Annotated in this window: 113 protein-coding genes, 1 tRNA gene and 2 riboswitches (2 of these 116 running past the window's edge); of the genes, 55 read left to right on the plus strand and 59 right to left on the minus strand. The window is 63.3% G+C overall.

The genetic code is table 11. The annotated features are described in order from the left end of the window. From AC3FLX_RS14250 to AC3FLX_RS14320, 15 genes are all read left to right on the plus strand, one after another. A protein-coding gene (locus tag AC3FLX_RS14250; protein ID WP_488697513.1) for a heavy metal translocating P-type ATPase crosses the window boundary here: on the plus strand, nt 1–1,484 show its 3' portion. 958 nt of this gene lie to the left of the window's left edge; 1,484 of the gene's 2,442 nt are visible here — the last part of the coding sequence; its start codon lies off the left edge, out of view; it ends in the stop codon at nt 1,482–1,484. Beyond that, entirely contained in the window at nt 1,481–1,888 is a 408-nt protein-coding gene (cueR, locus tag AC3FLX_RS14255; RefSeq protein WP_488697514.1) for a Cu(I)-responsive transcriptional regulator, read from the plus strand. The genes AC3FLX_RS14250 and cueR overlap by 4 nt, the downstream gene beginning before the upstream one ends. 98 nt (nt 1,889–1,986) lie before the next feature. Next, nucleotides 1,987–2,898: an alpha/beta hydrolase gene (locus AC3FLX_RS14260; RefSeq protein WP_488697516.1), complete on the plus strand. Its 912-nt coding sequence runs from the start codon at nt 1,987–1,989 to the stop codon at nt 2,896–2,898. A 90-nt stretch (nt 2,899–2,988) separates the two neighbouring features. Then, nucleotides 2,989–4,656: a GMC family oxidoreductase gene (locus AC3FLX_RS14265; protein ID WP_488697518.1), complete on the plus strand. Its 1,668-nt coding sequence runs from the start codon at nt 2,989–2,991 to the stop codon at nt 4,654–4,656. 310 nt (nt 4,657–4,966) lie between these two features. Then, complete coding sequence (locus AC3FLX_RS14270) at nt 4,967–5,740, plus strand: ABC transporter ATP-binding protein (RefSeq protein ID WP_488697519.1); 774 nt, start codon at nt 4,967–4,969, stop codon at nt 5,738–5,740. A gap of 1 nt (nt 5,741) precedes the next feature. Further along, nucleotides 5,742–6,467: an ABC transporter ATP-binding protein gene (locus AC3FLX_RS14275; RefSeq protein WP_488697521.1), complete on the plus strand. Its 726-nt coding sequence runs from the start codon at nt 5,742–5,744 to the stop codon at nt 6,465–6,467. A gap of 100 nt (nt 6,468–6,567) precedes the next feature. After that, on the plus strand, nt 6,568–7,776 hold the full coding sequence (locus tag AC3FLX_RS14280; RefSeq protein ID WP_488697523.1) for an ABC transporter substrate-binding protein: 1,209 nt from the start codon (nt 6,568–6,570) through the stop codon (nt 7,774–7,776). Between the two features lie 161 nt (nt 7,777–7,937). Continuing rightward, the gene (locus AC3FLX_RS14285) at nt 7,938–8,822 is read left to right on the plus strand and encodes a branched-chain amino acid ABC transporter permease (RefSeq protein WP_488697524.1); all 885 of its coding nucleotides are present in this window, start codon (nt 7,938–7,940) and stop codon (nt 8,820–8,822) included. Then, on the plus strand, nt 8,822–9,865 hold the full coding sequence (locus AC3FLX_RS14290; protein WP_488697526.1) for a branched-chain amino acid ABC transporter permease: 1,044 nt from the start codon (nt 8,822–8,824) through the stop codon (nt 9,863–9,865). Before AC3FLX_RS14285 ends, AC3FLX_RS14290 begins: the two co-directional genes overlap by 1 nt. Before the next feature lie 345 nt (nt 9,866–10,210). Next, a complete protein-coding gene (locus AC3FLX_RS14295) occupies nt 10,211–10,711 on the plus strand; it encodes a hypothetical protein (RefSeq protein ID WP_488697527.1) in 501 nt (166 codons plus the stop codon). Between the two features lie 80 nt (nt 10,712–10,791). Continuing rightward, nucleotides 10,792–11,550, plus strand: coding sequence for a sulfite exporter TauE/SafE family protein (locus tag AC3FLX_RS14300; protein WP_488697529.1), 759 nt, complete (start codon nt 10,792–10,794; stop codon nt 11,548–11,550). A 301-nt stretch (nt 11,551–11,851) separates the two neighbouring features. Continuing rightward, complete coding sequence (locus tag AC3FLX_RS14305; protein WP_488697530.1) at nt 11,852–13,000, plus strand: ABC transporter substrate-binding protein; 1,149 nt, start codon at nt 11,852–11,854, stop codon at nt 12,998–13,000. Nucleotides 13,001–13,170: 170 nt separating this feature from the next. Then, nucleotides 13,171–14,223 (plus strand): branched-chain amino acid ABC transporter permease, encoded by a 1,053-nt coding sequence (locus AC3FLX_RS14310; protein ID WP_488697531.1) that lies wholly within the window; start codon nt 13,171–13,173, stop codon nt 14,221–14,223. Nucleotides 14,224–14,226: 3 nt separating this feature from the next. Further along, the gene (locus tag AC3FLX_RS14315; protein ID WP_488697533.1) at nt 14,227–16,080 is read left to right on the plus strand and encodes a branched-chain amino acid ABC transporter ATP-binding protein/permease; all 1,854 of its coding nucleotides are present in this window, start codon (nt 14,227–14,229) and stop codon (nt 16,078–16,080) included. Between the two features lie 9 nt (nt 16,081–16,089). Next, nucleotides 16,090–16,833, plus strand: a complete 744-nt coding sequence (locus tag AC3FLX_RS14320; RefSeq protein WP_488697534.1) for an ABC transporter ATP-binding protein — start codon at nt 16,090–16,092, stop codon at nt 16,831–16,833. A 102-nt stretch (nt 16,834–16,935) separates the two neighbouring features. On the opposite strand, the gene AC3FLX_RS14325 is transcribed toward AC3FLX_RS14320, so the two are convergent. Beyond that, the gene (locus tag AC3FLX_RS14325) at nt 16,936–17,856 is read right to left on the minus strand and encodes a LysR substrate-binding domain-containing protein (protein ID WP_488697535.1); all 921 of its coding nucleotides are present in this window, start codon (nt 17,854–17,856) and stop codon (nt 16,936–16,938) included. A gap of 125 nt (nt 17,857–17,981) precedes the next feature. On the opposite strand from AC3FLX_RS14325, the gene AC3FLX_RS14330 reads away from it, so the two are divergent. From AC3FLX_RS14330 to AC3FLX_RS14445, 24 genes are all read left to right on the plus strand, one after another. Continuing rightward, on the plus strand, nt 17,982–18,998 hold the full coding sequence (locus AC3FLX_RS14330) for a Bug family tripartite tricarboxylate transporter substrate binding protein (RefSeq protein WP_488697537.1): 1,017 nt from the start codon (nt 17,982–17,984) through the stop codon (nt 18,996–18,998). Nucleotides 18,999–19,001: 3 nt separating this feature from the next. Continuing rightward, on the plus strand, nt 19,002–19,892 hold the full coding sequence (locus AC3FLX_RS14335; protein ID WP_488697539.1) for an N-formylglutamate amidohydrolase: 891 nt from the start codon (nt 19,002–19,004) through the stop codon (nt 19,890–19,892). Between the two features lie 223 nt (nt 19,893–20,115). Then, complete coding sequence (gene mnmG, locus AC3FLX_RS14340) at nt 20,116–22,071, plus strand: tRNA uridine-5-carboxymethylaminomethyl(34) synthesis enzyme MnmG (RefSeq protein WP_488697541.1); 1,956 nt, start codon at nt 20,116–20,118, stop codon at nt 22,069–22,071. 21 nt (nt 22,072–22,092) lie between these two features. Beyond that, complete coding sequence (rsmG, locus tag AC3FLX_RS14345; protein ID WP_488697543.1) at nt 22,093–22,779, plus strand: 16S rRNA (guanine(527)-N(7))-methyltransferase RsmG; 687 nt, start codon at nt 22,093–22,095, stop codon at nt 22,777–22,779. Between the two features lie 85 nt (nt 22,780–22,864). After that, nucleotides 22,865–23,638, plus strand: a complete 774-nt coding sequence (locus tag AC3FLX_RS14350; RefSeq protein WP_488697545.1) for a ParA family protein — start codon at nt 22,865–22,867, stop codon at nt 23,636–23,638. 32 nt (nt 23,639–23,670) lie between these two features. Then, the gene (locus tag AC3FLX_RS14355) at nt 23,671–24,564 is read left to right on the plus strand and encodes a ParB/RepB/Spo0J family partition protein (RefSeq protein ID WP_488697547.1); all 894 of its coding nucleotides are present in this window, start codon (nt 23,671–23,673) and stop codon (nt 24,562–24,564) included. Between the two features lie 399 nt (nt 24,565–24,963). Next, a complete protein-coding gene (locus tag AC3FLX_RS14360; RefSeq protein ID WP_488697549.1) occupies nt 24,964–25,491 on the plus strand; it encodes an ATP synthase subunit I in 528 nt (175 codons plus the stop codon). 284 nt (nt 25,492–25,775) lie between these two features. After that, on the plus strand, nt 25,776–26,645 hold the full coding sequence (atpB, locus tag AC3FLX_RS14365) for a F0F1 ATP synthase subunit A (protein ID WP_488697551.1): 870 nt from the start codon (nt 25,776–25,778) through the stop codon (nt 26,643–26,645). A 54-nt stretch (nt 26,646–26,699) separates the two neighbouring features. After that, complete coding sequence (gene atpE / locus AC3FLX_RS14370) at nt 26,700–26,966, plus strand: F0F1 ATP synthase subunit C (protein WP_008650162.1); 267 nt, start codon at nt 26,700–26,702, stop codon at nt 26,964–26,966. Between the two features lie 105 nt (nt 26,967–27,071). Then, nucleotides 27,072–27,542 (plus strand): F0F1 ATP synthase subunit B, encoded by a 471-nt coding sequence (locus AC3FLX_RS14375; protein WP_488697553.1) that lies wholly within the window; start codon nt 27,072–27,074, stop codon nt 27,540–27,542. A 2-nt stretch (nt 27,543–27,544) separates the two neighbouring features. After that, on the plus strand, nt 27,545–28,087 hold the full coding sequence (locus tag AC3FLX_RS14380) for a F0F1 ATP synthase subunit delta (RefSeq protein WP_488697555.1): 543 nt from the start codon (nt 27,545–27,547) through the stop codon (nt 28,085–28,087). Between the two features lie 39 nt (nt 28,088–28,126). Next, complete coding sequence (gene atpA / locus AC3FLX_RS14385) at nt 28,127–29,668, plus strand: F0F1 ATP synthase subunit alpha (protein ID WP_488697557.1); 1,542 nt, start codon at nt 28,127–28,129, stop codon at nt 29,666–29,668. Nucleotides 29,669–29,739: 71 nt separating this feature from the next. Then, nucleotides 29,740–30,615: a F0F1 ATP synthase subunit gamma gene (gene atpG, locus AC3FLX_RS14390; RefSeq protein WP_488697558.1), complete on the plus strand. Its 876-nt coding sequence runs from the start codon at nt 29,740–29,742 to the stop codon at nt 30,613–30,615. A gap of 33 nt (nt 30,616–30,648) precedes the next feature. Then, nucleotides 30,649–32,052, plus strand: a complete 1,404-nt coding sequence (gene atpD / locus AC3FLX_RS14395) for a F0F1 ATP synthase subunit beta (RefSeq protein ID WP_238266209.1) — start codon at nt 30,649–30,651, stop codon at nt 32,050–32,052. Between the two features lie 129 nt (nt 32,053–32,181). Beyond that, a complete protein-coding gene (locus AC3FLX_RS14400; protein ID WP_488697560.1) occupies nt 32,182–32,598 on the plus strand; it encodes a F0F1 ATP synthase subunit epsilon in 417 nt (138 codons plus the stop codon). A 38-nt stretch (nt 32,599–32,636) separates the two neighbouring features. Beyond that, on the plus strand, nt 32,637–33,113 hold the full coding sequence (locus tag AC3FLX_RS14405) for a hypothetical protein (RefSeq protein WP_488697562.1): 477 nt from the start codon (nt 32,637–32,639) through the stop codon (nt 33,111–33,113). Between the two features lie 301 nt (nt 33,114–33,414). Then, nucleotides 33,415–34,371 (plus strand): alpha/beta hydrolase, encoded by a 957-nt coding sequence (locus AC3FLX_RS14410; RefSeq protein WP_488697563.1) that lies wholly within the window; start codon nt 33,415–33,417, stop codon nt 34,369–34,371. A gap of 101 nt (nt 34,372–34,472) precedes the next feature. Continuing rightward, nucleotides 34,473–35,576 (plus strand): uroporphyrinogen decarboxylase, encoded by a 1,104-nt coding sequence (gene hemE / locus AC3FLX_RS14415; RefSeq protein WP_488697565.1) that lies wholly within the window; start codon nt 34,473–34,475, stop codon nt 35,574–35,576. Nucleotides 35,577–36,077: 501 nt separating this feature from the next. After that, nucleotides 36,078–38,408, plus strand: coding sequence for a primosomal protein N' (locus AC3FLX_RS14420; protein WP_488697567.1), 2,331 nt, complete (start codon nt 36,078–36,080; stop codon nt 38,406–38,408). Nucleotides 38,409–38,604: 196 nt separating this feature from the next. Continuing rightward, the gene (gene putA, locus AC3FLX_RS14425; protein WP_488697568.1) at nt 38,605–42,567 is read left to right on the plus strand and encodes a trifunctional transcriptional regulator/proline dehydrogenase/L-glutamate gamma-semialdehyde dehydrogenase; all 3,963 of its coding nucleotides are present in this window, start codon (nt 38,605–38,607) and stop codon (nt 42,565–42,567) included. Nucleotides 42,568–42,727: 160 nt separating this feature from the next. Next, complete coding sequence (locus AC3FLX_RS14430; protein WP_488697569.1) at nt 42,728–43,879, plus strand: branched-chain amino acid ABC transporter substrate-binding protein; 1,152 nt, start codon at nt 42,728–42,730, stop codon at nt 43,877–43,879. Between the two features lie 195 nt (nt 43,880–44,074). After that, entirely contained in the window at nt 44,075–46,042 is a 1,968-nt protein-coding gene (locus AC3FLX_RS14435) for a hypothetical protein (protein WP_488697571.1), read from the plus strand. 181 nt (nt 46,043–46,223) lie between these two features. Continuing rightward, nucleotides 46,224–47,438: a cation:proton antiporter gene (locus AC3FLX_RS14440; protein WP_488697572.1), complete on the plus strand. Its 1,215-nt coding sequence runs from the start codon at nt 46,224–46,226 to the stop codon at nt 47,436–47,438. Continuing rightward, nucleotides 47,438–48,553, plus strand: coding sequence for a YbdK family carboxylate-amine ligase (locus tag AC3FLX_RS14445; RefSeq protein WP_488697573.1), 1,116 nt, complete (start codon nt 47,438–47,440; stop codon nt 48,551–48,553). The genes AC3FLX_RS14440 and AC3FLX_RS14445 overlap by 1 nt, the downstream gene beginning before the upstream one ends. Before the next feature lie 45 nt (nt 48,554–48,598). Here the strand turns inward: AC3FLX_RS14445 and AC3FLX_RS14450 are convergent, their stop codons facing one another. From AC3FLX_RS14450 to AC3FLX_RS14480, 7 genes are all read right to left on the minus strand, one after another. Further along, nucleotides 48,599–49,345 carry an MBL fold metallo-hydrolase gene (locus tag AC3FLX_RS14450; protein ID WP_488697574.1) on the minus strand — a complete coding sequence of 249 codons (747 nt, stop codon included), beginning with the start codon at nt 49,343–49,345 and terminating at the stop codon, nt 48,599–48,601. Between the two features lie 76 nt (nt 49,346–49,421). Continuing rightward, entirely contained in the window at nt 49,422–50,798 is a 1,377-nt protein-coding gene (locus tag AC3FLX_RS14455) for an L-serine ammonia-lyase (RefSeq protein ID WP_488697575.1), read from the minus strand. 25 nt (nt 50,799–50,823) lie between these two features. Continuing rightward, nucleotides 50,824–51,366 carry a DUF421 domain-containing protein gene (locus tag AC3FLX_RS14460; RefSeq protein ID WP_488697577.1) on the minus strand — a complete coding sequence of 181 codons (543 nt, stop codon included), beginning with the start codon at nt 51,364–51,366 and terminating at the stop codon, nt 50,824–50,826. A 105-nt stretch (nt 51,367–51,471) separates the two neighbouring features. Next, nucleotides 51,472–54,393: an aminomethyl-transferring glycine dehydrogenase gene (gene gcvP / locus AC3FLX_RS14465; protein WP_488697579.1), complete on the minus strand. Its 2,922-nt coding sequence runs from the start codon at nt 54,391–54,393 to the stop codon at nt 51,472–51,474. A 77-nt stretch (nt 54,394–54,470) separates the two neighbouring features. Beyond that, on the minus strand, nt 54,471–54,851 hold the full coding sequence (gene gcvH / locus AC3FLX_RS14470; RefSeq protein ID WP_488697580.1) for a glycine cleavage system protein GcvH: 381 nt from the start codon (nt 54,849–54,851) through the stop codon (nt 54,471–54,473). A gap of 113 nt (nt 54,852–54,964) precedes the next feature. Next, on the minus strand, nt 54,965–56,092 hold the full coding sequence (gene gcvT, locus AC3FLX_RS14475; RefSeq protein WP_488697582.1) for a glycine cleavage system aminomethyltransferase GcvT: 1,128 nt from the start codon (nt 56,090–56,092) through the stop codon (nt 54,965–54,967). An 88-nt stretch (nt 56,093–56,180) separates the two neighbouring features. Then, nucleotides 56,181–56,309: riboswitch (glycine riboswitch) on the minus strand. 21 nt (nt 56,310–56,330) lie between these two features. After that, nucleotides 56,331–56,418: riboswitch (glycine riboswitch) on the minus strand. A 77-nt stretch (nt 56,419–56,495) separates the two neighbouring features. After that, nucleotides 56,496–56,720, minus strand: a complete 225-nt coding sequence (locus AC3FLX_RS14480) for a YMGG-like glycine zipper-containing protein (RefSeq protein ID WP_488697584.1) — start codon at nt 56,718–56,720, stop codon at nt 56,496–56,498. Between the two features lie 286 nt (nt 56,721–57,006). Between AC3FLX_RS14480 and AC3FLX_RS14485 the strand changes: the two genes are divergently transcribed. The 3 genes from AC3FLX_RS14485 to AC3FLX_RS14495 all read left to right on the plus strand — a co-directional run bounded on the left by AC3FLX_RS14485 (nt 57,007) and on the right by AC3FLX_RS14495 (nt 61,480). Further along, nucleotides 57,007–59,094 (plus strand): UvrD-helicase domain-containing protein, encoded by a 2,088-nt coding sequence (locus AC3FLX_RS14485; RefSeq protein ID WP_488697586.1) that lies wholly within the window; start codon nt 57,007–57,009, stop codon nt 59,092–59,094. 354 nt (nt 59,095–59,448) lie between these two features. Next, complete coding sequence (locus AC3FLX_RS14490) at nt 59,449–60,180, plus strand: response regulator (RefSeq protein WP_488697588.1); 732 nt, start codon at nt 59,449–59,451, stop codon at nt 60,178–60,180. Between the two features lie 4 nt (nt 60,181–60,184). Beyond that, on the plus strand, nt 60,185–61,480 hold the full coding sequence (locus AC3FLX_RS14495) for an ATP-binding protein (RefSeq protein WP_488697590.1): 1,296 nt from the start codon (nt 60,185–60,187) through the stop codon (nt 61,478–61,480). 21 nt (nt 61,481–61,501) lie between these two features. On the opposite strand, the gene AC3FLX_RS14500 is transcribed toward AC3FLX_RS14495, so the two are convergent. Then, the gene (locus AC3FLX_RS14500) at nt 61,502–62,674 is read right to left on the minus strand and encodes an ABC transporter substrate-binding protein (protein ID WP_488697591.1); all 1,173 of its coding nucleotides are present in this window, start codon (nt 62,672–62,674) and stop codon (nt 61,502–61,504) included. A gap of 248 nt (nt 62,675–62,922) precedes the next feature. Between AC3FLX_RS14500 and hemN the strand changes: the two genes are divergently transcribed. Continuing rightward, nucleotides 62,923–64,389: an oxygen-independent coproporphyrinogen III oxidase gene (gene hemN / locus AC3FLX_RS14505; protein ID WP_488697593.1), complete on the plus strand. Its 1,467-nt coding sequence runs from the start codon at nt 62,923–62,925 to the stop codon at nt 64,387–64,389. Between the two features lie 99 nt (nt 64,390–64,488). On the opposite strand, the gene AC3FLX_RS14510 is transcribed toward hemN, so the two are convergent. Then, on the minus strand, nt 64,489–65,379 hold the full coding sequence (locus AC3FLX_RS14510; protein ID WP_488697595.1) for a c-type cytochrome: 891 nt from the start codon (nt 65,377–65,379) through the stop codon (nt 64,489–64,491). 322 nt (nt 65,380–65,701) lie between these two features. Between AC3FLX_RS14510 and AC3FLX_RS14515 the strand changes: the two genes are divergently transcribed. Continuing rightward, nucleotides 65,702–65,777 (plus strand) — tRNA-Arg (locus AC3FLX_RS14515). 54 nt (nt 65,778–65,831) lie between these two features. On the opposite strand, the gene AC3FLX_RS14520 is transcribed toward AC3FLX_RS14515, so the two are convergent. The 16 genes from AC3FLX_RS14520 to AC3FLX_RS14595 all read right to left on the minus strand — a co-directional run bounded on the left by AC3FLX_RS14520 (nt 65,832) and on the right by AC3FLX_RS14595 (nt 74,213). After that, on the minus strand, nt 65,832–66,863 hold the full coding sequence (locus AC3FLX_RS14520; RefSeq protein ID WP_488697860.1) for a tyrosine-type recombinase/integrase: 1,032 nt from the start codon (nt 66,861–66,863) through the stop codon (nt 65,832–65,834). Next, nucleotides 66,776–67,141, minus strand: a complete 366-nt coding sequence (locus tag AC3FLX_RS14525; RefSeq protein ID WP_488697597.1) for a helix-turn-helix domain-containing protein — start codon at nt 67,139–67,141, stop codon at nt 66,776–66,778. Before AC3FLX_RS14525 ends, AC3FLX_RS14520 begins: the two co-directional genes overlap by 88 nt. Next, on the minus strand, nt 67,138–68,148 hold the full coding sequence (locus AC3FLX_RS14530; protein WP_488697599.1) for a hypothetical protein: 1,011 nt from the start codon (nt 68,146–68,148) through the stop codon (nt 67,138–67,140). The genes AC3FLX_RS14525 and AC3FLX_RS14530 overlap by 4 nt, the downstream gene beginning before the upstream one ends. Further along, a complete protein-coding gene (locus AC3FLX_RS14535; protein WP_488697601.1) occupies nt 68,145–68,462 on the minus strand; it encodes a hypothetical protein in 318 nt (105 codons plus the stop codon). The genes AC3FLX_RS14530 and AC3FLX_RS14535 overlap by 4 nt, the downstream gene beginning before the upstream one ends. Next, complete coding sequence (locus AC3FLX_RS14540; protein ID WP_488697603.1) at nt 68,459–68,866, minus strand: hypothetical protein; 408 nt, start codon at nt 68,864–68,866, stop codon at nt 68,459–68,461. Before AC3FLX_RS14540 ends, AC3FLX_RS14535 begins: the two co-directional genes overlap by 4 nt. 5 nt (nt 68,867–68,871) lie before the next feature. After that, complete coding sequence (locus AC3FLX_RS14545) at nt 68,872–69,348, minus strand: hypothetical protein (protein ID WP_488697605.1); 477 nt, start codon at nt 69,346–69,348, stop codon at nt 68,872–68,874. Continuing rightward, nucleotides 69,348–69,650 carry a hypothetical protein gene (locus AC3FLX_RS14550; RefSeq protein ID WP_488697607.1) on the minus strand — a complete coding sequence of 101 codons (303 nt, stop codon included), beginning with the start codon at nt 69,648–69,650 and terminating at the stop codon, nt 69,348–69,350. The genes AC3FLX_RS14545 and AC3FLX_RS14550 overlap by 1 nt, the downstream gene beginning before the upstream one ends. A gap of 19 nt (nt 69,651–69,669) precedes the next feature. After that, nucleotides 69,670–69,873 (minus strand): hypothetical protein, encoded by a 204-nt coding sequence (locus tag AC3FLX_RS14555; RefSeq protein WP_488697609.1) that lies wholly within the window; start codon nt 69,871–69,873, stop codon nt 69,670–69,672. Next, complete coding sequence (locus AC3FLX_RS14560; RefSeq protein ID WP_488697611.1) at nt 69,866–70,105, minus strand: hypothetical protein; 240 nt, start codon at nt 70,103–70,105, stop codon at nt 69,866–69,868. Before AC3FLX_RS14560 ends, AC3FLX_RS14555 begins: the two co-directional genes overlap by 8 nt. Next, entirely contained in the window at nt 70,105–70,263 is a 159-nt protein-coding gene (locus AC3FLX_RS14565; RefSeq protein WP_488697613.1) for a hypothetical protein, read from the minus strand. Before AC3FLX_RS14565 ends, AC3FLX_RS14560 begins: the two co-directional genes overlap by 1 nt. After that, entirely contained in the window at nt 70,260–70,505 is a 246-nt protein-coding gene (locus AC3FLX_RS14570) for a hypothetical protein (protein WP_488697615.1), read from the minus strand. Before AC3FLX_RS14570 ends, AC3FLX_RS14565 begins: the two co-directional genes overlap by 4 nt. A gap of 2 nt (nt 70,506–70,507) precedes the next feature. Then, on the minus strand, nt 70,508–73,237 hold the full coding sequence (locus AC3FLX_RS14575) for a toprim domain-containing protein (protein ID WP_488697616.1): 2,730 nt from the start codon (nt 73,235–73,237) through the stop codon (nt 70,508–70,510). A gap of 86 nt (nt 73,238–73,323) precedes the next feature. Continuing rightward, nucleotides 73,324–73,572 carry an Ogr/Delta-like zinc finger protein gene (locus tag AC3FLX_RS14580; RefSeq protein WP_488697618.1) on the minus strand — a complete coding sequence of 83 codons (249 nt, stop codon included), beginning with the start codon at nt 73,570–73,572 and terminating at the stop codon, nt 73,324–73,326. Then, complete coding sequence (locus tag AC3FLX_RS14585) at nt 73,569–73,763, minus strand: hypothetical protein (protein WP_455154850.1); 195 nt, start codon at nt 73,761–73,763, stop codon at nt 73,569–73,571. The genes AC3FLX_RS14580 and AC3FLX_RS14585 overlap by 4 nt, the downstream gene beginning before the upstream one ends. Nucleotides 73,764–73,791: 28 nt before the next feature. Continuing rightward, complete coding sequence (locus AC3FLX_RS14590; RefSeq protein ID WP_477136914.1) at nt 73,792–73,983, minus strand: hypothetical protein; 192 nt, start codon at nt 73,981–73,983, stop codon at nt 73,792–73,794. Between the two features lie 35 nt (nt 73,984–74,018). Then, on the minus strand, nt 74,019–74,213 hold the full coding sequence (locus AC3FLX_RS14595) for a hypothetical protein (RefSeq protein ID WP_477136913.1): 195 nt from the start codon (nt 74,211–74,213) through the stop codon (nt 74,019–74,021). A gap of 76 nt (nt 74,214–74,289) precedes the next feature. On the opposite strand from AC3FLX_RS14595, the gene AC3FLX_RS14600 reads away from it, so the two are divergent. From AC3FLX_RS14600 to AC3FLX_RS14610, 3 genes are all read left to right on the plus strand, one after another. Continuing rightward, nucleotides 74,290–74,751, plus strand: coding sequence for a helix-turn-helix domain-containing protein (locus AC3FLX_RS14600; protein ID WP_488697620.1), 462 nt, complete (start codon nt 74,290–74,292; stop codon nt 74,749–74,751). A gap of 147 nt (nt 74,752–74,898) precedes the next feature. Further along, nucleotides 74,899–75,441 (plus strand): hypothetical protein, encoded by a 543-nt coding sequence (locus tag AC3FLX_RS14605; protein WP_488697622.1) that lies wholly within the window; start codon nt 74,899–74,901, stop codon nt 75,439–75,441. 216 nt (nt 75,442–75,657) lie between these two features. Further along, nucleotides 75,658–76,782 (plus strand): ATP-binding protein, encoded by a 1,125-nt coding sequence (locus AC3FLX_RS14610; RefSeq protein ID WP_488697624.1) that lies wholly within the window; start codon nt 75,658–75,660, stop codon nt 76,780–76,782. A 110-nt stretch (nt 76,783–76,892) separates the two neighbouring features. Here AC3FLX_RS14610 and AC3FLX_RS14615 read toward each other — a convergent pair whose 3' ends face one another. The 16 genes from AC3FLX_RS14615 to AC3FLX_RS14690 form a co-directional block, all read right to left on the minus strand. Continuing rightward, nucleotides 76,893–77,642, minus strand: a complete 750-nt coding sequence (locus AC3FLX_RS14615; RefSeq protein WP_488697626.1) for a DNA-methyltransferase — start codon at nt 77,640–77,642, stop codon at nt 76,893–76,895. Continuing rightward, entirely contained in the window at nt 77,560–78,033 is a 474-nt protein-coding gene (locus AC3FLX_RS14620) for a Com family DNA-binding transcriptional regulator (RefSeq protein ID WP_488697628.1), read from the minus strand. Before AC3FLX_RS14620 ends, AC3FLX_RS14615 begins: the two co-directional genes overlap by 83 nt. Nucleotides 78,034–78,100: 67 nt before the next feature. Then, the gene (locus AC3FLX_RS14625; protein ID WP_488697630.1) at nt 78,101–79,228 is read right to left on the minus strand and encodes a phage late control D family protein; all 1,128 of its coding nucleotides are present in this window, start codon (nt 79,226–79,228) and stop codon (nt 78,101–78,103) included. A 6-nt stretch (nt 79,229–79,234) separates the two neighbouring features. Further along, a complete protein-coding gene (locus AC3FLX_RS14630) occupies nt 79,235–79,678 on the minus strand; it encodes a phage tail protein (protein WP_488697632.1) in 444 nt (147 codons plus the stop codon). A gap of 3 nt (nt 79,679–79,681) precedes the next feature. Continuing rightward, the gene (locus tag AC3FLX_RS14635; protein ID WP_488697634.1) at nt 79,682–82,279 is read right to left on the minus strand and encodes a phage tail tape measure protein; all 2,598 of its coding nucleotides are present in this window, start codon (nt 82,277–82,279) and stop codon (nt 79,682–79,684) included. Next, the gene (locus tag AC3FLX_RS14640) at nt 82,276–82,350 is read right to left on the minus strand and encodes a GpE family phage tail protein (protein ID WP_092600750.1); all 75 of its coding nucleotides are present in this window, start codon (nt 82,348–82,350) and stop codon (nt 82,276–82,278) included. The genes AC3FLX_RS14635 and AC3FLX_RS14640 overlap by 4 nt, the downstream gene beginning before the upstream one ends. A 23-nt stretch (nt 82,351–82,373) precedes the next feature. Then, a complete protein-coding gene (locus tag AC3FLX_RS14645) occupies nt 82,374–82,703 on the minus strand; it encodes a phage tail assembly protein (protein WP_488697636.1) in 330 nt (109 codons plus the stop codon). A gap of 69 nt (nt 82,704–82,772) precedes the next feature. Next, a complete protein-coding gene (locus AC3FLX_RS14650) occupies nt 82,773–83,282 on the minus strand; it encodes a phage major tail tube protein (protein WP_488697638.1) in 510 nt (169 codons plus the stop codon). Nucleotides 83,283–83,317: 35 nt separating this feature from the next. Further along, nucleotides 83,318–84,490 carry a phage tail sheath protein gene (locus tag AC3FLX_RS14655; RefSeq protein WP_488697639.1) on the minus strand — a complete coding sequence of 391 codons (1,173 nt, stop codon included), beginning with the start codon at nt 84,488–84,490 and terminating at the stop codon, nt 83,318–83,320. 107 nt (nt 84,491–84,597) lie between these two features. Beyond that, nucleotides 84,598–85,059, minus strand: coding sequence for a YiiX/YebB-like N1pC/P60 family cysteine hydrolase (locus tag AC3FLX_RS14660; protein WP_488697641.1), 462 nt, complete (start codon nt 85,057–85,059; stop codon nt 84,598–84,600). Nucleotides 85,060–85,061: 2 nt separating this feature from the next. Continuing rightward, entirely contained in the window at nt 85,062–85,814 is a 753-nt protein-coding gene (locus AC3FLX_RS14665; protein ID WP_488697643.1) for a DUF4376 domain-containing protein, read from the minus strand. Nucleotides 85,815–85,824: 10 nt separating this feature from the next. After that, the gene (locus AC3FLX_RS14670; protein WP_488697645.1) at nt 85,825–87,426 is read right to left on the minus strand and encodes a phage tail-collar fiber domain-containing protein; all 1,602 of its coding nucleotides are present in this window, start codon (nt 87,424–87,426) and stop codon (nt 85,825–85,827) included. A 3-nt stretch (nt 87,427–87,429) separates the two neighbouring features. Then, nucleotides 87,430–88,056 (minus strand): phage tail protein I, encoded by a 627-nt coding sequence (locus AC3FLX_RS14675; RefSeq protein WP_488697647.1) that lies wholly within the window; start codon nt 88,054–88,056, stop codon nt 87,430–87,432. After that, complete coding sequence (locus AC3FLX_RS14680) at nt 88,037–88,951, minus strand: baseplate J/gp47 family protein (protein ID WP_488697649.1); 915 nt, start codon at nt 88,949–88,951, stop codon at nt 88,037–88,039. The genes AC3FLX_RS14675 and AC3FLX_RS14680 overlap by 20 nt, the downstream gene beginning before the upstream one ends. After that, nucleotides 88,948–89,310: a GPW/gp25 family protein gene (locus AC3FLX_RS14685; protein WP_488697651.1), complete on the minus strand. Its 363-nt coding sequence runs from the start codon at nt 89,308–89,310 to the stop codon at nt 88,948–88,950. Before AC3FLX_RS14685 ends, AC3FLX_RS14680 begins: the two co-directional genes overlap by 4 nt. After that, a complete protein-coding gene (locus AC3FLX_RS14690; protein WP_488697653.1) occupies nt 89,307–89,960 on the minus strand; it encodes a phage baseplate assembly protein V in 654 nt (217 codons plus the stop codon). The genes AC3FLX_RS14685 and AC3FLX_RS14690 overlap by 4 nt, the downstream gene beginning before the upstream one ends. Before the next feature lie 198 nt (nt 89,961–90,158). On the opposite strand from AC3FLX_RS14690, the gene AC3FLX_RS14695 reads away from it, so the two are divergent. Beyond that, nucleotides 90,159–91,289 (plus strand): restriction endonuclease, encoded by a 1,131-nt coding sequence (locus AC3FLX_RS14695; RefSeq protein WP_488697655.1) that lies wholly within the window; start codon nt 90,159–90,161, stop codon nt 91,287–91,289. A gap of 16 nt (nt 91,290–91,305) precedes the next feature. Here the strand turns inward: AC3FLX_RS14695 and AC3FLX_RS14700 are convergent, their stop codons facing one another. The 11 genes from AC3FLX_RS14700 to AC3FLX_RS14750 form a co-directional block, all read right to left on the minus strand. Beyond that, entirely contained in the window at nt 91,306–91,752 is a 447-nt protein-coding gene (locus AC3FLX_RS14700) for a phage virion morphogenesis protein (protein WP_488697657.1), read from the minus strand. Then, nucleotides 91,749–92,189, minus strand: coding sequence for a phage tail protein (locus tag AC3FLX_RS14705; RefSeq protein WP_488697659.1), 441 nt, complete (start codon nt 92,187–92,189; stop codon nt 91,749–91,751). The genes AC3FLX_RS14700 and AC3FLX_RS14705 overlap by 4 nt, the downstream gene beginning before the upstream one ends. After that, nucleotides 92,186–92,695: a hypothetical protein gene (locus AC3FLX_RS14710; protein WP_488697661.1), complete on the minus strand. Its 510-nt coding sequence runs from the start codon at nt 92,693–92,695 to the stop codon at nt 92,186–92,188. The genes AC3FLX_RS14705 and AC3FLX_RS14710 overlap by 4 nt, the downstream gene beginning before the upstream one ends. Continuing rightward, complete coding sequence (locus tag AC3FLX_RS14715; protein ID WP_488697663.1) at nt 92,692–93,498, minus strand: N-acetylmuramidase domain-containing protein; 807 nt, start codon at nt 93,496–93,498, stop codon at nt 92,692–92,694. Before AC3FLX_RS14715 ends, AC3FLX_RS14710 begins: the two co-directional genes overlap by 4 nt. Next, entirely contained in the window at nt 93,476–93,823 is a 348-nt protein-coding gene (locus AC3FLX_RS14720; RefSeq protein ID WP_488697665.1) for a phage holin family protein, read from the minus strand. Before AC3FLX_RS14720 ends, AC3FLX_RS14715 begins: the two co-directional genes overlap by 23 nt. Beyond that, on the minus strand, nt 93,820–94,209 hold the full coding sequence (locus tag AC3FLX_RS14725) for a putative holin (protein ID WP_488697666.1): 390 nt from the start codon (nt 94,207–94,209) through the stop codon (nt 93,820–93,822). Before AC3FLX_RS14725 ends, AC3FLX_RS14720 begins: the two co-directional genes overlap by 4 nt. 16 nt (nt 94,210–94,225) lie before the next feature. After that, entirely contained in the window at nt 94,226–94,429 is a 204-nt protein-coding gene (locus tag AC3FLX_RS14730; protein ID WP_488697668.1) for a tail protein X, read from the minus strand. Further along, nucleotides 94,429–94,896, minus strand: coding sequence for a head completion/stabilization protein (locus AC3FLX_RS14735; protein WP_488697670.1), 468 nt, complete (start codon nt 94,894–94,896; stop codon nt 94,429–94,431). Before AC3FLX_RS14735 ends, AC3FLX_RS14730 begins: the two co-directional genes overlap by 1 nt. Nucleotides 94,897–95,007: 111 nt before the next feature. Beyond that, nucleotides 95,008–95,730, minus strand: coding sequence for a phage terminase small subunit (locus AC3FLX_RS14740; RefSeq protein WP_488697672.1), 723 nt, complete (start codon nt 95,728–95,730; stop codon nt 95,008–95,010). Then, entirely contained in the window at nt 95,727–96,752 is a 1,026-nt protein-coding gene (locus tag AC3FLX_RS14745; protein ID WP_488697674.1) for a phage major capsid protein, P2 family, read from the minus strand. Before AC3FLX_RS14745 ends, AC3FLX_RS14740 begins: the two co-directional genes overlap by 4 nt. 49 nt (nt 96,753–96,801) lie before the next feature. Further along, on the minus strand, nt 96,802–97,653 hold the full coding sequence (locus tag AC3FLX_RS14750) for a GPO family capsid scaffolding protein (protein ID WP_488697676.1): 852 nt from the start codon (nt 97,651–97,653) through the stop codon (nt 96,802–96,804). 150 nt (nt 97,654–97,803) lie between these two features. On the opposite strand from AC3FLX_RS14750, the gene AC3FLX_RS14755 reads away from it, so the two are divergent. Together AC3FLX_RS14755 and AC3FLX_RS14760 are read left to right on the plus strand one after the other, a co-directional pair. Next, nucleotides 97,804–99,585, plus strand: coding sequence for a terminase ATPase subunit family protein (locus tag AC3FLX_RS14755; RefSeq protein ID WP_488697678.1), 1,782 nt, complete (start codon nt 97,804–97,806; stop codon nt 99,583–99,585). Next, nucleotides 99,582–100,637, plus strand: a complete 1,056-nt coding sequence (locus AC3FLX_RS14760; protein ID WP_488697863.1) for a phage portal protein — start codon at nt 99,582–99,584, stop codon at nt 100,635–100,637. Before AC3FLX_RS14755 ends, AC3FLX_RS14760 begins: the two co-directional genes overlap by 4 nt. A gap of 61 nt (nt 100,638–100,698) precedes the next feature. Here the strand turns inward: AC3FLX_RS14760 and AC3FLX_RS14765 are convergent, their stop codons facing one another. Continuing rightward, the gene (locus AC3FLX_RS14765; protein WP_488697680.1) at nt 100,699–101,889 is read right to left on the minus strand and encodes a DUF4062 domain-containing protein; all 1,191 of its coding nucleotides are present in this window, start codon (nt 101,887–101,889) and stop codon (nt 100,699–100,701) included. A 731-nt stretch (nt 101,890–102,620) separates the two neighbouring features. Between AC3FLX_RS14765 and AC3FLX_RS14770 the strand changes: the two genes are divergently transcribed. Both AC3FLX_RS14770 and AC3FLX_RS14775 read left to right on the plus strand, forming a co-directional pair. Continuing rightward, nucleotides 102,621–102,974 (plus strand): hypothetical protein, encoded by a 354-nt coding sequence (locus AC3FLX_RS14770; protein ID WP_488697682.1) that lies wholly within the window; start codon nt 102,621–102,623, stop codon nt 102,972–102,974. Between the two features lie 33 nt (nt 102,975–103,007). Continuing rightward, nucleotides 103,008–103,841 carry a DUF8758 domain-containing protein gene (locus tag AC3FLX_RS14775; RefSeq protein ID WP_488697684.1) on the plus strand — a complete coding sequence of 278 codons (834 nt, stop codon included), beginning with the start codon at nt 103,008–103,010 and terminating at the stop codon, nt 103,839–103,841. Here AC3FLX_RS14775 and AC3FLX_RS14780 read toward each other — a convergent pair. The 3 genes from AC3FLX_RS14780 to AC3FLX_RS14790 all read right to left on the minus strand — a co-directional run bounded on the left by AC3FLX_RS14780 (nt 103,838) and on the right by AC3FLX_RS14790 (nt 105,433). Next, nucleotides 103,838–104,272 (minus strand): DUF488 domain-containing protein, encoded by a 435-nt coding sequence (locus AC3FLX_RS14780; RefSeq protein WP_488697686.1) that lies wholly within the window; start codon nt 104,270–104,272, stop codon nt 103,838–103,840. The two genes, AC3FLX_RS14775 and AC3FLX_RS14780, sit on opposite strands and share 4 nt — an antisense overlap. 269 nt (nt 104,273–104,541) lie before the next feature. Continuing rightward, complete coding sequence (locus AC3FLX_RS14785; protein WP_488697688.1) at nt 104,542–104,952, minus strand: hypothetical protein; 411 nt, start codon at nt 104,950–104,952, stop codon at nt 104,542–104,544. 1 nt (nt 104,953) lies between these two features. Next, nucleotides 104,954–105,433, minus strand: a complete 480-nt coding sequence (locus AC3FLX_RS14790; protein WP_488697690.1) for a Panacea domain-containing protein — start codon at nt 105,431–105,433, stop codon at nt 104,954–104,956. A gap of 882 nt (nt 105,434–106,315) precedes the next feature. Here AC3FLX_RS14790 and AC3FLX_RS14795 point away from each other — a divergent pair. Then, nucleotides 106,316–107,269, plus strand: coding sequence for an MBL fold metallo-hydrolase (locus AC3FLX_RS14795; RefSeq protein ID WP_488697692.1), 954 nt, complete (start codon nt 106,316–106,318; stop codon nt 107,267–107,269). Nucleotides 107,270–107,382: 113 nt separating this feature from the next. Here AC3FLX_RS14795 and AC3FLX_RS14800 read toward each other — a convergent pair whose 3' ends face one another. Continuing rightward, nucleotides 107,383–107,718, minus strand: a complete 336-nt coding sequence (locus tag AC3FLX_RS14800) for a hypothetical protein (protein ID WP_488697694.1) — start codon at nt 107,716–107,718, stop codon at nt 107,383–107,385. A gap of 215 nt (nt 107,719–107,933) precedes the next feature. Here AC3FLX_RS14800 and AC3FLX_RS14805 point away from each other — a divergent pair, with 215 nt between their 5' ends. Then, a complete protein-coding gene (locus AC3FLX_RS14805; RefSeq protein WP_488697696.1) occupies nt 107,934–109,160 on the plus strand; it encodes an RtcB family protein in 1,227 nt (408 codons plus the stop codon). Nucleotides 109,161–109,265: 105 nt separating this feature from the next. Here the strand turns inward: AC3FLX_RS14805 and AC3FLX_RS14810 are convergent, their stop codons facing one another. Further along, nucleotides 109,266–110,186, minus strand: coding sequence for an SDR family oxidoreductase (locus AC3FLX_RS14810; protein WP_488697698.1), 921 nt, complete (start codon nt 110,184–110,186; stop codon nt 109,266–109,268). Between the two features lie 215 nt (nt 110,187–110,401). On the opposite strand from AC3FLX_RS14810, the gene AC3FLX_RS14815 reads away from it, so the two are divergent. Then, nucleotides 110,402–111,773 carry the 5' portion of an FAD-binding oxidoreductase gene (locus AC3FLX_RS14815; protein ID WP_488697700.1) on the plus strand. 20 nt of this gene lie beyond the right edge of the window, so 1,372 of the gene's 1,392 nt are visible here — the first part of the coding sequence; it begins with the start codon at nt 110,402–110,404; its stop codon lies beyond the right edge, outside the window.

Below are 111,773 nucleotides of genomic sequence, written 5' to 3' on the forward strand. Positions count from 1 at the left end.
TGCGCGTGGGCGACGAAGTGGTGGTACGGCCTGGCGAGCGGATTCCAGTCGACGCCGAAGTCGTGGAGGGCAACAGCCACGCCGATGAATCGATGCTGACTGGCGAATCGGTGCCGGTACCGAAGCAGCCGGGTGACCGGCTGACCGGTGGCGCCATCAACTTCGAAGGTCTGCTGGTGGCGCGCACCGTGGCGGTGGGCGCGGAAACTGTCCTGGCCAGGATCATCCGCATGGTCGAACACGCGCAGGCCGCCAAGGCGCCGATTCAGCGCATGGTCGATCAGGTCAGCGCGGTGTTTGTGCCCGTGGTGCTGGGCATTGCGCTGGCCACGGTGCTCGGCTGGGGTTTCATTGCCGGCGATTGGAGCCAGGCGCTGCTCAACGCCGTGGCCGTGCTGGTGATTGCCTGCCCATGTGCGCTGGGTCTGGCCACGCCGACCGCGATCATGGCGGGCACCGGTGCCGGCGCGCGCGCGGGCATTCTGATCAAGGATGCCGAGGCGCTCGAAGTGGCGCATCGCGTTTCGGTGGTGGCCTTCGACAAGACAGGTACGCTGACCGTCGGCAAACCCGAGGTCGTGGCGTTGCACGCGGCCGACGGCGACGAGGCCGCCTTGCTGGCCAGGCTGGCGGCGTTGCAGTCAGGCAGCGAGCATCCGCTGGCACGCGCGGTGGTGGCGCTTGCCGGCGAGCGCGGTGTCGCAGCGCCCATCGCCAGCGATGTACGCGCGTTGCCGGGCCGTGGCATTGCCGGTGTGGTGGCCGGCCAGGCGCTGCAACTGGGCAGCGAGGGCTTGCGTGCATCGTTGAACGCGGACGCGGGGCCGTTGCAGGCCGAGGCGGAACGCCTGCGCAAGGAAGGGCGTACCGTCTCGTGGCTGATCGATCCTGCCCGGCAGGCGGTGCTTGGTCTGGTGGCATTCGGCGACGCGCTGAAGCCCGGCGCGGCTGCCGCCATCGCTCGACTGCGCCAGGCGGGCATCCGAACCGTGATGCTGACGGGCGACAACGCCGGCGCCGCCGCACAGGTGGCCAGCCTGCTTGGGCTCGATGACGTACAGGCCGAAGTGCTGCCGCAAGACAAGGCGGCGCGCGTGACCGAGCTGCGCCGCAATGGAGAAGCCGTGGTGGCGATGGTTGGCGACGGTATCAATGATGCGCCCGCGCTGGCCGCCGCGGACGTCGGCATCGCCATGTCCACCGGTACCGACGTGGCCATGCATGCGGCCGGCATCACGTTGATGCGGGGCGATCCCGCGCTGGTGGCCGATGCGTTGTCGGTTTCGCAACGGACGGTGCGCAAGATTCGCCAGAACCTGTTCTGGGCATTCATTTACAACGTGATCGGCATTCCGCTGGCGGTGGCCGGCCTGCTCAATCCGGTCGTGGCGGGTGCGGCGATGGCGTTCTCCAGCGTCAGCGTGGTGGCCAATGCGTTGTTGCTGCGCCGCTGGCATCCGCTGGGTACAAAGGAGACGCAATGAATATCGGTGAAGCGGCGGAAGCCTCGGGCGTGTCCGCAAAAATGATCCGGCACTACGAGTCGATCGGCCTGGTTGATGCGCCGCCGCGTAGCGAGGGTGGATATCGTCGCTACGACGAACGCGCGGTGCACACCTTGCGCTTCGTCCGGCGCGCCCGTAATCTCGGATTCTCGCTCGACGAGATTCGCAACCTGCTGTCGCTCTGGCATGATCGCGGCCGGGCCAGTGCCGATGTGAAGGCGCTGACGCTCAGGCACGTGGCGGATCTGGAGGTCAAGATTGCCGAGCTGGCCGCCATGCGCGACACGCTGCGCACACTGGCGGAGGCCTGTACCGGCGATGACCGGCCCGACTGTCCGATCCTGTCGGATATGGCGTCGGACTGTCCGGCATGCCATAGGTAATTTGTGTTTCCCCCTCCCGTGAGGGAGGGGCGCCGTCGGCAGCACCCCGCATCACCGTCGCAAAACAACAAGCAGGTCCCCACGAGGAGACGATCGGGATGGAGCAACCTGTGATGGCCACCAGCATGCCTGGAACAACCGAAGCGAGCACCCCGGCAACCGAATCGCGCCAGCGCATGCGCGATGGCACGGAACTGCTGCTGCGCACCTGGCTGCCAGACCCGCAACGATATCCCGAGCCACTTGGCACGGTACTGCTGGTGCACGGGCTGGCCGAGCACAGCGGGCGCTATCCACACGTAGCCGCCGCTCTGTGCGCGCTGGGGCTGCGCGTGCGCGCATACGATCATCGGGGTCATGGCGCCAGCGGTGGCCCGCGCATGGTGGTTCCCAATCCGGACAGTTATCTGGATGACCTGGCCGAGATTTACGATGCCGCCGTACGGCAATGGAACGAGCTGCCGATCGTGCTGGGTCACAGCATGGGCGGACTGGTGGCGGCGCGCTTTGCCACGGCACGTGTGCGGCCCATCCGTGCCTTGATCCTGTCTTCTCCCGCGCTGGCGCTGGCTTTGTCCAACGGCATGCTCACGCTGCATCGCGTGCTGCTGGCGCTGGCGCCGCGTGTGCGTGTGCCGAATCCAATCGATGCCCGGCTGCTGTCGCATGATCCGGAAGTGGCGCGTGCCTACCGCACCGATCCGCTGGTGCAGGGCACCATCAGTGCCAGCGTGCTGGAATCGTTCATTCGCGGGATGGCGCAGGCGCAGGCCGACGCCCCGCGGCTGGAAGCGCCGATGCTGATGCTCGTGGGCGGCGCCGACCGCATCGTCGACGCGCAGGGCAGCCGGACGTTCTTCGACAACGCACCCGAGGATTTGCGCGACATGGTCTGGTTCGACACTGGCTACCACGAGATCTTCAATGAAGCCGAGCCACTGCGTGGCGAGGTCTTTGCTGCACTGGCCGACTGGCTGCGCCGACACCTGGAGTCTCAGGCAAAGCCCTGACGACGACCGCGGCCAAGTCGTGCGATGATGCCCGGCATTCCGACAAGAAAAAAAACGCGCCCTCAGGGCCAACCAAAGGATGCAAGGGATATGGAGACGTACGACTACATCATCGTGGGTGGTGGTTCGGCCGGCTGTGTGCTGGCCAACCGCCTGACGCAGGACGCCGATGTCAATGTGCTGTTGCTGGAAGCCGGTGGCAAGGATGACTATCACTGGATCCATATCCCGGTCGGCTATCTCTACTGCATCGGCAATCCGCGTACTGACTGGCTCTATCGCACCGCCGAGGAAGCCGGCCTGAATGGCCGCTCGCTGGGCTATCCGCGAGGCCGGGTGCTGGGCGGATGCTCATCGATCAACGGCATGATCTATATGCGCGGCCAGCGCGAGGATTACGACGACTGGGCGCGCCTTTCCGGTGACGATGGCTGGCGGTGGGACAACGTGCTGCCGCTGTTCAAGCGCAGCGAGGACCATTACCGTGGCGCCAATGCCTTCCACGGCGCGGGCGGCGAGTGGCGCGTGGAGGCGCAACGCCTGCACTGGGACATTCTGGAGCGCTTTATCGAAGCCGCCGAACAGGCCGGCATTCCACGTACCGACGATTTCAATCGCGGCGACAACTTCGGCGTCGGCTATTTCGAGGTGAACCAGCGGCGCGGCATTCGCTGGAATACGGCCAAGGCGTTCCTGCGCAAAGCATCCGATCGGCCCAACCTGACCATCGTCACGGGCGCGCAGGTCAGTGCGCTGGTCTTTGACACGCCGGACGGCCGCCGCTGCACCGGTGTGCAATACCTGGGTGGCGGGCAGCAACTGGAAGCACGTGCCACGGAAGAAGTGATTCTTGCCGCCGGTGCGATCAATTCACCGCAACTGCTGGAGCTGTCGGGCATCGGTCAGCCCGAGCGTCTGCAGGCGCTGGGCATTCGCGTGCGCCATGCGCTGCGCGGCGTGGGCGAGAATCTGCAGGATCACCTGCAGTTGCGCACGGTGGTCAAGGTGCAGGGCGTGCGCACGCTCAATACCCGCGCGTCGAAATGGTGGGGCAAGCTCGGCATCGGCCTGCAGTATGCGTTCAACCAGAGCGGGCCGATGAGCATGGCGCCGTCGCAGCTCGGCGCCTTTGCGCGCAGCGACGAAAGCCAGGCGCGCGCCAACGTCGAGTATCACGTGCAGCCGTTGTCGCTGGACAAGTTTGGCGATCCGCTGCACAGCTTCAACGCATTCACGGCCAGCGTGTGCAACCTGCGTCCGACATCGCGCGGCAGCGTGCATATCGAGGATGCGGATTTTCGGCGTGCGCCACGTATCGCGCCCAACTATCTTTCCACCGCCGAAGATCGCAAGGTCGCGGCGGACTCGATCCGGCTCACGCGGCGCATCGTTGCATCGCCGGCGCTGGCGCCGTACCAGCCGGCCGAATGGCTGCCCGGTCCGGCGTTCCAGACCGACGAGCAACTGGCCGAAGCGGCAGGCGCGATCGGCACCACGATCTTCCATCCAGTCGGCACATGCCGCATGGGCGACGCCGACGATGCCGATGCGGTGGTCGACAACCGGCTGCGTGTGCGCGGTATCGCCGGGCTGCGCGTGGTGGATGCGTCGGTGATGCCGCTGATCACGTCGGGCAATACGAACTCGCCGACGATCATGATCGCGGAGCGTGCCAGCGACATGATTCGTGCCGACCGGCGCGCTCGCGCGAGCGGTGCAGCAAATACCCCCGAAATCATCACGCCGGTATCGGCATAAGGGTCTTCCACGATACGTGGCGAAGCCGTTGGCCGCGGACGTCGGTGCGGCTTCGCACATCGCATTGCCGTCACGTGGAGAATGTATTAAGCCTAGTGCAAACCCCGATGTTTTGCGACGCAGCAGGCGCACACAATAGTCGCCGGTATACGGTGCCGCTACCTTCACTTGGCGCACCGGCCAACGCGGTAGCCGCACCGATTTCCCAATACCTATAACGCGGCAATCATGGCGACAAAGCGCCGGAGTTCGAACCATTGTCAGTAGCCGGGCACAACCTGGCATGCAGCAAGAGGGCGGGCAGGAGACTATGACTCAGGAAATCATCCTGGAAACGAAGAACCTCACGAAGGAATTCAAGGGGTTCACTGCGGTGAGCGACGTCAACCTGCGCGTACGTCGCGGCTCGATCCATGCATTGATCGGACCGAACGGCGCGGGCAAGACCACCTGCTTCAACCTGCTCACCAAATTCCTGGAGCCCACCACGGGCACCATCCTATTCAACGGCATCGACATCACGCGCGAAAAGCCCGCACAGATTGCGCGGCGCGGCGTGATCCGGTCGTTCCAGATTTCGGCCGTGTTCCCGCACCTGACCGTGCGCGAGAACGTGCGCATCGGCCTGCAACGCCAGCTGGGTACCGCATTCCAGTTCTGGCGCAGCGAGCATTCGCTGGACGTGCTCGATGCGCGCGCGATGGACCTGCTCGATCAAGTGGGCCTGACCGAATTCGCCGAGACCACCACCGTCAATCTGCCGTACGGCCGCAAGCGCGCGCTGGAGATCGCCACCACGCTGGCGATGGAACCCGAGCTAATGCTGCTGGATGAACCCACGCAGGGCATGGGCCACGAAGACGTGGATCGCGTGACGCAGCTGATCAAGAAGGTTTCCGCCGGCCGCACGATCCTGATGGTCGAACACAACATGAACGTGGTGTCGTCGATCGCGGACAAGATCACGGTGCTGCAGCGTGGTGCGATTCTGGCCGAAGGCCCGTACGCCGAAGTATCGAAGGACCCGCGTGTGATGGAAGCCTATATGGGTACCGTCGACGCCGAACTGCAGGGGGCGCACTGAGATGAGCACCAACGCATCCAACACGCCCGCACTCGAAATCAAGGACCTGCACGCGTGGTACGGCGAATCGCACATCCTGCACGGCGTGGATCTGACCGTGAACCGTGGCGAAGTGGTGACGCTGCTGGGCCGTAATGGCGCCGGCCGTACCACCACGATGCGCGCGATCATGGGACTTACCGGTGCGCGCAAGGGATCGATCAAGGTCAACGGTCACGAGACTATCGGCCTGCCGACGCACAAGATCGCGCACTACGGTATTGGCTACTGCCCGGAAGAGCGCGCGATTTTCTCGTCGCTGTCGTGCGAGGAAAACCTGCTGCTGCCGCCCGTGCTGAAGGGCACGGACAAGGGCATGAGCGAGGCCGAGATCTACGAGATGTTTCCGAACCTGCGCGAGCGCAAGCAGAGCCAGGGCACGCGGCTTTCCGGCGGCGAGCAGCAGATGCTTGCGGTGGGTCGCATCCTGCGCACGGGCGCGAACCTGCTGCTGCTCGACGAGATTTCCGAAGGGCTGGCGCCGGTGATCGTGCAAGCGCTGGCGCGCATGATCCTGATGCTCAAGAAGAAGGGCTACACCGTGGTGATGGTGGAGCAGAACTTCCGCTTTGCGGCGCCGCTGGCCGACCGCTTCTACGTGATGGAGCACGGCACGATCGTCGAGCGCTTTGCCGCCGACGAGCTGCAGGCAAAGATGCCGGTGCTGAACGAACTGCTTGGGGTCTGATCCGACGCGCCTTACCGGCGCCAGGGTCGCACGATTTATCGTCATCAACGATTGGCAGGAACGGGTGGCGTTGCGCGCCGCCGCAACTCAGGAGACAAACATGAAAATGACTCGGCTGGCTGTCGCAGTGGCAGCAACTGTCTTTGGTGCGTTTGCAGGCAGCGCTTCGGCGCAGGTGTCGAACGACACGGTGAAGATCGGCTACATCACCGATCTCTCCGGTCTGTACGCCGATATCGATGGCCCGGGCGGCCTGGAAGCCATCAAGATGGCTATCGAAGATCACGGCGGCAAGGTGCTGGGCAAGCCGATCGAGCTGGTCTCGGCCGATCACCAGAACAAGGCCGACATCGCCGCCTCCAAGGCGCGCGAATGGATGGACCAGCAAGGGCTTGACCTGCTGGTGGGCGGCACGAACTCCGCCACCGCACTGGCCATGAACAAGGTCGCGCAGGAAAAGAAGCGCGTCTACATCAACATCGGTGCCGGCACGGCGCGCCTGACCAACGAAGAGTGCTCGCCGTACACGGTGCACTACGCCTATGACACCGTGGCCCTGGCCAAGGGCACGGGCAGCGCCGTGGTGAAGCAGGGCGGCAAGAAGTGGTTCTTCCTGACCGCCGACTACGCCTTCGGCCATTCGCTCGAAAGCGACACGGCAGCCGTGGTGAAGGCCAACGGCGGCACGGTGGTGGGCCAGGTGCGCCATCCGCTGTCGGCGTCGGACTTCTCGTCGTTCCTGCTGCAGGCACAGGCGTCGAAGGCCGACATCCTGGGCCTGGCGAATGCCGGTGGCGACACGATCAACTCGATCAAGGCCGCCAAGGAATTCGGCATCACCAAGAACATGAAGATCGCCGGCCTGCTGATGTTCATCAACGACGTGCACAGCCTGGGCCTGAAGAACACCGAAGGCCTGCTGATGACCGACAGCTGGTACTGGGACATGAACGACGACACGCGCAAGTTCGCGAACCGCTTCTTCGGCAAGATGAAGAAGATGCCGAGCAGCTTGCAGGCCGCCGACTACTCGTCCGTCAGCAACTATCTGAAGGCAGTGGAAGCCGCCAAGACCGACGATCCGGACAAGGTCATGGCCGAGCTGAAGAAGATGAAGATCAACGACTTCTACAGCAAGGGTCAGATCCGCGCCGATGGCCGCTTCGTGCACGACATGTACCTGATGCAGGTGAAGGCACCGGCTGACTCGAAGAAGCCGTGGGACTACATGAAGGTCGTGACCACGATCCCGGGCGACCAGGCGTTCACGACGGTGGCCGAATCGAAGTGCCCGGTCCTGAAGAAGTAAGACGTGTTGTTTTGCTCCCTTCTCTCGCCGCGCGGGAGAGGGGCAGGGGGAGAGGGCTGGCGGTTTCAGTGAGACAGATCTCAATTTGAGCCGCTGACCCTCTCCCTCAATCTCTCTCTCACGTGTGGGAGAGGGGAGATACAGACAAGCATTCGACGCTCATGGATATTTTCGGAATTCCGCTACCCGCCATGCTGTCCCAGCTATTGCTGGGGTTGGTCAATGGCGCTTTCTACGCGATGCTGAGCCTGGGGCTGGCCGTGATCTTCGGCCTGCTCAACGTGATCAACTTCGCGCACGGTGCGCTTTTCATGCTCGGGGCCGTGCTGGCCTGGGCGGGCATGGAATACGCCGGACTCAATTACTGGGTGATGCTCGCGCTGTCGCCCATCATCGTCGGCGTGATTGGCGTAATCATCGAGAAGACGATGCTGCGCTGGATCTACAAGCTCGACCACATCTATGGCCTGCTGCTGACGCTGGGCATCACGCTTGTGATCGAAGGGGTGTTGCGTTCGATCTATGGCGTGTCCGGCCTGCCGTACTCGCCGCCCGACGCGCTGCAAGGTGCCACGGATCTGGGCTTCATGATCCTGCCGAACTATCGCGCCTGGGTGGTCGCCGCATCGGTGGTGGTCTGCCTTGCCACGTGGTTCGTGATCGAGAAGACCAAGCTGGGCGCCTACCTGCGTGCCGGCACCGAGAACCCCAAGATGGTGGAGGCGTTCGGCGTCAACGTGCCGTTGATGGTGACGCTGACCTACGGCTTTGGCGTGGCGCTGGCGGCGTTTGCCGGCGTGCTGGCGGCGCCGGTGATCCAGGTGTCGCCGCTGATGGGCCAGAACCTGATCATCATCGTGTTCGCCGTGGTGGTGATCGGCGGGATGGGTTCGATCATGGGTTCGATCATCACGGGCCTTGGCCTCGGGGTGGTTGAAGGTCTGACCAAGGTGTTCTATCCGGAAGCATCGTCGACCGTGGTGTTCTTCATCATGGTGATCGTGCTGATGCTGCGCCCGGCCGGGCTGTTCGGGAGGGAAAAGTAATGAGCGGACAGACTGGACAGACTGCCGTGGCAGTCGAAGCCAAGGGTTTCAGGGAAGGAACGGCCTTGCAAAAGAAATTGCTGTACGGCCTGCTGTTGCTGGGCCTGATCGTGGCGCCGCTGGCGGGTGCGTACCCGGTGTTCGTACTGAAGGTGATGTGCTTTGCGCTGTTTGCATGCGCGTTCAACCTGTTGATCGGCTTCACGGGCCTGCTGTCGTTCGGCCATGCAGCGTTCTTCGGTGGCGCGGGCTACGCGGCCGGCCATGCGATGAAGGTTTGGGGGGTGACGCCGGAACTGGGCCTGCTGTTCGGCACGTTGTCCGGCGCGGCGATCGGGTTGGTGGTGGGCTGGCTGGCCATCCGCCGCCAGGGCATCTACTTCTCCATGATCACGCTCGCGCTGGCGCAGATGCTGTTCTTCGTCTGTCTGCAGGCGCCGTTCACCGGAGGCGAAGACGGGCTGCAGGGCATTCCGCGCGGCAAGCTGTTCGGTGTGCTGTCGCTGTCTGATGACATGACGCTGTACTACGTGGCGCTGGTCATCATCGTGGCGGCATTCGCGCTGATCGTGCGCACCGTGCACTCGCCGTTCGGCCAGATCCTGAAGGCGATCCGCGAAAATGAGCCGCGCGCGATTTCGCTCGGTTACGACGTAGACCGCTTCAAGCTGCTGGCCTTCGTCATCTCGGCCGCGCTGTCGGGCCTGGCTGGTGCCACCAAGGCGCTGGTGCTGGGCTTTGGCACGCTGACCGACGTGCACTGGTCGATGTCGGGCTCGGTGATCCTGATGACGCTGGTGGGTGGCCTGGGCACGCTGTCCGGCCCGATCGTGGGTGCGTTCGTCGTCGTCGCGCTGGAAAACAAGCTGGGCGACATCGGATCGTTCCTGGCCCATCTGACCGGAATCAGCTGGTTCAATGCGCTGGGCGAGTCGGTGACGATGGTGACGGGCATCATCTTCGTGATCTGCGTGCTGACGTTCCGCCGAGGCATCATGGGCGAACTGATCGCGCTGACCAGCCGGAAAACCGGCCAGAAGTAGCCAGCCAGCCGAGTGAAGATGGGGCGACATGCCCGATTTTGGGGCTAGGGTTATTGCTGACTTGTTTCATACGCACCGGTTCGTTACATTGCATATACGGTTTTCGCAGGTTACTTGGAGGCGGAAGCGAGGAGACGACAGGCGCGCACCCGGTGTCGGGTAGCAGCAGCCAATACGATAAAGAGGCGTTGCTGGGTGATCCCCGGCAACGCCTTTTTCATTTTCCGCCCCCGAAAACGCCTGCCCCGGCACCTGGATTTTGTCCGGGTGCAGACTGATGCATCTTCGGCATGACCGCCCGCCAGCCCGCATGAGACAATGCCGGGCAGCATTCCCCGGCTTGTCATGTCCCTCCCATCCGATTCCCCGAATTGTCCCGAAGTGCAGCAATGGGTACGCGCCGCGATCAGCGCCGATGGCCCGTCCATTGACGCTTGGCTGAACGCACGCGCGCCGCTGCCGGTTCCCGAGGCTCGCGCGCGGCGACTGTCTCTCGATGCCTTGCTGGAGCAGGGCGGTCACGGCATCTGCCTGGCAGGCGGCACCAACGCGGGGCAGGACACGCTGGTCTGCCTGATGCCGGTCACGCTGGTCCAGAGCCTGGCGCTCGGCGGGCGCGTGGCGATGGTGGCCGAGTGGTGGCCGCCGGCAGCCGCATCATCCGAATCCTGGCGGGACGCATGCTGCGCGGTTCTGGCCGACTGGTGCCGTGCGCACGGCATCCGGCACGTTCTGTTGGCACCCGGTCTGGTGGCTGACGCCGCGCGGCCGCCGGAAGGCTTCCAGCGCGATGCCGATGGCTTGTGGCGGCGCAGTCTGGTGCCCACTCCCAAACGCTTGGGCTGATCCGCTACCGCAGTACGTTCCCACTTCGACCTTTTCTCAAACCCGCTCGACGCCCCCCGACATTTTTCGACTGTCCATTCATGGAGTTTGTGTTTCTGGCCGCGGCCGCCTTTCTGGCCGGCTTGATCGACGCCGTTGCGGGCGGGGGTGGATTGGTGCAGGTGCCCGCGCTGTTTTCGACTTATCCGAACATGTCGCCGGCCACGCTGATCGGCACCACCAAGGTTGCGTCGCTGGCAGGCACATCCAACGCGGCCTACCGCTATGGACGCAAGGTGCGGATCTATTGGGGCGCCACCGGACCGGCGATGCTTGCCGCCTTTGTATTCGCGATGGCTGGCGCGTGGACGCTGACGAAGATCCCCGCCGAGCCGCTGCGCAAGGCGCTGCCGTTCGTGCTGCTGATACTGCTGGCCTATACGGTTGCAAAGAAGGATCTCGGCACCGATCACGCACCGGCATTGTCGGGTTCGCGCGAGCGCGTGGCTGCGCTGCTGGCCGGCGCTGCAATCGGTTTCTACGACGGCGTGTTCGGGCCGGGTACGGGCAGCTTCCTGATGATCGTGTTCGTGCGCGTGTTCGGCTACGACTTCCTGCATGCGTCGGCATCGGCAAAGATCGTCAACCTGGCCACGAACCTGGCCGCGCTGTTGTTGCTGGCATCCAAGGGCCACGTCTGGTGGCAGCTTGGCATCGTCATGGCATTGGCCAACGTCGCGGGCAGTCAGGTGGGCAGCAAGCTGGCGCTGCGCCACGGCAGCCGCTTCGTGCGCAAGGTGTTCATCGCGGTTGTCAGCGCACTGATCGTCAAGACCGCTTACGACGCGTTCGTGCGTTGAAAACCCTCGACTGTTGCGCCTGTGCTGCTGCGGGTTAATCCCGCCTTTTCGTATCACATCGCTGTGTTAGACTCGATTCGCATTCCCGACCGAGCGGTCGGTGAATGCAGCTGCGCAATCCGGGGGTAATGGCGCAGGACGGGAAAAACGGGACGAACTTCGATGTTCCCGGCTAGATCGGATGCCAGCGCTGCATCCGCCAAAGAGCCTGCCAGAGTGGGCCACAAAAAAACTGAAGGCATCCGCCGGCCGGAAGCCGGCGGGTGCCTTTTTCCGTTTTTGGAACCGAAGGAGACAAGCCATGACGTTCAAGCGCGCCAGCTTGCTGGCGCTTGCCGCCGCCAGTCTTTTCGCAGGTGCGGCCAGCGCCCAGGTGAAGGTCGGGGTCACGGTATCGGCCACGGGGCCCGCCGCATCGCTCGGCATCCCCGAGAAGAACACCTTCACGTTGCTGCCCAAGGAAATCGCCGGCAAGAAGATCGAGTACATCGTGCTCGACGATGCCACCGATACGACCACGGCGGTCAAGAACACGCGCAAGCTGATCAGCGAAGACAAGGTGGACGTGGTGGTGGGATCCACGGTCACGCCCAACTCGCTGGCGATGGTGGACGTTGCGGCGGAAAGCGAAACGCCGATGATCTCGATGGCCGCATCGGCCCGCATCATCGAGCCGATGGACAGCAAGCGCGCGTGGATCTTCAAGACGCCGCAGAACGACTCTCACATGGCTACGGCGCTGGCCGAGCACATGACCAGCAACAACGTGAAGACGGTGGCCTTTATCGGCTTCGCGGATGCTTACGGCGATAGCTGGGCGCAGGAGTTTGCCAAGGTCGCCGAGATGCGCAAGATCAAGGTGGTGGCCAACGAGCGCTTTGCGCGCACCGATAACTCGGTGACGGGCCAGGTACTCAAGATGATGGGTGCCAACGCCGATGCGGTGCTGATCGCAGGCTCGGGTACGCCCGCGGCGCTGCCGGTCAAGGCACTCAAGGAGCGCGGCTACAAGGGCAAGATCTACCAGACGCACGGCGTGGCGAATCCCGACTTCCTGCGTGTGTGCGGCAAGGACTGCGAAGGTACGTTCCTGCCGGCCGGCCCGCTGCTGGTGGCCGAGCAGTTGCCGGACAGCAACCCGGTGAAGAAGCCGGCCATGACCTACAAGACCGCCTATGAAAAGGCGTTCGGCGGACAGGTTTCCACCTTCGGCGGGCATGCCTGGGATGCTGGCCTGCTGTTGCAGAACGCCATTCCGGAGGCACTCAAGAAGGGCCAGCCTGGCACGAAGGAATTCCGCAAGGCACTGCGCGATGCACTGGAGCAGACCAAGAACCTGCCGGTATCGCACGGCATTATCAACATGAGCCCCACCGACCACCTCGGCATGGACCAGCGCGCGCGCGTGATGGTGCAGATCGTCGATGGCAAGTGGAAGCTGCAGAAGTAAGCCGGCAACACGATCGGCTGGCAGGGGTCGGGCTGGAGCAGCGAAGCACAGGAGGGCGCATGGCAGACCATGCGCCCTTTTTTTGCCCGCGTTGTTCTGCCATCCCCTAGGCATCGCGGAGCGCAGTCACTAAGCTGACGTAGCGTATCCGCATATAACACGGGCAGACAATGGACCTTTCGATTGCGGCCATTCTGGCGCAGGACGGCATCACCTCCGGCGCGATCTACGCGTTGCTGGCACTGGCGTTGGTGCTGGTGTTCTCGGTGACGCGCGTCATCTTCATTCCCCAGGGCGAATTCGTGGCATACGGTGCGCTGACGCTGGCCGCGATGCAGGCTGGCCACGCGCCGCAGACCACGTGGCTGCTGCTGGCGATGGGCGTGCTGACATTCATCTACGATGGCGTGGCGGTGCTGCGCAGCCCCGAGTTGCGCCTGACCGCACCACGCAGGGTCCTGATCCTGGCTGGCAAGTACCTGCTGTTTCCGGGAGCGGTGCATCTGCTCGTGCAGCAGTACGGCGGCATGCCGTTGCCGATGATCGTGCAGATCGCGCTGACGCTGCTGATCGTGATTCCGCTCGGACCGATGCTCTACCGGCTGGCCTATCAGCCGCTGGCCGAGGCGAGCACGCTGGTGCTGCTGATCGTGTCCGTCGGCGTGCACTTTGCGCTGGTGGGACTCGGCCTTGTGATGTTCGGCGCGGAGGGGTCGCGCACGAATCCGTTTTCCGAAGCGCGCTTCGAGGTTGGCAGCCTTAGCGTTTCCGGCCAGAGTCTGTGGGTGGTGGCGGTGTCGGCGCTGTTGATCGCCGCGCTGTACTTCTACTTCGAACGCACGCTGCAGGGCAAGGCACTACGCGCGACGGCCGTGAACCGGCTGGGTGCGCGGCTGGTGGGTATCGGCACCACGCAGGCAGGGCGGCTGTCGTTCACGCTGGCGGCGGCGATGGGCGCGCTGTGCGGCATCCTGATCGCACCGGTGACCACGGTCTACTACGAATCCGGCTTCCTGGTCGGCCTCAAGGGTTTTGTGGGCGCCATTGTCGGCGGCCTGGCCAGTTACCCGGTGGCGGCGCTGGGTGCGCTGCTGGTGGGACTTCTCGAATCGTATTCGTCGTTCTGGGCGAGCGCCTTCAAGGAGGTCATCGTCTTCACGCTGATCATTCCGGTGCTGCTGTGGCGATCGCTGACGAGCAAGCACGTCGAGGAAGAGGAATAGGCCATGACGATGCTGACCAACAAGCCGTTGGAGAAGAACGCGCAAACGCAAGCCGAACCTGCATCGCACTCGACGGGTGCCATGCGCAACCGGGTACTGACACTCGCATTCGTGATCGTGCTCGCGCTGCTGCCCGTGCTGCCGACGCCGGAATTCTGGATCACGCTCGGCAACTATATCGGGCTATACAGCATCGTGGCCATCGGCTTGGTGCTGCTGACCGGCGTGGGCGGCATGACGTCGTTTGGACAGGCCGCGTTCGTGGGGCTGGGTGCCTACAGCACCGCGTATCTGACCACGCAGTTCGGACTGTCGCCGTGGCTCGGGCTGATCGTGGGGATGGTTATCACGATGGCGTCGGCCTACGTGATCGGACTCATCACGATGCGCATGTCGGGCCACTACCTGCCGCTGGCGACGATTGCGTGGGGCCTGTCGCTGTTCTTCCTGTTTGGCAACCTTGAGTTCCTGGGCAAGTACGATGGCCTGAACGGAATCCCCGTGCTGTCGTTCCTTGGCATCGAGCTGCAATCGGGCAGGTCGATGTTCTATCTGATCTGGGCCGTGGTGTTGCTGGCCGTGCTGGCGATGCAGAACCTGCTGAACTCGCGGCCGGGGCGCGCCATCCGCGCGCTCAAGGGCGGCGGCACGATGGCCGAGGCGATGGGCGTGAACACCGCCTGGATGAAGGTGGTGATCTTTGTCGTGGCCGCGATCCTCGCGTGCGTGTCCGGCTTTCTCTACGCGCATCTGCAACGCGCGGTGAATCCCACACCGTTCGGCCTCAACTACGGCATCGAGTACCTGTTCATGGCCGTTGTCGGCGGCGTGGGCCACGTGTGGGGCGCGGTGCTTGGCGCGGGCATTCTCACCATCCTCAAGGACGTGCTGCAGGGTCTGCTGCCCCGGCTGCTGGGCAGCACCGGCAACTTCGAGATCATCGTGTTCGGCGTGCTGCTGGTGCTGCTGTTGCAGTACGCGCGCGATGGCATCTGGCCGTTCCTGCGCAGGCTGATGCCATCGGGTCCGCCGGTCGTTGCGCCCACGCATGCGGATGCGTTGCCGGTGCGCGAGAAGCCCACGGCAGGCGAGCTGATTCTCGACGTGCGCGCGGCGCGCAAGCAGTTCGGCGGATTGGTTGCCGTGAACGACGTGAGCTTCCAGGTACGCGCGGGAGAGATCATCGGTCTCATTGGTCCGAACGGTGCCGGCAAGTCCACCACGTTCAATCTGGTGACCGGCGTGCTGCCGCTTACGCGCGGCGAGGTGCGCTATCGCGGAGAGGTTATCTCGGGCCTGCCATCGCGCGAGATCGTGAAGCGGGGTGTAGGCCGTACGTTCCAGCATGTGCACTTGCTGCCGACGATGACGGTGCTGGAAAATGTGGCCATCGGCGCGCATCTGCGTGGCGATTTTCGCGCGCAGGGAGGCGTGGCCGCGGCGATCCTGCGCATGAACCGCGCCGAGGAAGAGAAGCTGTTGTTCGAAGCAAAGCGCCAGCTTGAACGTGTAGGTCTGGCCGACTGCATGTACATGGAAGCGGGCAGCCTTGCGCTGGGCCAGCAGCGCATTCTCGAAATCGCGCGAGCGCTGTGCTGCGATCCTGCGTTGCTGCTGCTCGATGAACCGGCGGCGGGGCTGCGCTACAAGGAAAAGCAGGCGCTTGCCGAACTGCTGCGCAAGTTGAAGGGCGAGGGCATGAGCGTGCTGCTGGTGGAGCACGACATGGACTTCGTGATGAACCTGACGGACCGACTTGTGGTGATGGAGTTCGGTACGCGCATCGCCGAAGGCGTGCCGGAAGACGTGCAGAAGGATCCGGCCGTGCTGGAAGCCTATCTCGGTGGTGTCGAGTAAGGAGTGGAGATGAGTCTGATTCTGGAGGTCAAGGACCTGCATGTCCGTTACGGCAAGGTCGAGGCCGTGCACGGCGCCAATCTGCAGGTACAGGCGGGCAAGATCGTCACGGTCATCGGGCCGAATGGCGCGGGCAAGTCCACCATGCTCAACGCGATCATGGGCGCGCTGCCGGTCAGCGGATCGGCCAGCGGCACCGTGCGGTATCTGGGCCACGATATGGCCGGCGTTCCCGTGGAGGGGCGGGTGGCACGTGGCATGTGCCTGGTGCCCGAGAAGCGCGAGCTGTTTGCCACCATGACCGTCGAGGACAACCTGCAACTCGGTGCGTTCCGCCGCAAGCGTGCCGGCGAGCGCAACTACCTGGACCAGATGAGCGTGGTCTATGACCTGTTTCCGCGCCTGAGGGAACGTGCGAAGCAAGAGGCCGGCACGCTCTCCGGCGGCGAACGGCAGATGCTGGCCGTGGGCAGGGCGCTGATGGCCAAGCCGCAACTGCTGATGCTCGATGAACCGAGCCTGGGGCTGGCGCCGCTGATCGTGAAGGAGATCTTCCACATCATCAGCAACCTGCGCCAGACCGGCGTAGCCACGCTGCTGATCGAGCAGAACGCAAGGGCCGCGCTGCAGGTGGCGGACTACGGGTATGTGGTCGAGACGGGCGACATGGCGATGGAAGGCGAAGCCTCGGCTTTGGCCAGCAATCCCAAAGTGATCGAGACCTACCTGGGATTGGCCAAGAAGGCGGCGTGACCGTATACGTATACGGTCTTCAAATAATATGGCCGATTGTGTGGCTATATTTATTCGCCGTAGCTATGTTGTTCACAAAACTATCCACAGTGTGGATAAGTCCTAGCGAAGCAGCGCCGTGATATCGTTCGCGGCGGCTGAAAGCAGCCATTCGCGGAAGGTATTCAGTGCCGGGTGGTCGCGCTTTTCACGTGGCGCGCACAGGAAATATCCACGGTTGAGGGTGACTGGCAGATCGAACGGCGCCACCACCTGACCGGCCTGCAACGCATCCCTGACAAGGCATCGCTGCAATACGGCCACTCCCATATCGGCCTTGACCGCCTCCAGCAGGATCGACACTTGATCGAATCCGCGCGCGAGTGTCGGCGCAGCATCGGGTACGCCTGTCGCTTGCAGCCAGTGCTGCCAGTTCCTGGGGGCAGTTGTGTGGAAAAGTAGCGGTTCGCCCATCAGGTCGGCGGGAGTTTTCCACAGATTTGCGACTCGCCTGGCATGGGCGCGAGCCGGGTGGCAGATGGGTACCATTTCCCGGCCAATCACGTAGTCGACCTGCCATCCCGGCCATTGGCTCGCTTCGCCCGTCAGGATGGCGGCGTCGGGCTGGGCGCCCGAAAAATCCTCGTCGCGGCGGTACGGTACGAAGTCGAGCCGGATATCGGGGTGCTTGCGATGGAAGTCGGGCAGGCGAGGTACCAGCCACACGCTCGCCAGGGTAGGTACGGCCGACACCGTCAGGTGATGCCGGCGGTCTTCGCCAAACATCGCCGCGCTGGCGCTTTCCAGCGCCGCCAGCGGCTCCGCAATGGCGTCCAGGTACGCGCGCCCCGCCTCAGTCAAAGTCAGCCGGTGCGCATTGCGATGTATCAGAGGCTGTCCGAAATGCGCTTCCAGCCGGGCGATGGCGCGGCTGATGGCCCCCTGTGTCACGCATAGCGTCTCGGCCGCGCGTGTGAAGCTGCCGAGCCTCGCGGCAGTGGGAAACGCATGAAGCTCGGACATCGAGGGGGAACGTATACGCATGCCAGCCAGCATGATCTTTGGTAATGGAACCGTGCAATATAGTCGTTTGTGCCAGGTCGGTAAACTCTCGAAACTCCCTGCTCGGTACCCAAGATTCGAGAACGAAGAGCGAGGAGTTTGATTCCATGAAACGAGCCAGGAACGCCCACGGCACGCGCCGTCGGCTGGTGTTTTCCACAATGTTGTCCACAGCCCTCGCCGCTGCGCTGGGTGGTGTTGCCGCGCCGGTTTTCGCGCAGTCCGGCTACCCCAGCAAGCCGATCCGACTGATCGTTCCGTTCGCGGCGGGCGGCACCACGGATCTGTCGGCGCGCCTGGTTGCCGAGTTCGCCGGGCGCGAATTGGGCCAGACTATCGTGGTCGACAACAAGGGCGGGGCAGGCGGTTCCATCGGCATGGAGCAGGTTGCCCGTTCCGCGCCCGATGGCTACACGATCGGCATGGCCACGGTCAGCACGCACGGCTCGAACCCGGCGGTCTACCCGAAGCTGGGCTACGACCCGATCAAGGACTTCGCACCGGTCACCAACGTGGCGGCAATTCCGAGCGTCTTTGCCGTGCATCCCAGCGTACCCGCCAAGACGATGCAGGAGTTTGTGGCGCTGGTGAAGGCCAATCCCGGCAAGTACACATTCGCATCGCCCGGTGCTGGCTCGCTTGGCCACGTCAACATCGAGAACTTCATGATGCTGGCGAAGATCGACCTGCTGCATGTGCCGTACAAGGGCGCGGGGCTTGCCCTGAACGACGCCCTGGCAGGGCAGGTCAACGCCATCACCGACAACCTGTCGTCGACGCTCCCCCACGTGAAAGCAGGCCGGCTCCGCGCGCTGGCGGTACTGGGCGCACAACGCTCCCCGCAGCTGCCGAACGTACCGACCTACGGCGAGTTGGGGTACAAGGACATGGGCGAGGGCGGCTGGTTCGGCATCGTGGCACCGGCCGGCACGCCGCAGCCTGTGATCGATAAGCTGAATGCCGCCATCCACAAGGCCATGCTGAACCCGGAGTTCAAGCGCAAGATCGAGGAATCCGGCGGCACGCTCGTACCGACCACCCCGGACCAGTTCAAGGCACAGATCCAGCAGGCAATGGCCCGCTACGCCCGTGTGGCCAAGGCCGCCAACATCAAGCTGGATTAAGCGATGACGAAGTTTGAAGTTCAGTCCCAGGCGGTGGTGGGCGATGCGCCTTCCGGCCCGTTCACCCTTGCCTTGCCGGAAGCTGAAGCGCTGCCGCTGGTCTGCGATTCGCCGCACAGCGGCGTCTACTACCCGGCCGACTTCAACGCGACAGTACCTCTGCAGCGGCTGCGGGGAGGGGAGGATACCCACATCGATACGCTGTGGTCCGCCATTCCCAAGGTTGGGGGCACGCTGATCGGCGCCACGTTCCCGCGCGTCTACATCGATCCGAATCGGACGCTGGAAGACCTCGACCCCGAACTGCTCGTGACGCCTTGGCCGACGTTGCTTTCTCCGGGTGAAAAGACGCGCCTTGGCTACGGCCTGATCTGGCGGAAGCTGGACGCGGCAACGCCAATCTACGATCGCCAGCTGACGGTGTCGGAGGTGCAGAACCGTATCGAGCGCTACTACCGTCCGTACCACGAGGCGCTGGCACAGGCGGTTGACGGTGCCTACGATCGCTTTGGAGCGCTCTGGCACCTGAACCTGCACTCGATGCCCAACAACGCCTACGAGCGGCTCAAGATCGACAGTGCGCGCCCGCTGGCCGACTTCGTGCTCGGCGACCGCGACGGCACGACGTGCGAGCCTGGCATCGTGGATCTGATCGAAAGAGAACTCACGGGCATGGGCTACACGGTGGCACGCAACGATCCGTACAAGGGCGTGCAATTGATTGCCCAGATTGGGCGGCCGGCCGAGGGACGGAATAGCCTGCAGATCGAGATCCGTCGCCCGCTCTATATGGACGAAGCGAGCAAGGTGCCAAATGCGGGTTTCGAGACGTTGCGACGAGATCTGGCAACGCTCAGTACGCAGATTGCCGGATATATCCGCAGCCAGATCTGACCCATGTTTCACGTGAAACAGCCGCGGTAGAAGAGGCCCCGTGAAAGTGGGGCCTTTCTTATTTGATCCGAGTGTTTCACGTGGAACACACTCATTGATCTCGGGGGTACCGTTCGCGCCATGTTTCACGTGAAACACCGTGGCGGGCATCGTGGGGAAAACGAATGCCGCTATAATTCGGCATCCTGATTTTTCCCGCCCGACCTCCCGGAGGAGGTGTCCCATGCTTTACCCAAAAGAATTCGACGTCATTGTCGTCGGCGGTGGTCACGCCGGCACCGAAGCAGCCCTTGCAGCCGCGCGCATGGGCTGCCAGACGCTGCTGCTCACGCACAACATCGAAACGTTGGGTCAGATGAGCTGCAATCCGTCGATTGGCGGCATCGGCAAGGGGCATCTGGTCAAGGAAGTGGACGCGCTGGGCGGTGCAATGGCCGCCGCCACCGATGAGGCGGGCATCCAGTTCCGCATCCTGAATTCGAGCAAGGGACCGGCCGTTCGCGCCACACGTGCCCAGGCCGACCGCGTGCTCTACCGCAAGGCAATCCGCACCCGGCTGGAAAATCAGCCGAATTTGATGCTTTTCCAGCAGGCCGTCGACGACCTGATGGTGGAGGGCGACCGTGTGGTGGGCGCCCGGACCCAGGCGGGCATCGATTTTCGCGCCCGTGCGGTGGTACTGACAGCGGGTACCTTCCTGGACGGCAAGATCCATGTGGGCCTGGACAACTACACAGGCGGACGCGCGGGCGACCCGGCAGCGGTGTCGCTGTCGGCGCGCCTCAAGGAACTCAAGCTTCCGCAGGGGCGCCTGAAGACCGGCACGCCGCCGCGCATCGACGGCCGGACCATCGATTTCTCGGTCATGGAAGAGCAGCCGGGCGATCTGGACCCGGTGCCGGTGTTCTCGTTCCTCGGCAATCCTGCGCAACATCCCGAGCAGCTGCCGTGCTGGATCACCCATACCAATAGCCGGACGCACGACATCATCCGCGGCGGCCTGGACCGTTCGCCAATGTACACGGGCGTGATCGAAGGGGTAGGGCCGCGCTACTGCCCCAGTATCGAGGACAAGATTCACCGCTTTTCGAGCAAGGAAAGCCATCAGATCTTCCTGGAGCCCGAAGGGCTGACGACCAACGAGTTCTATCCGAACGGTATCTCGACGAGCCTGCCATTTGATGTGCAGCTTGAGCTCGTGCACTCGATCCGTGGCCTGGAGAACGCACATATTCTGCGGCCGGGCTATGCCATCGAGTACGACTACTTCGATCCGCGCGGCCTGAAGTCATCGCTGGAAAGCAAGGCGATCGAGGGTCTGTTCTTCGCCGGACAGATCAATGGAACGACCGGTTACGAAGAAGCCGCCGCACAAGGTCTGCTGGCAGGTATCAACGCTGGCTGCTTCGTGCGCGAGCGCGATGCGTGGACACCGCGCCGCGATCAGGCTTATCTGGGCGTTCTGGTCGACGATCTGATCACGCGTGGCGTGACCGAGCCGTACCGCATGTTCACCAGCCGTGCCGAGTTCCGCCTGAGCCTGCGCGAAGACAACGCGGACATGCGTCTGACCGAATTCGGCCGGGAACTCGGTGTGGTGGATGACGTGCGCTGGGATGCTTTCAATCGCAAGCGCGATGCTGTTTCACGTGAAACAGAGCGCCTGAAAAGCACTTGGGTCAATCCGACAGTGCTGCCGGAAGCGGATGCTGTGCCGCTGCTCGGCAAGGCCATCGAGCGTGAGTATTCGTTGGCGGATCTGCTGCGTCGCCCGGAAGTCGGCTACGAGGCACTGGTTGCGCTGCAGGATGGCCGCTATGCCCCGGAAACGCCGCTGGCGGACGACGCCATGCTGGCGGAGCAAATTCGGGAGCAAATCGAGATCGGCATCAAGTACCACGGGTACATCGCACGCCAGGCCGCCGAAGTGGACAAGCTCGAAGCCAATGAGGCGACGAAGCTGCCGCTCGATTTCGACTACACGGAAGTGCGAGGCCTGGGCTTCGAGGTCAGCCAAAAGCTGAACCAGCACCGTCCGGAAACACTGGGCCAGGCTTCGAGAATCTCGGGTGTTACCCCGGCGGCAATCTCGCTGCTGTTGGTGCATCTGAAGAAGAAGGGCATGGGGCGGACTGCGCCGGCAGGAACAAAGGCCGGCAATGGTCAGGAGGCTGCCTGAGTGGGCGGCTACCGATACACCGTGACCGACGACGCTGCGCAACGCAAGCGTCTCGAAGCTGGACTCGACGCGATCGGGCTGGCATTGGCGCCGGCCCAGATCGACACGTTGTTTGCGTACCTGACGCTGCTGCGCAAATGGAACAGCGTCTACAACCTCACCGCCATCCGTCATCCCGACGAGATGCTGACGCATCATCTGCTGGATTCGCTCGCAGCCGTTCCGGCCCTGGCCGAAGCGGCGCGTAGTCAGGCCGTACCCGATGCTGCGCGGGGCAGGGTGCTCGACGTGGGTTCGGGTGGTGGCATGCCCGGCATGCCCCTGGCGATCTCGTGCCCGGACGTGTCCGTGCTGATGGTCGACATCGTCCAGAAGAAGACTGCATTCCTGACGCAGTGCCGTGCACAGTTGCACCTGACGAATGCCGCGGCGCACTGGGGGCCGGTCGAAAAAATCGAGGATGCTCACGGATATGCCGTGATCACGTCGCGTGCGTTTGCCGAGCTCACGGATTTCGTCAATCTTTCCGGCCACCTGGTGGCACCGGGCGGCAAGCTGCTGGCGATGAAGGGTGTTTATCCGCAAGCCGAGATCGATCGTATGGAAGAGGCTGGCCTGATGCAGACGTGGCAGGTCGAAGCGGTGCCCAAGCTGATCGTCCCCGAGTTGGACGCGGAACGACATCTTGTAGTGTTATCACGACGTTGAATTAACGTCGCAAGAATTTTCGATGCGTCATTCATCGCATGAATATGAATGGCACAAACAGGGCAAACAGGAGCTGCAAGCGCTTATGGCCAAGGTATTCGTGATCGCAAACCAGAAAGGCGGGGTGGGCAAGACCACCACCACGGTGAACCTGGCCGCTGGTCTGGCTGCGCAGGACCAGCGCGTGCTGCTGGTTGACCTGGACCCGCAGGGCAATGCGTCGATGGGTTCGGGTATCGACAAGCAGGCACTGGAACACAGCGTGTACCAGGTGCTGGTCGGGTTGTCCTCCGTGACCCAGGCGCGCCAGCGTTCGGAATCCGGCCGCTACGACGTGCTGCCCGCTAACCGCGAACTGGCCGGCGCCGAAGTGGAGCTGGTGGAGCTGGAGCAGCGGGAGCGCCGGCTCAAGCAGGCGCTTGCCGAGGTGGAGGACGAGTACGACTTTGTCCTGATCGATTGCCCGCCGTCGCTGTCGCTGCTGACGTTGAACGGCCTGTGCGCCGCGCACGGCGTGATCGTGCCGATGCAGTGCGAGTACTTCGCGCTCGAAGGGCTGTCCGATCTGGTCAACACGATCAAGCAGGTACACGCGAACCTGAACCGCGACCTTAAGGTGATTGGCCTGCTGCGCGTGATGTTCGACCCGCGCGTGACACTGCAGCAGCAGGTGTCGGCCCAGCTGGAGGCGCACTTTGCCGAGAAGGTGTTCAAGACCGTGATTCCGCGCAATGTGCGACTGGCCGAGGCACCTTCGTACGGCATGCCGGGCGTGGCATTCGATGCGTCCTCGAAGGGCGCCAAAGCGTATCTCGATTTCGGCGCGGAGATGATCGCGCGCGTACGCCAGCTCGGTTGAGCGGCACGAACAGACAGGGAAGGGTGGCGAGCATGGTGACCGCGAAGAAGAAGGGTCTGGGCCGGGGACTGGAGGCACTGCTGGGAGGTCCCGCCGAGATCGTCGAGACCGCGAAGCAGGAGGGCGCGCCCTCGGTGCTCAGCGTCAATCAGCTGCAGCCGGGCAAGTATCAGCCGCGCACGCGCATGGACGAAGGCGCGCTGCAGGAGCTGGCCGCCAGCATCCGGGCGCAGGGGCTGATGCAGCCGATCCTCGTGCGCCGCGTGGCCGAACCGGACCGCTACGAGATCATCGCCGGCGAACGGCGCTTCCGCGCCTCGAAGCTCGCGGGCCTGGACAAGGTACCGGTGCTGGTGAAGGACGTGGCCGACGAAGCCGCGGCCGCAATGGCGCTGATCGAGAATATTCAGCGCGAAGACCTGAACCCGCTGGAAGAAGCTCAGGGCATCATGCGGCTGATCCGTGAATTCAGTTTCACGCATGAGCAGGCCGCGGAATCGGTAGGCCGGTCGCGCAGCGCGGTGTCCAACCTGCTGCGGCTGCTGAACCTGGCTTCGCCGGTACAGACGATGCTGATGGCGGGCGATCTGGACATGGGTCACGCGCGCGCGCTGCTTGCTGTCGATGGCGCCAACCAGATCACGCTGGCCAACCAGATCGTCAACAAGCGGCTGTCGGTACGGGAAACGGAAAAGCTCGTCGCCTCGACGCTCAAGCCGTTCGACCTGAAGTCCCTCAAGCAGAAGCAGGGCAATGGCACACGCGATGTGGCGCGGCTCGAAGAAGAACTGTCGGACGCGCTGGGCCTGGCGGTGCAGATCAAGCTCGGTGCCCGCGGCAAGGGTCAGCTGACCATCCACTTCAATAACAACGACGCGCTCGACGGCGTGCTGACGCGTCTGCGCGAGCCAGCTACCAGCGCCTAGCCGTTTACGCCGTATACGGCAATTGTTTTACTGATGGAATTCGGAAGCTGTCGGCCCCACGCGACAGCCTTCCAGGCATGCACCATGTCGCCGCATGAATCTGCGCGATAACCGCACGTCACCCGTGGCGTGTCCCTTCGCGGTGCACGCCCTAACGGCTGCCAGCAGTGACGGATTCACCATCATGCACGCTATGGGGTGCGCAATCCGATTACGTTGTGCGTCATTGCCGCGCAATATCCCACCATCCATCATGAAGGCGTGATAGCAACCGTTGTGCGAAATTCACTGCAAGCTAACTGAAAGCAGATTGACTCACGTCTGCTATTGCTAATAGAATCGTGCGGTTTGAATTCTGGCCGGACGCAAAAAGTTCCGGCCTGGAACGAGGCTAGGCAGGTGGTGGTGCAAGACCGTCAGCAGGACAATTCGCAAGCCGGCAAGGCGCCCCGTGGCAGTCGTCGAGATGATGACTGGCGCGATGATTGGGATGATATCGCCGAGCGCGAAGATGAAGCTGTCGATCCGCTGTCGCGTGCCGAAGCGGTGAAGCTGCTTGGCGAGCGCGCATTGCGCCCGTCGCGCATGACACCTGGCAAGGTCGTAGTGGCACAGATCGCAGTGACGCTGCTGTCGGCCATCGCGTGGGCAGTGTTCGCGCGAGAGCAGGCACCGTCGGGCTGGTCGGCCTTCTTCGGCGGCATGGCATGTTTCGTACCCAGCGGCTTCTTTGCGCTGCGTCTGTACATGTCGCGCAAGCAGCCGTCGGTCGGCGGCCTGGTGGCCGGCGAGGCGATCAAGATCTTCGGCACCGTGGCATTGCTGGTGCTGGTGATCGTGCTGTACCGCGATTTGCGCTGGGTGCCGATGCTGGTCACGTTCCTGTTGGCGCTCAAGACTTATTGGGTGGCGCTCGCAATCCGCTAAGCGGAGATACGCGAATCCCGTCGCCCTTGGCAATGCCCGATGGCAATGCCACGGCGTGGGGTTCTGTCGCAGATGAGGCACCCATCCGGAATATCAAGGTTTAAACGCGCAGGGCGTCACAACGGTGAAGCGCTGCGTAAGTAAGGTTTTGCCCAGAACAATACGGTGGACTTGCCCAGGCGGTGACCGGTCATGTGACCGAAGGCCAAAGCAAGACGCATACCGGATGGCCGCAAGAGCGGACGCCGGAAACACAAATTTCGCAATATACCGATCGTTTCAACATGTCAGCTGAAGCTACTCAAGGCGCAGGGCACGTGCTCACACCCTCAGGCTATATCGCCGAGCACTTGCAGAACTTTAATTCGGTCGGCGGCAAGCAGCATTCCGTTGTCGACTTCAGCATCCTCAACTACGACACCGTGTTCTGGTCGGTGCTGTGCGGCGTCATCGCCGTGCTGTTCCTGTACATGGCCGCCCGCCGTGTGACCGCCGGTGTGCCGGGCCGCTTCCAGGCCTTCGTGGAAATGATCGTCGAGATGGTCGACGACCAGGCCAAGGGCATCATCCACGGCGACCGCTCGTGGATCGCCCCGCTGGCGCTGATGGTGTTCTGCTGGATCACCATGATGAACGCGATCGATCTGATCCCCGTGGATTGGGTCACCGGCCTGAACAACGTGCTGGGCATCTTCCACATCCATCTTCCGCACCACCGCGCAGTGGCCACGGCCGACCTGAACGGTACGCTGGGCATGTCGTGCTCGGTGCTGGTGCTGATGATCTACTACAGCTTCAAGATCAAGGGCGCGGGCGGCTTCATGCACGAGCTGTTCTCCGCACCGTTCGGCGCCAAGTGGTACCTGGCCCCGTTCAACCTGATCCTGAACATCATCGAATTCCTGGCCAAGGCCGTGTCGCTGGGCATGCGGTTGTTCGGCAACATGTATGCCGGCGAACTGGTGTTCCTGCTGATCGCACTGCTGGGTTCCATCTGGACGTTCAGCGCCGACCTGTCGGCTCTGGGCTTCATCGGGCACGTGGTAGCCGGCACCGTCTGGGCCATCTTCCACATCCTGATCGTTCTGCTGCAGGCATTCATTTTCATGATGCTGACGCTGGTGTACATCGGCCAGGCTCACGATCACCACTGATTTTTGGTTTTTTGGTTTTTTGGTTCTAAGTCTCTCTAAATTAAAGGAGTCATCATGCAAGCATATCTCGCCAACATCCAGGGTCTGACCGCTATCGGTATCGGCATCATCATCGGTCTGGGCGCTATCGGCGCCTGCCTGGGTATCGCCCTGATGGGTGGCAAGTACATCGAAGCGTGCGCACGTCAGCCTGAGCTGATGAACCCGCTGCAAACCAAGATGTTCCTGCTGGCTGGCCTGATCGACGCTGCATTCCTGATCGGCGTGGGTGTTGCAATGCTGTTCGCCTTCGCCAACCCGCTGCTGTCGGTCATTCAGTAAGTCTTTTCGGTCTGCATGATGCTGACGGGTGGCGCAGGCCTCAGTCCGATGGCCTGGCCGCCCTTGTGCATTTATCTGTAGTTTGATTACCGAAAGGAACACACCATGAATCTGAACGCAACGTTTTTTGCGCAGATGGTCGTGTTCTTCATCCTGTGGTGGGTTGTTGCCAAATTCATTTGGCCGCCGCTGGTGAAGGCGCTCGACGAACGCGCAAAGAAGATCGCCGATGGCCTCGCCGCTGCCGAAAAGGGCAAGGCGGAGCTTGAACTCGCCAACAAGCGTGTGGACCAGGCTATGGCCGAAGCCCGCACCGAAGGCGCGCAACGCGTGGCCGACGCTGAAAAGCGCGCCCAGGCAGCCGCTGACGAGATCAAGCACAACGCCCAGGCAGAAGCCGCACGCATCATCGCCCAGGCCAAGGCCGAGGCAGAGCAGCAAGTGACCCGCGCACGCGAAACGCTGCGCGACCAGGTTGCCGTGCTGGCCGTCAAGGGTGCAGAGCAGATCCTCAAGCGTGAAGTGAACGCGCAGGTGCATACGGACCTGCTCAATCAACTCAAGGCTGAGCTCTAATCATGGCTGAAACCGCAACCATTGCCCGTCCCTACGCCGAGGCGCTGTTCCGCGCCGCGAGCGAAGCCGGTGCTGGCAACCTGGGTGCATGGTCCGAGCTGGTGTCGGAGATGGGGCAGGTTGCCGCCAACCCCGACATGCAGGCGCTCGCCACCGATCCGAACGTGCCGGGCGACAAGCTCGAGCAAGTGTTCCTGTCGGTGCTGAAGAGTCCGGTCAACGACGAAGCTCGCCGCTTCGTGAATCTGTTGGTGGAGAACAACCGCCTGACGGTGTTGCCGGAAATCGCCGAACAGTTCCATGCGCTCAAGAATGCCCGCGAGGGTTCGTCCGACGTCGAGATCACCAGCGCCTTCCCGCTGGACGATACGCAGACGAAGGAACTGGTCGCCGCACTCGAACGCAAGTTCGGCCGCAAGCTGTACGCAAAGGTGGCGGTGGACCCGTCGCTGATCGGCGGCGTGAGCGTCAAGGTCGGCGACGAAGTGCTCGACACCTCCGTGCGCGCGCGCCTGGCTGCCATGCAAGCCACGCTGACCGCCTGACCGCAACGGCCGACGGATTGAAGAATTAGGAGCATTGTGATGCAACTGAACCCCTCAGAAATCAGCGAGCTGATCAAGTCCCGCATCTCGGGTCTTGGCGCCGACGCTGAAGTGCGCAACACCGGCACGGTGATCTCCGTGACCGATGGTATCTGCCGCGTGCACGGCCTGTCCGGCGTGATGCAGGGCGAGATGCTGGAATTCCCGGGTAACACCTTTGGCCTGGCACTGAACCTCGAGCGTGACTCGGTGGGTGCCGTGGTGCTGGGTGACTACGAACACATTTCGGAAGGCGATACGGTCAAGTGCACCGGCCGCATTCTGGAAGTGCCGGTTGGCAAGGAACTGCTGGGCCGCGTGGTCAACACGCTGGGTCAGCCGATCGATGGCAAGGGCCCGATCAACGCCAAGGAAACGGACGTGATCGAGAAGGTCGCCCCGGGCGTGATCGCACGTCAGTCGGTGAGCCAGCCGGTGCAGACCGGTCTGAAGTCGATCGACGCGATGGTGCCGATCGGCCGTGGCCAGCGTGAGCTGATCATTGGCGACCGTCAGACCGGCAAGACCGCCGTGGCCGTCGACGCCATCATCAACCAGAAGGGCAAGGGCGTCTTCTGCGTGTACGTGGCAATCGGCCAGAAGGCTTCGACGATCTCGAACGTCGTGCGCAAGCTCGAAGAGCTCGGCGCGATGGAATACACGATCGTCGTGGCCGCATCGGCTTCGGACTCGGCCGCCATGCAGTACCTGGCTGCCTACGCCGGCTGCACGATGGGCGAATACTTCCGCGACCGCGGTGAAGACGCGCTGATCGTTTATGACGATCTGACCAAGCAGGCCTGGGCCTACCGTCAGGTGTCGCTGCTGCTGCGCCGCCCGCCGGGCCGTGAAGCCTACCCGGGTGACGTGTTCTACCTGCACTCGCGTCTGCTGGAGCGTGCTGCCCGCGTGAACGAAGACTACGTGGCCAAGTTCACGAACGGCGCCGTCACCGGCAAGACCGGTTCGCTGACCGCGCTGCCGGTGATCGAAACGCAGGCCGGCGACGTGTCCGCGTTCGTGCCGACCAACGTGATCTCGATTACCGACGGTCAGATCTTCCTGGAAACCGACTTGTTCAACGCCGGTATCCGCCCCGCTATCAACGCCGGTATTTCGGTGTCGCGTGTGGGTGGTGCAGCGCAGACCAAGATCATCAAGAAGCTGTCCGGCGGTATCCGTACCGACCTGGCCCAGTACCGTGAACTGGCTGCGTTCGCGCAGTTCGCCTCGGACCTGGACGATGCCACCCGCAAGCAGCTGGAGCGCGGCCGCCGCGTGACGGAACTGCTGAAGCAGCCGCAATACCAGCCGCTGCAGGTGTGGCAACTGGCAGCGTCGCTGTATGCCGCGAACAATGGCTTCCTCGACAACGTCGACGTGAAGGACATCCTGCCGTTCGAAAAGGGCCTGCACGACCATCTGAAGACCAAGTTCGCCGACCTCGTCAACCGCATCGAAGATACCAAGGATCTGTCGAAGGACGACGAAGCCGCACTGCGTGCCGCGATCGAGGATTTCAGGAAGTCCGCCGCGTTCTAACCGCGTGATTCCACGCGCTGCGCCGTAGCTGCCGCAAGGCCTGCGGCGCGGCACGAATGGAGAGGAAAGATATGGCCGGAACGAAAGAGATTCGAACCAAGATCAAGAGCGTGCAGAACACGCGCAAGATCACCAAGGCGATGGAAATGGTCGCCGCATCCAAAATGCGCAAGGCGCAGGAACGGATGCGGAACGCCCGCCCGTACGCTGAAAAAGTGCGCAATATCGCAGCGCACCTGGCCACTGCCAACCCCGAGTTCAAGCACCCGTTCATGGTGGAGCGCGAAGTCAAGCGCGTCGGCATGATCGTGGTGACGACCGACAAGGGTCTGTGCGGCGGCATGAACACGAACGTGCTGCGTGCGGTGACCAATGAGCTGAAGACCCTGCAGGGCCGCGGTGTGGACGTGCAAGCGACCGCCATCGGTACCAAGGGCATGCAGTTCCTGGGTCGCATCGGTGCCAAGGTGGTCTCGAACGTGGTGCACCTCGGTGATACCCCGCATCTGGAAAAGCTGATCGGCGCGATCAAGGTACAGCTGGACGCCTTTACCAACGGCGAAGTCGACGCGGTGTACTTGGCATATACCAAGTTCATCAACACGATGAAGCAGGAGCCGATGGTCGAGCAACTGCTGCCGCTGGCCGCGGACAAGCTGAGCCAGACCGAAGATGAAAAGCGCGCCTACTCGTGGGATTACATCTACGAGCCCGACGCCCAGACGGTTGTGGAAGAGCTGCTCGTCCGCTACGTCGAAGCGCTGGTGTATCAGGCCGTGGCCGAGAACATGGCGTCGGAGCAATCCGCGCGCATGGTGGCCATGAAGGCGGCATCCGACAACGCCAAGAACGTGATTGGCGAACTGCAGCTGGTCTACAACAAGACCCGCCAGGCAGCGATCACGAAGGAACTGTCGGAAATCGTCAGCGGCGCAGCTGCGGTCTAAGGCGTCAAGTATTCAAGCTATCGGAGATACGAAATGAGTATCGGAAATATTGTGCAGTGCATTGGCGCCGTGGTGGACATCGAGTTCCCGCGTGACGCAATGCCGAAGGTGTACGACGCACTCGTGCTCGAAGAGGGCAACGACAAGTCGTTCGCCGAGAAGGGTCTGACCTTCGAAGTGCAGCAACAGCTCGGTGATGGCGTGGTGCGTACCATTGCCCTGGGCTCGTCGGACGGCCTGCGCCGTGGCATGTCGGTGAAGAGCACCGGCGCCCCCATCTCCGTGCCGGTTGGCCACGGTACGCTGGGCCGCATCATGGACGTGCTGGGTCGCCCGATCGACGAAGCCGGCCCGATCGCCGCTGATGAAAGGCGTGCGATTCACCAGAAGGCACCGAAGTTCGACGAACTGTCGCCGTCGGTTGACCTGCTGGAAACCGGCATCAAGGTGATCGACCTGGTGTGCCCGTTCGCAAAGGGCGGCAAGGTGGGCCTGTTCGGTGGCGCCGGTGTGGGCAAGACCGTGAACATGATGGAGCTCATCAACAACATCGCCAAGCAGCACAGCGGTCTGTCGGTGTTTGCCGGCGTGGGCGAGCGTACCCGTGAAGGGAACGACTTCTACCACGAAATGAAGGACTCGAACGTGCTCGACAAGGTGGCCATGGTGTTCGGCCAGATGAACGAGCCGCCGGGCAACCGTCTGCGCGTGGCGCTGACCGGCCTGACGATGGCCGAGCGCTTCCGCGACGAAGGCCGTGACATCCTGTTCTTCGTCGACAACATCTACCGCTACACGCTGGCCGGTACGGAAGTGTCGGCACTTCTGGGCCGTATGCCTTCCGCCGTGGGCTACCAGCCGACGCTGGCTGAAGAAATGGGCAAGCTGCAGGAGCGTATTACGTCGACCAAGACTGGCTCGATCACGTCGATCCAGGCCGTGTACGTGCCTGCCGATGACTTGACCGACCCGTCGCCGGCTACGACCTTCCTGCATCTGGACTCGACCGTCGTGCTGTCGCGTGACATCGCCGCGCTGGGTATCTACCCCGCCGTCGATCCGCTCGACTCGACCTCGCGCCAGCTGGACCCGCAAGTCGTGGGCACGGAGCACTACGAAGTGGCGCGCCGAGTTCAGCAGACTCTGCAGCGCTACAAGGAACTGCGCGACATCATCGCGATTCTGGGCATGGACGAACTGTCGCCGGAAGACAAGCTGGCAGTGTCGCGCGCTCGTAAGATCCAGCGTTTCCTGTCGCAGCCGTTCCACGTGGCCGAAGTGTTCACGGGTTCGCCGGGCAAGTACGTGCCGCTGAAGGAAACCATCCGTGGTTTCAAGATGCTGGTGGATGGCGAGTGCGATCACCTGCCGGAACAGGCGTTCTACATGGTGGGTTCGATCGACGAAGCCTTCGAGAAGGCCAAGAAGCTTCAGTAAGCGGTGTCTTTCGCCTTTGCGCGAAGTCGTGGCTGTCTTGCCTTGGCAGGCAGCCGCGCCGAGTGCGAAGGCGAAAAACAAGCTTCCTGATGTGCAGGGAGCAAACGCTTTCTGGAGAAAGGATCTTATATGGCAACCATTCTTGTAGACGTCGTCAGCGCGGAAGCGTCGATCTTCTCCGGTCAGGCGAAGTTCGTTGCGCTGCCGGGCGAGACGGGTGAGCTGGGCATTCTGCCGGGCCACACGCCGCTGATCACGCGCATTCAGCCCGGTGCCGTGCGCATCGAGAAAGAAGACGGCAGCGAGGAATTCGTGTTCGTTGCCGGCGGCATTCTCGAAGTCCAGCCCAAGCACGTGACCGTTCTGGCCGATACCGCCATCCGCGGTAGCGACCTGGACGAAGCCAAGGCCCAGGATGCCAAGCGCGCTGCGGAGGAACTGATGCAGAACCAGAGCAGTGACCTGGATCTGGCTCGTGCCCAAAGCGAGCTGGCCGTTGCCGCTGCACAGCTGGCCGCGATTGCCCGCCTGCGTCGTAAGAAGTAAGGAATACCTGCAGTACGCCGCGCTGTTGTTTTTTCGGCGTGGCATTAAAAAAGGCAGCCATCTGGCTGCCTTTTTTATTTTCCGAACGCTATATTTCTTTGCCTGGACCACAAAAAAAAGCGCGCGGGCCGGGGAGGCTCCGCGCGGACGGGAAAATCCCTTCGAGGGGTCAATTCGAAGGAACGGGTTCGGTCCAGGAATCACTTACAAGCGCAGCGGAACTTTCTTTCCGCATCATCGGCGAGTTTCCAATCGTCGGAACCTCAAGCCACGCGCTACCGGTCTTCCTGGTGCCGGATCAGACGATTCCAAAGATTGTCTGGTCCGGTAAATCGGGTTACTGCTCAGGCTTTCTTCCACACCCCTTATTTTTCAAGGCTTTAGCGGCGGGGGAACCTCACACCAAGCGCTGGTCTGTCAATGCATTGTGGGGGAAACTTCTGGGGATGGCAGTAACAAAATGTATCGTTTTGCAAGAAGATGAAAGGCCGGGATGCAAAAATCCGGCGTTTTAGACACTTTTGTTCGAATTTGAAAGCGTTTTCACAGCGCGGCATAGCATCTTGTTTAGCCGGCAATGTTAAGACATTGTGAGGCTAGTGTACTGAATGCATTACGTTTTTTCCGCGCCCGCTTAAGACCAACCCTACTTTCGTGGGATGCCGGAATTCCCGCCCTCGAAATTGTGTTCGGTAGCGCATCCAGCGTTACGATTAGAAACGGTTAGCGCGCCACTTTTTCCAGTCGTATGCGTTATCCCCGGCGAGCCACGGCACCGCTACACTGGCGGTCGTTCGCACTTACGCACGTTTCGTCATGGCCATCGATCCTCAGCTGCAAACCTATTATCGCCAGATGGCGGAAATCTACGCTGGCCAGCCCGCGGCGATCAGCGCACCGGAGCGCCGTGCACGCTTCGATGAAGTGGCGGCCCGTTCGCAGTTGCCCGATCCAGATGGCATGGTCGTCAGCGATCTGGAAATTCCCGTGGACGGCGCATCGCTCCCGGCGCGGCTGTTCCGGCCGGCGGGTGAAGAAAATCCGCGCTTGATCGTTTATTTTCACGGCGGTGGCTGGGTGGTCGGGTCGCCGCGGACGCACCATTCGGTTGCCGCACTGCTTGCCGCCGACACGGGGTGCGCGGTGGTCAGTGTCGATTACCGCCTGGCCCCCGAGCTGCCGTTTCCCACGCCTTGTGACGATGCGATCGGCGCGGTGCGCTGGCTCGCCAATGCGCGCGAAGCGCTCGGCGTTGCGCCGGACTTCCTGGCGGTGGCGGGCGACAGCGCGGGCGGACACCTGGCCGCCGCCGCGGCACGCCAGATCAATGACGATGCCGCCCGGCATATCGTCAACGCGCAATTGCTGATCTACCCGGTCGCGGCGCCGGTGCTGACCACCGAAAGCTACCGCGCCTTTGCAGATGGCCCGGGCCTGACGCGCGATGAGATGGCTTGGTTCTGGACCCAGTACATCGGTGCTGAAGCACTTACCGTCGGTGCGGCCCAGACCGATCCGCGCATCCACCTGATGGCCACGCCGCCCAAGCATCTGCCGCCGTCCAGCGTGGTGATCGTTGCGGCCAATGATGTGTTGCGTGACGACGGCCTGGCCTATGCCGATTTTCTGGTGCGCCATGATGCACTGGTGACGACGATCGAAGCCAGTGGCATGACGCATGGCTTTGCACGCCTGCAGCCCGAGGCGCCACGGGCCCGTGAATGGATGCGCCGCGCCGCGCAAGCCTTTGTCGCGAGTTTCGACGACATCTGAAAATCCGCTGCAGAAAGCCGACATCGATATGACGGCCATCATCCCGTCGACGGCTGCATAAGGCGGCGTTCCCGTAGAATGGCGGTCTTACGAGGATGACCATGACCGTACTGCAGAACGACACCTTCCTGCGCGCGCTGCGCCGGCAACCCACCGAATACACGCCGCTGTGGCTGATGCGCCAGGCGGGCCGCTATCTGCCCGAGTACAACGCGACGCGGGCGCGTGCCGGCAGTTTTCTGGGCCTGGCCAAAAATCCGGCGTATGCCACGGAAGTAACGCTGCAGCCGCTGGATCGGTATCCGCTGGATGCGGCGATTCTGTTCTCCGACATCCTCACCGTTCCCGATGCAATGGGCCTGGGCCTGTCGTTCGCACAGGGCGAGGGTCCGCGCTTTGCTCACCCGCTGCGCACCGAAGCCGATGTGGCCAAGCTGGCCGTCCCAGACATGTCGTCGCTGCAGTATGTATTTGACGCAGTCAGCGAAATTCGCCGCGCGCTGGTGCAAAACGGCACACAACGAGTACCGCTGATCGGATTCTCGGGCAGCCCCTGGACCCTGGCCTGCTATATGGTCGAAGGCGGCGGCTCGGACGACTTCCGCACGGTGAAGGCGATGATGTACGGCCGTCCGGACCTGATGCATCGCATTCTCGATATCAATGCCCAGGCGGTGTCCGCGTACCTGAACGCACAGATCGAAGCCGGCGCGCAGGCCGTGATGGTGTTCGACACCTGGGGCGGTGCCTTGGCTGACGGCATGTACCAGACCTTCTCGCTGGCCTATATGCGTCGCGTGCTGCAGGGCCTGAAGCGCGAGCACAACGGGCAGCAGATTCCGGTCATTGTGTTCACCAAGGGCGGTGGCATCTGGCTCGAGCAGATCGCCGGCATCGAGCCGGACGCGATCGGGCTGGACTGGACTGTCAACCTTACCCAGGCGCGCCGCCGCACCGAAGGCAAGGTCGCGCTCCAAGGCAATATCGACCCCACGGTGTTGTTCGCGCCAGAGGCGGCCATCCGCGAGCAGGTCCGCCAGGTGCTGGACACTTATGCCGCCGGTGGCGGCAGTGACGGCCACGTATTCAACCTCGGCCACGGCATTTCGCAGTTCACCCCGCCGGAAAATGTGTCGGTGCTGGTCGACGAAGTGCACAACCACAGCCGCAAGCTCCGGGGCTCGGCGGTTGCACCTGCCGTCTGATTCTGACGATTTCCCCGCGGCGCAGCGATGTGATGAGTATTTGCGGCGCAGTGTCGCGGAAGGCGCTGCGCGCTTCATGTCAAGTAAACTATTTAACGGCGTTTCGCCAAAAAGGTGCCGGGTAGTTGCTGTCAAGGCTTGACTTATGCACACCGATAGGTTTGCGGCACTGCACGAGCGGGTTACCCCTTAACTCAGTTGGGGGGTGTTTGCAAGTCATTGATTCATAAGGCTTTGAATCTTCTGCAATGTGGGGTGCGAAGTCGATGAAAGCCTTGTGTCAAGCGCCTTGGCGGAAACTCGATGCGACTTTTCAACAAAGTTATCCACAGGCCCGGTGATGGGGGTGCAAAACCATCCGTGGATCATCGACTTAGGGTCACATTTGAAGTTTTACTTTAAGTTGATGTTGCGCCGCACACAGACATCCAGCCGCCTTTCCGAGCCGTCGCCCATGCACAACGAATGCGCACTGGGGCTGCACCAAGCAGGGGTCCAAGCATGACCGCCGGCCCCGACGACTCGCTCGCTGTGGCGCATACCACACGGATTTCCGCCGCTCCCGGGCAGGAAAGCGATGCCCGCCCCGGCCACATCGTTCGCGTGGCGCTCGACACCCCTGCCGATGACTGTTTCGACTACCTGGCCGACGATGGCGTGGCGCCGGGTGAACTGGTGGTGGTGCCGTTTGGCAAGCGTCAGGTTGTTGGCGTGGCCGTCGCACGTGTGGATAACTCCGACGTCCCGGCAGACAAGATCCGGCCCATTGTCGCGCGCATTGGCTGGATGCCGCCGCTCAGTGCCGAATGGATGGCGCTGGCCCGATTTGCCGCACGCTACTATCACCGCCGCCTTGGCGAAGTGATGCTGCCGGCATTGCCGCCCTCGCTACGCGAAACCGAAACCTGGGACCGCCTGGGCCAACGCGCCCAGACTACGCAGTACCGGGTACGGCCCGGACAGGCCGACGCGCTGCGTGAATCGGTCCCGGCGCGTGCCCGTACCGTGCGTGCGCTGGCGGATGCGCTTGCCGATCCGCAGGACCCGCAGGGTTGGGTACGGCTGGCCGATGCGCGCGAACTTTGCACGGCCGCGCCCCAGAGGCTGGCTGAATGGATAGCCGAAGGCCGGGTCGAGTGCATCCACGTCGAACGGCCTCTGCTCGATACGGACGCGGACCGCCCGGCATCGACCGCACCGGTGCTCCACGCCGAGCAGCAACAGGCGGTGGATGCGATCGTCGCCGCACAAGACTATGCGGCGTTCCTGTTGCATGGCGTGACCGGCAGCGGCAAGACCGAGGTCTATCTGCATGCCATCGCCGAGCGTCTGGCTGCCGATCCGACGGCACAAGTGCTGATGCTGGTGCCCGAAATCAATCTCACGCCCCAGCTCCAGTCGCGCATTGCAGAGCGCTTTCCGCATATGCCGCTGGCCGTGCTGCATAGCGGTCTGGCCGACCAGGAGCGCAGCCTGCAATGGCTGGCTGCCCACCGGGGCGAAGCCCGCATCGTGCTGGGTACGCGCATGGCGATCATGGCGTCGATGCCGAACCTGCGCCTGATCATCGTCGACGAAGAGCACGATACGTCGTACAAGCAGCAGGAAGGTCTGCGCTATTCGGCGCGCGACCTGGCCGTCTGGCGGGCCAATCAGCTCAAGATTCCGATCGTGCTTGGGTCGGCCACGCCTTCAATGGAAACGTGGTACCGGGCGGAGCAGGGCGCATATCGCAAGCTGGTACTGCGAGAGCGCGCCCAGGCCGATGCGGCGCTGCCGGCGGTCAAGCTGATCGATCTCAATCACGAGCGCCAGCGGCAGCGTGCCCTTTTCGAAGGGCTGTCCGTGCCGCTGCTCGATGCCATCCAGCAGCGGCTGGACCGCGGCCAACAGAGCCTGCTGTTCCTGAACCGGCGCGGCTACGCACCCGTCCTGGCATGCGATAGCTGCGGCTGGCTTTCGGGGTGTCCGCGCTGCTCCGCGTACCTGGTGCTGCATCGCCCGGAGCGGCGGCTGCGCTGCCATCACTGCGGACTCGAATCGCCGGTGCCGCACCATTGCCCCGACTGCGGCAACGTCGATATCGCACCGCTCGGGCGCGGAACCCAGCGCATCGAAGAAGCGTTATCCACACGTTTTCCACAGGCACGCATCGCCCGGATCGATGCCGACTCCACACGCCGCAAAGGCAGCGCGCAGGCCATGTTCGACGAAGTTCATGCGGGCGAGGTCGACATCCTGGTGGGTACCCAGATGGTGGCCAAGGGGCACGACTTCCAGCGCGTGACGCTGGTTGGCATCGTCCATCCGGACGCCGCCATGTTCAGCCACGACTTCCGCGCCGCCGAGCATCTATTTGCATCGCTGATGCAGGTATCCGGTCGTGCGGGCCGGGCGGGCCTGGGCGGCGAAGTGCTGATCCAGACCCGCTACCCGGACGCCCCCGCATTGCAGGCGCTGGCACGCCATGACTATGATGGATTCGCGGCAAGCCAGTTGCGCGAGCGCCGGCAGGCCGGGTTGCCCCCGTATGCCTACCAGGTGCTGATCACGGCCGAGCATGGCCAGCTGGAGCGCGCGCTGGCATTCCTGCAAGCCGCGCGCGAACAGGCCGATGCGAATCCCCTGGCGCTGGAGGTGCAACTGCATGACCCCGTGCCGATGTCGATGGTGCGGCTGTTCAACAAGGAGCGCGCGCAGATGCTGGTTGAAGCCTCCTCGCGCCCCTTATTGCAGCGCTTTATTAGTGAGTGGGTGCCAACATTCGAAGAAGTTGGCACGCGTGTGAAGGGTGTGCGCTGGCAGCTGGAAATCGATCCGCTGCGGATCTGACCGACGGCGCTTGTGCATGTGGATGTTGCGTTGGTGCAACCTGCGCATCACGTCTCAGGATAGGTGGTTGCACTAGGTTGCACCTAGTAAATCTCCGAGAGTAAGATCGCGCCAGCCCGGTAGTCTGGCCGGTACGTGCGCGTATCGCAAAAAGGCTGCCAACCGTCTTACCTAGATCCGCTGGAGAACTGCCCGCATGGCCACCACCACCCTTGGCGTCAAGCTCGACGATGCTTCACGCGAACGTCTCAAACGTGCCGCCCAATCGATCGACCGCACGCCGCACTGGCTGATCAAGCAGGCCATCTTCACGTATCTGGAGCAGGTGGAACGCGGCCATCTGCCGCATGAAGCCGGCGCAGCCGCGCTGGCCGATGGCGACGGCACCGACGCCGGTGATGTGGCAACGGGCGATACGCTGCCGCCCCCGTTCCTGGAGTTTGCCCAGAGCATCCAGCCGCAGTCGGTGCTGCGCGCGGCCATTACGTCGGCCTATCGCCGCCCGGAAACCGAGTGTGTGCCGGTGCTGCTGGAGCAGGCGCGCCTGCCGCAAGCCCAGGCCGAAGCCGCCATCAAGATGGCCAAGGCGCTGGCCCAGAAGCTGCGCGAGCAGAAGGTGGGTACGGGCCGCGAAGGTCTGGTGCAGGGTCTGATCCAGGAATTCTCGCTGTCGTCGCAGGAAGGCGTGGCGCTGATGTGCCTGGCCGAGGCCCTGCTGCGTATCCCCGACAAGGCCACGCGCGACGCGCTGATCCGCGACAAGATCAGCGGCGCCAACTGGCAGTCGCACCTGGGCCAAAGCCCGTCCCTGTTCGTGAACGCCGCCACCTGGGGCCTGCTGCTGACCGGCAAGCTCGTGGCCACGCATACCGAAGCCGGTTTGTCGAAGGCGCTGACGCGCATCATCGGCAAGGGCGGCGAGCCGCTGATCCGCAAGGGCGTGGACATGGCCATGCGCCTGATGGGCGAGCAGTTCGTGACCGGCGAGACAATTTCCGAAGCGCTGGCCAATGCGCGCAAGTACGAAGCCGAAGGCTTCCGCTATTCGTACGACATGCTCGGCGAAGCGGCGATGACCGAGGCCGATGCCCAGCGCTACCTGGCTTCCTACGAGCAGGCCATCCACGCCATCGGCCAGGCCTCGCGCGGCCGTGGCATCTATGAAGGCCCGGGTATCTCGATCAAGCTGTCGGCGCTGCATCCGCGCTACAGCCGTGCGCAGCACGAGCGCGTCGTCACCGAACTCTATGGCCGCTTGAAGAGCCTGACGCTGCTGGCTCGCCAGTACGACATCGGTATCAATATCGATGCCGAAGAGGCCGACCGCCTGGAAATCTCGCTCGACCTGCTCGAACGTCTGTGCTTCGAGCCGGAGCTGGCCGGCTGGAACGGCATCGGCTTTGTGGTGCAGGGCTACCAGAAGCGCTGCCCGTTCGTGATCGACTACGTGATCGACCTGGCGCGCCGCAGCCGCCACCGCCTGATGATCCGTCTGGTCAAGGGCGCCTACTGGGATAGCGAGATCAAGCGCGCCCAGGTGGACGGTCTGGAAGGCTACCCCGTCTATTCGCGCAAGGTGTACACCGACGTGTCGTATGTCGCGTGCGCACGCAAGCTGCTGTCGGTGCCGGACGCGATCTATCCGCAGTTCGCCACGCACAACGCGCATACGCTGTCGGCCATCTATCAGATCGCTGGCCAGAACTACTACCCCGGCCAGTATGAATTCCAGTGCCTGCACGGCATGGGCGAGCCGCTGTACGACCAGGTCGTCGGGGCGAAGGCGGACGGCAAGTTCGGCCGGCCGTGCCGCATCTACGCACCGGTGGGTACGCACGAGACGCTGCTGGCCTACCTGGTGCGCCGTCTGCTGGAAAACGGCGCCAACACGTCGTTCGTGAATCGTATTGCCGACGATACGATTCCGCTCGATGAACTGGTGGCCGATCCCGTGGCCGTGGTCGAGCAGATGCACAAGGAGGAGGGCACGCTGGGCCTGCCGCATCCGCGCATCCCGCAACCGCGCACGCTGTATGGCAAGTCGCGCGCCAACTCGGCCGGTATCGACCTGTCGAACGAACACCGCCTGGCCTCGCTGTCGTCCGCCCTGCTGGCTGGCACCAGCGACACGCCGCGCGCCGAGCCGCTGCTGGGCGCCGAGGTATCGCGCACCGAAGCCAAGTCCGAACCTGTGCTGAACCCGGCCGATCACCGCGACGTGGTGGGCCAGGTCAGCGAAGCCACGCCGGCCGAGATCGAGGCAGCGCTGGCGGCCGCCGTCAACGTGGCGCCGATCTGGCAGGCCACGCCGCCCGAGGTGCGCGCCGCCGCGCTGGAACGCGCCGCGGATCTGATGGAAGCCCAGATGCAGTCGCTGATGGGCATCATCATGCGCGAGGCGGGCAAGACGTTCTCGAACGCGATTGCCGAAGTGCGCGAGGCCGTCGACTTCCTGCGCTACTACGCCGTGCAGGTACGCGAGACGTTCTCGAACGATACCCATCGCCCGCTCGGTCCCGTGGTCTGTATCAGCCCGTGGAACTTCCCGCTGGCGATCTTCACGGGGCAGGTTGCCGCCGCGCTGGCCGCCGGGAATCCGGTACTGGCCAAGCCGGCCGAACAGACCCCGCTGATCGCCGCTGCCGCTGTGCGCCTGCTGCGCGAAGCCGGCGTGCCGGCCGGTGCCGTGCAACTGCTGCCGGGCCGCGGTGAAACCGTGGGCGCCGCGCTCGTGGGCGATGCCCGCGTCAAGGGCGTGATGTTCACCGGATCGACCGAAGTGGCGCGTCTGCTGCAGCGTAATGTGGCCGGTCGTCTGGATGCATCGGGCCGCCCGATTCCGCTGATCGCCGAGACCGGCGGCCAGAACGCGATGATCGTCGACTCCTCGGCGCTGGCCGAGCAGGTGGTTGGCGACGTCGTCAGCTCGGCGTTCGACTCCGCCGGCCAGCGCTGCTCCGCGCTGCGCGTGCTGTGCCTGCAAGAGGACGTGGCCGACCGCATCGTCGAAATGCTCAAGGGCGCGATGGGCGAGCTGACGCTGGGCAACCCGGATCGCCTGTCGACCGACGTCGGCCCGGTCATCGACGAGGAAGCGCGCGGCAACATCGTGCGTCATATCGAGGCGATGCGTGCCAAGGGGCGCCGTGTGCATCAGGCCGATCCAAACGTCGCACTATCGTCGGCCTGCCGCAACGGCACCTTCGTGCCGCCGACGCTGATCGAACTTGATTCGATCGAAGAACTCAAGCGCGAGGTGTTCGGCCCCGTGCTGCACGTGGTGCGCTACCCGCGCACGGCGCTGGACACGATGATCGGGCAGATCAACAGCACCGGTTACGGCCTGACGCTGGGCATCCATACCCGCATCGACGAAACGATTGCGCATATCGTCGACCGCGCGCACGTGGGCAACCTCTATGTGAACCGGAATATCGTCGGCGCCGTCGTGGGCGTGCAGCCGTTCGGTGGCGAAGGCCTGTCGGGCACCGGCCCGAAGGCGGGTGGTCCGCTGTATCTGCACCGCCTGCTGTCGGTCTGTCCGCAGGATGCGGTGGTACGTGGCGTGCGCATGTCCGACGCGGGCGGCGCAACACCGGTCGCACCGGAGAACGCCGAGCTGTCCGCCCTGCAGGTTTGGGCAAAAACCAATCTGCCGGAGGTGGCGGCCGCCTGCGAGCGCTTTGGCGCCGCATCGGCCTCGGGCCTGTCGGTCACGCTGCCTGGCCCCACGGGCGAGCGCAACACGTACTCGCTGCTGCCGCGCGAGCGCGTGCTTTGCCTGGCGCAGAACGATGCCGACCTTGCGCTGCAACTGGCCGCCGTGCTGGCGGTTGGCTCGGAAGCGTTGTGGACAGACACACCCGTTGCAAAGGCCCTGTTGGCGCGCCTGCCTGCCGCAGTACAATCGCGCGTCCGCGTGGTTTCCGACTGGCTGGGCACGGACATCGCCTTCGACGCAGTGCTGCACCACGGCGATTCCGACCAGCTCCGCACGGTCTGCGAACAGGTGGCCACGCGCCCCGGTCCGATCGTCGGCGTGCAGGGCCTGGCCCAGGGTGAACCGAATATCGCGCTGGAGCGTTTGTTGATCGAGCGTTCGCTGTCCGTCAACACGGCGGCGGCGGGCGGCAATGCAAGTCTGATGACGATCGGCTGAGGCACCGGCCTCAAGCGGGTTGTTACCAAAGCGCGTGGCGGGGGCCGGCGATCCCGACCCTGCCGCGCAACCCAGGAACGGAACGGTGCTGCCAACGCCGATCCGCAAATATGCCGACACCGGCACCATATGGCACCCTATGGGACCCAAAGGAGAACTGATGAGCTCGACATTCCGCAAGACGGCCATGACCGTTGCCCTGGCCGTTGCAGGCCTGACCGCTGCCTCGGCCGCCTTCGCCCAGGCACAGGAAATCAAGCTGGGCTACGCCGGCCCGCTGACTGGCGGCCAGGCACAGTACGGCAAGGACATGCAGAACGGCATCGTCCTGGCAATCGACGACATGAACGCCACCAAGCCGAAGATCGGTGGCAAGGAAGTCAAGTTCGTCCTGATCTCCGAAGACGACCAGGCCGACCCGAAGACCGGTTCGGTGGTGGCGCAAAAGCTGGTGGATGCCGGCATCCAGGGTATGCTCGGCCACTTCAACTCGGGCACCAGCATCCCCGCGTCGATGGTCTACAACCGCGCCGGCATTCCGCAGATCGCGATGGCCACGGCGCCTGAGTACACCCGCCAGGGCTTCAAGACCACGTTCCGCATGATGACGTCCGACACCCAGCAGGGTTCGGTGATCGGCGCGTTCGTAGTGAAGAAGCTCGGCGCCAAGAACATCGCCATCGTCGATGACCGCACCGCATACGGCCAGGGTCTGGCGGACGAGTTCGAAAAGGCCGCCAAGGCTGCCGGCGGCAAGATCGTGCGCCGCGAATTCACGAACGACAAGGCTGTGGACTTCAAGGCCGTGCTGACGAACATCAAGCGCAGCAACCCGGACGTGATTTTCTACGGCGGCGCCGAGACGCAGTCGGCCCCGATGGCCAAGCAGGTCAAGGAACTGGGCCTGAAGGCACCGATCGTGTCTGGCGAAATGTCCAAGACCGACAACTTCCTGAAGCTGGCCGGCCCGGCAGCCGATGGCACCGTGGTATCGCTGGCTGGCCTGCCGCTGGAGCAGATGCCTGGCGGCGCCGCCTACGAGAAGCGTTACGAAAAGCGTTTTGGCTCGAAGGTTCAGACGTATTCGCCGTACGCCTACGATGGCGCCACCGCGATGATGAGCGCGATGGTCAAGGCCGGTTCGGCTGACCCGGTACGCTACCTGCCGGTGCTGGCCGCCACCAACATGCAGGGCGTGACCACCAAGACGCTGGCCTACGATGCGCGCGGCGACCTGAAGGACGGCGGTATCACCGTCTACAAGGTTGAAGGCGGCAAGTGGACCGTGCTGGAGACCGTGGGCGGCAAGTAATCCCCCGGATCCGTCGGAAGCGGGGCCGGCGCCTTTCCCGTCGGTCCCGCCAGCAGAACTGGCGCCATACGTGGACGATGTCCGCTTTTGGCGCCTTTTTATTTGTGTGCAAAGGTAATCAAGCGCCTTTTCCTCGCTGTTCTCCCCAAAGCATGTCACGCCAATAGCGCATAATTCCGCCTTTGCTGAATTCTGATGAAGGAGCGGACCTTGCAGGATGTCCGTTACGACCATGCGATCGCTCTGGCCAATGCCGGGCGCCATGACGAAGCGCTGCAGATTGCCGACCAGCTCTGGGCGGCATACCCCGAAGTGGTGGATTACGCCGCATTGCGCGCCCAGATCCAGTCCGACCGTGGCGATGTGACCGCCGCGCTGGCCGCGCTGGACGAAGGCATGGCGCGCTTGCCCGAGCTTGCGCTGTCGCCGATGCACCGCTGGGCCTCGCGCGGTGCGCTGGCCCATATGTACGGCACGCTGCTGATGCGCGAAGGCCGCGACACCGAGGCACAGCCGTGGTTGCATGAGGCCGCGCGCCGCAACGGGCTGGCCACCGGCGAGTGGGCCGCCCATTTCTACGCGGGCTTTGTGGCGTTCCGCCTGAACGATTTCGCGCTGGCCGGACGCTACTGGCACGACCTGCTGTACCGCGCGCCCGACCTGGGTGCCGGCGACATCCTGCCGCTGGTGCAGGACTACGTCGCCCGCAGCGATGCCGCCGGGCAGCTTGGCGAGCCGCTGCTGCGCGTCTGTCTGGGCCGCATCGCACTCGATTCCCCTGAATTGCTGGATCTGACGCCGGCCCAGGGCGATGTGCTGGCCATCGCCCAGGCCGAGCGCGTGCTGGCCGAACAGCCCGATCACGCCGAGGCACGGCGGCTGCGCGCCCCGCTGCGACTGGGTTCCGAACCCGCCGCTGCGCTCGACGATCTCGAAACCTATCTGCGCCAACGACCCGACCCGCTGGCGCAGGTGCGCGCGCTGACGTGGCGCCATCAGGCTCATGTGGCGGCTGGCGCCAACGCGCCTGCTCAGCCGGCGTGGACCGGCTTTGCCGTGACGGCCGATGCCGACGATGGCGCGCTGTATTTCCATGCGGCCACCGCGCTTGGCAGTTTCCTCGATGAAGTGCCGGCCTCGCAGGCGGCTCTCAAGCCGATGCTCGAAGCCATGTGCCGCAAGGGGCTGGCCTGTTTCGAAGCGTATTTCGAGACCGGCGAGGGCGATGCCCACGGACACGGCGGCAACGCCGACCCGCATCTCTATTCGCTGCTGTGCCGCCTGCTGGCGCGCACGCTGCCCGCGGACGCCACGCATCTGGAGGAAAAGGTCGCGCTGCATCGCAAGGGCATGGCGGCGAGCGATTTCATCGATCACTGGATCGATCTGCTCGACGCGCACGCCGCGGCTGGCCAGCACCAGCAGGTGGTGGACATGGCGGGCGAGGTCCTCAATCGCTATCCGGTGGAACGCAGTCCGGCCGACGTGAGCTGGGCCTTCAGCAGGCTGGTGGCGGCCTGGGCGGCCATTGGCGGGCGCGAGGCAACCGAATCGGCCAGCGCGGCGCTGGCGCACATGGACATGCGGCTCGACGCGCTGCCTGTGGAGGCGCGCTCCGAAGGCGCCCACGCAATGGCCCACGCGCGCGCGTACTACGGCTCGTTGCTGCAAACCGGCATGGCGTCGATGGACGAGCACGACAAGGCCGACGCCTTGGCGGAGCTTGAGGCGCTGCAACGCCGCTCGCTGCTGATCGAGGACGCCTGGGTATCCGGCCGCTTCGGCCAGATCTGGCGCGACCTTGGCGACCATGAGCGTGCGCTGCCGCTGCTCGAACAGGCCGTGCTGCTGGCGGACGGCGATGCGCGGGCGCAGGCACCGGCGCGCGTGCAGCGCGCGAAGCTGCTGGTGGATCTGGAGCGCCATCCGGAGGCGCTCACCGATTTCCAGATCGCCTTTGCCGCGCGTGATGACTGGGATGCACAAACGTGGCTTGCCGCGGTGCAGGCTGCTCTGGGCATGGGCCAACGCGAAACGGCGCTGGGCTGGTTCGAACGGGCCAAGGGTCTCGAAGGCGAAAAGGGCAGTACACGTGGCCTGTACGCCAAAGTCGAGTCTTCGCTAAAGGCCACCCGGCCCAAGTGGAAGCTCTGGGGGGTGTGAGGCCGGCCGCCCAAATGTGAGCCAACGCACGAGACATTTCTGATTTTGAAAGACCTACAAAACCGCTATCGAAGACGATAGCGGTTTTTGTTTGTAGTAGCCGTAAATTGCGCGCGCGTTCGGGAAAGTGTCGGACAAGCACTTACATTTCCTGACGTGTCCTTCCGTTACCATGTCGCGCATGAACGGATTGAGCCAACTATTTCCCTCGCTGCCGCTGGCACCGGGCGGCCTGTTCTGGGTGGGTCTTGCGCTGGTTGGCGCGGGACTGGCCGGAGAGGTCTGCCGCCGCTGGCTGGGCTGCCCGCGTATCGTCGGTTACGCGGTGGTGGGGCTGTTCGCCGGCATGCTCGGCCGCAGCATCGTCGACGACAACATGATCGCGCAGACGCGCGTGCTGATCGATATGGCGCTGGCCCTGGCGCTATTCGAGCTCGGGCACCGGCTGTCGCTCTCCTGGCTCCGCGCCAATCCGTGGCTGCTGATTACCAGCGCCGCGGAAAGCCTGCTTACGTGGGGCCTGGTGTCCACCGTGCTGCAATGGCTGGGCGCTTCACCCGGCGTGGCGATTCTGGCGGGCGGGATCGCCGTCAGCACCTCGCCGACGATAGTGCTGCAGCTCAAGAACGAGCTGCGCGCCGACGGACAGGTGACGGAGCGCCTGCTGGCGATGTCGGCGCTCAACTCGATCTACGCCGCGGCTATCGTCCAGGTGGCGACGGGCTGGCTGCACTCCGAGTACGGCAACATCGGCGCTGCGCTGCTGCATCCGCTCTATCTGCTGGTGGGCTCATGCCTGCTGGCGTGGGTGGTGGGCAAGTTCGGGCACGCCATCTATGCGCGCATGTCGGCCGACGACCATTACAGCTTCCTGGTGCTGGTTGGACTGGTGCTGTTCACGCTGGCGCTGACGCGGGTGCTGAAGCTGTCGATGCCGCTGACGCTGATGCTGGCCGGCGTGGTGTTCAAGCACCAGGACCGCCAGCCGCATGTGTGGCCCACGCACTTCGGCAGCGCGGGCAGTCTGCTGATCATCGTCATGGTCGTGTCGCTGGGCCTGCCGTTGACCGCGAAGGACTGGGTGGTGGGCGGCTCACTTGCCGTGGCACTGGTGTTCTTCCGCCATGTCGCCAAGCTGGCGGGCGTCGTATCGCTGGGATCTTTCTCGGGGCTGAGCCTGCGGCAGTGCATGGCGCTTGGCCTTGCGCTGGCGCCGATGTCCGGGCTGGCTTATCTTTTGATGAGCGACGTCGCCCGCTTGTATCCCGGCACGGGCGCGCCGCTGGCATCGATCATTCTGTGCGCGCTGGCGATCGAGCAACTGGTTTCGCCCATCATAGCGACCTGGGCGCTGCGCTACGCCGGTGAGGTACGGGACAATGGAGGAGGGCGCTGATGTCGCTCGAACCGTTCAAGCATTCCGAGGCGTTGACCTTCGGCGTCGAGCTGGAACTGCAGCTCGTCAATCGTCATGACTACGACCTGGCGCCGTTTGCGCCAGACCTGCTCCGTGCGCTGAAAGGCGCGCAGCACGCCGGCGATATCAAGCCCGAGATCAGTCCGTCGATGATCGAGATCAGCACTGGCATCTGCCGCGATTACGCGCAGGCGCTGGAAGAGCTGACCGTGATGCGCGACCTGATGGTCAATGCATCGCGCGGCCTGAACCTTGGCATCTGCGGCGGCGGCACGCATCCGTTCCAGGTCTGGTCCGACCGCACGATCTCGAATTCGCCGCGTTACCAGTACATTTCCGAACTCTACGGCTACCTGGCCAAGCAGTTCACGGTGTTTGGCCAGCACGTCCATATCGGCTGCCCGAGCGCCGATGAATCGCTGTTTCTGCTTCACGCGATCGGGCGCTACGTGCCGCACTTCATCGCGCTGGCCGCATCGTCGCCCTATGTGCAGGGCGTGGATACCGGCTTTGCGTCGGCACGGCTGAATTCGGTGGCCGCGTTTCCGATGAGCGGCCGCGCGCCGCACGTGCTGACGTGGGACGGCTTCAAGGCGTACTTCGACAAGATGCGCGCCACTGGCGTGATCGAGAGCATGAAGGACTTCTATTGGGATATCCGTCCCAAGCCGGAGTTCGGCACGATCGAGGTACGTGTGATGGATACCCCGCTGACGGTGCAGCGCGCCTGCGACATCGCCGCCTATATCCAGGCGCTGGCGCGCTACCTGTTGTTGTCGCGGCCGTTCATGCCGCAGGAAGACGACTACCTGGTGTACACGTTCAACCGCTTCCAGGCGTGCCGCTTCGGGCTGGAGGGCGAGTACGTGCATCCGAACGAACTGACGCGGATGCCGGTTGCCGACCACATCCTGTCGATCTGCGACGCGCTGGAACCGCACGCGGAGGCGCTTGGCTCACTGCAGGCATTGGCGAATATCCGCGCTCAGGCTGCCGCGCGCGACAACGATGCCCGCCTGGTGCGCGCGGTCAACGATGAAGCGCACAGCCTGCGCGATACGGTACGGCGGACGTGCGAGCAGTGGGAGGCGTAAGCGCGGATGCCCTGGCATCCGTGCCATGCACCGCCATCGAATGCCTCAGGCCCCGTGTGGGACGCTTTCCCCATCGCGGCCGGTAACGAGTCCGAGCTGCTGGTTGGCCGGTACGGCGATATCCATCAGCTTGGGGCGTGGCAGGTTCAGATTTCGCATCATCACGATGAACTCGTCGCGCGTCCGGCCGGCGATCCGGCTGTTAGAGGCGCGCTCACGGCCGATGGTCGATTCGGTCTGCCCCTTGTAGTCATGCGCGGGAAAAACGCGCGTGTCGTCGGGCAACCGGAAGAGTTTCTGCGTCAGGCTGTCGAACAACGTGCCGGCATCGCCTGACTGAAAATCCGTACGGCCGCAGCCATCGATCAGCAGCGCATCGCCCGTGAAGATGCGACGCGTCACGCCCTCGGGCGTGGGCTCTTCCCACAGATAGCTCATGCTGCCAGCCGTATGACCGGGCGTATGGATCGCGCGCAGCACCTGGGTGCCAAACGAAATTGTGTCGCCGTCGATCAGTTGCTTCAGCGCGGGTTTGATATCGCAGCCTGACGGCGCCGCCGTGCTGGCGCCCGTCAATTTCGCAAGATGCCCGGCCGACGTGATGTGGTCGGCGTGAGCGTGCGTTTCCACCACCCAGACGAGCTTGGCGCCGGTCTGCTGTAGCACGGACAAGTCACGCTCGTACTGGCGGTCGACTGGGTCGATCAGCAACGCCTCGTGTGTCTTGGCGTCGATCAGCAGGTAGGTGTAAGTGGACGAGGTTTCGTCGAACAGCTGATGGAAGGTCTGCATGGCGTTTTTTTCTTCGGCAAACCGGAAGTGCTTTCATCATACGACGCCGGCAAACGCCGGCAACCGGAATACTTCGTCAGCATTCGACGATATTGACCGCCAGCCCGCCGCGCGCGGTTTCCTTGTACTTGGTCTTCATGTCGGCGCCGGTCTCGCGCATCGTCTTGATGACCGAGTCGAGAGACACATAGTGAGTGCCATCACCGCGCATCGCCATGCGCGCCGCATTCACTGCCTTCACGGACGCCATCGCATTGCGCTCGATGCATGGGATCTGCACGAGTCCGCCCACCGGATCGCAGGTGAGTCCAAGATTGTGCTCCATGCCGATCTCCGCCGCGTTTTCGACCTGTTCCGGCGTGCCACCCAGCACGGCGGCGAGTGCGCCGGCGGCCATCGAGCATGCCACGCCGACTTCGCCCTGGCAGCCGACCTCGGCGCCCGAAATTGACGCATTGAGCTTGTAGAGCAGGCCGATTGCGCCAGCAGTCAGCAGAAAATCCACCACACCCTGGCGATTGGCGCCGGGCACGAAGCGGTCGTAGTAGTGCAGCACGGCAGGAATGATGCCCGCGGCGCCGTTGGTCGGCGCCGTGACCACGCGGCCACCGGCGGCGTTCTCCTCGTTGACGGCGATGGCGTAGAGGTTCACCCAGTCCATGACCGATAGCGGGTCGGACAGCGTGCGTTCCGCGCGCAATGTCAGGTGCCGGTAAAGCTCCGGCGCGCGCCGCTTGACCTTGAACGGCCCCGGCAGCTCGCCGTCCGTGCGGCAACCTCGTGCCACGCATTGCTGCATCACGTCCCAGATATGCAGCAGGCCGTCCACCACCTCTTGCTCCGGACGCCAGGTCAACTCGTTCTCAAGCATGAGTCGCGCGATCGACTTGCCGCTGGCGTGCGCCATGTCGAGCATCGCCCGGCCACTGCGGAACGGATGCGGAAGCTGCTTCTCGGCGGCCAGCACCTGCGTATTGGGCGCACCGGCCGTGACGACGAAGCCGCCGCCCACCGAGAGGTATCGCGCTTCGCGCAGCGACGCGCCGTCAGCATCGTAGGCGTGGAATTTCATGCCGTTCGGATGCTCGGCCAAGGCTTCGCGCCGATAGAAAGCAATGTGTTCACGCTCCACGAACGGCACCGTGTGCTTGCCTAGTAGCGACAGCAGCTTGCCCGCGCGCATCGCCGCGAGCCTGGCGTCGATGCTCTCGGGATCGACCGTATCGGGCGACTCCCCCATCAGCCCGAGGATCACGCCCTTGTCCGTGCCGTGTCCCTTGCCAGTCGCTCCCAGCGATCCGTACAGTTCCACGCGCACGCTGGCCACCTGCGGCAGCAGGCCGTCGCGTTCCAGGCCGTGCGCGAACATCAATGCCGCACGCATCGGGCCGACGGTATGAGAACTCGACGGGCCAATGCCTACTTTGAAGAGGTCGAAGACGCTGACTGCCACGGCTGACTCCAGAATCGTGCCGGCGCTACACCGGCGTGTCTTGATCGGTACGGCCCGGGTGGCGCCACAGCGCGCCGGTGGCGTGGTCGGGAGCGTCGAGCGGGCGCTCCCGTAGCTTCACGCTGATCGAGCCGTCGGTCTCCAGGATGGCGAAGTGCACGTCTTCCACGCGGGTGCAGCCATTGCGGCGCAGCGCCTTGTGCAAGTCGTGCGTGCTGATGCGCTCCCGGCGCATCACTTCGTCAAAAATCTCGCCCTGGTGAATCACGATCTGCGGGCGGCCTTCCACCAGCAGTTCGAACGGGCGGCTGCGCCAAGTGAAATATCCGAGCATCGTGTCGGCGAGGAACAGCGTGGCTGCCAGAATCAGCCCGGCCAGCACGGAGTTGTCGCCGGCGTTCATGGCGTTCTGCACCGCATTCGAGATGATCAGCAGCAACACCAGATCGAACGGCGTGAGCTGCCCGGTCTGCCGCTTGCCCGACATCCGCATCAGCACGAGCAATGCGCCATAGACGATGAGCCCACGCAGCACGAATTCCCACCAGGGGGCGCTGAGATTCCACATGAATGAGCCCTCCGCTCAAGGACGGCGCCGCACGCCGGCGCCTGCCTCTTGAGCATAGCCCTTCGCGGCATCCGCGTGTAGCGGACGACGCTCAGGGCAGCGGACTCACTCGTCGGCGTACTCGCTCATCGGCACGCACGAGCAGAACAGGTTGCGATCGCCGTACACGTTGTCGGCACGGCCAACCGGCGGCCAGTACTTTTGCGTGCGCAGCGATGCCACCGGGTACGCCGCTTCTTCGCGCGTGTACTTGTGGTTCCACTCGTTGCCCACCACCACGGCGGCGGTGTGCGGAGCGTGCTTGAGGGGGTTGTCCTCGCGGTCGAAGCTGCCGTCTTCCACGCGGGCGATCTCGCCACGGATGGCGATCATCGCGTCGATGAACCGGTCGAGTTCGTGCAGCGATTCGCTCTCGGTCGGCTCGATCATCAGCGTGCCCGGCACCGGGAAGCTCATCGTCGGCGCGTGGAAGCCGTAGTCCATCAGACGCTTGGCCACGTCCTCGTTGCTGATGCCCGTGGTCTTCTGCAGCGAGCGCACGTCCAGGATGCACTCGTGCGCCGCCAGACCATGCTGCCCCGTGTACAGCACGGGGAAGTGCGGCGACAGGCGGCGGGCCACGTAGTTGGCGGCCAGGATGGCGTTCTCCGTGGCGGCGGTCAGTCCGGTCGAACCCATCATCGCGATATACATCCACGAGATCGGCAGGATGCTGGCCGAGCCGAACGGTGCGGCGGAGATACCGCCGATGCCGTTGTCATCGCGGCGATAGCCAACGCTGTCCTGGTTCGGCAGGAAGTCCGCCAGGTGCGCGCCCACTGCGACCGGACCCACGCCGGGGCCGCCGCCGCCGTGCGGAATGCAGAACGTCTTGTGCAGGTTCAGGTGCGATACGTCGCCGCCGAACTGGCCCGGCGCGGCGACACCGACCATCGCGTTCATGTTCGCGCCGTCGACATAGACCTGACCGCCGTGCTTGTGCACGATCTCGCAGATCTGCTGCACGCCTTGCTCGAACACGCCATGCGTGGACGGGTACGTGATCATGATCGCAGCCAGGTTCTTGCTGTGCTGCTCGGCCTTCTTCGCCAGATCGTCGAGGTCGACGTTGCCGTTTTCATCGCAGGCCACGACCACGACCTTCATGCCGGCCATCTGGGCCGATGCCGGATTGGTGCCGTGCGCCGACGACGGGATCAGGCAGATATCGCGATGGCTTTCGCCACGGCTGGCGTGGTACGCGTGGATGATCAGCAGACCCGCGTATTCGCCCTGCGAGCCGGCGTTCGGCTGCAGGCTCACGGCTGCGTAGCCGGTGGCGGCGCACAGCATTGCTTCCAGCTGGTCGATCATTTCGCGATAGCCGACCGTCTGGTCCAGCGGCGCGAACGGGTGGATGTTGCTGAACTCGGGCCACGTCACCGGAATCATCTCGCTGGTGGCGTTGAGCTTCATCGTGCAGGAGCCGAGCGGGATCATCGTGCGGTCGAGTGCCAGATCCTTGTCGGCCAGCGAACGCAGGTAGCGCAGCATCTCGTGTTCGGCGTGATGCGTGTTGAATACCGGATGCGCCAGGTATTCGGATTGACGCGCCAGCGCGGCCGGGAAGCCGTCACCGACCGACGCCTCGATCTTGTCGAAGTCGGGCACCGGCTTGCCGTGCGCGAAGATTTCCCACAGCGTGACCACGTCCTCACGCGATGCGGTTTCGTCGAGCGAAATGCCAATGCGCGAGGCGCCCACATGGCGCAGGTTGATGCCGCGCTGCGTGGCGGTGGCGTGGAAGGCATCGGTGTTGAAGCCGGTTTCCAGCGTCAGCGTGTCGAAGAACGTCGCGTTGACCGGTGCCAGACCCAGCGTCTTCAGGCCGGCGGCCAGCGTGGCGGTCAGGCGGTGCACACGTTGCGCAATGCGCTTGAGTCCCTGAGGCCCGTGGTAGACGGCATACATCGACGCCATGACGGCCAGCAGCACCTGCGCGGTACAGATGTTCGAAGTGGCTTTCTCGCGGCGGATATGCTGCTCGCGCGTCTGCAGAGCCAGGCGATAAGCCTTGTTGCCCTGCGCATCGATCGTCACGCCTACCAGGCGGCCCGGCATCGATCGCTTGAAGTCGTCCTTGACCGCCATGTAGCCCGCGTGCGGACCGCCGAAGCCGAGCGGCACGCCAAAGCGTTGCGAGTTACCCACGGCTACGTCGGCACCCCATTCTCCCGGCGCGGCGATCAGCGTCAGCGCCAGCAGGTCGGCGGCGGCCACCACCAGGCCACCAGCGGCATGCACCGCATCGGCAATGGCGCGGTAGTCGTTCACATCGCCATTCACGCCGGGGTATTGCAGCAGCACGCCGAAGGCATGCGCCTGCGCGGCGTCCGCGGCGGGGCCGACCTTGACCTCGATGCCCAGCGGCAGCGCGCGCGTGCGTACCACTTCCAGCGTTTGCGGCAGCACGTCGTCAGCCACGTAGAACGTGTTCGATGCGTGCTTGTTCACGCGCTGCAGCAGCGTCATGGCCTCGGCGGCGGCGGTGCCTTCGTCGAGCATCGACGCATTGGCAATGTCCAGGCCGGTCAGGTCCGTGATCATCTGCTGGAAGTTCAGCATCGCTTCCAGACGGCCCTGCGAGATTTCGGGCTGGTACGGCGTGTACGCGGTGTACCAGGCAGGGTTTTCGAAGATGTTGCGCAGCACCACGCCCGGCGTGAGCGTGTTGTAGTAGCCCTGGCCGATGAAGCTCTTGAGCACGCGGTTCTTGTTGGCCAGGCCGCGCAGCCGTGCAAGCGCGGCTTCCTCGGTCAGTGGCGCGGTGAACTCGCCCAGCGACATGCCGTCGCGGCGGCGGATGGCGGCGGGTACCACGGCATCGATCAGCGCGGTGCGGCTGTCGAAACCAAGGACCTTGAGCATGTGCTGCTGTTCGGCGGCATCGGGGCCGATATGGCGGGCGGCGAAGGCGTCGCGCGCCTCCAGTTCGGCCAGCGTGGGCCGTGCTTGGGCGGCTGCATTCATGGGAAGCGGGGCGTTCATGGCAAGGGGTCTCGTCGAGCGGGCGGCGGCAGGTGGTCGGCCTGGCCGCCGCGCGCGGCATCAAACTGTCAGCGCAATCAGGCGCCGACGCTGGCCTTGTAGGCGTCGGCGTTCATCAGGCCGTTCACGTCGTCGGCGTTGGCCGGCTTCAGCTTGAACAGCCACGCGTCGAACGCGTTGGTGTTGACCGATTCCGGCGAGGCCGAAGCGGCGTCGTTGACCGCGATCACTTCGCCGGCCACCGGCGCGTAGATGTCGGAGGCCGCCTTTACGGACTCGACCACGGCGAGCGCGTCGCCGGCGCCAACCGACTTGCCCACTTCAGGCAGTTCCAGGAAGACGATGTCGCCCAGGGCGTCCTGTGCGTGGTCGGTGATGCCGATCGTCAGCGTGCCGTCGGACTCAACGCGCACCCATTCGTGCGACTCGGTGTACTTCAGGTCAGCGGGGAAGTTCATGAGGTTCTCCGTCAATTCAGTGTGTTTCTTGTTTCAAGCACCCGGTCCGCAGCAGGTTGGGCTCGAGCGGACGGGTGGAAGGGCGACCGTTGGGTGTGAAGCCGGGCGATGCCTCAGCTCACGAGTGCCTTGCCATTGCGCACAAACGGCAGTTTAACCACAGTAGCGGTCAGTTTGCGGTCACGAATCTCGACCTGGACGTCGGTGCCGGGCACCACGTCCTTCGGCAGGCGGGCGAACGCGATCGACTGCTGCAGGCTCGGGCTGAACGTGCCGCTGGTGATTTCGCCGTCGCCGGCCGCGGTGATGACTTTCTGGTGCGCGCGCAGCACGCCGCCCTTGTCGCGCAGGATCAGGCCCGCGAATGTCTGCTTCTGGCCGCCGGCCAGCAGGGCCGATTTGCCGAAGAAATCGCGCTCGCTTTGCAGGTCGACGGTCCAGGCCAGGCCCGCGTCGAGCGGCGAGGTGTTGATGTCCATGTCCTGGCCGTACAGATTCATGCCGGCTTCCAGGCGCAGCGTGTCGCGCGCGCCGAGACCAGCCGGGCGTACGCCGGCGGCGGACAGCTTTTCCCAGATACCGGCGACGTTCTCGGCCGGCACCACCAGCTCGAAGCCGTCTTCGCCGGTGTACCCGGTGCGTGCGACCATCAGCTCGCCCATTTCCGGGTCTTGCACGACCAGCGCGTTGAACGGCTTCAGTGCATCGGCGGGCTGGGTGGAGGGGAAGGCTTGATAAACCTTGGCGCGTGCGTTCGGACCCTGGACGGCCACGATGGCCAGATTACCGGCGCCGGCCGGGGCCACGTCGCCACGGCGCGGCGTGATCGTCACGTCGCTGCCGGTGGCCGCATTGCGCGACCGGATCCATTCGATATCGCCGACGGCCGTGCTGGCGTTCACCACCAGGCGGAAGTGGTCCTCGGCAAAGAAGTAGACGATCAGGTCGTCGATGACGCCGCCTTTCTGGTCGAGCATGCACGAATACAGTGCCTTGCCCGCCGTCTGCAGCTTGTCCACGTTGTTGGCCAGCAGCCCGCGCAGGAAGGCGCGCGTGTTGGCGCCATGCAGGTCGACCACGCACATGTGCGATACGTCGAACATGCCGGCATCGGCGCGCACGGCGTTGTGTTCCTCGATCTGCGAGCCATAGTTGACCGGCATGTCCCAGCCGCCGAAGTCGACCATGCGGGCGCCGAGGGCGCGATGAATAGCGTTGAGGGGCGTGGCCTGGAGCGTCATGAATATCCTCGGGGGCGGTTCGAAAACGAAAAAAGGGTCATCCGCCGCAACGATCGGCGCACCAATGTGCAACCAATCCGCTGCGGCGGATGACCCCTCTGTCCTCGATACCTGAGAGATTACGGACCCTCGCTTGCGCGTAGGCTCCGTGCGCCCCTTCGGTGGACATGCTCACCCTGCATGGCAGTGGCGGATGTCGCTCTCCAGAGTGCGGCATGCATCGTGTGCATGTTGCATGCCGATCCGGTCGGTCCGTGGTGCCTGAGAGTTTTTGGGTAGTTCCCCTTCGGCGGCGCAGTCGCTGCGCGCTCTCCCGGCCGGATGCGCGAGAATGTACGGGACCGGTCTGCCTTTGTCAAACACACCTGACGCCGACGGCAGGTCTCGCCCCCAGGCCGGCGAATTAGCGGCGGTCCTTCGTCACGACGTTGCCGACCACGCCACCCACCGCGGCGCCGCCCAGCGTGCCGAGCGCGCTACCGTCGGTCAGTACGGCACCACCCAGCGCACCGGCGCCCGCGCCGATTGCCGTGTTCCGTTGTTTCGGGGTCATGTCCGCGCAGCCGGCAAAGCCAGCCAGCACGGCACCAATCAGCGCGACCTTGGAAAGTGTGCGAAGCGTCTTCATGATGGCTCCTTCTTTTCAATGGTTTGTCATCGTTTCGATGTGTTTGGTCTGGTGGTCCGAACCGGTCGCGCAACGCGCGAGACCCGCGCGGTCGTGCAAGGTAAGAGGCAAGCTCCGTGCCCCGCGTGCCCCCGCTTTACGATTGTTACCAGCCTGAAACGCCGCTTGTCGGACGCTGTCCGACACCGGGCTGAAAGACATGAAGCGCGTGTTAACATCGACGCCTTTGGCGCGCCGCGTCGCACGTGCGCCTTGATACATCCCGCCTGCATCGTTTCCCTGCCCCATGACCCACGGACTCAACGCCGCGCAATCCGAAGCGGTTCGCTACCTGGACGGCCCCTGCCTTGTGCTGGCTGGCGCCGGCTCCGGCAAGACGCGCGTGATTACGCAAAAGATTGCGCACCTGATTGAGGACAAGGGGTTCGAACCGCGTCACATCGCCGCCGTCACTTTTACGAACAAGGCGGCCAAGGAGATGCAGGAACGCATCGGCAAGCTGATGGAAGGCAAGACCACGCGCGAAGGGAAGCGCATTCCACTCAAGCAGCTGACGGTTTGTACGTTTCACTCGCTTGGCGTGCAAATCTTGCGCATGGAAGCCGAGCATGTCGGGTTGAAGCCGCAGTTCTCGATCATGGATTCGGACGACTGTTTCGGGCTCGTGCAGGAGCAGCTCGCCACCACCGACAAGAAGCTGATCCGCAGCGTGCAAGGCACGATCTCGCTGTGGAAGAACGGCATGGTCGATCCGGAGACCGCGCTGGCGCAGGCCGCCAATGCCGACGAGCATCAGGCGGCGATGGTCTATCGCAACTACGTGGCCACGCTGCACGCGTATCAGGCGGTGGATTTCGACGATCTGATCCGGCTGCCCGCCGAGCTGTTCGCACGCGATGAAGCCGTGCGGCTGAAATGGCAGAACCGCCTGCGCTATTTCCTGGTGGACGAATACCAGGACACCAACGCGTGCCAGTACCAGTTGCTGAAGCTGCTGGCCGGCGGGTCGCACCTGCGCGCACCGGCCTTTACGGCCGTGGGCGACGACGACCAGGCCATCTACGGCTGGCGCGGCGCCACGCTGGATAACCTGCGCCTGCTGCAGACCGATTTCCCGGACCTCAAGGTCGTCAAGCTCGAACAGAACTATCGCTCGACCGTGCGCATTCTCGAAGCGGCCAACGCGGTGATTGCGAACAACCCCAAGTTGTTCGACAAGAAGCTGTGGTCCGAGCATGGTATGGGCGATCCGATCGCGGTGCATCCGATGAACGACGAAGAGCACGAGGCGGAGTCGGTGGTGTTCCGGCTATCCGCGCACAAGTTCGAGCGTCGGGCGCAGTTTCGAGACTATGCGATTCTCTATCGCGGCAATCACCAGGCGCGGCTGTTCGAGCAGATCCTGCGGCGCGAGCGGATTCCCTATGTGCTGTCCGGTGGCCAGAGCTTCTTCGACAAGGCCGAGATCAAGGACATCTGCGCCTACCTGCGCCTGATCGCTAACCCCGACGACGATCCCGCATTCATCCGCGCCATTACCACGCCGCGCCGTGGCGTGGGCAATACCACGCTCGAAGTGCTGGGCACGTTCGCGGGCCAGGCCAAGGTTTCGCTGTTCGAGGCGGCGATGATGGGCGGTATCGAGGCCAAGCTGCAGCCGCGCCAGCTGGAACCGCTGCGTGTGTTCTGCGAATCGATGGTGCGGCTGGCCGACCGTGCCGCCAAGGACCCAGCGACCGTCGTGCTGGACGATCTGATGGAAGGCATCCACTACGAGGCCTACCTGTACGACACGTTCGACGAACGCCAGGCGCAGTCGCGCTGGACCAACACGCTGGAATTCCTGGACTGGCTCAAGCGCAAGGGCACGCGACCCGAAGCGGATGGCGAGGGCGAGGCTACCGGCTTCGACAACGCCGATGGTTTTGGCGACGAAGGCAAGAACCTGCTGGAACTGACGCAGACCGTGGCGCTGATGAGCATGCTCGAAGGCCGCGAGGAAGATCCTGACGCGGTAAGACTGTCGACGCTGCATGCATCGAAAGGCCTCGAATATCCGCACGTGTTCCTGGTGGGCGTGGAAGAGGGCATCCTGCCCCACACCCGCGAGGACGAAGACCTTGGCGACGACAAGATCGAGGAAGAGCGCCGCCTGATGTATGTGGGCATCACGCGCGCGCAACGCAGCCTGCAGATCAGCTGGTGCAAGAAGCGCAAGCGCGCGCGCGAAACCTATTCGGTCGAGCCGTCCCGCTTCATCGCCGAGATGAAACTGGAGGATGGCCCCGCACCGCAGGACGCGATGCCTGCCATGAGTCCGAAGGATCGGCTCGCCGGCCTGAAGGCGCTGCTCAACAAGCCTGCCGCAAGCTGACGTTGATACAAGGCCGACAAGACGCCGGAGTACAGCCTTACTACGATTGCCACCGCGTGAGAACGTCTCGGCGTTCCTGCGACGCACCGTGCCCGCCCTTCGGTTGCGGTGCGGCTGGGCGCATGCGAGCCCGGCTTCTTCCCTGTTGAACGCTCCCGGATGCGGCAGCACCGGGAGCGTATTTTTCTCCGGCCGGCACACAGCGCCAGCGCCACCACCTTCGTGGCACGGGGCAGGCCACATGTGGCCCTTTCCGCACGTATCAACTTTGATACAAAGCCGGCATCGCCTGTAATCTCCTGGCTGGTACATTGGCCGCTCGGAATTTCCGCGTCTTTCTTATTTCCACACCACATGGACCTGTCGCAAAACCTGCCCATCCGCCTGCTGATCGTCGACGACGATCCCCAGATCCGCACCATGCTTGCCGAATACCTGGCCACTTTCGGTATGGAGGCGGAAGGTGCCGAGGGTGGCACGGCAATGCGCGCAGCGCTGGGTACGCAGGAGTACGACCTTGTGATCCTGGATCTCTCGCTGCCGGGCGAGAACGGCCTGACGCTGTGCCGGGAAATCCGCGAGCGCAGCGACCTGCCAGTGATCATGCTGACCGCGCGCGCCGAGCTGGCCGACCGCGTGGTGGGTCTGGAGGTGGGCGCGGACGACTACGTGACCAAGCCGTTTGAAATGCGCGAGCTGGTGGCTCGCATCCACACCGTGCTGCGCCGCAGCCGTGGCGAGGTGCGCCGGACGACGCCCGCCGCTGGCGGTCACGAGATGCGTTTCGGATGCTGGCGCCTGAATGCGACGCTGCGCCAGCTCGTCGATGCCGAAGAGACCGTAGTGCCGCTGTCCAATGCGGAATTCCGCCTGCTGCTGACCTTTATCGAGAACCCGAACCGGGTGCTCGACCGCGAAATGCTGATCAACAATGCGCGCGGCCGCGACCTTGATGTGTTCGACCGCAGTATCGATCTGCTGGTATCGCGCCTGCGCCAGAAGCTGCGTGACGATCCGCGCGACTCGTCGCTGATCCGCACCGTGCGCGGCGAAGGCTACGTCTTCACCGGCAACGTGGAGCACTGACGGCATGGCTGCTGCGACGCCGCCGTCGGCTGACGGCGCATCGGTTGTGCGTCCGGACCCGCGCGCCGGCGAACCGGCCCGGCGCCGCCGGTTCAATTCGATGTTCATGCGGTTGTTCTTCGTGATGACCGCCATCATGCTGGCCGTGCACGTGCTGGGCGTGACCGTGATCGAGAGCGTGTTTCCACGCCCGGGATCGGAGCGCTACATGGAGCGCATGCGCCGGGCCGCCTCCGAAGCCGAAGCCGCCGGCCGGCTGCTGCCCGGCCCGCCGCCCAACCCGCTCGAAGGCGTGTTCATGCCCGACCATCCACCGGGCCCGCCGCCTGGCATGCGCGGCAATGAACCGTTCGACTTCGATGGCCCGCCGCTGCGTCCCGAAGCGTTCCGCGAACGCCGTCCTGGCGATTGGCCGCCGGGGCCGCCAAAGGGATTCCATATCCGTGGCATCTGGCCACCGCATCTGGGGTTGCTGTTCCAGCTGGCGGCCATCCTGATCGCGTCCTGGGTGGGCGCCCGCCTGCTGGCGCGGCCAGTGCAGCAACTGGCCAGCGGAGCCAACCGCCTGGCGCAGGACGTGCACGCGCCGCCGCTCGATGAAGACACCGGTCCGGCGGAAGCCCGCGATGCCACGCACGCGCTGAACCTGATGCAGCAGCGCATCCGCACGCAGCTCGCGCAGCAGTCGCGTTTTCTGGCCGCGGTTTCGCATGACCTGCGCACGCCGCTGACACGCATGAGCCTGCGCATCGAACGCGTCGAAGACAACGACGTGCGCTATCGGCTGCGCCAGGATCTGGCCGAGATGAACGGCCTGATCGATGCCACGCTGTACTACCTGCGCGAGCGTGACGATGCCACGGGCCCGCGCCAGCGCGTGGACGTGCTGGCCTTGCTGCAGGCCGTTGTCGACGATGCGCAGGAAATCGGGCAGGACGTGCGGCTGTCCGGCGATGCCGCGCCGCTGCTGGCCTATCCGACCGAACTCCGGCGCGCGGTGGTGAACCTTGTGGAGAACGCGCACCGCTATGGCGGCGCCGCGCACATCATCCTGACCGATAGCCCCGAGCGCGTGTCGATCGACGTCTGCGATAGCGGTCCCGGCATTCCGCCCGCGGAGCTGCAGCGCGTGCTGGAGCCGTTCTATCGCGTGGAATCGTCGCGCAGCCGCGCCACCGGCGGCGTGGGTATGGGCTTGTCGATTGCCGCCGACATCGTGGCGCGCCACGGCGGCGAGCTGAAGCTGTCCAATCGCCTCGAGGGTGGCCTGCGCGTAAGCATCACGCTGCCGCGCGCCTGAGATAGGCGGCGCGGCGCGCTGTCATGCTCGCTGCGGCAGGCCGCTCTTGCCGATCGCCGCCAGTTGCACGTACTGGGACCCCCGCAGCCCGCGCGTGAAGTCCAGCGTGAAATCGCCTACGTCGATACGTGCCTGAAGCGCGCGGCGTAATTCGGCCGTACCCGATGTCTTCATTCCCACGGCCGAGCGCACCAGCCACGCCGCGCCGATGTAGCCCGCTAGCGTGGCGGGCGAGGGTGGCTCGTCGAGATACTGCTTCATGCGTGCGACGTGTTCCTTCACCACACGTAGTGTCGATTCCTGCGGTCCCGGCGCAATTTGCGTGACGACCATGCCGCCCGCATAGTTGGTGCCGAGAATTTCGCGCGCGGCCGACGGACTCACCGCCGATAGTCCCACCAGAAAGCCGTACCAGTTTTGCGCCGCCAGCGCGCGGCCAAGACTGCCGTAGGCCAGCGTATCGCCCGCCACGATCACGGCGCCAGGACGGGACGATGCGATACGCCGCGCGCCTTCCTCCAGGTTGCCGGTCAGCACCACGGCGCGCGTCGACATGTCCTTTTCAAGCCGCGCCAGCCAGGGCGTGCCGACGCCGAGCGTGCCTGCCGCAAAGTCCGGCGATACCGCCAGCGCAATGCCGCCCAGCCCGTAGCTGCGCAACTGGTGAACCGCGGCATCGAGTTCGGCCTGGTAGTCGGCGCGGGTGAACCACACGTTGTCCGCAGCCAACGCCAGCCCCGACAGCGGCGCCACGATCTGCACGCCGCGCCGGGTCAGCTCGGGCGAATTGGCCAGCGTGGGCAGCAGGCTGTCGCCCGGCCCGAACAACACTTCGGCACGCTCGTTGTCAGCCAGCGCCGTGGCCTGCGCGGCGGCGGCGCGCGGGTTCGATGCGTCGGCATCGCGCACAACGTGCACGACGCGCAGGCCACCATTGCTGGCCGGCGATGCATTGAAGGCATCGAACATCACTTTGGCGCCTGCCAGATAGTCGCGTGCCTGATCGGCCTGCGGGCCAACCCGGTCAACCAGGTGGCCGACGACGAGCTGCCGGCGAAGCACCTGGCCAGCCGGCTGTGCAAAGGCGGGCAACATGGCGGCGGAAGAGAGTGCGCCGAGCATCCGCAGGGCGCGACGGCGGCCCGCGAACGCGGGCGCACAAGTGGGGATCGACTGCGGCAAGGCTGGGCGCATGGCAGTGAAGGTAGTCGGGTGGAACGCAGAAAGCGCTGCAGGCAGCGGAAACGGGCGGGACGACGTGGAGCCGGGGCCGAGACTATCGGCCCTTCATGACGCTTCCGTGACTTTCACCAGACTTGCAGCCCCCGCCTTCGCGGGGCTGGCAGGCGTACGGTTGCCGTGATTTTGATTGGCGTCAAAGTTTCACTACCGCGCGAGGCATAGCATCGGTCGTCACCCACGCCAACAAATCGAGTCCCCGCATGTTCGCCCCCAATTCCGACGTCGCCGGCACCGCGTTCGACCGCCGCGCACTTGCCGATTTCCGCAGCCTGGCCGGCCGTATCGATGGCAACGGCCCGCGCTATACCTCTTATCCCACCGCCGACCGCTTTCACAACGAAGTGGGCGATGCTGGCTATCTGCGCGCGTTGCAGGCCTGTCGCGCCGACACACCAGCGCCGCTATCGCTTTATCTGCACATCCCGTTCTGCGAGAACATCTGCTACTACTGCGGCTGCAACAAGATCATCACCAAGGACCACAGCCGTAGCGCGCAGTATGTGGATTACCTCTCGCGTGAGATGGCGATGGTGGCGGCACGGCTTGGCGAGCGTCGCGCCGTGATGCAGTCGCATTGGGGTGGCGGCACGCCAACCTTCCTCGATCCCGATGAAATGCGTCGCGTCATGGCGGCGCTGCACGAGCATTTCGTATTGCTGCCCGAAGGCGAGCACTCGATTGAAATTGATCCGCGCCGCGTGACGGACGAGCGCATGGACCTGCTGGCCGAACTCGGCTTCAACCGGATCAGCCTCGGTGTGCAGGATTTCGACCCGGAGGTTCAGCAGGCCGTCCATCGCGTGCAATCGTATGAAGAGACGCGCAATGTCGTGCTGGCTGCGCGGCGCCTGGGTTTTCAGTCGGTCAGCGTGGATCTGATCTACGGACTGCCGCACCAGACCACGGCGCGATTTGGCGCGACGATCGAGCGCGTGCTGGAGCTTCGTCCGGATCGGTTGTCGGTCTACAGCTACGCGCATCTGCCGCATGTGTTCAAGCCGCAACGCCGTATCGATGCCGCAACACTGCCGCCGGCGGCGGAGAAGCTCGACATCCTGGTGTCGACGATCGAACGGCTGACCGCCGCTGGCTACGTCTACATCGGCATGGATCACTTTGCCTTGCCCGACGATGACCTGGCCATCGCTCAGCGCGAAGGCCGGCTACAGCGCAATTTCCAGGGCTATGCCACGCATGCGGGTTATGACCAGATCGGTCTCGGGGTATCGGCGATTGGCGCGGTTGCTGGCCACTATGTGCAGAACGCCCGCACCACGGATGCGTACTACAGCGCCATCGACGCCAGCCGTCTGCCGATCGTGCGCGGACTCGAGATGTCCGCCGACGATCATCTGCGCAAAGCCATCATCGGCGCCTTGATGTGCAACGGCACACTCGACATCGCTGCCGTCGAAGCGGAATACGGCATCGACTTCGCCACGACTTTTGCCGCCGAACTTGCCGACCTGGACAAGCTGGCGGCGGATCACCTGGTGCACCGTACGCCGGAGCGGATCGAGATCACGACGCTTGGCCGCCTGCTGGTACGGCGCGTGGCAATGGTGTTCGACCGTTACCTGCGCGAAGATGCCAGCCGGCCGCAGCCCGCTCCAGCATCGAATGACGCAAAGGTGATTCCACTGGTGCGCTACTCGCGCGTGGTCTGAAGCCGCGGACGATCTGTAAGAAACATCGGCAAGAAGCAAAAGCAAGAAACAAAAAAGCCCGCGAATCATCGCGGGCTTTTTGCTGAGCGTCTGCGGGAATTACTTCGCCGCGTTCGCCATGTAGTCCGACGCTGCAATCACGTCCGCATCCGGACCCGCGTAGCCGCCCTTGGGTGGCATCACGCCCTTGCCCTTGAGAGCGAAGTTGTGCACGGCGTCCATGCCTTCCTTGAGACGCGGTGCCCAGGCAGCCTTGTCGCCGAACTTCGGCGCACCCGCCACGCCAGCAGCGTGACAAGCGGCGCAAACCTGTTCGTAGACTTTCTTGCCCGTTTCAGCCGAAGCCGCGGCCGGCGCGGCAGCGGTTGTGGCGGCTGCCGGAGCGGGAGCCGCTGCGGCGGGGGCTGCTGCGGCCGGTGCCGCCGCAGCTGCCGGCGCCTCGGGTGCCGGGGCGGCAGCCTGCGCGGTAGCGCCTTGTGCCGGTGCGGCCGGCTCAGGGAACTTGGCGCCACCGGCGTCGGCCATGTAGACCACGGCACGCGACAGTTCGTAATCGCTCAGGTCGTCAGGCGAGGTGCCGGCACGGGCGGGCATCGCACCCTTGCCGTTCAGCACCGCCTTGAGCAGGCCATCGAAGCCCTGGCCGATACGGGCCGACCAGTCGCCGGCCACGCCGTACTTCGGCGCGCCAGCGGCGCCCGTGGCGTGGCAGGCCGCGCACACTTCCTTGTAGACCTGTTCGCCCGTCTTGAAGACGCGAGGCGCGTTCGGGTCCTTGATCTCGAGTGAAGCCACCGGCGCGATGCGGCTGTTCACCGCTTCCGCGCTTTGCGTGGAGCCGGCGCCTTCGAGGGTGCCGTGTCCGACAAAATTGACAAGCAGGATGATGACGATGATCGGCACCAGAAAGGCGGCGATCACAACGGCAATAAGTTGCTTAGGGGTCTTGATTGGCGACTCGTGGTGGTCGTTTTGATGGACGTCACTCATACAGAACTCTCGATTTTGCGGGAAACCTGGTGCACAGCACGTGGGGGCGGCTTGCTTGTCTGGCCCTGTTTTCGGGGATGAATCTGTCGGTCATTGCGCCCGGGGCTGTCTCCCACCCCGCTACGTCTCTGGTACGACGCAAATAGGTGCCGATTATAGACCCAAGATATCGCCCACGGGGCCAAATGCGACGGCTCAGAGACCTGTGGAAACCCCGATTCGGCCAGCCCCGGCCCATCCCGCATGGACGTCCACGGACAACTCGGGTATCCTATGCGACTTTCCGACGACGGCGTCCGCCGTTGTCAACGCAGCTCACATCGCGCCCGTAGCTCAATGGATAGAGTACTGCCCTCCGAAGGCAGGGGTTGCTGGTTCGATCCCAGCCGGGCGCGCCAATCCCCACAAGGGTTTCCCGCTTCTCCCCCCACCGCCGCGAAGGGCGACTGTAGCTAAACTGCAGCTAACTTCGGCGCCGGCACGGCCGTCAGCGGCGCCACCCACTGCGCCAGGTGATCCGCCGACAGGTGCGCATACCGCTGCACCATCTCCATCGTTTCCCAGCCGCCCAGCTCCTTGAGCACCTGCAGCGGCGTGCCCCGTTGCACGTGCCAGCTCGCCCAGGTGTGCCGCAGATCATGCCAGCGGAAGTCCCGGATCCGCGCACGGTCCAGCGCCTTGCCCCACGCGGCCGTGCTTGTCTGGTGCACCGGCTTGCCCCGGTAGACGAACACCGCCGCGACGTGCTCGGCCTCGCGCTGCTTCGGCAACTGCCGGCGCAGCACGGCCACCGCCGTGTCCGACAGCGGCACGGTGATGGCCTTGCGCGCCTTCGCCTGGTCGGGATGGATCCACGCCACGCGTCGCGCCAGATCCACCTGCGACCACTGCAGCCCGGTCACGTTGGCCCGCCGCAGCCCCGTTTCGAGGCTGAAGCGAGCCATGTCCGCCAGATGCTCGGGCAGCTCGGCCAGCAGGCGCTCCGCCTCGGCGGCGGTCAGCCAGCGGATCCGCTTGCTGGCCACCTTCGCGCGTTTGCGCTTGGGCGCGCTGTCGAGCCACCCACACTCCACCGCGGCGTTGAGCACTGCCGTCAGCACGCCGATCACGCGGCGCACCGTGCCGGCGCTCACCGTGGCTTCCAGCTCCTTGAGGCCCTGCTTCGTCCGCACCGTGCGGCGCTCTGCCCGTTTTGCGCGAGCAATCGCATCCACGCGGTCGCGGTCGATCTGGCCCAGCTCCACGCCATTCAGATGCGCATCGAGCCAGCGCAGGTGAATCTTGCTGGTGTCCAGACTGGCCAGACCGGCCCGGTCCTCAACGTACCGCACCACCGCATCGTTCCATGTGTAGCGGGGCCGCGCCCCCAGCTTGGCCTGGTTCCACAGATCCACCTTCAGGCGGTCGTGCAGCTCCCGCGCCCGCTTTTGGTCGTCGGTGCCAGTGCTTCCTTGTACCGGAGGCCCGCCGCCCGGGGGGTACAGCTTGTAATACCAGTTGTTACTACCTTTGCGTCTGAAGAGCGACATGGCTCACCTTCCTTTGCCTGGTCGCCTTGCACAACTCGCGGGATCCATTGTCCGGCGAGGTAACGTTCCAGGGCAATCGTTGAGAACATCCAGCGTTTGCCGACTTTGCGGCCGGGCAATTCCCCGGCCTTGGCCTTGAGCCGCACCGTCTCCGGGTGCGCGCCGAGCAGGGCGGCTGCGTCCGCCAGGCCGACAGCGCGGGGGGCGCTGATTCCTTCGGCATGCCCGGTCATGCGGCACCTCCCGGTGCATCCGCCGCGATCCCGCTCGCCAGTAACCGGCGGCGAATCGTCATGGCGCGGGCCTGTGAGCACCCGACGAACTGGCGAATCGCCGCGACTGTCGGTTTGAGGTCGCCGCGCCGTACTGCGGCCACGACGGGGTCGTCTTCTGCGTGACTGGTGCCGCTACTGGTCTCGTTACCGGCCTGCGGAGGCGTAGTCACGGCCGGTGTCAGTGGGGCGTGGCAGGGTAATGGCCCCTCGGTGGCGGCGGTACGCAGTGACCCCACTCGTAGCCACAGCACACAGCCCACCAGTTCCAGACAGATCGCCGCGACCAACTGGGTGGCCAGCAGCACCGTGTCGGCCTGCGCGCCGATGGTCGCGCCGAGCAGGCGCGCGGCCGGATCGATTCGCGCCTGGTCGAGGCCCGCCGCGTGGCTCTGCGCCGTGGCACGGGCGCTATCGTCCTGTCGGATGGCCCGGCGTGCCTCCTGTTCTTCCACGTCGAGCGCCTCGACCCGTTGCTGCAGCGCGGTGATCCGCGCCGCCGCGAGCGGGCAATTGCGGCAGTTGGCGGCCGTGGCCTGCAGCCGTGCGATATCGCCGCGCACCGTGGCACGTTCGGCACTGACTACGGCGAGGGGACGCGCCACCACCCGTGCCTCCATCGGCACCGATGCGGTTGCCTCGATCTGGCGTTGCGCGCGGGCATCGCCAGCATGACCATTGGCCGCCGCGAAGAAGGCGAGATGGCCCCACACCACGGATGCCAGGCACACGCACCAGAGCGCCCAGCCGGCGACTGGCCACCGCCTGCCAGCTGCCAGCACGGCCGGCAACTGGTGGACAGCCAGCGTCAGCAGCACGGCCACTGCAGCGATCAGCGCACGCTCGCTCAGCGTGCCGCCACGATTCCAGGCGCCGGCCGCTGACAGCCACGCGGCAACCACAGAACACGCCGCCGCCAATGCCGTCGTGCAGACAAGCGCCACACGCCGTTCGCGTCGCCCCATCATGCGGCCTCCGTGGTTGGTGTTTGCGGGGTCGGGATGCAGCCCAGTTCGCGTGGACCAGCAAGGCGGGCAGTGAATCGCGCGCCACGGGGCGGCCGGCTGATCAGATTGCGCTGCACGCAGGCAATCGCTGTCTCCGCAGTGCGTGCGCGGGCATACCAAGTCGCGCAGTAAGTCAGCTTCTTCGTCGGGCCTGCCGCGATGTCCACGGCCCACGTCTTCCATTCCTTATCGCGCCAGAAGGCGGCAGCCACCGCTGCATCGCCGAGGGGGACGTGCGGCGCTGTCACGCGGCCGTTGTGCTCGCGCTGGGTCATGCCATCACCTTGCGCGGGTCGGCCCATTGCAACGCGTAGATCAGCATCGACAGCCGCGCGCGCCACGGCTTTTCGAGATGCGCGGCCTGGTGCGCTTCGACTTGGATAGGCGCGCCCGTCGACGTGTCGAGCGGCTGGCCGGCGAGCAGTTGCGCTGGCGCCAGATCGTCCAGCACGGGCGAGCTGGAGACCCACCAAGCGTACTGGAGCGCTGGGTGCTCCACGCGCGGCCCTTCGACAAGGATGGCCTCGGCAATTGTCAGTAGGTTCTGACGGGTTGCGGCCGGGAAGTCGGCGAGGGTAGTGCCTTTGGCGGCTTCTTCCGGATAGAGGCCATTGCAGATGATCTGCGCCACGCGCTCGGCGTAGGGCGAAGCGGGAAGGGAAATGGTGCTCGTGGTCATGCATTTTACTCGATATAGGCAATATCGCCGGTTTGGACGGGGCCGTTGGCGGTGGCTGTGTCATGGACCTGCAGCGTGGCGACCAGCAACTGGCGGCGCGTGCAGGCTTTCTGCATTTCGTCGGTCAGGTTGAGGCCCTGGCCGATGACACGGAATTCGTCACCGGTCACGCCCATGCGGCCACGAGCGCGGAAACGCTTGCCTACGTCCGCGACAGCAATGACGGCGGCATCCATCGCATCGCGCAGCTCTCCGTTGTCAGCGAAGTAGAGGGTCGCAACGGCTTGGCCGACATTGATGCGGAACGCAAGGGTGTGCCAGGCAGATTCCGTGGCCGAGCCATCAAGAATCTTGCTCAGCTCACTGTGGGGAAGGAGCTGGAGGTCCGTCTCTGCCTTGCGGCTGAAGCGGAAGCAGGACGGCAGAGATTTCTCGCGCGGTTGATGCGCGCGGCGATTCTTGCGATGTTTGCTGGCGGGCATCACTTCACCTCCGTGGTGGCATCGACGGCAGGGGCGGGGGCTTCCGGCGCCACCTCGGCAGTGCTTTGCCGGCACCGCAGCGAATAGTGATCACGCCCCTGGTGGTTCCAGAGCGGCGCCCCGGCCCAGCGCAGCCAGCGGCGAATGATCTCGCGACCGATCTGTTCTGCGAGCGCGCCCGCCTTCTGATCGCCAAACGGTGCGGGATTCGCCTGCGCAACGTGCCAGAGCGAGGAAATGTGCTCGTCCGTGTAGTGCGGCAGCTTGTCGGTGTCGATCTTGAAAGTCACTTCGTGTTGCATGGTTAGCCTCTCGTTTGGCTCAGTCTTCGAAGTCGCCAGCGGCGCGGCGCTTCAGATCAACGGAAGGGGGATGCGACCGCGATTGGTCGCGAGCGGCCATCGCGCGAGCTGCAGCCGCAACAGCGGCGCGCAGCATGTCCGACATGGCGTCAAAAGGGGTGGCGATACGCAGCGCGCGGTGCGTGTTTCGCAACTGCGCATCGGTGACGATGGGCTTAGCCACGGCGTTTGCCCCGGCGAATGAAACCGTCCCACACGCCACGGCCGTAGCACAGCGTGAAGAACACGCTCACCGCAAACATGCCGGGTTCGCCGGTGACCGTCGTCAGGTACAGCCACGCGGGCTGGCCCGACAGACCGACCAGCGCGGCCCAGCGCGCGCGGTGCGGGCAGGCATTGAACAGGTAGACAGACACGACGGCGGTGGCGATCCAGAGGTTGAGCAGGGCGTACATCAAGCGACCCTCCCAACGGTATGGGCGCTGCAGAAGCGCGGCGATTCGGCCAGGCTATCCAGTGCGTCGAGCTGGGCATCGAGCCTCGTGCGTGCCAGCGCAGTGAATTCCGTGCGCACGCCATCGTGCGACACGATGCAGACAAGGAAGGGCATCATGACTCGCTCCCTTTCAATTCTTCCGGGCGGGGCAGGCACACCACCTCACCTTCTGCAAGGCTCTTGCTGCCTTCTTCGAGATAGAGGCAAAGCTCGTAGATGGTGCCGTCATCTGCTTTCACTACAAGCCGCTGCACGGCCCACGTGTGGGCAGGGCCATCGCCATGAGTGCTTAGGCGATAGCGCACGGGTCGCACCTCAACGGATATAGCCTTGTGGATCATGGTTTCGATACTGGACATGCTCATGCTCCTGTGTTGCCCGAGCGATCCTCGAAGACCCAGCACTTAACGGTGTCGGGGCGCTTCGGGGAAAGCCTTTGCTCGGCGTTGAATCGCGCGTTGATCGCGCTGTTGACGACCCGCAGATCGAGGAATTTGCGTGCGCGCGAGGTCTTGAGGACGCGCTTCAATTCGGTCAGCGGGGGAAGGTTCAGGCGGCGGTCATTCGCCACCTGTTCGAAATGGCGCAGGCTGATGGCGATGACGCCATCCGAGCGTGCGTGGTTGAGCACCGCGTGATCGTCGTCGGCGGACTCGATGTGGTCGTACAGCTCCCAGAATTCCTGCACGAGCGGGTGATCGGCGCCAATGGCCTGCTGGCGCTCCACAGCCATGCGTACGAGCTGCGCCTGCGCGGCGTCGCGGTAGGCGATGGGTAGCGGCATCACGGTGGGCAGGCAGTCGACCAGGGCCATGATCTGCGCGTGGTTTTTGACAAGGCGCTGGTGCTTGACATCCGGGTGAGCAGCCAGCTTTTCCTGGTAGAACGGCATGCGCTCAGCGAACAACCGCAGGATGTCCTTCTCTTTGAGAATCGCTGACAGTAGGAAGCCCGACACCTCTTCGACGGCCATCTGCTCCAGCGCCCGTGCAGCGGCGAAGGTGTCAGGGCTCTGGCCAGAGCGGTCGAAATACAGGTGAACGATCCGCTGCAGGACCGCTTCGCTTGCGTTGACTTCGGCGTTCTGGCTGATGACCACACTGCCTCGGAAGGGCGGCTCGTAGGTTTCGTTTCCCGAGGTCCTCTGGCCGCGCGCACGCGTACTGCGGCCGTTGTAGGCCGTCTTTAGCTCGTTCCAGTCGAAGCCCTTCACCTTGGCGCCGTCTTCGCCACGGTCGCCCTCGATCAGGACTACCGGCAGGTTCGACACCTGTGCGAAGTTCCGCGCACGGGCGGGGAGCGACGACTTGGACGGGTCAAAGCCTTCATAGTCACGTCGGCCGCACAGCTTCCACAGGAACTCGATCAGCGTGGATTTACCGGCGCCCGGCTCGCCGACCACTTCGAGGAAGGGATAGCTCTTCTGCTTGATTCCTTCGCCTTCGCGAATCTGCTCGGCGAACAGGCTGCCCAGCCAGAACGCGAGCGCAACGATGGCCTTGGCGCCAAACGCGCGCCACAGCAGCTCCAGCCAGTCATGGGTCAGGCTCTTCAGATCCGTGTTAATGGACAGGCCGGCCGATCCGCCAATGGTCTTGATCGACAGGCGGCCGACATCGAAGAAGTCTTCATCATTGAGCGAATAGAGCTTGCCGTCCTTGACCGCGACGTCGGCATAGACATAGCACCCGTGTTCCTTCGAGTAGCCCACGTAGTCGATGGTCTGCACGCTCTTGATGCGGTGCATCTGTTCCTTCAGATACGCATCGAGCTGGCCGTTGGAACCGGTGTAGAACGCACCCGGCGCGACGCCCAGCAGGCGCTTCTTGAATTCGCTGGCCGAGGCGATCTGCGAGCTGGTGAAAGTGTTCTTCGCCGGCTCGGAATCATGGGGAAACGCGACGCGGAAGTAGTACCAGGCTTCGTCGGTCGCAGCGTTCGCCTGGTAGTACAGAACGCTGGGCAGGCACGTGGCGATGTTGGTGATGGTGCCGGCCTTGAGCATGGCTTCATCGCGGATGTCGCCTTCATCCATGTCCGGATGCGCATGCCGCACCGCGTCCATTTCCTTCGTCAGCGCGTCCAGATCCACCTTGAACCAGTACAGCTTGCTGTCGAAGTCGAAAGCGAACTGGCTCATGCTGGTACGGCCATAGATCAGGCGTGCTTTCTCGGCAGGTGTCGGTGCCGCGATCAGGTCGCCGAGGTAGCGGAATTCGCCCAGGTCGTGGTCGGTCAGTTTGCCGAGCTGGTGCAGGTCGTTCCAGTCGCGCTTCTTCGCGCCCACCTGCTTCGGGACCGCCAGCGACGCTTCCCAGCCTTCCTCGCGGCTACGCTTGAGCCATTGCTTGCCGTAGCGAATGCCCGCCTTGTCGCCATCGAGCGCCCACACCAGCTTCGGCCGATCCTTGCCGTTGGCCGCGCATTGCTCTGCGAGGCCGCGCAGCGCGAGGCCCGGATAGTTGTTGCAGGACATGGCCGACACAGCGGCGATGCCGTGATGGAAGAGCGCGATGTTGTCGAAGATGCCTTCGACAATCCACAGCTCGGCGACATCGGTGAAGGTGCTGGATGGCGGTTGCCACCACATGCCGCCATAGCTACCGTGAAAGGTGGCCTTGCGGTCGCCGAAGCGGTGCGCCTGGTCGATGATGCGTTCCCAATAGACGCCGGGTGCGAGCTGGAAGCGCACGGTGGCGCTGCCGATCTTCAGCTCGTGGCTGTAGTAGCTCTCCTGCGTGTACCAGTCGCGCACCTTGGCGAGGTCGAAGCCGCGGGCGTCGCGCATGTACGCGTTCACCGACGCCTTCGGGTCTTCCGCTGTCGGCTGAAACCGGTCGGACCAGCTCTCGAACAGATCGGGGTACAGATCCTTGATGTGCAGCTCGGCACCGCAATGGTTCAGGCGGTTGCAGCGCACCACCCACGGCGCTTCGCCATAGGCCCACAGCGTCTTCTTGCCGCAGGACGGGCATACGCCGTTCTCCAGCTTCTCGCCGCCACGCTTCGACTTGAAGCTGTAGTCACGGAGCAAGCGGCTCGCAGCCTCGCGCAGGATGGCATCCGTGTTGTCGCTACGGGTTGGGTTCATGAATCTTCAGGCAAAAGGAATCCCGCACGCCCCGAAAACGGGGCGCGTCGGTTTGAATCAGCAGGGGTAAAGGGGAGAGACCTAGATCAGGTCTTCAGCAAGTCCAGCTGTCTGTCATCGACGGCGGCCGCGCGCTGGCGAGTGACAGGCAGGTATGCCTGGGGATTGGGTTTCATGCTCGGTGCAATCGTCGTCGTGACGGACGTGATGGCCTTGCAGGTGTACGCGCAGTCAACGTTGGGGCATTGCCAGTAGCTCTCCTTTGAGAGCAGCGACACCACGCGGCTGGTGCGGATCTTCATGCGCGATTCGCAATGTGGGCAGGTCAGTTTCACAGCGATTTCCCCGGAGGTACAACCAATTTAAAAGCACGGCGTTTGCCCGTCATGCGCTCTGCGGTGCGCCGGATCCGGGCCTTGGCCAGCCATTCGGCGGCCTGTTCTATCGTTGCCAGACCTTGCTGCTGGCGCACTTCTTCCAGCACTGCCTCTATTTGCTCGGTCAGTTGGATTTCGATGTCCGGCATCTTCTCGGCAGCTCAAAAGTGACTTTGTTCAGGCGCTACGCGTCTCTACATTCGAACCCAGCGCCAGAACCTCTTCGGCTTCACGGAAGATGATCTGGCGCAGCAGAGTGGCGGGCTGCTCGCCCTGGTAGTTGGCCAGGGCGGTGATCAGGTCGAATTCGTAGTCGTTGAAGCGCAGCACCATGCGGTTGTCGCGCACTCGTTTCGGATCGGGATACATGCTGTCCTCGATTGAAATGTGAATGGTGACGACGCTCAGGACGAGCGACTTTCGTAGACGGCAAGGCCCTCAAGCAGCACCAGACGGGCCAGGCTCGACACGGAACGGTTCTCCTTGACGGCGAGCCGCTCGAGCTTCTGCCGCTCTGCAGGGAGCAGGCGAACGCATACCGGCTTGTCGCTGAGCACGCCGCGAGGGGAACGGGTCCGGGGCGTTTTGGCTTGGGTCATGGCGGATATACTTGTGTGAGTTAGCGTTGCACAAATGAATTATCTGCACAAACGTGCAATCGGTCAAGGAATTTGCATGGATGTGGTTATCTTGGGGATAGCGGGCCGTCTCGAAGAAGAGCGGGAGCGGCTCGGCCTGAAAAAGGGCGAGATGGCGCAGGCAGGCAACGTGTCCGCCTCGGCCTATGGAAATTACCTGCGCGGGGAGCGCATTCCGGATCTTGCGGCACTGGCAGCTTGGGCAAGTGCTGGCGTCGATCCGCTCTACGTTGCCATCGGCAAGCGCATGCCTTCTTTGCTTTCGCCAGAAGAAGAACTGATTCTCGGTGGGTATCGCACCTTGGATGCGCGTGGACGTGCTGGCGTGCTGGCGCTAATCGGAGGCATGCAGCCAGCGGCCGAGACGAAGCACCGCACGGAGATGGTCTTCAAGGGGGCGGTGGGCAACGTCAACCAGGGCGACTATTACCAGAATGACGCGCTCACGCTCAAAGTGGGTGGCAAACCGAAGGGCAAGGCGAAAGCCAAGGCAGAGTGACGCGCACGTTGCTGCGCAATACCCCTCACGTGGCACTTACAGCCGTGTTCCCCTGCCGTTGAATACCGCTTCTATCGCAATAACCAGAAGGTGACGGTGGCGTAGAGGCACGCACAACCGATCCCGCGCGGCCGTCTCACAACGAGCATGGAAACGCGTTTTAAGTTCGACGGGGAAGTCGGTCAGGTCATTGGTGGCAGCGCCACCTTCACAGCGCCACAAACGTTTCACCAGGTCAACAACGTGACACTGAACACGCAAGCGGAGCAGCAGTTGTCGATGCGCGAGCGCGCCTGTTTTGCCCGGAGGGTGGAAGACGTGGCCGCAGCGGAAGGCATCAAGCCTGACGCGGTGTATCGCATCTTGCTGGAGGATTACGGCGGCACGGGCAGCGCAGGAATCAGGCGACGGCTGACCGGGCCGCGTCGATGGCTGGTGCCAGCCTGTGCAGCCTTGGCGACCGCCGTCATGGCGCTGGCCACTAGCGCGATATCGAGGGACGAGCCACCCCTGCATTGCCGATGGGAAGACAAGGACTTCTCGGTAGGCGCGGTCTCCAGCATGGGTACACGTGACGTGTATGAATGCGTGCATGAGCCTGATGCGCATGCGTACCCTTACTGGGTTCCTGCGCGTAATCTCGGCGGGCAAGGCGTCAGCCCCCACAAGGATAGCGCCGCGGTGAATTGAGATAGCTCTGACGAGCGGAGAACGCCCCTCGCCATTTGAAGCTGCATCAGCCTTCGGCAACATAACAGTCTCGCATGGAGCCAGCGCATCTCCTAAAATCAAGCACGAAGGGTGAGACGAGATCGGCGCTGCGGTACTGATCACCGCGCGACTCGGCCGGCGAGAGTGTCACACGCTAAAAAGTGCGGCTTTCGGCAATTTCTTGGGTGCGCAAGCATGCGGCTAGCTGACTTCATCTTGCGGGACATGGAGCGGATTCTGCGGGAATGGGAGTCGTTTGCTGCGACCCTGTTACCGGCTGCGAAAAACCTGAGTTCCTTCGCCCTGCGCAACCACGCGCCGCAGATCCTGCAGGCCATTGCCAAGGATCTATCGACTCCGCAAACAAGAGGTGAACAACGCGAGAAGTCTTTAGGGCGAGCCCCCAAACTCCCAGGTGAGTCGCAGACGGCAGCACAAACACATGCCCTCATGCGCGCGCGTCGCGGTTTCAACGTCAACCAGTTGGTTGCGGAGTATCGCGCCCTTCGCGCTAGCGTGCTGCGTTTGTGGATAGATGAGTTTCAGTTGGTCGACGCAGATCTGGACGACCTGATGCGGTTTAACGAAGCGATCGATCAGGCTGTAGCGGAATCAGTGGACTTTTTCGAAGCAGAGGTCGATGACTCTCGCAATCTGCTGCTCGGAATGCTGGGCCATGATATGCGCAGTCCCCTACAGACAATCCAAATGACTGCTTCTTATCTCGCGGCGCAGGACGTAGGGACGAATGTCTCAGAAGCGGCAGACCGGCTGATCCGAAGCAGTGCGAGCCTGAATTCCCTCCTAGATGATCTGTGCGATTTCAACCGGGCAAAACTTGGCTTGGGTATCGAGATCACGTGCGATGACGTCGATCTGGTTGAAGTAATCGGCAACACCGTGGACCAGCTGCGCGCAGCTAATCCAGATCACTCCATCGTGCTGGAAATGCAAGGCGACTTGGTGGGTGCTTGGGACGGCTTGCGCCTGCAACAGCTGATTTCCAATCTGGTAGTCAATGCAATCAGGTACGGCGCTCCGGGCCAGCCGATTCGTGTTGTAGGAACCGGCCATCAGGCGGAAATCCATCTCGGCGTCGTGAACAGCGGGCCGGCCATTGACCCGCTCACGCTGGAGCGGATCTTTGACCCGCTGAACAGGGGGCCAAATCAGGAAGAGGATGGAACGGGCGGCTTCGGGCTAGGGCTCTATATCGCAAGCGAAATCGCCAGAGCACATCACGGAGCAATCCACGCCCGTTCCGACGAGCGCGAGACCGCGTTTGAAGTGAGCCTACCGCGGACCTTGGGAACTGGTTGACCGAGGCCGGTAGCACCGGCCACAAAGTCATTCAACGAGCTCTGTTCGTTCGTCTAGGGGAACCGTTGGGGATGGCCCGAACCAGGACATCGGGTCCGATGACCAATAAATCAGGCTGCCAATGGCAATGCCGCTACTAGGCGGTCATTCGCGGCTTGGTGGTAGCTTGGCTCCAATTCGCAGCCGATCCACCGGTGGCCGGCCTCTTTCGCCGCCACAAGAAACGTGCCGGACCCCGCGAAGGGATCGCACACCACACTCCCCGGCGGCACCAAGCGCACCACCTCGCGTGCGAGTCCCATCGGCTTCTCCGTCATGTGGCGCTTCGGCCGTGGCAGCCGTTCGGAAAACACGCCGGGCAGATGCACCTTGTGATCGGTCGGCACCGCGCCCTTCGTCGCCCACACCATGAATTCCGCCTGTTGAGAGAACCCGCCCAGGCGAGGCCGCGCGCCGCCGGACATCTTGTCCCACACAGCAATGCTGCGCCAGATGAAGCCCGCCCCCTGGATGGCGTCGGTCAGGCTCGGCAGTTGGCGCCAGTCCACGAAGCAAACGAGCTGCCCGCTGTCTTTGGTCGCCCGGAACGCTTCGCCTAGCCAGCTCATGCACCAGAAGGTCCACGAGCGTTGGTCCTTGTTGTCGTGATGGAACTCGGGATAGACGGTCTTCACGTCGCCGCCGATGTATTTCGCGCCGGGCGCCTGCGCGCGCGTGCTGGCGTGCAGACCGCCTGACGAGTAGGGCGGATCGGTGAAGAAGAGATCGACGGACTTGTCAGGCAGGCCGCGCAGCATGTCCAGAGCGTTGCTGCGATAGAGACAGTCGAGTTGGGTCGGCGCGTTGGCGGTCGGGTTCATGGATGGCATCTCCAGTACACGAAGCTCGCGGGCTTTCTGGTGCGGGGCGCTCGGCCCTCAGTTGATTCATCGTGCCGCATCGTGGGCACTTGATGGCCAGGCGAACGTACTCGCCCATGCCAAGCTTACGGTTGCAGCTGCCGCAGCGAATTTCCTGCATTTTCTTGCTCTTCCAGCGATGTGCTAGGATGCCGGCGCCTCGCGAGGTGGCGCGGCCCTGGCCGAACTGGCAGGCTGCGTCTGCTGGAATGGGGCGGGGCCGGTGCTCCAACACCGACCACGCCGCCGCGTCTTTTTTCCCGGTGCCGGCAACTAGCCGGCGCGCCCCTTGCGAGGCCCCCATTTCTTCCGATGCGCACTGCGCGCGTCTCACGTCATGGAGCCAGTCCATGATGCCGTGCGCGCGCGAGAAACACACACCTTGCGTGTTGTCTAAGCGGCACCCACAACAGCAGCGATCAGTCGGTAAGCTCCACAGGCTTGATTTCCAGCTCCAGCGTCGTCGTGTAGCCGTGATCGGACAGGTTGTGCGTGACGCGGGTGATGATCCAGCGGGTACTATCAATCTGTGGCTTCCAGCCACGCACCACGGCGGGCAGTTCAGGGAACAAATCCGGCCGCCCGCGTGCAAGCGTCATGCGAAACGATGCAACGCCGCGCTGGATGCGCTGCCATTCGGCGCGCGCCGCACGCTCTGCGTTGGTCTTCGACGCATAGGTGTGACGCAGCACCTTCACGTTGTCCGGGTTCGGGTTCGCCATGACATCTGCCACGGTCTTCTTCTGCCCCTTCTTGCGCTTCTTGGCCGGCGCCGGCTTGGTGACCACCTTCACTGCGTTGGACGCATCGATCACCACTTCGCCCTTCACCGCGCGCCGCGAGTCCTGGTAGTACGCCTTGACCCCGTTGTAGTTCTCGCGATCCGCGATCAGGACGCTGTGGGTGTCGCCGCTTGCGCGCGTGATCTCCACCGTGGGCAGCTTGATCCCCGTGGCGCTCTTGGCATCTCCCGTCTTGATGAACAGCAGCTTGCCGGCCTTCACTGTGGCGATGGCGTCGTGGTCCTTGGCCAAGCGCGTCAGGAAGTTGGCATCCGATTCGCCCGTCTGGTCGATGTGATCGATGACGAGCCCGAGCAGGGTGGGGGCAACTACGGCAGCCAGCGCGTTCTTCGACGCGATGCCACCGACGATGGCCCCAATGGTCTGGCCACGAAACGACCGTTCCTTGCGGCTGGTCATGCCGCTGGCCAGATCGACACTGCGCGCACGGATCGTGAGCCGGTCAGGCGGCCCGGAATGCTCCAGCTCGTCCACCTTGTATTGGCCTTTGTCGACCACACCCGTGTCCTGCCAGCCGATCCCGAGCGACAGCGTGGTGCCCTTGTCAGGCAGGGCCAGCATCCCATCGGCATCGTCCAGCTCAATATCGAGCTGATCGGCCTCGAAGCCCCGGTTGTCAGTGAGGGTCAGGGAAATGAGGCGGCCCGCAAAGCGGTTGGTGATGTCCTTGGCGCCTTGCCGCAGGCGATACACCGGCACCGCAGCCTTGCTGATGATGGATTCGACGACTGTGGACAGTTCCATAGGGGATCAGGTGAGGCTGGAAAGGACACTCGATGCGGCGTTCATGACCGCCTCGCCGATGATCTGCTCGAGCTGGCTGTCCACCCTTGTCAGCTTCAGGGAGAACTCGATCCGGCGCGCCTTGCCGTCCTTGAAGAAAAGGCTACGCGTCACCGCCAGCGAGTCGATTTCGAACATGCCGTAGTAGTGCCCCGAACCCTCGATCAGCACATATGACAGGCCAAGGTCGCCCATCACGCGCAGCACCTCGATGGTGTTGTCGCCGCCGCTGATCTCGGGCAGCAGCACGCCCGACAGCGTGATGGTCTCGTCGTCGGGGCCGGTGAACTGGCGCGAGGGACGGCGGCCCACCCGGTTGTTCGACGGGTGGCGCCAGCCGATCTGCTGCTGGAATTCCTGATAGGGCGCCGTCTCCAGTGCGAAGACGAAGAGCCCGAGGGCCATCATCATGGGTCAATCCTTGTCGGTAAGGCGTGAGCGGGAACGAGCGCCCTTCTGCGCATCCAGACGCTCGATCTGCGCGGCAACCATGCGGGCGATCAGTTGCTCGTCTGCGCCGGCGGGCGGGTAAATGTTGATGACAGTCGGCGTTGGGGCGGCAGGCATCGCGACACCGCCAGCACGGGATGCGGCGGAAATGGGCGGGCGGCTGTCGATGCTGACGGCAGCGGCAGATCCGGTGCCGATGGCAATGCCGGCGCCGATACCGGCCATTGACGTGGCCACCTTCGAGACCACGTCAAGCGGACCATGCTGGTTCTGCACGAGGCCCTGTTCCAGCCCGCTCATGGTGTAGCCGCCTAGATCTGCGAAGACGCGGCTCGGCGAGTGGATGCCCAGCTTCTCGTTGAACCAGCCCACCACACTGTCTCCCACCGACACGATGGCCTCGCGCACGGCACCCACGCGGCTCGTGATGCCGTTCACCAGCCCCTGCAACAGGTTGGCCCCGAACTCGCTGAATTTCTCGGGCAGGTCGAAGCCGAACCAGCGCAGCACCGGGGCGACCACGTTGTAGAGCGCACCCATCAGCGACCAGTTGGCGATCAGCGAAAGGATGCCGCCCAGCCCACCCTGAAACGCCGTCGTCACCTGCGCCCACAGGCCAGTGAAGAAGTTGCGTATCGGATCCCAATACTTGATGAGCAAGAACGCGGCGACGCCGATAGCCGTCACGGCCAGGCCGATGGGGTTCAGCAGGAAGACGCGTCCCACGAAGCTGAACACGGTCATCAGAAAATTGAAGGCGCCGGCGAGCCGCGCGACGATGCCAACGCCACCGCCAAGCTGTATGCCGAGCATGGCCATGCCGTAGCGGGCGATCACCATCGGGCCGAACGCGGCGGCCAGCGTCAGCGTCAGGCCGCCCAGCACCGTCAGCAACACACCGACTGCCGCAGCACCCTTGATGAGCCAGCCCACGAGCTGCGGATGCGCCTGCGCGAACGCATTGAAGCGATCCACCAGGCGGCCCACCGTGTCCATCAGGTTCACCAGCGTCGAGCGCAGAACTTCGCCGCCAGCGCTGCTGGTGTTGAAGATCTGGTTCTGCAGGCGCTGCCAGCGCGCAGAGATAGTCTCCTGACGTGCGGCGAACTCGCGAGACATCGAGCCCTCGGCCTTTGAGCCGTTGGCCAGCTCCAACTGCCGCTTGAATTCGTCTGGCTTGTCGACCAGCTTGGCCAGGGTGTCCGAGTGCTCCAGACCCACCAGTTCCACCATGACACCGATGCGCTTGTCGGCGGGCAGCTTTCGCACAGCATCGATCACCTTGAACAGCGTGCCCGTGGCATTCGTCGCCATGCCCTTCTGAATCTCAGACGTGGACAGCCCAATTTCCGACACCGCGGCGTGGAACTTCTTCGTGCCCTTCTCGGCGGCAGCGAACTTCTGGACGATGGCGTTGATGGCGGTGCCGGCCGTCTCCGTGCGCTCGCCCAGCGTCAGCAGGGTGGAGGCCAGGGCAGCGGCATCCTTTGCCGGCATGGCCACGCCCGACACAACGCCAGAAATGCGATTCAGAACGTTGATGATGTCATTGCCCTTGCTGATCGCGTTGTCGTCCAGATAGTTGATCGTGTCGGCCAGCCCCATGATGGCGTTGGTCGGGATCCGGAAGTTCTTCGCGACCTTGCCCATGCTCTCGGCGATCTCGTCCGGCACCGCGTCAAAGGCGGTGGCCATCATCGCCACCGTGCGGGTGTACTCGATCAGCTCGTTACGGGGCACCTCCATGCGCGCACCGGCCGTCACCATCTCGGCGATCTGTGCCGTGGGGATAGGCAGCTCCTTGCCAAGCTGGCGGATCTGCCGTGCCATGTCGTAATAGATGTCGGTCAGCTTGCCGCTGGGGTCGCGTGCGCCCTCCACCTGCCGGGCGATGCCGAGCATGGCGTCCTCGAAAGTGACGTAATCCTTGACAGCCTTGGCGATGGGCGTCAGCACAATGCCGCCGGCTGCCGCAGTCGAAGCGCCGGCATTGAGCATGGCGTTTCTGGCGGCCATGCCCTTCTGGTATTGGGATTGTGCGGCGGCAAGCGCCCGGTGGCGCTCTCCCACCGCCCTGAGCTGCTCCTGCTGCTGCGCCAGCGCCTGCGAGGTGGTGTCGATGCGGCTGCGCAGGTCGCGCTGCGCCTGGCCGAGGTTCGTCGTGCTGATGCCGGCCGCGTCGAGTCGACCACGCACGGCCGCCAGATTTTGCTGCAGTTCGCCACCGCGTTGCTTAAGCGCCTGTGCCTCCCGCACGGCCGCCTGGAAGGCCCGCGACATAGCAGCTGTGGGCTTGTCGGCCGCCGCGATCTCCTGCGCCAGTGCCTTCACGCGCGCTTGTGTGGCGCCCAACTGGTTCTCAGTGATCGCGGCGTCTTTGGACAGCTTGCGGAAGCTGTCGATGTTGGCCTGTGCCCGGTTCAATTCCTTAAGCTGGTCGCGGGTGGCCTTCACGGCTTTGGCCAGGTCAGAGCTGCTGCCCATGATGGCGCGAAACGGGCGCGTCATGCGGTCGACGGCCTGCAGCACGACTTCCAGTCTGAGGTTACGGGGTGTGCTCATTCGTCAGATCCGCTACGTTCGTAGGCGCGCTCGCGCCACTCCATGAGCTCTGCGACCCCCATCGCGTACATCACCTCCGGGGGCCAGTGGAAAATTACTGCAACGTCTGCGATGGCGTGCTCGATTCGGTCTGGAAGCTTTCCTCCTTGGCCGACTTCGGCAGCAAAAAACCGGTCACCGCCGTTCCCAGCTGGGTCAGGTCCGCCGGATCCAGCTTGCTCACGTCGTGCTGGGTGAGCGTGGGGGTGGTGATGCGCGGCAGCACGGTGTGCAGGGCGGTCACGTCCATACGCATCAGGTCAACCAGGCTGCAGCCGCGCAGCTCGCCCGAGCCGGGCTTGCGCACAGTGATGGCCGTAATGGTCTGCTCGCCGCGCTTGATCGGGTGATCGAGGGTTATATCGGTGGAGGTCGGTTGGGTCATGGCGTTGGAATCGAAGAAGAGAAATATGCGGGAACGGGCCGGCCCGAAGGCCGGCCCACGTGTGGCCCGTTACAGGCCCATTGCGCGGCGCTGGCCGGCCAGTCGATCGACACCGAAGATCACTTCGATGAAGTTCACGTGGTCGATTTCGCACCACACTTCGCCGTTGACGGTCAGCTTGTAGTAGCTGACGGAGGACTTGACCTTGAACTGGCTGTTGTCGCCGGCCTTGGCGTTGCCCATATCCAGTTCCGTGTGACGGCCGCGGATGACGATTTCGACGGAATCAGTGTCGCTTTCGTCGTCACGCTGGAATGCGCCAGCGAAGCGCAGCAGTACGCCTGAGACAGACGTGATCCCCCATTCCTTGAAGATCGCGCGCATGAGGCCGCCGTAGGTGGCCTCCAGCTCCATCTTCTCGGCACCCAGATCGATATCGACCGGGCCGTTCATGCCACCAGCCCGGTACTCTTCCAGCTTGCGGGTCAGCTTGGGGGTGGTGATTTCTTCGCACTCACCCACAAAGCTCTCGCCGTTGTGGAAGACGTTGAAGTTCTTGAGTTTGCGTGGCATTGCCATGACTGTTCCCTTTCAGGTGGTGGCAGCTCGCACGCTTACGCGTTGACGGCTTCCGCGAATTGCATGAGATATCGGTCGGTGATGCGCTGGCGCAGCGTCAGGTTTTCCAGCGGCGGTACCGGCGTGTAGTCGTAGTCGATGCCGAGCTGGCCGTCCTTCAGAGAATTCTTGGGGTTGAACTCCGGGTCGTACCAGGCCGAACCGCCGAGCAGGTAGCCGTTGCGCGTCAGCGAGCGCATCTTGCCGTTGATGCCTTCCACGAGGTCGCGTACGAGCGACGGCGTCATCGGCAGATCCATCGCCCATGCATGCGCCTCGGCCATCGTGTCCGCCAGCACCTGCGCCGTGCGGGTGTAGTTCTCGAACTGGAAGAGCGGATCCGAGCTGCAGGTACGCGAACCCCAGAAGCGGAAGCCCTGAAAATTGATCAGGGTGGTGACGTCGTTCTGGTTCAGATAGCCCGCATCGGTGGCCGGATCCTGCAGATCCCAGAACACGTCCTTGGACAGGCCCGTCACGCCGTTGATGGCCACATTCGACAGCGTCTTGTGCCAGCCCACTTCGTTGTCGAGCTTGGCACGCAGGCCCAGCGCACGCGCCGTGGCAAAGAGCGTAGTCTCGGCGTTGGACACCGTGTCCCAGCCGATGAAGTCTGGCCAGATGGTCATCAGCTCGCGCTGGCCGAAGTTGTCGCGGTAGGCGACGGCTTCTTCCTTCGTTGCGCAGCCGAACGCCGACACATAGGCGAACGCGCGCAGCTTCTGGGCGATGCTAGCCAGCTCCGTGGCCACCGGCAGGCTGTCCATGCCAGGGATGCCGAGAATACGCGGCGTGACGCCCAGGCTGTTCTTGGCCGACAGCAGCGCCTTCATGCCGGTGAAACGGCCGTTGGCGTCGGTGCCGCCGATCAGGTTGCTGGTGGTCTCCGCATCGGTCGCGCCCTTGGCCACGCGCACGACCACGGTCAGCGGGTTGGCCTGGTCGGTGATGGCGTCGAGCGTCTTGGCCAGGGTGCCCGTGTCGCCGGCTTTGCCGAGCGACGACATGGGGCTGGTCAGCAGCACCGGCTTGTTGAGGGGAAAGACCGTCGCGTCCGCGTCTTCAGCGATACAGACGATGCCGGGCACGGCGGTCGCGATGGTACGAATGGGGCGGGTGCCTTCGTTGATTTCAACGACACGTACGCCGTGGTGGTAGTCAGATGGCATGCAGTCCTCCGGGAGTGATCCTGACGATGGTGGGATCGTCCCGGTAGGATGCTGCGCACGCGCGAGGCTGTCTCTCGAATGATGTTGTACGCCAGCGGCGCACAACATCAGGCGTGCAAAGGCAGGGGAAACGACGCTGCAGGGGGCAGCATCCAGAGGTGCTGCGGGTACACGCGGCGGCGGAATTCCGGGCGCACGAGTGGCTGGCCAGCGGCATCGAATGCCCACGCCACCAGCTCGGAGCAGAACCACGCGTCGTCGGCCTGCCAGTCCCGGCGCAACGCGAGGCCGGCCAGTGCCGAATAGTCGTAGGGCTTGCCGATCTGGGACGCCGCGGCATCGATAACGGCCTGTGGATCGCGTGCTGACAGGTCCGCTATCGCAAAGTCGGCACTCCGCGAGAGCGCATCGGCCAAGGACGCTCGGCGCACGCCATGCAACGCCACAGCTTCGATCACGCTATCACCGTCCACCACGGCCACGTGAGACCATCGCGACCAGGTGAAGGCACGTATGGCGACCGACAAGGGCAGCCGTGTGGTGGAGAACAGAACGCGCACGCTCGACATAATCAGGCCTCGAACGTGGCGGGCCAGCCTGCGGCTGTGTCGTAAGATGCCGCGTCGTTTGACTGATAGACCTCCTGGCGCTTCTGCTCAGCGATAACGAACAGGCGAGCGTCCATTTCCTTCGTCGCCGTGACGACGTCGAACGCCGCTTGCACGGTCACGGCGACAAAATCGCCCGACATGGTTTTCCATTGCAAGGCTTGGCCAAGCATGACGACAGGATCGGTGCTGGGCCTGCCAGCGGCGACTATGTCGCGCGCTGTGTCTTTGATGCCGAGCCATTGAATGCGGCTGTCTGCATCGGAATGGAACCAGTGTGCTCCCACCAGCACGCCCCCGGCTTTTCGGCGGTCGCGCTCGGCTTTGATGTCGGTCCACTTCGCCGCCTTCAGTTGATCCACCAGTTCTGCTTTCTTTACTGCGTCCACAGTCCATGCACCGTTCTTCCACACGTGGGCGTCACTTGGACGCGGCACTTCGGTCGCCGCGAAGTCAGCCGGGGTTACGCCAATATCGGTAATCTCCAGCGGTGACGCATTGACTGTCGAGAACAAGTCGACGCCGCGCCAGTCGGCTTTGATGAACCAGCCCCCGCCGATGAAGGCAGCGACCTCGCGAGCGTTTGGCGTGGGCGGCGCAACGTCCGTGGCGTAGGCGGGAATGAGCCACACCCCTTCCTCAAGTGGCGACGGATCGGCCTTGCCCGGGTACAGAAATTCGCCGGTGGCGGGGTGGTAGTGGTAAATGATCGTCACGAGATGCCCCTTAGATTTTGATGCACGCAAGCAGCGCAACGTTGCGCGGCCTCGCTTCGCCCCCGCCGGAAACATCGGTTGACGGGTATTGGTTGTTCATGAAGATGTCGGTGCCGCCTGCGCTTGCCTTGAACCGGCCAGGGGCGTCGCCCCATAGGCCACTCGATCCTGGCGTCGAAACGTTGTGATAGTGCGCAAGGTTTGCCGAGGTCTGCCCCGAGGCGAATACGCGGCCAACGTCGATGCCTCGACCGTCATCCCATCCACGCAAGAATTCGCCGCGCAAATCTGGCAGCGCGAACGTAGCCAATCCATCCCCCGCGCCAAAGGTGGTGCCGATAGCGGCGAACAATGCCGCGTAGGTGGTGCGCGATACCAGCGCGCCGTTCGCTTTCATATAGCCGGCGGGCGCACTGTTTCGCGCGAAGAATGCAATGGCCCCAGCGCCGATTGCCTGTTGAACAAAGTCGGTGCTCGCAGCTTGCGTCGAGCTGGTTCCGGCGGCCGCCGTTGGCACGGTAGGCGTGCCTGTGAAAGCGGGCGACGCTGTCGGGGCCTTGAGTGCCAAGGCGTTTGTCACCGTCGTCGCAAAGTTCGCATCGTTGCCAAGCGCGGCGGCCAGTTCGTTGAGTGTGTCGAGTGCGGCCGGCGACGAGTTGACGAGCGCCGCGACTGCAGCGGCAATGGCGGTGGCGACAAACGCCGTGCTCGCGGCCTGGCGCGTAGCGGTGCCAGGTGCGGCGGTGTCCACCTTCGGCGTGCCGGTGAAATCGGGAGAGGCGAGTGGGGCGAAATACCCATCGCCCACACGCTTGAATGCGAGCGAAGTCGTGCCGATGACAAGAACGCCATCGGTTGTCAGTTGCCATACGGAATCGCCATTGACGGCGCCTTGCTCGATCGGAATGAGCATGCCAGGCGTCATGTCCAGGCCGCTATCCGCATCTGTTGCACGCGTCCATGCGCCGGCGGCGGCAACATAGATGCCGTTGTCTTTCCCGGCGGCCTGGTCCTTCACGAGCACGCGTGCGCCAGCAGTGAGAACGACGCTGTCAATGGCCTGCAAGCCAGATATGGCGGCAAGAGGGGTGGTTGTAGCGACAAAGACGGATTGCTTGGCGTCGCGCTTGTCCAGCTCCGCGGCGATTTGCGTGTCGACATAGCCGCGTGTGGCGAGCACGATGGCCGGATCCACCTTCAGCTCGACGCTTGCGCCACTGGTGTTCAGACAGACCAGGCGGATGACTTGCGTACGCGCCGACCCTTCGGCCAGCACCGGCTTGTAGGTCTCTGGGATGTTGGCGTAGTAGCACAGCGTGCCGTCTTCGGAATGGATGCCGGCCTCGCGAATCCACCAGCCACCCTCGGTCTCAGGGATGACCTGCTCGGCAATGAACTGGCTGGCGTTGGATGGATCCTGCGTAAGCGAGTTGATTGCGGCGCGCCGGCGTTCGTTGATGAGCGTACTTCGGTCGCGGTTCGGGATAGGCAAGGCGCCATTGCCATCGCCAACGGACATCGCTGTGAACTTGAGGGGGACGCCGAGCGCCTGGGCGTTCGCCAGCTTTGCTTCGCCGGCAGCGGTAGGGATGAGGAAATAGGTTTGCGGCATGGCTTAGAGGGGGTTGACGGTGATCGTGTCGACCACGTGAGCGGCGCCGGCATAGAACCACACGCCAGCGACCTCGACGGGCTCCGGGGAATAGGGGTAGACGGTGATGACGTCGCCGAGTAGCGGGGCACCGGTGTAGCGCACGGCGCCGCGCGTCTCGACGCTGATAGCGAGCCCGGTCAGGTGTCGGGAAAGCGGCTTGGCGTCGTCAATCAGGCGCTCCAGCTCCGCATACATTTCTTCGGTGATGCCGGTATCCATCACGCCGACATCCAGATGGAAGGTGCCGCGCGGGCCTTCGGGCTGCATGTCGTACCAGGGCACCACGCGGATCAGGTAGCCCAGCGGCTCAATGGCACGCCGGATCGCCCCGACCGTGCCCTTGCGCTGGTGCACGAAGAACGATGCGTCGATCACCGCGCGCTTCGTGCCTTCGGGCCAGCTCGGATCCCACCGGTCCACTGATCTTTCCCACGCGAGGAAGGGCAGGACGTTGGCGGGGCACTTCCCCGCGTCACCCAAGTCCCGAATGGGCACCGGGATCCGCTCGATAGCTGCGCCTGCCGTAGCAATGTTCCGCTCCACCTGCGTGGCGTTCGGAGGAAGGAGCCTAGTCACGTGCGCCCCCATCCACGACGTTCACACCAGCGCAGTAGGCGGCCTGCGTCTCGTCCAGCACCACGTCTTCTGCAGGCACCCGGATCTCGACGCGGGAGACGCCTTCGGCGAACAGCGCGCTGTTGATGGCAGAGCGGTCGATGTCGCGACCGAGCCGTCGGCTCTCCTGGCGATAGCTGTCGAGGCGCTTGGCAGCTTCGGACAACACCAACTCACGTTCGGGACCGTTGCTCTTCGTGAAGACCGTGGCATCAACCGCGTAGTGCGTGATCTGGGCTGACTGGATGGTCAAGCGGTCTGCGAGCGGCCTCACGTCTTCGTCGGAAAGCGCCACGGCGACGTTATCCAACACGTCCTGGCCAACGCTACCATCGCCATCGATGCCAAGCACCGTAATGACGACTTCGCACGGTGCCGGGCTGATAGCACTGACATCGGCAATACGGCCGTCCGCGCTGCGCGCATGGAACTTGTAACCTTCACGCGGCCCGGCAGTGGACAGGCCCTCGAAGGCCAGCTGTGTGCGTTCGGTCAGCGAGTCATCCTCTTCCATCACCGCCGCCGTGGGCGGCTCGGTGGTGTCGTCTTCGGGCGTCACCACCAGGCGCTCCACGTTGTAGTTCGCGGCAACGTGTTCGAGGTCATTGCCCTTGGCATAGGCCAGCATGCGGGCACGCGAGGCGTCATTGACGCGCTGGCGCAGGATTGTCTCGCGGTATGCGTTCTCCTGAATCAGCTTCACCGCCGGCTCGGATTCGAGCTGGAGCGTCTTTGCCACGTCCGCCTGTTGGTCGGCGGGATGGAGGCTGATGTAGTACGCCTTGCGTTCGGCAACGATGGCCTCGTAGTCGATGTTCTCGACTACGTCCGGCACCGGCAGGCGCTTGAGGTCAATCGGCGTCGTCATGGCTTGGCCTCGCGCAGGGGAATGGAAAGCGTGCCGAGTGGCGTGCTACGGGCGCCGTCAACGCGATCCGCATCCAGATCCACCGTCATGGCGCCTTCGCCGTCGATCACGAACGATGCGGCGTTCACCTGTACCCGCGGCTCCCATTTCACGACGGCGGCAACCGACGCCGACATGACGCGCAGCCGCGTGACGTCGTTCAGGGGCTGGTCGATAAGCATCGGCACTTGGGAGCCGTAGGAGCGTCGCATGGTGCGCGAACCCTCCGGCGTGGTGAGAATGTCCCGGATTGATTGCCAGATGTGCGCCAGATCGGTGATGGCGCGGCCGGTTGCGCTGTTGAGGCCGAGATAGGTCATCGCGTGCCCTCCGTCCAGTCACCACCGCGCTGCACCTGGCCATGATCGTGATCGTCGAGGACCACGCCGTTAGAGGACAGCTTGCCGTCTTGGTGGTTGAAATCGCCGGTGATGACGTTGCCATTGGCGCCGCCTTGGCCAGCGATGCCGTTCTGGTAGGAGAGCAGGCCCTTTACGGTCACGTCGCCGTCAAACGTCGTATCCGGGCACTTCACCAGGACACTGGTCGCGGCCTCAACGATCACCTTCTGAATGCCGGCCAGCGACAGCGTGCCGGCGGCATGGTTGTAGGTCGTGGTCGCGCCATCGGGATATAGCGTGACTGTCTCGTCCGCGCTATGGCTCGGCGTGTCGTTATCGTCGGAGGGGATGCCGCAAAGGACGATGCCGTTGCGCGGTTCGCCGCTGGGGCAGAAGAGCAGCACCTGCTCGCCGATGGTTGGCGGACTCCATGTGCGCGTGCCGCCGGCACGGCGTTCCGCCCACGGCAACCAGTCCGTATCTAGGCCGCCCGATTTAACGCGAACGCGAGGGGGCTTGCCATGCTGGATCTCGGCAACAGTGCCGGTGCGCAGCAGGTTCTCGATCAGGCGGAGGATTTCAGCGGAGTCCATACCCACCAGCGTGCCTTGCGCGCGCGTGGCGGTCACTCGATTGGTGTTGTGTTCGGCAGCGGCACAACACCATAGGGCAGCGGAATTTTGCTTGAACGAGGTCTTAGATCTTAAGCGCCTCTAATCGAGATAAGTGTTGCTTCGGGCCAAGGTTGATATCATCAACTCTCCACATGCGATTCCGTCCATTCCTTCGTCCGCAACGGATAGGGAAACTGTAAGTAGAGCGAGCAAATGAATCCTTCCGGCTTTATGAACAAGTACTATGACTGGGCGTCCTTCGAGACCTTTGTGAAAGAGCTTCACGAAGGAGATGGCGACGTGACAGTACAGCGCGATGTCACGGAAGTAGATCGATACGGTGCCAAGCGGCAAACCGATGTGAAGATTATTAGAAGATCTCGATTCCATCAGTTCGTCACTCTTGTTGAGTGCAAACGCTGGAAGGAGCCAGTCGGACGGGATCGCATCGATGTCCTTTCGTCAAGTATCGAAGCCCTAGGCGCCAACAACGGCGCAATCTTTACGACTACTGGATTCGAGGCCGGCGCCATCGCATATGCAAAGGCGAAGAATATCGAGCTCTTCGTCGTGAGAGATCTCACACCGGAAGAGTGGGGCCTGCCCGGTCGTCATGTATCGTTTCATCTTCACGTGAACGCCGCCGAATTTCAAGAAATTAAGTTCGCAGCGGAAGCCATTATGCTGATCGATGCGCCGCCAGGTCATAGAGAACTGGCAATTGAGCTCAAGGCGGACAAGGCTCTTGATCCTGAATTCGACCTTTTTTCCGTAAAAACGGGTGAACGGGGTCCGAACTTGGTTGGCATTCTCGGCGATGCTCACCGCATTATCCTGACAGCTCTCGGTAACTCTATCGGCGTTTTCGAAGACGGCAAGGACGCTACTCTAGAGATCATCGCACCCTGCGATTTGGACCTCTCACGCACTGAGTTCTGTCAGCTCAGGTTGCCAGAATTTGCGGCGAGGGTTGCGCGTATTGGTTTCGTATTCCGAGCGCATGTTAGTCAATCCATAATCAACATTGATCGGGGAGAGGGGCTGGATTTCGCCGTGATGGTGGAGAGCTATGTATCCGACCAGCGTCTCCTGGCCCATCGACGCGTAGGTAGTCCAGAGACCATATTCCAAAATGCCGCGCTGAACGAGACCAACGCAACGGTATCGGAGGATACCCTTCAGAATGGTTCACTACTGAGGGTCTGCACGTCTCCTTGGGTCGGCCTAGGTGGCCAGAAGGCCGACAGAACGGGATTTACCAATCAGTTGGTTAGTGTGGTCGTCGAAACGGAAGGGCGTAAGCCCCAGCTATCTCTTGTTGCACAGCCACGCGGTCCCATGTAAGGGCTCCCTTGGCCGTCTACGCCGTAAGATGAGCTAAAACCAGTTCGGCCAGGTGGTCCACATCCCCCTCGGATAATCCTAGAAGCTCACGCTTCGCGTACTGGACTTCGAGCCCGCCCTTGTTGACGCGGTCGCGCAGACCGAACTGGTGGACAGCAGCAATTCGCTCCGCGTTGCCAATGAAGGTCACTACCGCGCTGTTCGGGTCGGACTGTGCCTTCATGAAGCGGGAGGTGCGCAGCCGCATGAACATTGCCCGGCGCACACGGCCGGTGCGCTGCCTGAGACGGGGCTTGCGTGGCTCGTACGCGGAACCATCGGGATTGCGCTGCTCTGCGATGCGCACCGCCTGCCGGCGCCGCAGCTCACCGCCAACGGCGCGCAGCAGGGCGCGTCGCTCGCCGGCATCGAGCTTGTGCAGCAGGGCGCCCGCCCATGCGGTTAGGTCTTCCAGGCTGTTCACGCTGCAGGCACCTTCCAGCCGGATGGGTCATCGAACTCGTCCACCGGCTCGGGCGCATGCGCGACGCTGTAGCGCCCATCCACCACCTTGACGATGACACGCTCGGTCAGCGGGACGCGCATCAACAGGTCGACGCAGTCGTGATTCAGGATGTCCGTCTCGAACTTGAATCCATCGGGACGCTTGTCCGGGTTCGTGAACAGCTCTGGCTGGTTCTCGCGCAACCAGGCCATCGCCGGCACCATGATCGCGTCCGCGCTTTCGGCAAAGTCCGTCACGATCAACGTCAGTGTGTACTGATATTCGAACGAGATCGTCTTCGCGCCGGTGGCCACTACTCGGCCTTCGTCCACGAACAGATGCAGCTTCTCCGGGTTGCGCTTCAGGTCCGCCACGGCGGCGGTGACCGCTGCGCGCAGCTCTACGGGCTTTCTCATTGTGCCGGCTCCCCGATGATCGTCACGCCCTGTGCACGCAAGGTGTCCTGCAATGCCGTCAGTCGAGCGGCGTTGGTGTGGCCGGTGGTGTAGTTGCCGGCGACTGTGCCGGCGACGGCAGAGAGTGGAACGCCTGAGGGGGCCGCATCAGAGCCTCCGGGATCCTGATCGAGCACGCCACCGGCGGCGGCGGCGTCGTGCAGGCGCACAAAGCCACCAGGCACAGTGCAAGCGGCATCAGCTTCGACGGTGACATAACGGGGTACCTCCTTGATGATGGTGTCGCCCTTTAAGCGAGTGGTCTGGACGCGGTCGACATACTTGGTGACTTCGACCACACCGGCATCGGTGCTGTCGAGCTGGGCGCGCAGCGAAGCCACCTGCGCTTCGGCAGCGTCGGCACGCCTGACCGTGTTTTTGTACCGGTCGGTGAACCACGCGGCCGCACCGGCCGCCACCACCAGGGTGACGACAGCAGCCAGCGCAATGACGAGTGGTCGGTTCATGCGGGCACCTGTTCTTCGGCTTCATAGCGCACAAAGGCTCGAGCCAGCTTCACGTCGTAGAGGTTGTCCTTGTACGCGGGGCCATTGAACAGGCTGGCAAACGTTGCCCACCGCAGGCCCTTCAGTGCCTTGTGCAATGAGGGGTCTGCGAGCACGAAGCGCACGAACGCATCGAGCTGCTCGGCTTCGCCACGGCGCATGCTGTCGGTGAAGTCCTGCACGCTGGCATAGCCCAGGCGCTCCCAGTGGTACGCCATGATCTGGAACATGCCCCAACTGGCAGAGGCGAGGGCGCATGCCTGGTCAAGCCCGCCGGCCTGCGCCAGGCGCATGTGTTCCGCGGCCTTGCCCATGTACCCGCCACGGACTGGATTGACGATGTTCGGGTACTGACGGGCGAGGCCATCCGCGTCATGACCGGCGGCGCGCAGTTGCCGGTACATGATGTGGCGCTCGAAAAGGATCACCGGTCGGCCATCGGGCAGGAACCCCGGTCCTTGGCTCTCCACTTCGTTCACGGCCCGCACTGCCGCAAGCTTCACATCCAGCGTGACGGCCGCCCGGCGCAGATCGTCGGCGCCCAGATGGCCGGGGACGCGTCCGTCAAGCTGCAGGGCCAGCAGGGTCTTCGGGCCGGCCACGCCGTCCACGACCAGGCCGTAGCGTGTCTGCCCCATCACCACGGCCAGCGCCGTTGCATCATCGAAGGCGCCGGTCAGCTCGATACGGGCGCCACGCACGCGCAGCAGGCGCTGCAGCTCGCGCACCTCGGCGCCGACATCACCGCGTCGCAGTAGCGTCATGGCTCGATCTCCGAAGCAAGCGCAGCAGCAGGGATTCGCCTTCACCGTCCGGATCCAGTCCCGTGATGCGGAAAAGCTCGACCACGTTGCCCCGTACGGCATAGATGGCGATGCACAGGACGGCGGTGATGCCGTTGAGCGCGAGTAGCGTCCATTCGTAGCGCTCGAACAGCACGCCGATGGCTACCGCGCCAGCCATCACGATCAGGGCGTAGGCCAGCCGTGCGGCCCACGGCCGGTGGGCGGCGCCATTGCGGCGGAAGAACAGCAGCCGGATGGCGATCAGAGCGCACAGTAGCGCCTGGACCACGAAGAGCGTCTTCACTTGGCACCTCCGTCACTGTTGCCCCGAAAGATCGCGACCAGACGATCGCTGTTGTCCGCGAGCCGGATCAGCGCCAGCAGCAGCTTCACGAGCACGGCGGATGCGACCAGCGCGCCCACGCCGTGGCTGACCTCGGTGTCGGCCGGCAGGATCCGAGCGATCAACGATGCGGCCAGTGGGGCGGCGAGCCAGCCCATCACGATGGACAGCATGAGGAAGGCGATTTTCTTGCCGGTGGTCAGCTCGTCCGAGTTGAGGGCGAAGACTGCAGCGCCCGCGAACGCGCCCAGCACTGTGGCCGCGTCGACGCCTGGCACCAGCGTGACCGCGCCGATGCCCGTTACGGCGAGAGCGGCGGTCGAGCTGGCGGAAATGGGTTCAGCCATGATGGATTCCTTGGGGTCAGTCCCAGAGCTGGACGCGCTGCACGTCAGCCTGTTGGGGGAGGTCGGGCAGGTCTACGATCGTGCCGTGGGGAAGGACCGGGCCAAGATCGGCCAGGCCCCGGTTTGCTTCAAGAACCGCCTCGGTGATGCCGGCGGTCTGGCCATAGATGCGATGGCAGATCGCGTCCACGGTGTCACCTTGCATGGCGATGACGCGCATCAGATCAGCTCCACCGTGCTGCGCGGCCGGCCCACGATGTCGCTGGTCGCCCAGCGCGCATCCCGGCGCAGATCCTCCACCGCCTGCATCAGGGCCTCGGCCTTGCGGTCGCCGGCCGCCGTGGCGTCGTAATCCCGGTACCGCTCAATCAGCCCGGCGCGTGCCTCGCAGTACACCGCCCGCAGATAGCGGTGTACGGGCGCGGACTTGCTGTCGATCTGTGCCGAAGGCACCGACTCCAGCGTCTCGTAGCCGGCTGCCTGCTGCTCGGCACGCCACGCACCCAGATCCGCGTTCACGGACAGCGCCGCTTCGACCAGGGCAGCCCGCAGGCGCTCAGCCGCCACTGTGCCGTCCTGCCGCATGGCGGCCGTCGCCGTGTCGACATCGATGTCGGGGAAGAATCCATCGTTGATGATCAGGTTCTGGCCGGCGGCGGCGGGCTCGGCTGCGAAGAATGAGGACATGGGTACGCGATCAGTGAGTGGAGGCGGTGGACGGGGTGACCGTTTGGGTTGGCCTTGCGGCGCGTCCTTGGGACACCCCGTGCCGCCTAATGCGCGGGGTCACGCTCGGTGTCAGCCCGTACCGTCCTCCTGAGAGGTGGCGGGGCCAGCATTCTTGATGTCACGTTCCAGGCGCTCGATATCCTTCTTCACGCCGACCTTCTCGTGGAGCTGCAGGGCACGCTGCAGCTGGTCAAGCGCGTAGCGGCGGGAGGCTCGCTGCTGCGACACGGACTTCAGTGCGTCGACCTGAGACAGCGCCACATAGCCCAGCGCCTTGTGGAGCTTGGCGCGCACTTCGTCGGGCATGTCTTCGCCCTCCACGAGCTGCGTCACCTCGGCCAGCGCCTCGGCGTCGACCGGCTGCCCGGCCTCGGCAGCCTTGATGGCCATCGCGGCGTATTCCTCTGCGATCAAGCACGCAGTGGTGCGCTGGTATTGATCGGGCATGACCAGGCCGTGACGGACGGCATAGCGTGCGAGCGGCAGGGCGCCGGCGAAGTCGCCAACATCGATGTGCCAGACCATGACGGTCATGAACACGTCGTCCTGCACGCCCTTGTCCGCATCCAGCGTGCCCTGCACCCAGTCGGAGTACTCGGGCAGCATGCCGCGTTTGGCGTCGGCCTTGCGCTCGATGGACTGGATCTGCTTCAGGGCACGCTTGTGCTCGGCGAGCTGCGCCAGCATGAGTTCGTGGCCAGTGGCGTGCCGCATCGGATCCGCCGTGAGCGTGACGGCCGCCGCCATGCCGGCCGTCACGCGCAGGTAATGCCGTCGGGCCGGGCTGCTCATTGCTGCACCATCTGGATGTTTTCGGCCATAGCCGCGCAGCTCAAATCCTCGATCACATACGCGTCGTTGCTCGACTCGTAGTTCTCGATGCGATCACGCTTCGCGTTGTCGAGAATTGTCCGGCGCAGGGAGCCTTCCTGCCAGTAGATGGACAGGTTGTCCAGGCGCGTGACCATCAGCGCCGTGGACGGGAAGAACGGCACACGCATGGCGGGCAGGTTGCCGATGCGCTTCTGGCTCATGATGATGTCAGCAGCCAGCTTCTGCGTCGGGTCACGGTCCTTGTTCAGCAGCGGGAAATACTTGTCGGCCAGCAGCTCGCGCCCGCAGATCACGACCAGCTCGGGGTCTTCAGCCCACCACGGCGCAATCATGCTGTTGACCAGATCGAACACCAGGGCGTCGAGGCTGGCGTAATCGCGCGCAGCGTCGGTATCGGGGCCGCCCACAACGATCTGGTCATTGGCCTTGCCGTCAGCCATCACGCGTTGGGGCGCTTCTTCACGCAGCTTCTGCAGCCAACCCTTGTTGACGTCCTGCAGCATCGGGTACAGCGCACGGTTGGACGTAGCGGCACGGGAGACGCCGTTGAAGCCGGCCATGATGCGGTCCAGCGCCTTGCGCTTGATGACGACGTCGCGGATGCGCGTCTGGAAGTCGGGGAACTTCGCCCAGGCATCCAGCATGCGGTAGGTGATGTGCGTGTCCGAATTGGTTTGTTCGCAGCGGTAGCTGCGATCATCCAGCGCGGCGAGATCCGTGGTCTGGCGCTCACCCTGCGTGGTGTCGGTGGTGCTGGCCACCGGGCCGGACACGCCAAGCCCGACCTTCTGACCTTCCTGCTCGGTCACGCCATAGACGTTGATCTTCGACAGGAACTCGCTTGATTCCTGCGTCTTCGTTTCGAGCTTCTGCTGGACGCTCGGCGTCACGCTGAATTTGCGGTCGACGCGTTCCACGCCGTTCAGTTCGGCGATCTTGGTTTCGTATGCCGCAAATTTGCGGCGGGTATCGTTACGCATTGAGTTGGCTCCGGGTGATGGTGTGTGTCGCTGTCCTTGGGGCGCTGGCTCAGCAGTCGGTTTCGACGTCGGCGCTGCCATTGCCGCCCGTGGCCGGCGGGCGCTTCGTGAAGGTCTCTGTCTTCTCCAGATCGCTCTTCAGCGTCGAGAATTCCTTGCTGGCGGTGGACTGCTCTTCCTTCAGCTTGTCCACCTGTTCGGCCACAGTCTCGACGACCTTCAGCACCTTGCTGAAGTTGTCGCTCATGCCCTTCACCTCGGCGGCGAGCGCCGTCACGGCCTCATTCGTGTCGGCGTGCTTCGCTTCGTTGGTGGCATCGCTTTTGTCCTGGCGGGAGAACATGCGCTTGATCGAGGCGGACAGACTGGACGGTTCCTTGCCCTTGTCGGCGGGCGTTTCTTCGCTGAAGTCCAGCGTGATCTCCACCGCCTCGGTGAACAGATTCTGCGGATCCTGTTTGCGCTCGGCCAGGGGATTGACCTTGGCTTTGGCGCTGAATGCCAGCATCTCGCAGCCGAGGCTCGCCGGGTTGTCAGTCACGGCCAGGCCGGTCAGGTACGCCTCGCCGGTGTCCGCGAAATCCGGGCTCACTTCCATCGAGCAGAACACCTTCTGCCGTGCCTTGTTGAAGGCGACCAGTTCGGCCGTGGGATCAAGCTGCGCGAAGAGGCGCATCTTGCCGTCCTGCTCTTCGGCCTTGAGTGCTAGTACATCGCCGTATGCCTTAAACAGGCCAGTCGGGTCGTAGCCGCGAATGTGCTCCATGTTGATGCGCGCGCCGTAGGTCTTCGGGTCGTAGCTGGCCGCCATCTGCACGATCATCTGACGGTCGATCACGCGCCCGTCGCTGGTCGCGCCTTCTGTGGCGATGCGGAAAAACTTCGGGTTCTTGACGGCCATGTTTTCCTCTTCGGTGGTGGTTCGGTGTGGTGTGGTCGTGCTGCCATGTTCGACGGGCCGCCGCGCGCGGGCAACGCAATCGTGTTGTCCGCTTTGCTGTGACAACACGCGCGACGTGGCACGCGCGCGCGCGGACGGTAGCGTTGCGGCATGACTACGCTTCCGCCCATAACATCGCTGTCGCTGGATCCTGAGATGGAGCCGCGACGCATTGCGCGCGCGCTCTACTGGCAGGGCTATCGCGTAGCCCGCATCGCCGAGATGCTCGGCAAGAAGCCGTCCACGATTCATAGCTGGAAGCAACGCGAGCAGTGGGACCGTGCCGACGCTGTGACGCGTGTGGGTTCGAATCTCGAAACGCGCATGGCGCAATTGATCGCGAAGGAGAACAAGGAAGGGAAGGACTTCAAGGAGATTGATCTCCTTGGCCGGCAGATCGAACGCCTGGCACGCGTGCGCCGCTACGAAGACAGCGGCAAGGAAGCGGATCTGAACCCGAAGGTGGCCAACCGCAACAAGGGGCCACGCCGCGCGCCGGAGCGCAATGCGATCAGCGAAGACGAGCAGGAACAGCTGGTCGACGCGTTCAAGGATTCGATGTTCGACTACCAGCGTGCCTGGTACGAGGCGGGTCTGACCGAACGGATCCGCAACATCCTCAAAAGCCGGCAGATCGGTGCTACGTGGTACTTCGCGCGGGAAGCGTTCATTGACGCGCTGACTACCGGCCGCAATCAGATCTTCCTGTCAGCCAGCAAGGCGCAGGCTCACGTCTTCAAGCAGTACATCATCCAGTTCGCGAAGGACGCGGCCGGGGTGGAGCTGAAGGGCGATCCAATGGTGTTGCCCAACGGCGCCACGTTGTACTTCCTCGGCACGAACGCGCGCACCGCTCAGAGCTATCACGGCAACCTGTATCTGGACGAGTACTTCTGGATCCAGCGGTTCCAGGAGCTGCGCAAGGTGGCATCAGGGATGGCCATCCACTCGAAGTGGCGGCAGACGTATTTCTCGACGCCTTCCAGCCTCGCCCACGAGGCATACCCGTTCTGGTCGGGGGCGCTGTTCAACCGAGGCCGGAAGAAGGAAGACCACATCCGCGTGGACGTGAGCCACGCGAACCTGCAGGGCGGCCGTCGGTGCGCGGACGGTCAGTGGAAACAGATCGTCACGGTGGAAGACGCCATCGCCGGTGGCTGCAACCTGTTCGACCTCGACCAGCTACGGCTGGAGTACAGCGACGCCGACTTCGAGAACCTGCTGATGTGCGGCTTCATCGATGACACGGCATCCGTCTTCCCTCTGTCCATGCTGATGCGCGGCATGGTCGATAGCTGGGAGGTGTGGGAAGACTTCCGGCACTGGTCGCCACGGCCCTTTGGCAATCGCGAGGTGTGGGTGGGATACGACCCGAACGGCGGTGGTGGCGACAGCGCCGCACTGGTGGTCGTGGCACCGCCGCTTGTACCAGGCGGCAAGTTCCGCGTGCTGGAAAAACACCAGTTCCGCGGCATCGACTACGAAGAGCAGGCGGCGGCTATCAGGCGCGTGACCGAGCGTTACAACGTCGCTTACATCGGCATTGATCGCACCGGCATCGGCGATGCCGTCTATCAGCTCGTGACCAAGTTCCGGCCCGATGCGGAGGGATTCACCTACTCGGTCGACGTGAAGACCGGGCTCGTGCTGAAGGCGCACGACGTGATCAGCAAGGGGCGCCTGGAGTTCGACGCCGGGTGGACTGACTTCGCCGCATCGTTCATGTCGATCCGCAAGACCACCACCGCAGCCGGCGGCCGCGTCACTTACCAGGCCGGCCGATCAGAAGAGACCAGCCACGCGGATCTCGCGTGGGCATGCATGCACGCCATCGCACACGAACCACTCGAAGGCGTCACCACCACCAATACCAGCATCATGGAGCTGTCATGACCCGTAAGAAAAGAGGCCGCACGCCGGACGTGATCAAGCACACCGCGCCGCCGGCCACACCGGCCCTTGCGTCGGCAGCGATGGAGGCATTCTCCTTCGGTGATCCTGTCGCGGTGCTCGACCGTCGCGAGCTGCTCGACTACATCGAGTGCCAGCGCGTTGGCGAATGGTTCGAACCGCCAATGCCGTGGGACGGACTCGCGCGCACGTTTCGTGCGGCCGTGCATAACAGCTCGCCCATCTACGTGAAGCGCAACATCCTTGTGTCGACGTTCATCCCGCACAAGCTGCTCTCGCGCACCGCATTTGCACGCTGGGTGCAGGATTTCCTTGTCTTCGGTAATGGATATCTGGAGCGTCGTGACAATGCGCTAGGCCGGCCGCTGTCGCTGGAGCCGTCGCTTGCAAAATACATGCGCCGGGGCGCGGACCTTGATCGGTATTTCTTCGTGCAGAACTGGCAGGACAAGCACGAGTTCAAGCCGGGCAGCATCTTCCACCTGATGGAGCCTGACATCAACCAGGAGGTGTATGGTCTGCCCGAGTACCTGTCGGCGTTGAATGCGACCTGGCTGAACGAGTCGGCCACGCTGTTCCGCAGGCGCTACTACAAGAATGGCAGCCACGCTGGCTTCATCCTTTACATGACCGATGCCGCGCAGAAACAGGAAGATGTCGACAACCTGCGCGAGGCACTCAAGAACAGCAAGGGGCCGGGCAATTTCCGAAACCTGTTCATGTATGCACCCAATGGCAAGAAGGATGGCATCCAGTTGATCCCTGTGTCCGAAGTTGCGGCCAAGGACGAGTTCTGGAACATCAAGAACGTGACGCGCGATGACCAGCTTGCCGCGCACCGTGTGCCGCCGCAGTTGATGGGCATCATCCCGCATAACACTGGCGGTTTCGGTGATGCAGAAAAGGCCGCCTTGGTGTTCGCCCGCAATGAGGTCAAGCCGCTACAAGACAGACTTTTGGAGGTAAACGATTGGCTTGGCCTCGATGTTGTTCGATTTCAGCCTTACGCTCTCACTGCGACCCAAGGTGGGTAGCGCCAATTTCAGGCGAGGAGGATGGTGAATGTCTCCTCCGCCTATTTGAGCTACCAATCTTTCAGGCCAAGGGCCGTGGAATCGCCCTAAATTTCGTCATTGCGGCGTCACCGGCCGCTGTGAGGGTCCAATACGTGCCCGTGTCCTTGACGCTACGCGGCTTCGCGCTTCGATCGATAAGTTTTAGTGCGCGGAGCTGCACAATCACGGTTTCGAAGTCTTCGACCTTGACCTCCGATTTTCGGATGGTTTCGGCTTTCCCGAACAAATCCCTTAGCGATGTTTCGGCTTCTGCATGTGCAAGACGACTCAGAGCCATGTGAACAACCCGTTCGTTTGCTTCGTCAATTAGGCCGGGAGCAATCGCGCCGAAGATCTGGTTCCAAGACACGCCAACTGCGATTTCAGCCTCGGCCATGTCGTTTCCCCAGTGATCTCGTGCCCTCGCAGTGAAGTGCAATGTAAATTGATCATCTCCCTGCGCAAGATCACTGGTGTCGTGTGATGTAGTTGCTCTGGCAGCAACAAGCTCGGCCTCAAGCTGTTCAATCTTTTGATGAAGGTGAACCATCTGGATGGCTGCGCTCTCGTCAGGCACTCGATCAGCCCGAACCCATCCAATCGCCGGACTTGTCTTGATTAGCTGTACTAGGCTACGACTCACCTGGCTGCCTAGTTCCGCAGGACTGGTCCAAAACCTACACAGCTTCTTTGATGCCAGTTCCCTGAACGCCAGAAGCTTTTTCTTTCCTTCTTCGGAAGACTCCGATTTACCAACGGCGATTGTCTCCGGTGCTTTGTGGAGGAACGCGATTATTGGTTTGCCAGTTTCCAATGCATAGCGATACTCCATCTCGGTGTAGCTGATTCCGTCTGCCCCCACCGAGCCATAGCGCCCCCCCATTACGAGGATGTAGTAGTCGCAATCATCAATGACCCGCTTGATTAGGCTCCATTGATCTTCGTCCGCCGCAGGGAAAAGCTCCATGCCGGATGGTATGCAATCCAGTTCCAGCAGAGCTTGCATGATCTCCTGACGCTCCTCCTGCAAATCTGCATAAGTAGAGCTGATAAAGACCTGATACCGCTTATCCATAACCCCTCCCATTTCCCCAAGCCCTTTAGTGTTGGCGATTGCAAATTCTAAGTTATTACAGGCGCACGTCGATTGGAGCGGCTTGGCATAGACATGGCCTGGCTCTCCTCTACGCACCGCGCGCGGTTGAGACCCCGCCTCACCCGGGCGCTTCATCGAGTGGTTTTTATGCACCGATGCAACCCGTCGCCGGCCGCGCCGGCACTGGGGCCGTGGGCAATCTGCACCGTGCATGCACTTACGCAGATTTACGCAGCTCGCGCAGTTCCTTCACAGGGTGTTGACAGCCTCTGCTGACCAGGCTCCCTCACAGCGGCGACGAAGGCTATGGACCGGGGGCGTGTGAGGGAAAAGGTAACCTCGGTAACATGCCCTCAAAATCAACGCTAACTCATTGATTTATAAGGGTGGAACAGGTTACCTACAAAAGGTAATCTGAGGTAACACAAAAGGTAACCTGTTCGTAAGTGATTGATTTTATTAGGGATGGCGAACTATAAAAGTTACCAAGACTAAAGGTAATCTGGTTACCCTAAAGTTACCCCAATGTTACCTTTTTACTGAAACCCGCAAATCCTTATCTGACAAGGGTTTCCGGGCAATTCTCGTCCATAGGTTACCAAAGTTACCTTTTTCCGGACCCCCCGAAGTTTAGCGCTAGCCGTCTTTTGCCTGTATGTATATACAGTGGTCGAGCGAAACACGCTCTCGCAACTGCAAGCTCAGAATGGTCGACGTCCGCTGTCGGTTTCAACCTCGTATGCGCGATGCACCAGACCTGCTGACATGTGCGGGCATCGGCGCTCGCTTTGTGTTACATAGTGATGCACTAAGTACCAATTCATTCCGCCTTCTGTTTGTCACCGAATACCCACCGGGAGGAAAGCATGTCGCAGCACGAAGTTGAAGGGTTCTACGAGGTCCAATTTGCCGCTCTCGGTCAGGGCGTCGGCTTGATCGTGATTGAGGACGGCAAGGTCCGCGGCGGAGATGCTCAGTTCCTCTATTCCGGCCAGATCCAGTTCGCTGATAGCGGAGCCTTCACTTTGGACCTGCGAGTAGCAAGCTACGCCGCTGGCGCCCGATCGGTCTTCCTCACTGGGCAGGGAGCCTTCACGCTTCGCCTGAAAGGAAACATTGTGGGGACGGATTTCAATGCCACTGGTGTTGCTGACGGTGTGGGTAGCGGCGCGACATTCACGGTGAAAGGGCGACGCGTTAAAAATATCGATCTCACTTGAGACGGGAAAACTCCATAGGGAAGGGGCTGATCAATGGCGCTGGTTCGACGCGAACGCATCCTGATTCTGGCGAAGACTTACCCTTCCCCTAGCGCTAAGCACGTCGAGACTTCCTGCGTTGCCGGGATCAGCCACGACGGCGCCATGCGCCGCCTGTATCCGGTGCCATTCCGGATGATCCAGCAGGATCAGCAATTCCGTAAATGGCAGTGGATCGAGGTTGGCGTAGAGAAGGCCCCAGCCGATCATAGGCCCGAGAGTCATAAGGTCGACATCGGAATGCTTGAGGCCAAAGAGAGAGTACCGAGCGAAAAGGGCTGGGCGAAACGGCGCGAGTGGATGGACAAGATCCCAACGTTCACCAGCTACGATGAGATGGACCAGGCGCGCATGGAAGACGGGCTATCGATCGCTCTACTACGGCCTAAGAAAATGCTTGGCCTTGAGATCAGGGACGCACGCCACAAGGACTGGACAGACGACGAAAAGGAGAAGCTAATGCGTGCTCAGATGCAGGGCGACCTGTTTTCGGAGGCGCAGGCCAAGCAGCAAGTTAAGGAGCTGCAGAAGGTGCCGTTCGACTTCTACTACAACTATGTTTGCGACACGCCAGAAGGCGAGAAAGAACACAAACACAAGATCGTAGATTGGGAAGCCGGTGCGCTGTACTTGAACATGTTCAAAGAACATGGGCCGAATGGCTGGAGAGAAAAATTCCGAGCGAAGCTGGAAGCAGATCTGTTCAATAAGGATCTGATGTTGCTGATGGGCAATCAGCACCGATTCCAGGACCAGTGGCTAATCATTAGCCTGTTTTATCCGCCCAGACAAGTGCCGGCCGATGACCGACAGCTTTCGTTGCTTTAACTGACGATGTGCTGGATCTCCATGCCGCACTCTTTGCTCACGGCATCCGCCACCATCGACCGGTGGCAAAAATTGAAATCAGCTTCATAGCAAAGTAGCGCACACGTCGACGTTTGCGCCAAGTCAGCCAGATCTGTGATGGCGCCCTTCTGCGTCTTCAAATGCTTGACGAATCCGGTCGTGTACCGTTTCCAGTTTCCGTCTTCTCGATAGCCATCGCGCACGGACTTTGGGCAGCCCAACTCGACCATGTGAACGTACTCGAGGCCGGAGAGGTTGAGCACGTTGGCGAGCGCCTTTTTGGAAAAACCGGGCTTGCGGGATAGCGGCAATTCGCGGATGTCCACGACAGTCTCAATGCCGTGGTCCGAGAGTAACGACATGAACTTGTCGATCTCAAGTCCTTCGTAGCCGATAGTAAAAACAGTCATGCTCTCTACACCTCTAAAGGTTCGATTTTAGCGGAGTCTTTTGCTGAGGGGCACCTCTGTTCAATGGGGTGTGCCGTGAATGTTACGGGGGTATGCAACGCCAGATCGTGTGACGTCTCAAGCCGCCTTGGGCGCTCAAGCGTGAGGCCAGGCGTTGACGGGATGGCTGAAATAGAAACGCCACGAGCCTAGAAGATCGTGGCGCAAATTTCGGGTTGAGACCGAGCCTGCGAAAACCCGGGGCGCATAAGTCCCGGGAACACTGGCGTTCAATCCATCCGCTGCTTCACGTAGCCGGACAGAGCACTTGAGAGGATGGCGGAGCCGAGAAGCGTCTGAAGTTTGTCGAAACCCTTGTCGGACAAAAACTTCCATTGGTCCGGCACGATGATGTGCCAGACGTAAATGACGACGCCGACCATCAAAGACACCGCAATGATCCAAAACACACAGATCAATGCGGCATTAATATGGTTACGAAAGGACTGGTGGCGCCTATGCTCCTGCTCTTTGCCATCCTCCTCGAGGTCCTTGCCTTGCGCGAGGAAAGCAGCTTCTTGCTTTGCCCGAGGATCGGCTGGACCAGCAGGCGGGGAAAAAGTCGGCCCTCCCGGAAAAGCGGACTGATCCCCGGAAGCTTCGCCCTCAGGTTCCTTTAACTGCTGGTCACTCTCCGCCATCTTACAAAGCAGAGTGCGATTGCTGAACGAGAATATTCTTATAGAAATTCTCAATCAGATCATTTGAGATCGGAGCGTTTTGCCCGGCACTTTGCCAAGTGACAGTCCACGGCGTTCCAGGCTGATGCGTCGCATTTGACAAGGTCAACCCGTCAACACCGCCATAGACGTCAGCCACATGATTCAACACGCTCAACTCTTGGGCATCGAAAGGGGCGGGCATTCCGAATGAAAAATTCGGGCCGATGTGGGTGACGGGACTACTACGGAAGTTCTTAACGGCGTGATACACGCTCGGAACAACAGGTCCGTATCCCCAAGCCTGCACAGGCTCGTTGAACAAGGGGCGACCAAACTGCCCCAGCATAAAGCCTTGAGCGATGTAGACGAGCTTGAGTAGCTGCATCGGGGTCACGGCATCCCCAATCGCTTGCCTGCGTGAGAGGATGTACCGCGCAACCGAAACCGCGCTGTGATTCATGGCAATCTCTCCGTTGACGTACCGTTCCTTGGGCCGCGCGTCTTGGCGACGGGCGAATATAGCACAGGTAACGACATGTCAATAATAAATCAATACTGTATTTTTGTACAGTAGTTCGCCTCGATGGGGCGACGAGGAAACTGTAGCTAAATTGCACCTTGGCCACCCTTGGGTTGCCTTGTTTGAGCTTGCTTGGCCTTGGTTTCGCAATTTGCGAGTTGCGTAAGGCATTGATTTATAAAGAATGCTGGCGCGTCACCAAAACTCCGAAGGCAGGGGTTGCTGGTTCGATCCCAGCCGGGCGCGCCAATCCCCACAAGGGTTTCCCGTCGTTTCCTCCCGTCCTGCCCTGCACCGACTGTAGCGAATCCGCAGCCAGCTTCGGCACCGGTACCTCCGTCAGCGGCGCCAGCCACTGTGCGCCAGGTGATTCGTCGCAGGCAGCGCATACCGCTGCACTACCTCCATCGTTTTTGAGCACATGCGGCGGCGTGGGATTTGAGCCAGGGAGTGCTCGCGCCGACAAGCACCCGTTTTGGTACCAGCGCCGACTCGCCCCAACCATTCGCGCTACTGCTTCTCCTTCTCCTTCACCGCGACGTTCTGGCTAACTACGGCCCGATATCGAGCGCCATGCTTCCCTCAATTTCGTCACGCGCTGGGGCGGGTCGATTCGGATGGGACTGGCAGAAAGCAGCGGCCATCGGTCTTCCTCAACACCCCCATCGCGGGCTCGCCGCACCCGCGTAGCGGTTACGGCAACCGGCCGAGATTGTTTCCCTGCGTGAACCACAGTGCGGTCGTCGACGTGTCTTCCGGGCGATGGTCAGGCTACGTAATCTACTTCTCAACGAAGCAGGAGCGGCGCAACGAAATGGAATCTTGCAGCGCAAGGTTCGCCGCCTAAAAAAACGTTGTCAGAAACAGGAGTCAAACATGTGCCTATGCCACGGATCACAATACCCTGAGCACGATCTGGTTCCGTCGCGCTACGCGACGCGTATCGGCGACATCGAGGTCATGGTACTTAGCGATGGGGCGATACCAGTGCCCGCCAATATCCTGGGTACGAACGTTGATTCGGCCGTCCGGGACGCCGCGCTACGCGGCAGATTTCTACCGGACGTGATCGATTGGGGACTGAACGTCCTTGTAGTCCGTAGCGGCGGCCGGACGATCCTTATCGACGCCGGGATGGGATCGGAGATGCCAGAGTCCACGCGCACCGGACGATTGGCCCTGCGTTTGAAGTGCGCCGGTATCGATCCTGGTTCCGTGACCGATGTCGTCGCAACCCATATTCACATGGACCATATTGGCGGTCTGCTCGATGAGCGGCTGAGGAGTCAGATGCGTCCGGATCTGCGGATCCACGTGTCGCACACCGACGTCGAGTTCTTTGAGAACCCCGATTTCTCCCACAACACATTCAACGGGATTCAGGACATCATCCGATCAAGCTCTCGGAAGTTTCTGGATATGTACAAGAGTGAGTTGCGACCGTTCGACAAGGAATACCAGGTGGCGCCGGGAGTTGTCGTCGCGCTCACCGGCGGCCATACCCCCGGGCACAGTTTGGTCCGCATATCGTCCGGAGGTGAGCGGCTGACGTTTGCTGGTGACGCAGTGGTCCCGGTCGGGGTCGAATGCCCCGAATGGGAAAATGCCTTCGATCACGAACCCGAGGATGCGACTCGCGTCCGCGTTCGACTCTTGCGAGAAGCCGCGGCGACCGGCGAGCTGTTCTTGGCCAGCCACTTGTCGTTCCCATCGCTCGGCCGTGTTGCAGTGGATGGCAATGCCTTTCGATATGTACCGGCCAACTGGGCATACTGAAGAGCGGTCCTGGCGCGCCTCCAAAAAACCGAAGGCAGGGGTTGCCGGTTCGATCCCAGCCGGGCGCGCCAAGTTTTTCTCAGTCTTCCACTGATCGTCACCGCGCTTCCACGTCACCGGCCCATGCGCCGCTGGTAGCTTTGCGTAATCCGGTTGACCAATCCTGGGTCACGGGAGTCGGCCGCCTGGAATTCCACGCGCACGGAGCCGTCGGACTGCTGCCGGATCATGGCCGCTACCGGCGTGCTGCCGTAGTAGCCGGTAATGTTGCCGGTAGTCGGCTCCTGTGTCTGGATCGTCACGCCCTGGTCGCGCAGCGCGTCCGCCGCCGCGTAGAACGAGCGATCGTAGCTGGTCGGGCCCGCCGGGCCGGGTGGGTAGCCATAGTAGGTGCAGCCGGCCAGCAGCAGGGCGGTGCACAGTGCAAGGATCGATGGCAGGCGTTTCATGGCAATCCCCTTTTCCGGTCGATGCCGAACCACCTTCGTTCTAGCACCTGGCTGGGGTTGCCGGATATTGGGCGGAAGGCTCAGGCGCTGCCGGGGAACGCATCGACATGATCTCGGTCTTCAGTGAACGGGACCGGGTGCTGAACGGGCTAGTGAGCATCAAGGCCAACGTATAAGTACGATGCCGGCGCATCACAAGACGTACAGGATTCGACATGAGTGAAAAGATCGACTATCAGGTCATGGAGCTGGCGCACGGCAAGCCAGTGAAGATGTGGACTCACGGCGTGGCCGTCGAGGAAGACGCGCGCCGGCAATTGCGAAACACCGCGAGCATGCCGTTCGTGTTCCGCCATCTGGCGGTGATGCCGGACGTTCACCTCGGTAAAGGCTCGACCATCGGCACCGTGATTCCCACGCAGGGCGCCATCATTCCGGCCGCGGTCGGCGTGGATATTGGATGCGGCATGATGGCCGCGCGCACCACGCTCAAGGCCGCGGACCTGCCGGACTCGCTGCACGGTCTGCGTAGTGCCATCGAACGCGCCGTGCCGCATGGCCGCGCGCCGGGGCGTCGTGATCCGGGGGCTTGGGGTGAGCGCGCACCGCACCATGTGGACGACGTGTGGAAAACGCTGGTGCCGGGCTTCGACCGGATTTGCGAGAAGTATCCGAAGCTGACCCGGACCAACAACTACGTCCATCTGGGAACGCTCGGTACCGGCAATCACTTTATCGAGGTGTGTCTCGATGAGAGCGACCGCGTCTGGTTCATGCTGCACAGCGGGTCGCGCGGCGTGGGCAATGCGATCGGTTCGCTGTTCATCGAGCTTGCGCAGCAGGACATGCGTCAGCACATCGCAAATCTGCCGGACCGCGACCTCGCATACTTCGAGGAAGGCAGCGAGCATTTCGACGATTACGTGGAAGCGGTAGGCTGGGCGCAGGAGTATGCGCGCCGCAATCGGGAAGTGATGATGGCCGCCGTGATTGCCGCCGCGCGCGGCGTGATCGGCAAGCCGTTCGACGTGGACGAGCACGCTGTGAACTGCCACCACAACTACGTGCAAAAGGAACGGCACTTCGGCGCCGAGGTCTTTGTTACCCGCAAGGGGGCGGTGTCGGCGCAGAAGGGGCAGCTCGGCATCATCCCGGGTTCGATGGGCGCAAAGAGCTTTATCGTGCGTGGTCTCGGCAATGAAGAGAGCTTCTGCTCATGCAGCCACGGCGCCGGCCGCACGATGAGCCGTAGCGAAGCCAAACGCCGTTTCACGGTGGCCGATCAGATCAAGGCCACTGCCCACGTCGAGTGCCGCAAGGATGCGGCTGTCATCGACGAAATTCCGATGGCCTACAAGGACATCGACGCGGTGATGGCGGCGCAAAGCAGTCTGGTGGAAGTGGTGCACACGCTGCGGCAGGTGGTTTGTGTGAAAGGCTAGTGCGGCATGCGCGGCGGCAATCAGCCTGCCGCCGCGCGAACAAAGCGCAAAGTCACGGATTCTTGTGAAGCGCTTTGTTCCCACTGCCTTACTCGTGTGTCGCGGCTAGCGGTACCCCGTGGTATCGGCCGGCTTTCCGGGGTCCTGCACTTCCACCATATAGCGCCATGCGTCGGGCTGGCTGCCATCGAGATCGGTGAAGCCATAGACCCTGGCAAGCTGCCCGCTCGACAGAGATTGCCCGTTCCACCGACTGACGTTTTCATCCGCTGCCAGCGCCGCCACCGCGCGGCCAACATAGGCGGGACTTTCCGAAATTCCGAAATGCGGCTGGATCTTCATGGCGTCACGCCAATTGGATTCGGTCACGCGATATGCGTCGAGCATCGCCTCGGACCGTAGCCATCCAGGGGTCAGCGCCACGGCCGTGCCGCCATAGGGTTTCAGTTCGTGCGCCAGTGACTGCGTCATGCGCAACACGCTGGCCTTGGCGAGATCGTAGAAGAATGACACGCGATAGTTGGCATCGTTGTAGGCGCGCGTACCGTCGGTGATTTCGACCACCAGCCCGCCCGGCGATTCGATCAGCAATGGCAGTGCGAAATGGCTGGTAATAGCGTGCGTGGCGACGCCAAGCTGTAGTGTGCGCAGACCGATGTCCAGCGACGATTCCCAGACGGTCTTGTTCCATTCCATGACCGTGGCGCCCCAGATATCGTTCACGAGTACGTTGAGCACGCCGTGATCTGCCCGGATGCGTTCGACCAGCGCGCGTACCGCTTGTGGCTCCGTATGGTCCACTTTCACGGCGATACCGCGCCCACCCGCCGCGTTGACAAGTTCCGCCGTCTCTTCAATGGTTTCCGGCCGGTTCATTTCCGATCGCGCGGCGCGCGTCGAGCGGCCCGTTACGTAGACTGTCGCGCCCGCGGCGCCAAGTTGCACGGCGATGCCGCGCCCCGCGCCGCGTGTGGCGCCCGCTACCAATGCCACGCGTCCGTCCAGCGGTGGGGAGTTCATGGTCATGAGAACGATGCTAGGCGCCAGTGGCGTCACCCGCAAGACGGCGTGTCTCGCGTTCGCCGCCTCATCGCTGTAACCGATCGCGCCGGCCTGACGTTCCGCCGCGCGGGCTGGATCACGTAAAGCGTTGGCGGCAGGCCGCTTGCGGGTGACTGGCGCGCACCTTGCATGAGCACTCTCCCGGCCATCGATTCCCGATGCACAAGGGAGGACCTGCCATGCCCACACTTTCCGCCGATCACATTGACATGCTGCGCCAGTCCGTGCGCGGCAAGGTGCTGTTGCCGAACGATGCCGGATACGACGTTGCCCGCACCGTCTGGAATGCCACGGTCGACCGACGGCCGGCGGTCATTGTGCAGTGCACCGGCACGGCCGACGTCATGCAGGCCGTGAACTTCGCGCGCGATCACGGCCTGACCGTCGCCGTGCGCGGCGGCGGCCACAACATCGCCGGTAGTGCGATCTGCAATGACGGGCTGGTGGTCGACCTGTCGCAACTGCGCAGCGTCCATATCGATCCGCGCGATAACGTGGCGTGGGTCAGCCCCGGTGCCACGCTGGGCGACTTCGATCACGAGGCACAGGCGCAGGGACTCGCCACGCCGCTTGGGATCAACTCGACAACCGGGGTGGCGGGACTGACGCTCGGCGGCGGCTTTGGCTGGCTGACGCGTCAGTACGGCATGACGGTGGACAACCTGCTCGGTTGCGAAGTGGTGACAGCCGATGGCCAGCGGCGCTGGGCCGATGCGAACCACGAGCCGGAGCTGTTCTGGGCGCTGCGCGGCGGAGGCGGCAACTTCGGCGTGGTCACGTTGTTCCAGTTCCGCCTGCATCCGGTGGGACCGATGGTGACGGCCGGATTGATCGTATTCCCCGCTGCGGAAGGAAAGTCCGTGCTGCGCCAGTACCGTGCCTTTACGGAGTCGGCCATGCCCGACGACTTGAACGTCTGGGTGGTGCTACGCAAGGCGCCGCCCCTGCCATTCCTGCCGTCTTCGGCGCATGGTGCCAACGTGGTGGTGCTGGCCGTCTTCTACACCGGAGACCCCGGCACGGCCGACAAGGCGATCGACCCATTACGCGCATTCGGCCAGGCGGTGGGCGAGCACGTCGGCCAGGTTCCCTACACGGCGTGGCAGCAGGCATTCGACCCGCTGCTGACACCGGGCGCGCGCAACTACTGGAAGTCGCACAACTTCACGCGGCTGGACGATGCGGCCATCGACCTGATGACCGACTATGCGGCACGCGGCCCGTCCGCCCATGCCGAGATTTTCATCGGGCAGGTGGGCGGCGTGGTCAACCGCGTGGCGCCGGACGCCACGGCGTACCACCATCGCGATGCGCGCTACGTCATGAACGTGCATTCGCGTTGGGACCGCGCCGACGAAGATGCCACCTGCATCGCCTGGGCGCGCGATTTCTTCAACGCTACGGCGCCCTATGCCACGGGCGGGGTGTATGTGAATTTCATGACGGAGGATGAGTCGTCACGTGTGAATGCCGCGTACGGACACAACTTCGACCGGCTGGCGAAGGCCAAGCGTACCTACGATCCACAGAACCTGTTCTGCACCAACCAGA

It is taken from the genome of Cupriavidus sp. 291-E7, assembly GCF_057798835.1.

Excerpts from the sequence above, each read along its gene's own strand:
- cueR (WP_488697514.1), top strand. The coding sequence starts at position 1,481 with ATGAATATCGGTGAAGCGGCGGAAGCCTCGGGCGTGTCCGCAAAAATG.
- AC3FLX_RS14260 (WP_488697516.1), top strand. The coding sequence starts at position 1,987 with ATGGAGCAACCTGTGATGGCCACCAGCATGCCTGGAACAACCGAAGCG.
- AC3FLX_RS14265 (WP_488697518.1), top strand. The coding sequence starts at position 2,989 with ATGGAGACGTACGACTACATCATCGTGGGTGGTGGTTCGGCCGGCTGT.
- AC3FLX_RS14270 (WP_488697519.1), top strand. The coding sequence starts at position 4,967 with ATGACTCAGGAAATCATCCTGGAAACGAAGAACCTCACGAAGGAATTC.
- AC3FLX_RS14275 (WP_488697521.1), top strand. The coding sequence starts at position 5,742 with ATGAGCACCAACGCATCCAACACGCCCGCACTCGAAATCAAGGACCTG.
- AC3FLX_RS14280 (WP_488697523.1), top strand. The coding sequence starts at position 6,568 with ATGAAAATGACTCGGCTGGCTGTCGCAGTGGCAGCAACTGTCTTTGGT.
- AC3FLX_RS14285 (WP_488697524.1), top strand. The coding sequence starts at position 7,938 with ATGGATATTTTCGGAATTCCGCTACCCGCCATGCTGTCCCAGCTATTG.
- AC3FLX_RS14290 (WP_488697526.1), top strand. The coding sequence starts at position 8,822 with ATGAGCGGACAGACTGGACAGACTGCCGTGGCAGTCGAAGCCAAGGGT.
- AC3FLX_RS14295 (WP_488697527.1), top strand. The coding sequence starts at position 10,211 with ATGTCCCTCCCATCCGATTCCCCGAATTGTCCCGAAGTGCAGCAATGG.
- AC3FLX_RS14300 (WP_488697529.1), top strand. The coding sequence starts at position 10,792 with ATGGAGTTTGTGTTTCTGGCCGCGGCCGCCTTTCTGGCCGGCTTGATC.
- AC3FLX_RS14305 (WP_488697530.1), top strand. The coding sequence starts at position 11,852 with ATGACGTTCAAGCGCGCCAGCTTGCTGGCGCTTGCCGCCGCCAGTCTT.
- AC3FLX_RS14310 (WP_488697531.1), top strand. The coding sequence starts at position 13,171 with ATGGACCTTTCGATTGCGGCCATTCTGGCGCAGGACGGCATCACCTCC.
- AC3FLX_RS14315 (WP_488697533.1), top strand. The coding sequence starts at position 14,227 with ATGACGATGCTGACCAACAAGCCGTTGGAGAAGAACGCGCAAACGCAA.
- AC3FLX_RS14320 (WP_488697534.1), top strand. The coding sequence starts at position 16,090 with ATGAGTCTGATTCTGGAGGTCAAGGACCTGCATGTCCGTTACGGCAAG.
- AC3FLX_RS14325 (WP_488697535.1), bottom strand. The coding sequence starts at position 17,856 with ATGCGTATACGTTCCCCCTCGATGTCCGAGCTTCATGCGTTTCCCACT.
- AC3FLX_RS14330 (WP_488697537.1), top strand. The coding sequence starts at position 17,982 with ATGAAACGAGCCAGGAACGCCCACGGCACGCGCCGTCGGCTGGTGTTT.
- AC3FLX_RS14335 (WP_488697539.1), top strand. The coding sequence starts at position 19,002 with ATGACGAAGTTTGAAGTTCAGTCCCAGGCGGTGGTGGGCGATGCGCCT.
- mnmG (WP_488697541.1), top strand. The coding sequence starts at position 20,116 with ATGCTTTACCCAAAAGAATTCGACGTCATTGTCGTCGGCGGTGGTCAC.
- AC3FLX_RS14350 (WP_488697545.1), top strand. The coding sequence starts at position 22,865 with ATGGCCAAGGTATTCGTGATCGCAAACCAGAAAGGCGGGGTGGGCAAG.
- AC3FLX_RS14355 (WP_488697547.1), top strand. The coding sequence starts at position 23,671 with ATGGTGACCGCGAAGAAGAAGGGTCTGGGCCGGGGACTGGAGGCACTG.
- atpB (WP_488697551.1), top strand. The coding sequence starts at position 25,776 with ATGTCAGCTGAAGCTACTCAAGGCGCAGGGCACGTGCTCACACCCTCA.
- atpE (WP_008650162.1), top strand. The coding sequence starts at position 26,700 with ATGCAAGCATATCTCGCCAACATCCAGGGTCTGACCGCTATCGGTATC.
- AC3FLX_RS14375 (WP_488697553.1), top strand. The coding sequence starts at position 27,072 with ATGAATCTGAACGCAACGTTTTTTGCGCAGATGGTCGTGTTCTTCATC.
- AC3FLX_RS14380 (WP_488697555.1), top strand. The coding sequence starts at position 27,545 with ATGGCTGAAACCGCAACCATTGCCCGTCCCTACGCCGAGGCGCTGTTC.
- atpA (WP_488697557.1), top strand. The coding sequence starts at position 28,127 with ATGCAACTGAACCCCTCAGAAATCAGCGAGCTGATCAAGTCCCGCATC.
- atpG (WP_488697558.1), top strand. The coding sequence starts at position 29,740 with ATGGCCGGAACGAAAGAGATTCGAACCAAGATCAAGAGCGTGCAGAAC.
- atpD (WP_238266209.1), top strand. The coding sequence starts at position 30,649 with ATGAGTATCGGAAATATTGTGCAGTGCATTGGCGCCGTGGTGGACATC.
- AC3FLX_RS14400 (WP_488697560.1), top strand. The coding sequence starts at position 32,182 with ATGGCAACCATTCTTGTAGACGTCGTCAGCGCGGAAGCGTCGATCTTC.
- AC3FLX_RS14410 (WP_488697563.1), top strand. The coding sequence starts at position 33,415 with ATGGCCATCGATCCTCAGCTGCAAACCTATTATCGCCAGATGGCGGAA.
- hemE (WP_488697565.1), top strand. The coding sequence starts at position 34,473 with ATGACCGTACTGCAGAACGACACCTTCCTGCGCGCGCTGCGCCGGCAA.
- AC3FLX_RS14420 (WP_488697567.1), top strand. The coding sequence starts at position 36,078 with ATGACCGCCGGCCCCGACGACTCGCTCGCTGTGGCGCATACCACACGG.
- putA (WP_488697568.1), top strand. The coding sequence starts at position 38,605 with ATGGCCACCACCACCCTTGGCGTCAAGCTCGACGATGCTTCACGCGAA.
- AC3FLX_RS14430 (WP_488697569.1), top strand. The coding sequence starts at position 42,728 with ATGAGCTCGACATTCCGCAAGACGGCCATGACCGTTGCCCTGGCCGTT.
- AC3FLX_RS14435 (WP_488697571.1), top strand. The coding sequence starts at position 44,075 with ATGAAGGAGCGGACCTTGCAGGATGTCCGTTACGACCATGCGATCGCT.
- AC3FLX_RS14440 (WP_488697572.1), top strand. The coding sequence starts at position 46,224 with ATGAACGGATTGAGCCAACTATTTCCCTCGCTGCCGCTGGCACCGGGC.
- AC3FLX_RS14445 (WP_488697573.1), top strand. The coding sequence starts at position 47,438 with ATGTCGCTCGAACCGTTCAAGCATTCCGAGGCGTTGACCTTCGGCGTC.
- AC3FLX_RS14450 (WP_488697574.1), bottom strand. The coding sequence starts at position 49,345 with ATGCAGACCTTCCATCAGCTGTTCGACGAAACCTCGTCCACTTACACC.
- AC3FLX_RS14460 (WP_488697577.1), bottom strand. The coding sequence starts at position 51,366 with ATGTGGAATCTCAGCGCCCCCTGGTGGGAATTCGTGCTGCGTGGGCTC.
- gcvP (WP_488697579.1), bottom strand. The coding sequence starts at position 54,393 with ATGAACGCCCCGCTTCCCATGAATGCAGCCGCCCAAGCACGGCCCACG.
- gcvH (WP_488697580.1), bottom strand. The coding sequence starts at position 54,851 with ATGAACTTCCCCGCTGACCTGAAGTACACCGAGTCGCACGAATGGGTG.
- gcvT (WP_488697582.1), bottom strand. The coding sequence starts at position 56,092 with ATGACGCTCCAGGCCACGCCCCTCAACGCTATTCATCGCGCCCTCGGC.
- AC3FLX_RS14480 (WP_488697584.1), bottom strand. The coding sequence starts at position 56,720 with ATGAAGACGCTTCGCACACTTTCCAAGGTCGCGCTGATTGGTGCCGTG.
- AC3FLX_RS14485 (WP_488697586.1), top strand. The coding sequence starts at position 57,007 with ATGACCCACGGACTCAACGCCGCGCAATCCGAAGCGGTTCGCTACCTG.
- AC3FLX_RS14490 (WP_488697588.1), top strand. The coding sequence starts at position 59,449 with ATGGACCTGTCGCAAAACCTGCCCATCCGCCTGCTGATCGTCGACGAC.
- AC3FLX_RS14495 (WP_488697590.1), top strand. The coding sequence starts at position 60,185 with ATGGCTGCTGCGACGCCGCCGTCGGCTGACGGCGCATCGGTTGTGCGT.
- AC3FLX_RS14500 (WP_488697591.1), bottom strand. The coding sequence starts at position 62,674 with ATGCGCCCAGCCTTGCCGCAGTCGATCCCCACTTGTGCGCCCGCGTTC.
- hemN (WP_488697593.1), top strand. The coding sequence starts at position 62,923 with ATGTTCGCCCCCAATTCCGACGTCGCCGGCACCGCGTTCGACCGCCGC.
- AC3FLX_RS14510 (WP_488697595.1), bottom strand. The coding sequence starts at position 65,379 with ATGAGTGACGTCCATCAAAACGACCACCACGAGTCGCCAATCAAGACC.
- AC3FLX_RS14525 (WP_488697597.1), bottom strand. The coding sequence starts at position 67,141 with ATGACCGGGCATGCCGAAGGAATCAGCGCCCCCCGCGCTGTCGGCCTG.
- AC3FLX_RS14530 (WP_488697599.1), bottom strand. The coding sequence starts at position 68,148 with ATGATGGGGCGACGCGAACGGCGTGTGGCGCTTGTCTGCACGACGGCA.
- AC3FLX_RS14535 (WP_488697601.1), bottom strand. The coding sequence starts at position 68,462 with ATGACCCAGCGCGAGCACAACGGCCGCGTGACAGCGCCGCACGTCCCC.
- AC3FLX_RS14540 (WP_488697603.1), bottom strand. The coding sequence starts at position 68,866 with ATGACCACGAGCACCATTTCCCTTCCCGCTTCGCCCTACGCCGAGCGC.
- AC3FLX_RS14545 (WP_488697605.1), bottom strand. The coding sequence starts at position 69,348 with ATGCCCGCCAGCAAACATCGCAAGAATCGCCGCGCGCATCAACCGCGC.
- AC3FLX_RS14550 (WP_488697607.1), bottom strand. The coding sequence starts at position 69,650 with ATGCAACACGAAGTGACTTTCAAGATCGACACCGACAAGCTGCCGCAC.
- AC3FLX_RS14560 (WP_488697611.1), bottom strand. The coding sequence starts at position 70,105 with ATGTACGCCCTGCTCAACCTCTGGATCGCCACCGCCGTCGTGTCTGTC.
- AC3FLX_RS14565 (WP_488697613.1), bottom strand. The coding sequence starts at position 70,263 with ATGATGCCCTTCCTTGTCTGCATCGTGTCGCACGATGGCGTGCGCACG.
- AC3FLX_RS14570 (WP_488697615.1), bottom strand. The coding sequence starts at position 70,505 with ATGTCCAGTATCGAAACCATGATCCACAAGGCTATATCCGTTGAGGTG.
- AC3FLX_RS14575 (WP_488697616.1), bottom strand. The coding sequence starts at position 73,237 with ATGAACCCAACCCGTAGCGACAACACGGATGCCATCCTGCGCGAGGCT.
- AC3FLX_RS14585 (WP_455154850.1), bottom strand. The coding sequence starts at position 73,763 with ATGCCGGACATCGAAATCCAACTGACCGAGCAAATAGAGGCAGTGCTG.
- AC3FLX_RS14590 (WP_477136914.1), bottom strand. The coding sequence starts at position 73,983 with ATGTATCCCGATCCGAAACGAGTGCGCGACAACCGCATGGTGCTGCGC.
- AC3FLX_RS14595 (WP_477136913.1), bottom strand. The coding sequence starts at position 74,213 with ATGACCCAAGCCAAAACGCCCCGGACCCGTTCCCCTCGCGGCGTGCTC.
- AC3FLX_RS14600 (WP_488697620.1), top strand. The coding sequence starts at position 74,290 with ATGGATGTGGTTATCTTGGGGATAGCGGGCCGTCTCGAAGAAGAGCGG.
- AC3FLX_RS14605 (WP_488697622.1), top strand. The coding sequence starts at position 74,899 with ATGGAAACGCGTTTTAAGTTCGACGGGGAAGTCGGTCAGGTCATTGGT.
- AC3FLX_RS14610 (WP_488697624.1), top strand. The coding sequence starts at position 75,658 with ATGCGGCTAGCTGACTTCATCTTGCGGGACATGGAGCGGATTCTGCGG.
- AC3FLX_RS14615 (WP_488697626.1), bottom strand. The coding sequence starts at position 77,642 with ATGAACCCGACCGCCAACGCGCCGACCCAACTCGACTGTCTCTATCGC.
- AC3FLX_RS14620 (WP_488697628.1), bottom strand. The coding sequence starts at position 78,033 with ATGGACTGGCTCCATGACGTGAGACGCGCGCAGTGCGCATCGGAAGAA.
- AC3FLX_RS14625 (WP_488697630.1), bottom strand. The coding sequence starts at position 79,228 with ATGGAACTGTCCACAGTCGTCGAATCCATCATCAGCAAGGCTGCGGTG.
- AC3FLX_RS14630 (WP_488697632.1), bottom strand. The coding sequence starts at position 79,678 with ATGATGATGGCCCTCGGGCTCTTCGTCTTCGCACTGGAGACGGCGCCC.
- AC3FLX_RS14635 (WP_488697634.1), bottom strand. The coding sequence starts at position 82,279 with ATGAGCACACCCCGTAACCTCAGACTGGAAGTCGTGCTGCAGGCCGTC.
- AC3FLX_RS14645 (WP_488697636.1), bottom strand. The coding sequence starts at position 82,703 with ATGACCCAACCGACCTCCACCGATATAACCCTCGATCACCCGATCAAG.
- AC3FLX_RS14650 (WP_488697638.1), bottom strand. The coding sequence starts at position 83,282 with ATGGCAATGCCACGCAAACTCAAGAACTTCAACGTCTTCCACAACGGC.
- AC3FLX_RS14655 (WP_488697639.1), bottom strand. The coding sequence starts at position 84,490 with ATGCCATCTGACTACCACCACGGCGTACGTGTCGTTGAAATCAACGAA.
- AC3FLX_RS14660 (WP_488697641.1), bottom strand. The coding sequence starts at position 85,059 with ATGTCGAGCGTGCGCGTTCTGTTCTCCACCACACGGCTGCCCTTGTCG.
- AC3FLX_RS14670 (WP_488697645.1), bottom strand. The coding sequence starts at position 87,426 with ATGCCGCAAACCTATTTCCTCATCCCTACCGCTGCCGGCGAAGCAAAG.
- AC3FLX_RS14675 (WP_488697647.1), bottom strand. The coding sequence starts at position 88,056 with ATGGGGGCGCACGTGACTAGGCTCCTTCCTCCGAACGCCACGCAGGTG.
- AC3FLX_RS14680 (WP_488697649.1), bottom strand. The coding sequence starts at position 88,951 with ATGACGACGCCGATTGACCTCAAGCGCCTGCCGGTGCCGGACGTAGTC.
- AC3FLX_RS14685 (WP_488697651.1), bottom strand. The coding sequence starts at position 89,310 with ATGACCTATCTCGGCCTCAACAGCGCAACCGGCCGCGCCATCACCGAT.
- AC3FLX_RS14695 (WP_488697655.1), top strand. The coding sequence starts at position 90,159 with ATGAATCCTTCCGGCTTTATGAACAAGTACTATGACTGGGCGTCCTTC.
- AC3FLX_RS14705 (WP_488697659.1), bottom strand. The coding sequence starts at position 92,189 with ATGAGAAAGCCCGTAGAGCTGCGCGCAGCGGTCACCGCCGCCGTGGCG.
- AC3FLX_RS14710 (WP_488697661.1), bottom strand. The coding sequence starts at position 92,695 with ATGAACCGACCACTCGTCATTGCGCTGGCTGCTGTCGTCACCCTGGTG.
- AC3FLX_RS14715 (WP_488697663.1), bottom strand. The coding sequence starts at position 93,498 with ATGACGCTACTGCGACGCGGTGATGTCGGCGCCGAGGTGCGCGAGCTG.
- AC3FLX_RS14725 (WP_488697666.1), bottom strand. The coding sequence starts at position 94,209 with ATGGCTGAACCCATTTCCGCCAGCTCGACCGCCGCTCTCGCCGTAACG.
- AC3FLX_RS14730 (WP_488697668.1), bottom strand. The coding sequence starts at position 94,429 with ATGCGCGTCATCGCCATGCAAGGTGACACCGTGGACGCGATCTGCCAT.
- AC3FLX_RS14735 (WP_488697670.1), bottom strand. The coding sequence starts at position 94,896 with ATGTCCTCATTCTTCGCAGCCGAGCCCGCCGCCGCCGGCCAGAACCTG.
- AC3FLX_RS14740 (WP_488697672.1), bottom strand. The coding sequence starts at position 95,730 with ATGAGCAGCCCGGCCCGACGGCATTACCTGCGCGTGACGGCCGGCATG.
- AC3FLX_RS14745 (WP_488697674.1), bottom strand. The coding sequence starts at position 96,752 with ATGCGTAACGATACCCGCCGCAAATTTGCGGCATACGAAACCAAGATC.
- AC3FLX_RS14750 (WP_488697676.1), bottom strand. The coding sequence starts at position 97,653 with ATGGCCGTCAAGAACCCGAAGTTTTTCCGCATCGCCACAGAAGGCGCG.
- AC3FLX_RS14755 (WP_488697678.1), top strand. The coding sequence starts at position 97,804 with ATGACTACGCTTCCGCCCATAACATCGCTGTCGCTGGATCCTGAGATG.
- AC3FLX_RS14760 (WP_488697863.1), top strand. The coding sequence starts at position 99,582 with ATGACCCGTAAGAAAAGAGGCCGCACGCCGGACGTGATCAAGCACACC.
- AC3FLX_RS14765 (WP_488697680.1), bottom strand. The coding sequence starts at position 101,889 with ATGAAGCGCCCGGGTGAGGCGGGGTCTCAACCGCGCGCGGTGCGTAGA.
- AC3FLX_RS14770 (WP_488697682.1), top strand. The coding sequence starts at position 102,621 with ATGTCGCAGCACGAAGTTGAAGGGTTCTACGAGGTCCAATTTGCCGCT.
- AC3FLX_RS14775 (WP_488697684.1), top strand. The coding sequence starts at position 103,008 with ATGGCGCTGGTTCGACGCGAACGCATCCTGATTCTGGCGAAGACTTAC.
- AC3FLX_RS14780 (WP_488697686.1), bottom strand. The coding sequence starts at position 104,272 with ATGACTGTTTTTACTATCGGCTACGAAGGACTTGAGATCGACAAGTTC.
- AC3FLX_RS14785 (WP_488697688.1), bottom strand. The coding sequence starts at position 104,952 with ATGGCGGAGAGTGACCAGCAGTTAAAGGAACCTGAGGGCGAAGCTTCC.
- AC3FLX_RS14790 (WP_488697690.1), bottom strand. The coding sequence starts at position 105,433 with ATGAATCACAGCGCGGTTTCGGTTGCGCGGTACATCCTCTCACGCAGG.
- AC3FLX_RS14800 (WP_488697694.1), bottom strand. The coding sequence starts at position 107,718 with ATGAAACGCCTGCCATCGATCCTTGCACTGTGCACCGCCCTGCTGCTG.
- AC3FLX_RS14805 (WP_488697696.1), top strand. The coding sequence starts at position 107,934 with ATGAGTGAAAAGATCGACTATCAGGTCATGGAGCTGGCGCACGGCAAG.
- AC3FLX_RS14810 (WP_488697698.1), bottom strand. The coding sequence starts at position 110,186 with ATGACCATGAACTCCCCACCGCTGGACGGACGCGTGGCATTGGTAGCG.